General features: G+C 45.6%; 70 protein-coding genes and 4 pseudogenes (1 of these 74 running past the window's edge). 57 read left to right on the top strand and 17 right to left on the bottom strand.

Annotated elements, in window-relative coordinates; translation table 11 throughout:
- Positions 1-304: 304 nt before the first annotated feature.
- The 4 genes and pseudogenes from NSB25_RS03290 to NSB25_RS29620 all read left to right on the top strand — a co-directional run.
- Positions 305-742, top strand: a complete 438-nt coding sequence (locus NSB25_RS03290; protein WP_242982252.1) for a hypothetical protein — start codon at positions 305-307, stop codon at positions 740-742.
- Between the two features lie 199 nt (positions 743-941).
- Positions 942-1,034: pseudogene (locus NSB25_RS29895) on the top strand (IS200/IS605 family transposase); the annotation flags it as partial.
- 43 nt (positions 1,035-1,077) lie between these two features.
- Complete coding sequence (locus NSB25_RS03285; RefSeq protein ID WP_103237737.1) at positions 1,078-2,082, top strand: virulence RhuM family protein; 1,005 nt, start codon at positions 1,078-1,080, stop codon at positions 2,080-2,082.
- 309 nt (positions 2,083-2,391) lie between these two features.
- A pseudogene (locus tag NSB25_RS29620) lies at positions 2,392-2,535 on the top strand (IS110 family RNA-guided transposase); the annotation flags it as partial.
- A 68-nt stretch (positions 2,536-2,603) separates the two neighbouring features.
- Here the strand turns inward: NSB25_RS29620 and NSB25_RS03275 are convergent.
- A complete protein-coding gene (locus NSB25_RS03275) occupies positions 2,604-2,924 on the bottom strand; it encodes a winged helix-turn-helix transcriptional regulator (protein ID WP_103237977.1) in 321 nt (106 codons plus the stop codon).
- A gap of 161 nt (positions 2,925-3,085) precedes the next feature.
- On the opposite strand from NSB25_RS03275, the gene NSB25_RS03270 reads away from it, so the two are divergent.
- The 3 genes from NSB25_RS03270 to NSB25_RS03260 all read left to right on the top strand — a co-directional run bounded on the left by NSB25_RS03270 (position 3,086) and on the right by NSB25_RS03260 (position 5,505).
- Complete coding sequence (locus NSB25_RS03270) at positions 3,086-3,484, top strand: NAD(P)-dependent oxidoreductase (protein WP_330405981.1); 399 nt, start codon at positions 3,086-3,088, stop codon at positions 3,482-3,484.
- 133 nt (positions 3,485-3,617) lie between these two features.
- A complete protein-coding gene (locus tag NSB25_RS29890; protein WP_242982253.1) occupies positions 3,618-4,661 on the top strand; it encodes a macro domain-containing protein in 1,044 nt (347 codons plus the stop codon).
- Positions 4,612-5,505: an SIR2 family NAD-dependent protein deacylase gene (locus NSB25_RS03260; protein WP_103237738.1), complete on the top strand. Its 894-nt coding sequence runs from the start codon at positions 4,612-4,614 to the stop codon at positions 5,503-5,505. Before NSB25_RS29890 ends, NSB25_RS03260 begins: the two co-directional genes overlap by 50 nt.
- A 77-nt stretch (positions 5,506-5,582) precedes the next feature.
- On the opposite strand, the gene NSB25_RS03255 is transcribed toward NSB25_RS03260, so the two are convergent.
- Positions 5,583-7,322, bottom strand: coding sequence for a DUF262 domain-containing protein (locus tag NSB25_RS03255; protein ID WP_103237739.1), 1,740 nt, complete (start codon positions 7,320-7,322; stop codon positions 5,583-5,585).
- A 197-nt stretch (positions 7,323-7,519) separates the two neighbouring features.
- Here NSB25_RS03255 and NSB25_RS03250 point away from each other — a divergent pair, with 197 nt between their 5' ends.
- The 30 genes from NSB25_RS03250 (at position 7,520) to yaaA (ending at position 47,236) form a co-directional block, all read left to right on the top strand.
- Positions 7,520-10,282: a hypothetical protein gene (locus NSB25_RS03250; protein WP_103237740.1), complete on the top strand. Its 2,763-nt coding sequence runs from the start codon at positions 7,520-7,522 to the stop codon at positions 10,280-10,282.
- Positions 10,283-10,293: 11 nt separating this feature from the next.
- Complete coding sequence (locus tag NSB25_RS03245; RefSeq protein WP_103237741.1) at positions 10,294-11,481, top strand: MBL fold metallo-hydrolase; 1,188 nt, start codon at positions 10,294-10,296, stop codon at positions 11,479-11,481.
- Positions 11,478-14,414 carry an NACHT domain-containing protein gene (locus tag NSB25_RS03240; RefSeq protein ID WP_103237742.1) on the top strand — a complete coding sequence of 979 codons (2,937 nt, stop codon included), beginning with the start codon at positions 11,478-11,480 and terminating at the stop codon, positions 14,412-14,414. Before NSB25_RS03245 ends, NSB25_RS03240 begins: the two co-directional genes overlap by 4 nt.
- Before the next feature lie 11 nt (positions 14,415-14,425).
- Positions 14,426-14,854 (top strand): hypothetical protein, encoded by a 429-nt coding sequence (locus NSB25_RS03235; protein ID WP_103237743.1) that lies wholly within the window; start codon positions 14,426-14,428, stop codon positions 14,852-14,854.
- On the top strand, positions 14,851-15,264 hold the full coding sequence (locus tag NSB25_RS03230) for a hypothetical protein (RefSeq protein ID WP_103237744.1): 414 nt from the start codon (positions 14,851-14,853) through the stop codon (positions 15,262-15,264). The genes NSB25_RS03235 and NSB25_RS03230 overlap by 4 nt, the downstream gene beginning before the upstream one ends.
- Positions 15,264-16,304: a radical SAM/SPASM domain-containing protein gene (locus NSB25_RS03225; protein ID WP_103237745.1), complete on the top strand. Its 1,041-nt coding sequence runs from the start codon at positions 15,264-15,266 to the stop codon at positions 16,302-16,304. The genes NSB25_RS03230 and NSB25_RS03225 overlap by 1 nt, the downstream gene beginning before the upstream one ends.
- An 11-nt stretch (positions 16,305-16,315) precedes the next feature.
- A complete protein-coding gene (locus NSB25_RS03220) occupies positions 16,316-17,230 on the top strand; it encodes a hypothetical protein (RefSeq protein WP_103237746.1) in 915 nt (304 codons plus the stop codon).
- A gap of 6 nt (positions 17,231-17,236) precedes the next feature.
- The gene (locus NSB25_RS03215; protein WP_103237747.1) at positions 17,237-17,440 is read left to right on the top strand and encodes a helix-turn-helix domain-containing protein; all 204 of its coding nucleotides are present in this window, start codon (positions 17,237-17,239) and stop codon (positions 17,438-17,440) included.
- Positions 17,441-17,785: 345 nt separating this feature from the next.
- Positions 17,786-18,403 (top strand): class I SAM-dependent methyltransferase, encoded by a 618-nt coding sequence (locus NSB25_RS03210; RefSeq protein ID WP_306817536.1) that lies wholly within the window; start codon positions 17,786-17,788, stop codon positions 18,401-18,403.
- Positions 18,373-20,868 (top strand): DEAD/DEAH box helicase family protein, encoded by a 2,496-nt coding sequence (locus NSB25_RS03205; protein WP_103237748.1) that lies wholly within the window; start codon positions 18,373-18,375, stop codon positions 20,866-20,868. The genes NSB25_RS03210 and NSB25_RS03205 overlap by 31 nt, the downstream gene beginning before the upstream one ends.
- A gap of 45 nt (positions 20,869-20,913) precedes the next feature.
- Positions 20,914-21,210: a hypothetical protein gene (locus NSB25_RS03200; protein WP_242982254.1), complete on the top strand. Its 297-nt coding sequence runs from the start codon at positions 20,914-20,916 to the stop codon at positions 21,208-21,210.
- 47 nt (positions 21,211-21,257) lie between these two features.
- Positions 21,258-24,620, top strand: a complete 3,363-nt coding sequence (locus tag NSB25_RS03195; RefSeq protein WP_103237750.1) for a UvrD-helicase domain-containing protein — start codon at positions 21,258-21,260, stop codon at positions 24,618-24,620.
- A gap of 2 nt (positions 24,621-24,622) precedes the next feature.
- Positions 24,623-25,078, top strand: a complete 456-nt coding sequence (locus NSB25_RS03190; protein ID WP_103237751.1) for a GNAT family N-acetyltransferase — start codon at positions 24,623-24,625, stop codon at positions 25,076-25,078.
- 42 nt (positions 25,079-25,120) lie between these two features.
- A complete protein-coding gene (locus NSB25_RS03185) occupies positions 25,121-25,522 on the top strand; it encodes a GNAT family N-acetyltransferase (protein WP_103237752.1) in 402 nt (133 codons plus the stop codon).
- Between the two features lie 209 nt (positions 25,523-25,731).
- Positions 25,732-27,489 carry a hypothetical protein gene (locus NSB25_RS03180; RefSeq protein ID WP_103237753.1) on the top strand — a complete coding sequence of 586 codons (1,758 nt, stop codon included), beginning with the start codon at positions 25,732-25,734 and terminating at the stop codon, positions 27,487-27,489.
- A 110-nt stretch (positions 27,490-27,599) separates the two neighbouring features.
- On the top strand, positions 27,600-28,739 hold the full coding sequence (locus NSB25_RS03175) for an endonuclease/exonuclease/phosphatase family protein (protein WP_103237754.1): 1,140 nt from the start codon (positions 27,600-27,602) through the stop codon (positions 28,737-28,739).
- 462 nt (positions 28,740-29,201) lie between these two features.
- Positions 29,202-31,190 (top strand): MrcB family domain-containing protein, encoded by a 1,989-nt coding sequence (locus NSB25_RS03170; RefSeq protein ID WP_242982273.1) that lies wholly within the window; start codon positions 29,202-29,204, stop codon positions 31,188-31,190.
- Entirely contained in the window at positions 31,165-32,028 is an 864-nt protein-coding gene (locus NSB25_RS03165) for a DUF2357 domain-containing protein (RefSeq protein WP_103237755.1), read from the top strand. The genes NSB25_RS03170 and NSB25_RS03165 overlap by 26 nt, the downstream gene beginning before the upstream one ends.
- Positions 31,958-33,670: a DUF2357 domain-containing protein gene (locus NSB25_RS03160; protein ID WP_103237756.1), complete on the top strand. Its 1,713-nt coding sequence runs from the start codon at positions 31,958-31,960 to the stop codon at positions 33,668-33,670. The genes NSB25_RS03165 and NSB25_RS03160 overlap by 71 nt, the downstream gene beginning before the upstream one ends.
- A gap of 211 nt (positions 33,671-33,881) precedes the next feature.
- Positions 33,882-34,379: an RNA polymerase sigma factor gene (locus NSB25_RS03155; RefSeq protein ID WP_103237757.1), complete on the top strand. Its 498-nt coding sequence runs from the start codon at positions 33,882-33,884 to the stop codon at positions 34,377-34,379.
- Positions 34,372-35,268: a zf-HC2 domain-containing protein gene (locus NSB25_RS03150; RefSeq protein WP_103237758.1), complete on the top strand. Its 897-nt coding sequence runs from the start codon at positions 34,372-34,374 to the stop codon at positions 35,266-35,268. The genes NSB25_RS03155 and NSB25_RS03150 overlap by 8 nt, the downstream gene beginning before the upstream one ends.
- A 201-nt stretch (positions 35,269-35,469) precedes the next feature.
- Entirely contained in the window at positions 35,470-40,308 is a 4,839-nt protein-coding gene (locus NSB25_RS03145) for a DEAD/DEAH box helicase (RefSeq protein WP_103237759.1), read from the top strand.
- 4 nt (positions 40,309-40,312) lie between these two features.
- Positions 40,313-41,359, top strand: coding sequence for a nucleotidyltransferase domain-containing protein (locus tag NSB25_RS03140; RefSeq protein WP_330405983.1), 1,047 nt, complete (start codon positions 40,313-40,315; stop codon positions 41,357-41,359).
- On the top strand, positions 41,356-42,135 hold the full coding sequence (locus NSB25_RS03135) for a nucleotidyltransferase domain-containing protein (protein WP_103237760.1): 780 nt from the start codon (positions 41,356-41,358) through the stop codon (positions 42,133-42,135). The genes NSB25_RS03140 and NSB25_RS03135 overlap by 4 nt, the downstream gene beginning before the upstream one ends.
- Complete coding sequence (locus NSB25_RS03130; RefSeq protein ID WP_103237761.1) at positions 42,132-42,383, top strand: hypothetical protein; 252 nt, start codon at positions 42,132-42,134, stop codon at positions 42,381-42,383. Before NSB25_RS03135 ends, NSB25_RS03130 begins: the two co-directional genes overlap by 4 nt.
- A gap of 122 nt (positions 42,384-42,505) precedes the next feature.
- Positions 42,506-44,590, top strand: coding sequence for a DNA helicase RecQ (gene recQ / locus NSB25_RS03125; protein ID WP_103237762.1), 2,085 nt, complete (start codon positions 42,506-42,508; stop codon positions 44,588-44,590).
- Positions 44,591-44,720: 130 nt separating this feature from the next.
- Positions 44,721-44,843: a hypothetical protein gene (locus NSB25_RS03120; protein WP_257479221.1), complete on the top strand. Its 123-nt coding sequence runs from the start codon at positions 44,721-44,723 to the stop codon at positions 44,841-44,843.
- Between the two features lie 342 nt (positions 44,844-45,185).
- Positions 45,186-45,779: a hypothetical protein gene (locus NSB25_RS03115; protein WP_103237763.1), complete on the top strand. Its 594-nt coding sequence runs from the start codon at positions 45,186-45,188 to the stop codon at positions 45,777-45,779.
- A gap of 234 nt (positions 45,780-46,013) precedes the next feature.
- Positions 46,014-46,466, top strand: a complete 453-nt coding sequence (bcp, locus tag NSB25_RS03110) for a thioredoxin-dependent thiol peroxidase (protein WP_103237764.1) — start codon at positions 46,014-46,016, stop codon at positions 46,464-46,466.
- Positions 46,466-47,236: a peroxide stress protein YaaA gene (gene yaaA / locus NSB25_RS03105; protein WP_103237765.1), complete on the top strand. Its 771-nt coding sequence runs from the start codon at positions 46,466-46,468 to the stop codon at positions 47,234-47,236. The genes bcp and yaaA overlap by 1 nt, the downstream gene beginning before the upstream one ends.
- A 76-nt stretch (positions 47,237-47,312) precedes the next feature.
- Here the strand turns inward: yaaA and NSB25_RS03100 are convergent, their stop codons facing one another.
- From NSB25_RS03100 to NSB25_RS03055, 10 genes are all read right to left on the bottom strand, one after another.
- Entirely contained in the window at positions 47,313-47,642 is a 330-nt protein-coding gene (locus NSB25_RS03100; RefSeq protein WP_103237766.1) for a hypothetical protein, read from the bottom strand.
- A 118-nt stretch (positions 47,643-47,760) separates the two neighbouring features.
- The gene (locus tag NSB25_RS03095; RefSeq protein WP_103237767.1) at positions 47,761-48,591 is read right to left on the bottom strand and encodes an MBL fold metallo-hydrolase; all 831 of its coding nucleotides are present in this window, start codon (positions 48,589-48,591) and stop codon (positions 47,761-47,763) included.
- A gap of 66 nt (positions 48,592-48,657) precedes the next feature.
- Complete coding sequence (locus tag NSB25_RS03090; RefSeq protein ID WP_103237982.1) at positions 48,658-49,572, bottom strand: sugar phosphate isomerase/epimerase family protein; 915 nt, start codon at positions 49,570-49,572, stop codon at positions 48,658-48,660.
- A 26-nt stretch (positions 49,573-49,598) separates the two neighbouring features.
- Positions 49,599-50,384 (bottom strand): HAD family hydrolase, encoded by a 786-nt coding sequence (locus NSB25_RS03085; RefSeq protein WP_103237768.1) that lies wholly within the window; start codon positions 50,382-50,384, stop codon positions 49,599-49,601.
- Between the two features lie 100 nt (positions 50,385-50,484).
- Entirely contained in the window at positions 50,485-51,327 is an 843-nt protein-coding gene (locus NSB25_RS03080) for a ComEC/Rec2 family competence protein (RefSeq protein ID WP_103237769.1), read from the bottom strand.
- Positions 51,328-51,353: 26 nt separating this feature from the next.
- Positions 51,354-53,348, bottom strand: a complete 1,995-nt coding sequence (locus NSB25_RS03075) for a helix-turn-helix domain-containing protein (RefSeq protein WP_103237770.1) — start codon at positions 53,346-53,348, stop codon at positions 51,354-51,356.
- 101 nt (positions 53,349-53,449) lie between these two features.
- Positions 53,450-55,207, bottom strand: coding sequence for an extracellular solute-binding protein (locus tag NSB25_RS03070; protein ID WP_103237771.1), 1,758 nt, complete (start codon positions 55,205-55,207; stop codon positions 53,450-53,452).
- 89 nt (positions 55,208-55,296) lie between these two features.
- Complete coding sequence (locus NSB25_RS03065) at positions 55,297-56,205, bottom strand: carbohydrate ABC transporter permease (protein ID WP_103237772.1); 909 nt, start codon at positions 56,203-56,205, stop codon at positions 55,297-55,299.
- Between the two features lie 155 nt (positions 56,206-56,360).
- On the bottom strand, positions 56,361-57,308 hold the full coding sequence (locus NSB25_RS03060) for an ABC transporter permease (RefSeq protein ID WP_103237773.1): 948 nt from the start codon (positions 57,306-57,308) through the stop codon (positions 56,361-56,363).
- An 89-nt stretch (positions 57,309-57,397) separates the two neighbouring features.
- Positions 57,398-58,120, bottom strand: coding sequence for an HAD family hydrolase (locus tag NSB25_RS03055; RefSeq protein WP_172454917.1), 723 nt, complete (start codon positions 58,118-58,120; stop codon positions 57,398-57,400).
- Positions 58,121-58,522: 402 nt separating this feature from the next.
- On the opposite strand from NSB25_RS03055, the gene NSB25_RS03050 reads away from it, so the two are divergent.
- The 3 genes from NSB25_RS03050 to NSB25_RS03040 are packed head-to-tail and all read left to right on the top strand — an operon-like array spanning position 58,523 to position 59,498.
- Complete coding sequence (locus NSB25_RS03050; protein ID WP_207656125.1) at positions 58,523-58,765, top strand: NUDIX hydrolase; 243 nt, start codon at positions 58,523-58,525, stop codon at positions 58,763-58,765.
- Positions 58,758-59,150, top strand: a complete 393-nt coding sequence (locus tag NSB25_RS03045) for an MmcQ/YjbR family DNA-binding protein (RefSeq protein ID WP_242982255.1) — start codon at positions 58,758-58,760, stop codon at positions 59,148-59,150. Before NSB25_RS03050 ends, NSB25_RS03045 begins: the two co-directional genes overlap by 8 nt.
- A 57-nt stretch (positions 59,151-59,207) precedes the next feature.
- Positions 59,208-59,498, top strand: a complete 291-nt coding sequence (locus NSB25_RS03040) for an MmcQ protein (RefSeq protein ID WP_103237776.1) — start codon at positions 59,208-59,210, stop codon at positions 59,496-59,498.
- 10 nt (positions 59,499-59,508) lie between these two features.
- On the opposite strand, the gene NSB25_RS03035 is transcribed toward NSB25_RS03040, so the two are convergent.
- Entirely contained in the window at positions 59,509-60,879 is a 1,371-nt protein-coding gene (locus tag NSB25_RS03035) for an MATE family efflux transporter (RefSeq protein WP_103237983.1), read from the bottom strand.
- Positions 60,880-61,243: 364 nt separating this feature from the next.
- On the opposite strand from NSB25_RS03035, the gene NSB25_RS03030 reads away from it, so the two are divergent.
- From NSB25_RS03030 to NSB25_RS02980, 10 genes and pseudogenes are all read left to right on the top strand, one after another.
- Positions 61,244-61,531 (top strand): DUF1905 domain-containing protein, encoded by a 288-nt coding sequence (locus NSB25_RS03030; protein WP_103237984.1) that lies wholly within the window; start codon positions 61,244-61,246, stop codon positions 61,529-61,531.
- A gap of 107 nt (positions 61,532-61,638) precedes the next feature.
- Complete coding sequence (locus tag NSB25_RS29150; RefSeq protein ID WP_306817535.1) at positions 61,639-62,694, top strand: GNAT family N-acetyltransferase; 1,056 nt, start codon at positions 61,639-61,641, stop codon at positions 62,692-62,694.
- 52 nt (positions 62,695-62,746) lie between these two features.
- On the top strand, positions 62,747-65,728 hold the full coding sequence (locus NSB25_RS03015) for a hybrid sensor histidine kinase/response regulator (protein ID WP_103237777.1): 2,982 nt from the start codon (positions 62,747-62,749) through the stop codon (positions 65,726-65,728).
- A gap of 77 nt (positions 65,729-65,805) precedes the next feature.
- Positions 65,806-66,078, top strand: a pseudogene (locus NSB25_RS03010) (GNAT family N-acetyltransferase); the annotation flags it as partial.
- Between the two features lie 67 nt (positions 66,079-66,145).
- Entirely contained in the window at positions 66,146-67,066 is a 921-nt protein-coding gene (locus NSB25_RS03005; RefSeq protein WP_103237778.1) for a helix-turn-helix transcriptional regulator, read from the top strand.
- Between the two features lie 153 nt (positions 67,067-67,219).
- Positions 67,220-67,939, top strand: a complete 720-nt coding sequence (locus tag NSB25_RS03000) for a LytR/AlgR family response regulator transcription factor (RefSeq protein WP_103237779.1) — start codon at positions 67,220-67,222, stop codon at positions 67,937-67,939.
- Positions 67,927-69,219, top strand: a complete 1,293-nt coding sequence (locus NSB25_RS02995; protein WP_103237780.1) for a sensor histidine kinase — start codon at positions 67,927-67,929, stop codon at positions 69,217-69,219. Before NSB25_RS03000 ends, NSB25_RS02995 begins: the two co-directional genes overlap by 13 nt.
- Before the next feature lie 103 nt (positions 69,220-69,322).
- The gene (locus NSB25_RS02990) at positions 69,323-70,030 is read left to right on the top strand and encodes a YhfC family intramembrane metalloprotease (RefSeq protein WP_103237781.1); all 708 of its coding nucleotides are present in this window, start codon (positions 69,323-69,325) and stop codon (positions 70,028-70,030) included.
- Between the two features lie 2 nt (positions 70,031-70,032).
- Positions 70,033-70,443, top strand: a complete 411-nt coding sequence (locus NSB25_RS02985; RefSeq protein WP_103237782.1) for a DUF3887 domain-containing protein — start codon at positions 70,033-70,035, stop codon at positions 70,441-70,443.
- Between the two features lie 374 nt (positions 70,444-70,817).
- On the top strand, positions 70,818-72,260 hold the full coding sequence (locus NSB25_RS02980) for an ATP-binding protein (RefSeq protein WP_103237783.1): 1,443 nt from the start codon (positions 70,818-70,820) through the stop codon (positions 72,258-72,260).
- 17 nt (positions 72,261-72,277) lie between these two features.
- Here NSB25_RS02980 and NSB25_RS29605 read toward each other — a convergent pair.
- Both NSB25_RS29605 and ybaK read right to left on the bottom strand, forming a co-directional pair.
- Positions 72,278-72,436: pseudogene (locus tag NSB25_RS29605) on the bottom strand (TIGR02452 family protein); the annotation flags it as partial.
- Positions 72,437-72,534: 98 nt separating this feature from the next.
- Complete coding sequence (ybaK, locus tag NSB25_RS02970; RefSeq protein ID WP_103237784.1) at positions 72,535-73,020, bottom strand: Cys-tRNA(Pro) deacylase; 486 nt, start codon at positions 73,018-73,020, stop codon at positions 72,535-72,537.
- Between the two features lie 405 nt (positions 73,021-73,425).
- Here ybaK and NSB25_RS02965 point away from each other — a divergent pair, with 405 nt between their 5' ends.
- The 5 genes from NSB25_RS02965 (at position 73,426) to NSB25_RS02945 (ending at position 79,006) form a co-directional block, all read left to right on the top strand.
- The gene (locus tag NSB25_RS02965) at positions 73,426-75,069 is read left to right on the top strand and encodes a helix-turn-helix transcriptional regulator (RefSeq protein WP_172454918.1); all 1,644 of its coding nucleotides are present in this window, start codon (positions 73,426-73,428) and stop codon (positions 75,067-75,069) included.
- 223 nt (positions 75,070-75,292) lie between these two features.
- Entirely contained in the window at positions 75,293-75,913 is a 621-nt protein-coding gene (locus NSB25_RS02960) for a hypothetical protein (RefSeq protein WP_146039946.1), read from the top strand.
- A gap of 21 nt (positions 75,914-75,934) precedes the next feature.
- Positions 75,935-77,311: an MATE family efflux transporter gene (locus NSB25_RS02955; RefSeq protein ID WP_103237787.1), complete on the top strand. Its 1,377-nt coding sequence runs from the start codon at positions 75,935-75,937 to the stop codon at positions 77,309-77,311.
- 74 nt (positions 77,312-77,385) lie between these two features.
- Positions 77,386-77,838 carry a GNAT family N-acetyltransferase gene (locus tag NSB25_RS02950; RefSeq protein WP_103237788.1) on the top strand — a complete coding sequence of 151 codons (453 nt, stop codon included), beginning with the start codon at positions 77,386-77,388 and terminating at the stop codon, positions 77,836-77,838.
- Positions 77,839-77,962: 124 nt separating this feature from the next.
- Complete coding sequence (locus tag NSB25_RS02945) at positions 77,963-79,006, top strand: NAD(P)-dependent alcohol dehydrogenase (RefSeq protein WP_103237789.1); 1,044 nt, start codon at positions 77,963-77,965, stop codon at positions 79,004-79,006.
- A 109-nt stretch (positions 79,007-79,115) separates the two neighbouring features.
- On the opposite strand, the gene NSB25_RS02940 is transcribed toward NSB25_RS02945, so the two are convergent.
- Positions 79,116-79,598: a hypothetical protein gene (locus NSB25_RS02940; protein ID WP_103237790.1), complete on the bottom strand. Its 483-nt coding sequence runs from the start codon at positions 79,596-79,598 to the stop codon at positions 79,116-79,118.
- Between the two features lie 311 nt (positions 79,599-79,909).
- On the opposite strand from NSB25_RS02940, the gene NSB25_RS02935 reads away from it, so the two are divergent.
- Both NSB25_RS02935 and NSB25_RS02930 read left to right on the top strand, forming a co-directional pair.
- Entirely contained in the window at positions 79,910-82,132 is a 2,223-nt protein-coding gene (locus NSB25_RS02935) for a DUF3160 domain-containing protein (protein ID WP_172454919.1), read from the top strand.
- A complete protein-coding gene (locus NSB25_RS02930; RefSeq protein ID WP_172454920.1) occupies positions 82,119-83,582 on the top strand; it encodes a CapA family protein in 1,464 nt (487 codons plus the stop codon). Before NSB25_RS02935 ends, NSB25_RS02930 begins: the two co-directional genes overlap by 14 nt.
- On the opposite strand, the gene NSB25_RS29600 is transcribed toward NSB25_RS02930, so the two are convergent.
- Positions 83,570-83,604: the final stretch of a hypothetical protein gene (locus NSB25_RS29600; protein ID WP_242982276.1), read on the bottom strand. The gene runs 76 nt beyond the window's last position; 35 of the gene's 111 nt are visible here — the last part of the coding sequence; its start codon lies beyond the right edge, outside the window — the gene reads right to left on this strand; its stop codon occupies positions 83,570-83,572. The genes NSB25_RS02930 and NSB25_RS29600 overlap by 13 nt on opposite strands.

Here is an 83,604-nt window from a genome sequence, read left to right as displayed (position 1 = left end):
CAGGATATCATAGACCAGTTATTAAGAGGCTATTAAAAAGTTATTCCGATAAACTTGTTTGAAAGATCGTAAATACTGCTTACAGAACGAGTTTATCGGAATAATCCCAAAATCGGAATAATCCAGAAAATTCCGATATCGGAATTTTGTTGAAGCCCAGAAGAACGAACCAGTAGGATATGAGTTGCTGAACAGAGCAGTCTTTTATGTCAGTCGTCTTATTTCGTCTCAAAAGGAAAGGGATTTTGAGAATACGAATTATAATGACATAAAGCGTGTATACTCAATATGGATATGTATGGGCATGGATGAAAACAGTATGAATCATATTCATCTTACAAATGATAATTTGGTAGGTTCCTATGTATGGAAGGGGAAGATAGATTTAATAAATATTATTATGATTGGTCTGTCCAAACAGCTTCCAAAACGTGATGAACAATATAAACTGCATCGCTTGTTAGGAGCGTTGCTATCAAAGGAACTTACTGCAGATGAGAAACTAAACATAATTGGAAATGAGTACGATATTCCTGTTGAAGAAGATTTTAGAAAGGATGTGGGTGTCATGTGTAACTTGAGTCAGGGAATTAAGGAAGATGGAATTGCAATTGGGGAAGCGAGAATTATTATTAGTATGTATAATAATGGCTTTACAGCAGAGCAGATAGCAGCAGCTACAGATAAGGATATAAAAGATATCGAAATTATTATTAGAGGGAAGGAATTAGCAACAGTATAATTAGAGGACAAATATTAAAGAAATCTTTCAAATAAAAGAAATTTGAGAGGTTTCTTTTATTTGGAAAGTAGTTGCTGAATAGTTTTTTTCTAATCAATATAGAGGCTGTTTTAAAAAAGAGGAAAAAGTATTCATATAACTGAAGAGAGGTTAGAATGATTAAAAAGGATGTGTAACCTGAGGCAGAAAATTAAGAAACTTTGTGGGATACTTAAAAGGGAAGAGTACGATAATGATATATGACAGGCATCCGGAACAGCAAAGCAAGTGCAATAAAGCGTTTTGGGCAAGAGTGCAACGGGTGTTGCACAATATAATAGAATAGAGGTGTGCGAGTGAATAACCAGGAAAACGTGGAGCAGAAATCTAATATTATTATTTATACAACACAAGATGGTTTGACAAAAATCGAAACGACTTTTGACGGAGATACCGTATGGCTATCCATTGATCAGATGGCTGAATTATTTCAAAGAAACAAATCGACAATTTCAAGGCATATTAAAAACATTTTTTCTGAAGGTGAATTAGTGAGAGAATCAGTTGTTGCAAATTTTGCAACAACTGCATTGGATGGAAAAACCTATCAAGTTGACTACTATAATTTGGATGTCATTATTTCTGTGGGCTATCGTGTGAAATCCAAACGCGGCACGCAGTTCAGGATTTGGGCGACTAATATACTGAAAGAATATATGCGAAAAGGTTTTGCGTTGGACGATGAACGATTGAAAAATCTGGGTGGCGGCGGCTACTTTAAAGAATTACTTGAGAGAATCCGAGACATTCGTGCTTCTGAAAAGGTATTTTACAGGCAAGTTCTGGAGATTTACGCTACTAGCATTGATTACGATCCCAAAGCGGAAATATCCATTCTCTTTTTCAAAAAAGTGCAGAATAAAATTCATTATGCGATTCATGGTCAAACGGCGGCAGAGGTTATTTACACAAGGGCGGATGCTGAAAAAGAGTTTATGGGTCTTACAACATTTGTTGGAAATCAGCCGACATTGAAAGAAGCTGTTGTTGCAAAAAATTATTTGGATGAAAAAGAACTTCGAGCAATGGGTCAACTGGTGTCAGGGTATTTAGATTTTGCGGAACGTCAGGCAGAACGTGAACAGGCAATGACCATGAAAGATTGGGCAGAACATTTGGATCGTATTCTTACAATGACTGGAGAGCAGTTATTGCAGGGAAATGGAAGTGTCTCTCATAAGCAGGCTGTTAATAAGGCAACAAATGAATATAAGAAATATAAAGCCAGAACCATTAGCGATGTAGAGGAGGACTATTTGAACTCTATAAAAATGTTAGAACAAAAAACAGATAAGAAATGAAAAAATATATTATTTGAGTCAACGATAATCATGTTGAAACTGTGTGCCTCTTGAGCAACACCTAAAAAAGAAGGAATCCTACATTATTCTGGATATTGAAACGGCTGACTATTATCGCATCAAGAACGAAGGAAAGACTACTGGCAAGTAAGCCTCACAATCGAATGGGAAATTGAATAGATAAGCTGCTTGTATGTATCATACTTTGGATTTGGTACCGGCACGGAAGTAGGAAGACTTCAGGTGAAGAATTTCGTGGATTCCAGTGAATGGGAAATTAAAGAAACGATGAGACGGGGATATTGGACACTCAGCTACCGCGGGCGGAAGCGTCTGAGATATGTACTGTATGAGGTAGCGATATCGCTGACTGGAAAGAGGGCGGAGTTCCGGGAAATACATGAGTATTATCGGAGCCGAAAGGAAAATCCGCTGAAAAAGATGCGAAAGCTGAAATGTATGCCCTGGTTATGGACAGGAGGGACGAAGAAGTTAGGACCTTACAGAAAAGGGAGGAGATCCTAACTGTTTTTCTTTTTATACTCCGTTCCCCACTCTACCATAGCGTCTAAAACAGGTTTCAGGCTATACCCCGTTTTGGTTAAAGTGTATTCTACCCGTGGAGGTACTTCCGGATATACTTTCCGGGTAAGCAATCCGCTATCTTCCATTGAGCGCAGATTAGCAGTTAAAACTTTTTGAGATATATTTCCAACAGATTTTTTAATTTCTCCGAATCGTTTAGTACCGTCTAATAAATCACGGATAATAAGAACTTTCCAGCGGTCACTGATAAGCATTAAAGTGGTTTCTACCGGGCAGGCAGGTAAATTTTTTTCCATGAAAAACCCCCGTTTCTTCACAATAGTTTCTTTTAGGTAACTACGGCACAATAAAGTGCTTACTTTACGTTTTCACCCTATGGATATATTATAATCTTACGAGCGGAAAAAACAAGCCGCAAATAAAACCCAAAAAGAATACAGGAGGAACGAAACTAACTATGAAAATCGCAGATCTCTGCGACCTTGTAAGCGGCAAGGGGACAAGGCTTTTGGTTGTCGGCGGGGCGGGCAGTCTGTATGTGGACCCGGAGCATACCGTACAGGTCATGGACGGAGCAGACTTCCCGGAAATGTTCAAGCCCCTTGCTTCTAACATAGGCAAGGCACTTGACGAACTTCGAACCAGAACCGATGTAAAATGGACATATATCAGCCCTGCCGGAGATTTTCAGGCAGACGGAGTAAGGACCGGGAAATACATCTTAGGCGGTGAAGAATTGACATTGAACGCTAAGGGAGAAAGCATGATCAGTTATGCTGACTATGCAGTTGCTATGGTTGATGAAGCGTTAAATGGGAACCACAACCAGCAGAGAATTTCAGTTGTAGCAGAATAACGGGTTGGATGATCGATCGGTCAAATGTAGAAATCTCTCTGCCCCGTAAAAGCGGGGTGACGAGAAGCCATTGTTAACATTGCGGAAAATGTAAGGAAATGTGCCCCTTACAGGCAATAGATAGGAGGACTCTATGACACAGGCAGAAAGACTTACTTTTCTGATAGAATATCTCATAAACGAAAATGACGAGCTGAAATCATTCCATGGAACGTCTTTTTTCCATGGAACGCCTTTTTTCCATGGAATGCCCTTCTTCCATATTCCCGTGGAGGAAAATGCAAGGAAGCGGCTGTTACGCTCTCTTATGAATATTCGCCCGCCCAAACCGGTTACAGAAGATTTTCTGAACATACAGGACGAATATTTGCAGGAGGAAAAAGCAGAGAAAGGCGTTGTCTCTTTAGCAGATATTCCATTCGTGAAATCTGGGATCTACTTATGGCAAGGCGATATTACACGTTTATCTGTAGACGCGATTGTAAATGCTGCCAACAGTACGATGTTAGGCTGCTTTATTCCCTGTCATGGGTGTATTGATAATGCCATTCATTCTGCCGCAGGCATAGAACTTCGTCTGGAATGTTCCCGTATGATGGAAGAAAGGCATTCCATGGAAGAAGAGCATTCCATGGAAGAAGAACATTCCATGGAAGAAGAGCATTCTATGGAAGAAGAACATTCCATGGAAGAAGAGCATTCCATGGAAGAAGAGCATTCCATGGAAGAAGAGCATTCCATGGAAGAAAGGCATTCCACGGAAGAAAACCATTCTATGGAAGAAAAGGGTTCCATGAAAGAAAACCATTCCGTGGAAAGACAGAAAATAGAAGAACCTACGGGAAAAGCCAGAATAACAAAAGCCTACAATCTTCCCTGCCGATATGTTCTGCATACGGTGGGTCCAATTATCTATGGGGAAGTCACGCAAAGAGATCGCAATCTGCTATCAGACTGTTACCGTTCCTGCCTTGCACTTGCCGCAGAGTATCAGTTGAAAAGCATTGCTTTCTGTTGCATTTCTACAGGGGAGTTTCATTTTCCAAATGAAGAAGCCGCTGAAATAGCAATCCAAACGGTAAAAGAATATCAGAAAAAGCATTCAGGTGATATGGAGGTGGTTTTTAATGTTTTCAAAGATTGCGACTACAAAATCTACAGACAGTTATTGGGATAATATCGAAAAAGTGAAAATAAAAATTCAGAGCGCAGACGCTGTCTTGATAGGCGCAGGGGCAGGACTGTCTGCTTCTGCCGGATTTACTTATTCCGGGAAACGGTTTGAGGATAACTTTCCGGATTTCATAGCAAAATATGGTTTTAGGGATATGTATTCAGCGGGCTTTTATCCCTACAATACATTAGAAGAACAATGGGCGTATTGGAGCCGTTACATTTTTATTAACCGTTACCAAAATGCGCCCAAAAGCGTCTATCATGATTTATACAATCTGGTTCGGGATAAGGACTATTTTGTTTTAACAACAAATGTAGACCACTGCTTTCAAAAGGCAGGTTTTGATAAACACAGGCTGTTTTATACACAGGGTGATTATGGCTTATGGCAATGTTCAAAACCCTGTCACCATAAAACGTATGATAACGAACCCATGATTAAAAGAATGGTTGCCGAACAGGAAAATATGCGTATTCCGTCCGAGTTGGTTCCACATTGCCCGGTTTGCGGTGCACCCATGTCAATGAATCTACGGGCAGACGATACCTTTGTTGAAGATGACGGCTGGCATATGGCAGCTGACAGGTATCAAACCTTTGTAAGCGGTCATAAAGACTTGAATGTTGTATATCTGGAATTGGGTGTCGGCGGTAATACGCCGGGAATTATTAAATATCCTTTTTGGCAAATGACCTGCGAGAATCCCAATGCCGCTTACATATGTATCAATCTGACAGAAGCCTGTGTCCCGGCAGAAATCAAAAGACAGTCTATCGGTATTGCTGATGATATCGGAGAAGCATTGACGCACATAAAGAACCGTTTCGCAGAGCAAACAGCCTGAAGTACGTTCCGGGGGCCCAACCTTCCGCAGTAAAGAGAAGGCTGAACCCCGGAGAAAGGAGTCCGTCTGACGGATCGTCATGACTTTATCAGGGTATATTTTTTCAAATAGGCAAGGTAGGCACTGAGGATACGCGTTGTGCGGTTTTCAATGTCGGTTTCGGTGAAATCTGTCTCTGTAGCTGCAAAATTGAGAAGTTCCAGATTCTTCGTGCCTTCCTTTTGTTGTTTCCGGCTGTTGGTAAATCCCTGATAGTATTTGATTTTGTCTATAAAGCGATAATCAGCCGCACGGATATTAATGCGTTTTTCCAGCAGAACTTTGTTGCCGAGAGCCTCAATATTTCGGATATTCTTCAGAGACTTTTCCTTATCCTGACGGTTACGGGCGTAAATATGCTCGATTTCAAAGACTGTCTCCAGCGAGAGCAGTTCCTGCTTTTCATTTTCAAAAGTCCACCATGCCAACATTGATTTTGTGATCGGGCGGCTGTTGTTAAATCCGAAGGTGGAGAAAATATTTTTAATATCCGAGAGCTCAAATTTAAAGTCCGCAAATGTAACCGGAAGATCGTTTACGATATTGACCATCTCCGCATATACGGGAGTTCTGAGAGCATTTACACCGGGGTGTATAACGGCATATGTCCAGATGAAGCCGGTGATCTTGTTCAGGAATTCATAGAAGGCATCATCCTCCAGCAGACCGTTTTCATCTTTGTTGTGCATGAAGTACACGGAGACAAAATAAGTCCACATGCCATTGGGTGCATAATTCAGTACAAACAGCCTGCGCAGCACTCTCGACGAGAAATGGTCGGCATCCTGGTTGGAGACATCCTCCCAGAAATCTGCCAACATGATCAGGTCAGTAAAGGTGTCCGACTTCTTCAGCAGAGCGTAGTCGTTCTTCTCATAGAATTTGCGCAGCGCCTCTGTGGTAGAGGATTTGATGCCCATTTTGGCACGTACATAATACATATATCTGGTAAAAAGTTCATCCATCGGAGTGCCGGTAACAGGATGGAAAATTTTCTCACACAGCTCTTCCAGAGACTTCCATTTCTTAATGAAAGTATCCTTTTCTCCCTTATTGGAATAAAATTTGTAGAACTGTGCCTTGAAGATATCCGCGTCAGACAGCGGTTTACCCCGGTCATTTAAAGTAGAGAAGATTCGCAGGGCGGTATCCTGTGATTCCGCTTCAATCGGCAGCAGGATACAGTTATTCATGATTCTGGTCGGAAGATAGGCAAAGTAAGTCGGAAAGTTTCCGAGAAACGAATCAATACACTTCTGGAAAAAGAGATAGTTCTGAGCATACCGACTTTTCTGGTCCTTCTTCACAATGCCGGTGCGGAGAATATCAAGAAATTCTTCTTTATCATTATCAGTGGCAACCTCGGAGTCAATCTTCAGCTCCGTCATATCAGGTTCACCGAATTCATCGGTCTTCCACAGGCATTTTTCAATGTTATGTCTGGTGGAGATGGAAGCCTTATCCTGCATGTGGCCGAATTTGGCGTAAAAAGCGCGGAGGAGCAGCATGAATGTGGTCAGGCGCTGCTGGCCATCAATGACCTCCATTTTCTCCTTATTCTTGAAGGTGACAATGGGACCCAGGAAGTATTCACTGTTACTGTCAAATTCTGTGCGGCCATCATCCGGGATAGCGAAATTGAAAATGTCATCCCAGAGGGTCTGGCATTCGGTCTCTCCCCACGCATACGGGCGCTGATAATCCGGAATCAGAAAGTCTGCCCTCTTATCCTGAAACAAATCTTTAACTGTCTTCTGGTCTACATTTAATTTTGACATCCTGAATCCTCCTGGTAATTTGTATATGATTTGTATTCATTCTAACATGAATCATCATGCAAAAACAACGATAAATGTGGCAAACCATTGAAAAGAGTCAGTGTTTTTGCTAAGATTAAAATGTCGGATGGCCCTCTATACCAAAGTCAGCCTGCTCACGTCAGGAAATGGCTATATACGCAGAAGGAGAAAAGAGAATGATAAACAGCAAAAACGTACCCAAAGAGTATCGTCCTATACCGTTCTGGTCCTGGAATGAAAAACTGGACACAGAGGAATCGGTGCGGCAGGTGGAAGAGATGAATGCCCGGGGAATGGGGGGCTTTTTCATGCATGCAAGAGGCGGACTCCAGACGGAATACATGGGCGGGGAGTGGTTTGCCAATGTGGAAGCATGTGTCCGGAAGTGTGAAGAGAACGGTATGTACCCCTGGGCCTATGATGAGAACGGATGGCCCAGCGGTTTCGGAAACGGAATTGTAAACGGCAAAGGAGTGGAGTATCAGCAGAAATATCTGCGCGTCGAAGAGGGAGAAAGGAATACCGACAGAACCATTGCCAATGTGGACGGATACCATTTTTATTATGATGTGAATCCTTTCTATGTGGACACTTTAGACGGAAAAGTCATAAAAGAGTTCATAGATAATATATATCAGCCCTATTATGACCGATTTGCGGGAAAAATTGCGGGAATATTTACGGATGAACCGCAAATATCAAGAGACGGAATTCCGTGGAGCTTTATTTTGCCGGAGGAATATGAAAAAATGTACGGGGAAAGTCTGATTGATGGACTTCCCCTGCTTTTCTTTGACAGAAATGGCTGTAAAGAGACCCGGGTGAAGTTCTGGAAACTGGTATGCCAGTTATTCTCACAAAATTATATGAAACAGATTTATGACTGGTGCGGGGCGCATAAACTGAAACTTACAGGGCATCTGGTCCTGGAAGAATTTCTGCAGAGCCAGCTTACTACCAATGGAGCATGTATGCCTCATTATGAATATATGACAATACCGGGAATGGACTGGCTGGGACGGCATAACATAAGAAGTCTCACCCCTTATCAGGTGGGTTCGGCGGCAAGACAGCTGGGCAAAAAACAGGTCCTGTCCGAGACTTTCGCAATGTGCGGACATAATGTGGGACATGACGAGCTGAAGTGGATATTCGAACATCAGATGGTGCGGGGCGCCAATCTGCTGTGTCAGCATCTGGAGGGATATTCCAACCGGGGTCTGAGGAAGAGAGACTATCCTCCGGCGCTGTATATTCAGCAGCCCTGGTGGAAGGACAGCGAAGCATTTCATGATGCAATGAGTCGGACAGGTATGCTGCTTTCCCAGGGAGATGACGGTGTGGAGGTGCTTGTGATACATCCGCAGACAACGGCGTGGGCCCTGTGTAATAAGGAAAGTCTGGACAGAATCAACGAAGCGTCAAAAGGCAATACTCCTGACAGCATAGAGAGGCTGAATGAGGATTTCCTTGATCTGTTAGAACAGCTGGAAAGAAAGCATGTGAACTTTCATCTCGGCGATGAAATTCTGATGGAGCGTCACGGCAGAGTCAAGGGAAACCGGATTGTGATAGGCGAGAAGAGCTATTCCACTGTAATTCTGCCCAGACATGAGATTCTGCTTGAGAATACAAAACGTCTCCTGGAGGAATTTACCGCAAACGGAGGAAGGATCACAGATGCTGAGAACACAGCGGCGAACGATATCATTGATATTCCTGAGATTACATATTGTGAAAGACATTACGGCGAGTATGACATGTACTATTTTGTCAACAGCACCGAGCATACCTTTAACGCATATATAAAAGCCGGAAATAAGACCATGAATCCAATTACAGGGGAGCTTTCCGAATTTGACGGACATCATGTGTTCAGGAAGTACGAATCCCTGATTGTGACAGACGACCGGACGGGCAGAAAGGCTGCGGTGATACAGCCGGAGCTTACCCCCATAGACCTTGGAGGAGAGTGGAATATTACATCGGTTTCAGAAAATATCCTGACCATGGACTACTGTGATTATTACTTTGACGACAGGCTGATTGAGAAAAACGGCTATATTTTAAACGCCACATACCGGGCCCTGGATTTATGCCGGCCGGTGAAAATCAAGTGTGAATATAAAGTCCGAATCAACTATATTCCCCGGCCCCTTTACCTTGTCTGTGAGACACCGGAAATATTCGAGATTCGGGTTAACGATGAGAAAATAGAGAAAACGGACTGCGGCTATTTCGCAGATAAAGCATTCCGCAGGCTGGATATTACCAAATATGTGAAAATCGGAGAGAATATAATAACGACGGTCGTTGACTTCAGACAGTCGGAGGCTGTCTATGAGGGAATCCGTAAGAGCAGAATATTTGAATCGGAGAAGAATAAACTGACCTTTGAGATGGAGATGGAGCAGATGTATCTCCTGGGAGACTTTTCGGTTGACACGGTTGGTTCTTATGAGGAACTGGACAGAGAGGCGTGCAGATTCTCGGGCAGTTTCGTGATAGAAAAGCCCGGAGGGACCATTTCCCTCGAAAATATACAGAGACAGGGCTTTCCCTTTTTTGCCGGCGAAATCACAGTGAAAAAGATTTTTTCTGCCGGGGATACAAGACTTATGCTTGACTTTGTGAAGACGGGCATTAATTTCGTAAAGGCAAGAATAAACGGCCGCCGGCTGCCTCAGTTCATGTGGGAGCCCTATACCGTCGATGTGTCCGGGCTGGTTCGGGAAGGCGAGAATGAAATAGAACTTACGCTGGTAAACAACCTGAGAAACATGCAGGGACCGCTGCATCTGGCAGAAGGAGAATCCTACAGAGTCGCGCCTGCTTCCTTTTATAAGGAGAACTGCGTGTGGACAAATGACCTGTCGGCTGACAGATGGAATGATGATTATTGCTTTGTGAATGTGTCGGTTAAGAACAGAGAGGGGTAAAATATAAGTGTATGACAAAAGAAAACTGCATCATTCATTTCCTGCCGGCCAGGGCAGGTGATTGTTTTGTACTGGAATTTGATGATAAAAACTGCATCCTGATTGACGGCGGTTATCAGATTACCTACAGAGAAGAATTGAAACCACTGCTTCAGAGACTGGCAGAAAAAGGATGTAAAATAGTTCTGATGATTATTACCCATATAGACGAGGATCATATTCTGGGAGCAATCAGCTTTCTCGAAGATAATGGCGACGCAGATCATCCTCAGATAATACAGGTAGATGAGATATGGCACAATGGGATTTTTAATACAATAATGAACTCGGAAAGATTTCTAAGGCGCAAGACAGAGAATGTGCCGGAAAAAACAGTAAAGGAATATAAGACTATATGTGGTATCCTGAAAGCACAGTTACCGGGAGAAGCCGGATTAATTTCGGCGCCACAGAGTAAGACATTTGAAGAGGTCTGTGCAAAGTACCACTATAAGGTCAACAGGGGATTTGACAGAAGGTGTGTCGTGAAAAGTAAAAGCTGTTGCTTTGGCAACTGTGAAGTTCAGGTTTTATCGCCGGGAATGACAGAGCTTGAAAAGCTTGGGAAAATACTGGACAGAGAGCTGATACGGACTTTTGGAAAGGACTATCTCTGGAAGAGGACAGAGGAATTTGGAGAACTTCTGGAATTGATGACGCTTTACCAGGGAGCGGATGCGCCGGGGAACTTTACAATGCGGCAGATATCGGCCGGAACCGGAGATATACAGAAGTGGCTTGGTACCTCTAATCTGGCGGAAATGAACGAAATCAACTGTGCCTCCATTGTAGTGGTAATTCGCTATAAGGGGCTGAAGCTTTTATTTATGGGGGATTCGGAGAGCGAATTGTGGAAGGAACAATTGGAACCGAAATATGATCTGATCAAGGTGTCTCATCATGGTTCTACGAAACCAAATCTGGCATGGATGGAGAGTACAAAGGCCAGGAAATTATTGATTTCCACTAATGGAGGGAGACATCGACACCCGGAAGATGAATTTCTGGCACGGGTTATGATGGGGGATTTTGAAGAATTATACTTTAACTATGATATTCAGAGGAAATCGGCCATTTTGGCCATGCAGGAAAAATATCATTTCAGGGCAGAGTTTCAAAAGAGGGAAATTGTTTTGGATTGTGTAACGGGGGAAGGATGAAGGAATTGAAGATACCTGTAGTCAGAGTGAGGTCATATCTGGAAAATGAGGTGATAGAGTTTGGAAGTGGTATCATTCTTTCGCCGGGATATGTGCTGACAGCCTCCCATATTCTGCAGGGAGACCGGCATGTTGTGGTTCTGAATGGGGAAGAGAAGGATGCAGTCATTAAAGCGGGCAACCATGTTGCGGCACTGTTGACAGTGGATCCGGAAGCATTGTTGTCGGAGACGGAACAGAGGAGCAGCAGGGAAGCTCTGTCATCAAAGCCGGAAACGGAGCTGAAACGGGAAGAACCTGCGGATCAGATATTGCTCACGGAGGAAGAACTGCTGACAGACAGTACAAAATGGTCAGCGGAGGGCTTTATTACGGATAAGCAGATTTTTCACCCATTATCAGGTACGGGGCTGGTATCGGCTGAGTGCCGGGAACTTCAGGAAGATCTGGAGCGGGATTCGGATTATAAATTAAAAAGTATTGAAGACGGATATGCGGAGAATTATCAGGGACTTTCCGGTGCGCCGGTAATGTGCGGGAAACGGATTGTGGGAATCCTGCAGGTACAGCATCTGACAGAACGAGGATTGCTTGGGGTGGGAATGGCATCGGTAAAATTATTCAGAGAACTCCTGCCGTCAGACTTCTTCAGGCCTTCTCAATACAGGGAGGAATTTGAAGAGAGAGCAAGATGTTTCACGGAAAAAGCCATTGATAAAAATATTGTGAGCAGAAAATATATTCCTGATATTTTTGTGGAAGAAGGCGGCTATAAGGAAAATTTCCGATATTATACAGAGCCGTCATTGTTCCTGAAAAAGGCGGTAGAAGAAGTTGAAGGTATCAATCTGGATGCAGTAAACAAATTGATAACCGGCAAAAACCCAAAAGAGCCAAAGCTGGATTTCAGCGATATAGCGGACTTTGCATCTGAGCACACAATAGAGGATACTCTGGAGGTACTGGTCAAACGGCTGGACGCCGCGGTCAGGAAGATTGAAAAGGCAGAAGTACATCCGGAAGATGCGGGGTTGTCCAGAGAAAAACGGTATCTCATGGAAGACGGATACAGTTATGCAGTAAAATATACTTTGGAAGAGATCAGAGAGGAAATCAGCTTTTTTCAGTATAAAACCATTCTGATTACAAAGGATGCCGGGCAGGGGAAAACCAATTTCCTGTGTGATTTTACCTGTAATTTTCTGATGAAAAAAGGCTTTCCAGTCCTTTTTTATAATGCCCATGACTTCCGGGAAGCCTTTATGAATCGGATTAAAAAGGAGCTGACGCTGGACGAAAAGTATTCCTGGGACTATGTACGGCAGGCGCTGACACAGGTCTGGGAACGGGAACACAGAGCTGTTACCGTTATTATTGACGGGTTAAACGAGAATACAGCGCTGAATGATTTCGGCGGATATGTATTTGACTTTTTGAAGGAAGCGCAAAACCTGCCGTTTCTGAAAGTGGTATTGTCTACCAGAAATGAGCTTCTGAAGGAGCGGTTTGGACAGTTGAATTCGGAGGTTTTGGGCAGCAGCTTTTACCGGATGGATATGAGATATCAGTCGGATAAATTTATGCAGCGGATTTTCTGGGGATACCTGAAATATTTCGATATAGAGATTATGGAAAGCTCTCTTCTGAACCGGACCTATGCAATGCTGGCACATGATACGCTTCTGTTACGCTTTTTCTGTGAAGTGAATCAGGGAAAACGGCAGGTGCGGATGTTGCATGTATACAAATATAGTCTGTTCCAGAAATATTATGAGATAAAAAAGAAGGAATCTGTGCCGGAGCATTCGCCCGGCAAGGAGGCGATTTTCGACAGATTAATCGATCATATCTGTCAACTAATGATTGACAGCAGACAATTTACGGAAATTCCGAGAAGCAGACTATCGGAGGAAGAGCTTGCCATGTTTGACAGGCTGTTGGAAGCGGATGTAATATTCAAGCAGGAGGTACAGGTAAAAAGGGGCCTTTTAAAAGAGACAGAAATCGTTCTGGGATTTACATTTGATGAATTCAGGGACTTCTGCATTACAAGATATATTCTGAAAAATAGTGATACAGAGTCGTTTTCCGCGTTATGGAGAAGGATGCATGCGGAAAACTGGAGCATTTTGGAGGGAATTGAGAGATATATATTTTTTCTGGCCAGAACGGAAGGAGAAGAATTGCTGCCGGTTCTGGAGGCAGAGAAAGAATATAAACAGCTGTATTGGAAAAATGTATGGGAACTGGAGGAAGAGGACATCGGGCAGGAAGACATTGGGAGGTGGAGAGCAGAATTATTAACTGGCGGAGAATATGCGGCATCTGTTGCTAATTTCCTGCTTTCCCACAGAGACAGAAACTATTTCAGAACTGTAAATACGGATTTGTTATTTGAAATGTTAAACCAACTGGCAATAAATCTGGCAGTCTTTGATTCTGTTACCCAGAAGCTGTTTTGCAAGACGCAAAAGGATTATCAGGGGAGAGAAACCGGAGAGAGAGCAGGGGTGCAATCCTGTGACAAACTGACAGAAGCTTTTCAGGAACATAAAGAAGACAAGGCGTTTATAAAGAGAAATGCGGATTATCTGCGGCTGTCAATTTATATGGTGGAAATCGATGCATACCAAATTGGAGCTATGTGGTCAGATGTGTATGCGGAAGTACCGGAAACAGCGGAGGAAATTCTGGAGAAATATGTGATGCGGGAGGATCTGCCACAACTGATCTATCATAATCTGGAAGTTATTCTTGATGCGATTATCGGAGAAGACGGGGAGGAAAAAGGAACTCTTAGAGAAAACAGAGAATTCGAAAAGTCTGGAGGATATGGGAAACTGGGAAGGCTGAGAGCAACATTGAACGAAAAGACTCAGAAGCATAATTATAAGGCGATTAACAGTCATCTGGCAGCCATTTGGGATGAATGAGGGATGGATAAATGAAAATTATGGGGATAGAGGAAAAATGTTATCTGATTGCTCCGGAAGGCCTGGAAATGGATAGTATACTGGAGGCAGTGAGAAACCATATGGGAATGAGAAAAGGTTCTTTTGCAGACCAGCAGGTGAACAGAATTTTCTCGGATTTATTCTGTAACGCATTTGATTTAAAATCCTGCTATCGAAAGTATTATATGGAAGAGTACGATTCCTTTCGTGAGTTCCTGTATCAGAAGGAGACACTGGAGTATGATACCATCGACTCTATGGAATTGCAGGAAGGCGATACTGTCTGGGAATTGAGGTATGGTATCAACAGCTACAGTATCAGAGATTTGATCGGATATGAGAATGAAAACATACCATTGTTCAATCAGTTTCTGGAAGGAATCAATGTGAAGGATAAAAATGCAGGGGTATTAACATGAAAATCAGAAACGGATTTGTCACCAACAGTTCTTCGACCTCTTTTGTGATATCTCTGAAAAAAGACTGGGAAAAAGAAGCATTTATGTCAGCTGTAGGAGCGGACGGAGTGTCACCTGCAAATTGGATCTTCGAGGACCTGTTTGAAGCGCTTGATGAGAGGAAAAAGGAAATTCACAGAGCCATGAAAGACAGCGGCGCAGGTGGAATAACAGTTTCCGAATTCCTGGAAGAAGAAGGATTTGACCCTGAGACTGTAGAAATAGTGGAAAAACTGATTGCAGACGGCAGAACGGTATATTATGGGGAGCTGCGTTCAGATGGTGAAAATGTAGAGGTGTATTTCTGTTGTCGGAGTTTCGTAATATGCGAAGATGATATTTATTTTAATGGAAGTATAGGTGGCTGGTGATGATTCGTCTGCGTCGGGACAGGGCACAAAATTATTATTATCTGTTTGATCATGAAACGGGAATAGCAGTTAGATGGGGAAAGGACAACAGAGAACCTTTCTGGCGAAAAGAAGGGCCGGAGCTTCTGGATATCTCTATCACCAATTATTGTGAAAAAGAGTGTGAATTCTGTTACCGTAAGGCCAATAGAAACGGGGATTTTATGGAATTTTCACTATATGAGGAAATCATGGAACAGGCGGAGAAAGCAGGTGTACAGCAGATTGCTTTAGGAGGGGGAAATCCCAATCAGCATCCGGAGTTCTGGAGATTCCTGAAGACAGCCAGAGAACATCATATTACGGCTTCTTATACAACCAATGGGCAGGGGATGACAGAAGAAATTTATCAGGCGACAAAGATGTATGGAGGGGCGGTAGCAGTCAGCTGGTATTCTCCCTATGATGACGCACGAAAAGTAATTGAAAAATGCGGAGAGTATGGAATATCGGCTAATATTCATTTTTTACTTCATAAAGGTTCGGTTGCAAAGGCGTCAGCATTACTTCAATCGAAGGAAATACAGTGGAAATATGTAAATGCAATTATATTCTTGAATTATAAGCCTGTGGGCAACAGAATTTATGAAGGTCTCAAAGAAGATGACGAGCTGGATCTGTTTTTGAAGACAGCGATGACTTTTGAAAAGTGTAAAATTGGATTTGACAGCTGTATGATTTCATGGTTGGTGAAACACAGGGAATTAATAGCGGAAGAAAGTGTTGATTATTGTGAAGCAGGACGTTTTTCTGCATTCATCTCTGAAAAGGGACTGATGTATCCATGTTCTTTTCTGTCCGGGGATGAAAGTGCGGGAGACTTTATCAGAGAGAGGAGCCTGACGGAAATCTGGAAAAACAGCATGGTATTTAATGATATGCGAGAACGATTGACGGCTCCGACCAGACAGAAGGCCCCGATTTCCAGGTGTATGAATTGTGTGGATTATCCACTGTGCCATGGGGGATGCCAGATATTTCCAATCAACCGCTGTATATAAGGAGAAAGATTATGCGTGATGAAAATAAGGAATGGGATAATGTAAGAAAAAGGAATTTGCGGATTTCCATAGCCAGAGGCTTGAAGGAGAAGGAATGGGGTAGCGATAGGACTTTTTCGGAATCAGAAGTGAAGCAGATATTCCGCTTTAAAGCCAGGGATCTGGCGTATTATGCGGATGCCTTTTTTCAGAAGACAGGGGAAACCTATATACTGTCAGATAAGGAAAGGAAGTATATTGATAAAATACTTCGTGCCAATAAAACGGCAATAGAATTTCTGAAAGATGCAGATGCAAAATTTGTGGCGGAATTCGGAAGCTTCCATGATGAATATGAAAACAGTACCTATGGAAATTTTTCCTATAGTCGCTATCATAAAATAGAAAAATCTGTAGCAGAGTTACTCCCAGTACTGCACTGGGGACATTTGCCTATATTTTATAAGCATTTGCTGTACAATCGTGGAATCAATCCGGAACAGGATATAACCGGATTTTATGACCACTATGACAGTTTGAAGGCCCTGCTGGATGAAATCAGGGGAAAGGGACAAAGGATGCAGATCGAGAGTGATGAGACGCTGGAAAAAAGGTTAATGTTTGAAGTGTATACCAGGAGGTGGGGCCATACGGATCGATACCGGATAAAGCGGACCATAGACGGCTGGGACTGTTCTCACATTGCAATCAAAGGAAAATGTGAGAAAAATGGCGAAGGAGCTTTGTTTGAAAATCTTCATCACGACTGTGTCTTTTTCCCGGAGGATGCCGTAAAGTACGGGATGGAGGAATTATGGGAAGCGGCGGATGAGGGGGAGATTGGTCTGGAAGAATTACAGAGAAGACTACAGCAGGTAGCTGACTGGATCAGCCATGTGGAAAAGGCGGCAGGAGAGGGACAGCCGGAGTGGGTGAATTATTTTTGATTTTGTTTGTTCATAACTTTAAAAGAACATGGAATAAGTCAATACCAGCTTTATACCTATCATGGTATAAGCAGGGCACAAATTCAGCGTCTGAAAGAGAATCAGTCCGTTACAACACATACGTTGGATATGATTCTAAATATATTGGGGGAAGGCGTTACCCTTGATGATATTGCAGAATTTGTGCCGGATGAAATTGAGGAAGGATAGGGGGGGCATATCCTTTCTTTTTTTGTGTGTTGTACACTTTAAACAACTTTATCTAAGTTTTGTCTCAGCAGCTCTTTTATTCTTTTGGGATTGTGTAATAAATATAATTCCTGTCTATCAATAGTTATCAAGACAAGCTGTAAATAATAAATCCTGTTTTTCATTACTTCATTTCCTGCTTTCTCTGGTAAGCGGTGGAGATTTATGTTAAAATGAGATAAATTTTATCGAAGGGTTTCCAAAATACGATTATGACTATGGATTTATATCCGGCGCTTTTTCCTGTCAGGTGGTTGTTATAGGAGGAATGAACAAAACGTATTTCGCAGAAAGGTAAAGAGAAAATTGAATCATAATAAAAAAGAGAAGGAATATATAGATAAAACAATTTTTTACTATGACGAAAATGCCGGGAGTTTTATTAAAAATACAGTTGATGTTGATTTTACCGCAACACAGCGCAGCTTTTTATCAAGATTGAAAAAAGGTGCCTTTATCCTCGATTTCGGCTGCGGCTCTGGTCGCGACACAAAATTTTTTCTGGAACAGGGATATGTTGTAACGGCAATAGACGGCTCTGTCGAATTATGCAAAGCCGCAGGCAAATACACAGGTATTCCGGTAAGGCACATGCTGTTTCAGGAATTAGATGACGCTGAAGAATACGATGGAATCTGGGCATGTTCATCTATCCTTCATCTGCCATTACCGGAGCTGGAAGACGTTTTCCGCCGTATGGCAGCAGCCTTGAAAGAGTGCGGTATTATTTATACATCCTTTAAATATGGAACCTGTGAAGGTGAGCGTAACGGAAGATATTTTACAGATATGACGGAATGTAAATTTTCCGGTTTCCTGCAGAATATCAAGGAGCTGGAAATTGAGGAACACTGGGTATCCTTTGATGTCAGACCCGGAAGAGGCGATGAAAAATGGCTGAATATAATATTGCGGAAGAAGTAATCGGTGAAGTACTTGAAATAGAGACAACGGATGTCATGACGGGTGACAGGAACCGCCGCCGTTTTCTGTACTATCAGTTGAAGATGAGCATTCAGCTTGCAAAAAGGATAGATATCATTGTATCTTTTCTGATGGAGTCAGGAGTGCGCCTGATTCTGGGGGATTTGAAGGCCGCGCTTGACAGAGGAGCGAGTATCCGCCTGTTGACTGGAAATTATCTCGGAATTACACAGCCATCTGCATTATATCTGATAAAAAAGGAACTGGGAGATCAAATCGATTTACGCTTTTACAATCACAAAGAGCGCTCTTTTCACCCAAAGGCATATATTTTCCATTATGAAAATGGCAGTGAAATCTACATAGGGTCTTCAAATATATCCAGAAGTGCGCTGACTTCCGGAATAGAGTGGAATTACAGATTCAGCAGCCGTAAGGATAAGGAGAACTTTAATCTGTTTTATTCCACTTTTATTGATTTATTTGAGAAGCATTCTATCATTATCGACGATGCCGAGTTAAAGCGTTATTCTAAATCCTGGCATAAGCCGGCAGTAGAGAAGGATTTGGAGAAATATGACAATCTGGAAGATTACCCGGATGCGAAGGTAGAGACATTGTTTCAGCCCAGAGGGGCGCAGATAGAGGCACTATATGCGCTGGAGGACAGCAGAGCAGAAGGGGCTGTAAAGGGGCTGGTGCAGGCAGCCACAGGAATAGGAAAGACATACCTGGCGGCATTTGACTCAGCAAAGTACGAGCGTGTCCTGTTTGTGGCGCATCGGGAAGAAATTTTGAAGCAGGCAGCCATATCTTTTCGGAATGTCAGGAATTCGGATGATTATGGGTTCTTTTATGGGAAATACAAGCAGAATGACAAGAGTGTCATATTTGCTTCTGTGGCGACCCTGGGAAAAGAGGAATATCTGAGGGATGAGTATTTTTCACGGAATTACTTTGACTATGTGGTGATTGACGAGTTCCATCATGCTGTAAACGAACAATATCGTCAGATTATTAATTATTTTCGCCCGAAGTTTCTGCTGGGCCTGACAGCTACTCCGGAAAGGATGGATAACAGGAATATTTACGAAATCTGCGATTACAATGTGCCATATGAAATTTCCTTAAAGGATGCCATTAACAAAGGAATGCTGGTTCCATTTCATTATTATGGGATATATGATGAGACGGATTATTCCGGTTTTCACCTGATTCGGGGACATTATGAGGAGAAAGATCTGAATGCCGCTTACATTGGAAATGCCAGAAGATATGATCTGATATATAAGCATTATATGAAGTACCGTTCAAAAAGAGCGTTTGGGTTTTGCTGTTCCAGAAAGCATGCGGAGGAGACTGCAAAGGAATTCTGTCAACGGGGAATCCCTTCGGTGGCGGTGTACAGCAACGCTGACGGAGCATTTTCCGAAGACAGGGATATTGCCCTGGAGAGGCTGAAAAAGGGGGACATCAAAGTCATTTTCTCCATAGACATGTTCAATGAAGGTGTGGATCTGCCACAGGTTGACATGGTGTTGTTTCTGCGTCCCACGGAATCGCCGGTAGTGTTCCTCCAGCAATTGGGCCGGGGATTGCGCAAAAGCAAAGGGAAGGAATACCTTAATGTGCTTGACTTTATCGGAAATTATGAAAAGGCAGGCAAAATTCCTCAATTTCTTGGCGGGGAAATGGTTTGTGCGAAGAATGGCGATAAGCGGACAAATGAGATTGAATATCCGGATGACTGTATTGTAGATTTCGATATGCGCCTGATTGATTTGTTCAGGGAGATGGAAAAGAAAGGGCTGACTATTCATGAGCTCATCAGAAGGGAATACTTCAGGGTAAAGGAAATGTTGGGCGACAGGACGCCTGACCGGATGGAATTATTCAATTATATGGAGGATGAGATCTATCAGCTTTGCATTCAGAATGTAAAGGAAAATCCTTTCCGCAGATATCTGGAGTATCTTCATGAATTGCAGGAACTGTCAGCGGAAGAAGAACTTTTATATAATGGAATCGGGCGAGAATTTTTGAATCTGTTGGAGACAACGGATATGCAGAAGGTTTATAAAATGCCTGTTTTAGACAGCTTCTATAATGACGGAGATATCCGCATGGCGGTGACGGAGGATGAAGTGCTGGAAGCCTGGAAAAAATTCTTTTCCAATGGAACGAACTGGAAAGACCTGGGAGAGAATATGACCTATGAGGAGTATATGAAGATTACCGACAGGCAGCATTTGTCAAAGGCAAAGTCCATGCCGATACGGTACCTGAAAGCCTCCGGGAAGGGATTCTTTATTGACGTGCCCGGGTATGCCATTGGAATCAGGCGGGATCTGGAGGCGGTGATCGGCAGTCGTGTATTGCAGGAGCAGATGAAGGATATCATTGAGTACCGGACTATGGAGTATTATCGGAGGAGGTATCAGGATAGTCGCTGGAAAGAAAAGTGACATTGAAATGCCGCTCTCATGGATTTTACAGAGGAGAAAGTAAAAATGGGATTAGCGAAAACTTTGGGGATTATATCAGTGGTCCTGCTTTTAGGGGGCATTATATTGCAGGTTATAAGGCATAAGCAGCTTGAATCAGCGCTTACAGGAAATGCGCAGTCGCTGTATCCACATATACGAAATCAGACCATATCACATGGCAAAGCGGCAGAGATTCTGGGAATCAGGAAATCTAAGCTGATTGACATTTACGACAGATTAGGATACTCCTATTTAGATATGACGATGGATGGGCTTGATTTGGAATTGGAAACTTTCAGGCAACTGAAAAAGAGAAGATAACGTGCGGAACAGTTAAATGGTACTCAAGACACGAAAGGAAACAGGACATGGGCTTCTTTGGCAAAATATTTGGTCATAAAAAAGCACAGACAAATTCGGTGAAAAGGACACCCATAAATCCTGGACAAGCAATCGTTCCTAAAAACGAAAATGTCATAAAGTTGCTTGATTTAAAGAATTACATAGATTCACTGATGGATGCAGAGAGATATATTGCTAAAAGTGATTATCTTGAAAAAATAAAGGAATATGGATCTGTTATTGATTTTTTTGTTGTTCTGAAGAGCAGCGGCATGTTAGAAAGTTTTTGCCGGATAAATGAAACTTCCATGTCTGAAGTTCAGAATACCATAACAGCATTTACTGATATAGAAAAGCTGACAGACCGACATAATGAAGAATTCATAACAAAAACCATGGTCAGCGAAAAGGAATATCTTGATAATATTCTCAAAGCGATTGATCCTGCAGTTTCATTAGATGACGATCAGAGAAGAGTGGTCTTAACGGATGAGGATTATTGTCTGGTCATTGCGGGAGCAGGTGCCGGAAAGACAACGACAGTGGCAGCCAAGGTCAAGTATCTTGTGGATAAACAGGGGATAAAACCTTCCCAGATACTGGTGGTTTCGTTTACAAATAAAGCAGTAAATGAACTGAAGGAAAAGATACGGGGTACATTGGGAATCGAATGCCCAATCGCAACATTCCATTCAACCGGAAATGCAGTAATCCATGTGAATACGCCGGACGAGAAGCTGAATATCGTAGATAATTCAAGATTATATTTTGTGATTCGGGACTATTTCCGCGGCTCTGTTATGCAGAATGAGAGTGTAGTGAATAAGCTTATTATGTTTTTTGCATCTTACTTTGATGCGCCCTATGAAGGAGACGATTTCAACGGATTCTTTAATAATATTGCAAAAGCAAATTTTTCAACGATGAGAAGTGATCTGGAAGATTTTAAATGTAAAGTAATAGATGCGAGAACGAAGAAGTCAGTCACAATCCAGAATGAAGTGTTAAGATCGCATCAGGAGGTTGAAATTGCTAATTTCCTGTACCTTAATAATATAGACTATGATTATGAACCTGTATATCAGTATGATATTTCGTATGCAAGAAAGCCGTATACACCAGACTTTATTGTTTATCAGGATGGCAGAAGCGCATATATTGAGCATTTTGGTATATCTGAAAACGGAGAGAACGACAGATATAGTCCGGGAGAATTAGACAGATATAAAAAAGCAGTAAACGATAAGGTTCGTCTGCATAAGCAGCATGGAACCTCACTGATATACACATTTTCTTCATATAATGACAGGAAACCATTATTGACTCATTTGAGGGATGAACTGGAGGCTAAGGGCTTTGAACTCAGGCCCCGTTCCAACAAGGAAGTAATGGAAATGCTTGTTGCCGGAGAAGAGAATCGGTATGTGCGTAAGCTGATTAATCTCATATGCCGATTTATTTCCAATTTTAAAGTGAACGGGTACACAGAGGATGAGTTTAACCGTATGTACCATTCTACCCAGAATGTCAGAAGCAGATTGTTTTTGGATATCTGTAATGACTGCTATCTGGAGTATGAGAGGTGGCTTAAAGAAAATAAAGCAGTGGATTTCGAGGATATGATCAATGAGTCCGCCAGAATACTTAAAGAAGTCAAAGAAATGAAGCAGAAGCTGGATTTCAAGTATATTATTGTGGACGAATACCAGGATATATCCAGACAAAGGTTCGACCTTACGAAAGCGTTGTCAGAGGTTACAGAAGCTAAAATAATTGCAGTGGGAGATGACTGGCAATCCATATATGCGTTTAGCGGCTCAGATATTACATTATTTACCAAATTCGCTGAAAAAATGGGATATGCCAAAATGCTCAAAATTGTCAGGACATATCGAAATTCTCAGGATGTGATTGATATTGCAGGAAACTTCATACAGCAAAATTCTGAGCAAATTCCAAAGCAGCTTATTTCTTCGAAGCGAATAGAGGACCCGGTTCTTATTTATACATATGACAGCACTTTGAAGCGAAAGGACGATAATCGCAGAAGTGGAGCTAATTATGCTTTAGCGTTGGCTGTTGAAACTGCAATTCTACAGCTTATTGAATATAAGAAAGAGGAGAATAAGGAGCCTGGCCCAATTCTTTTGTTAGGCAGATTTGGGTTTGATGGGGACCATTTAGAGCGATCAGGTTTGTTTGAGTACATAGATCGCGGAAATAAAATTAAAAGTGTGAATTATCCAAATCTTGATATTACATTCATGACTGCTCATTCTTCTAAGGGACTTGGATATGATGATGTAATTATTGTAAATGGCAAAAATGAAACTTATGGTTTTCCTTCAAAAATAGAAGATGACCCTGTACTGGCGTTTGTCATCAAGGGAGACAGATCTATAAATTATGCTGAGGAAAGAAGACTGTTTTACGTTGCTATGACAAGAACGAAAAACAGAGTGTTCTTTATTGCGCCAGAGCAGAATCCGTCTGAATTTTTACTTGAATTAAAGAGAGATTATAAAAATGTTGTTTTACATGGTGACTGGAATGAAGAGGAAGTTGCCGGCAGGCCTAAGAAAGCGTGCCCGCTTTGTGGGTATCCCATGCAGTTGAAATATAAAAAAGCATATGGACTGCGGCTTTATATTTGTACAAATGAACCTGAAATCTGCAGTTTCATGACCAATGATCTGCGCGGGGGCAAGATGTCTATCCAGAAGTGTGATAAATGCAGAGACGGGTATCTGGTGGTTAAGCAGGGAAGAGATTCCGGATTTTTCTTAGGATGTACTAATTATAAGCCTGATGGGACAGGCTGTAATAAGGTGATGAATAAAAAAGCATTTTATGACCAGATGGGGTACGAGATGGAAGAGCCGGAAGGAATGCGCGCAGAAAAATCTGTTGAAATGCAACAGGTACCAAAACAACGGACCACTGTCGTATCATCAGAGAAACCATCAGCTGTTAAAAGAGAACTGAAAGATGACTCCATAGAAATTAGTCTGGCAGACATGCAGCCCGTAATGTATGGAAATTATGAATTGAATCATTTAATATTTACAGTGGTCAAAGCGCTTCAAAATGTAAGCAGGGTAAAGTATTATGGAGTAACCGTACTTACCGAAGTTCTGAAAGGAATCGACAGCAGGAAAATAGTTGAAAGTAAGCTGGATAAGCTGCCGGAATTTGGGGCATTACAGGATATGCCCTATGAGAGAATAAGATCAATTATAGACTGGATGATAGCAGAGCATCTGATATTGAAGACGAAGGGGAAATATCCGGTGTTGCATTCGACGTATGAAGGCCTCCATTATGCAGAAGTAATCACAGAAGGTAAGCTTCATAAATTGAAAAAGTATTTGGAGAATGGGGGGACCTAAAGATGCAAATTATTGCACATACAATGGAATATTATGGGGAACAGATATCTTCAGATCTGCATGTCAGTAACTATTCCCCAAATGATTATGAGGAATACAAACGTGTGTATGAGGAATGCTTTTTTGACATGAGGACAGCATTGGGACTTACACCGGTAAATTGCTGTGATAATGAATATGAGCTTTTACAGAAAGCATCTCAAATTTTTTTATTAAGAAGAGAAGGAGCATTGATTGGATCCGTTGCCATTTATGAAAATGAAATAGACGATCTCATTGTGGCAAAAGAATTTCAAGGGCAAGGTTATGGAAGGGAATTATTATTGTTTGCTGTTTCTAAAATGCAGAAGGATGGGGTGAAATCGATATCCCTTCATGTCGCAGACTGGAATCAAAATGCTGTTCAAATCTATCTGAATAACGGTTTTGTGATAGTAAAAACAGAAATTGTCAAATAAAGCAAGCAAATAGAGAGCATATTATTACACTTGGAGGCTAAAATGGAAATCAGAGAATATATGAACTATAATGCAGACGAAATTTTGCGCCTGTATACAGAGGTTGGCTGGACTGCATATACAGAAGATATGTCAGCGTTGGAGCAGGGATATCATAACTCGCTGTTAGTCTTGGCGGCATATGAGAACGAGGAACTGCTTGGAATTATCAGAGTGGTTGGCGATGGATTCACCATTATTTTTATTCAGGATATTTTGGTATATCCGAAAAAGCAAAGACATGGCGTTGGAACAGCGCTGCTCAAAGCTGTTCTTAACCGGTATTCTGCTGTTCGGCAAATCGAGTTGACAACGGACAACACACCTCGAACAGTATCTTTCTATAAATCGCTTGGTTTCTCTGAATTTTCAGAGATAGGCTGTTGTGGATTTATGAGATGTTGATACTTTTCCGAATAGGGGGATAAGGATTACACCTTTTATAAATCAGACGAAGAGCTCCGGGGGACGCGGCTTATATTGTGGAACAAAGTATACATAGATGCTGATAGCAAATCCCTCTTCCGTAGGAGAGGCCTGGATAAGGGAAGTTGGCGATTGGGAAAATAAATAAAAATTTCAGAGTCCCCCACAGAAAGAAAGGAGAACCACAAATGATGAACCTGGTCCAGTTTTTAAAATCCGTGGACGAAACGGCTGCCGCGATGATGAAGGAGGACCTGACGGTATTTCTGCATGATATTGCCCGGACTCTGCCGGAGAAGAAAAGAGAGGATTTTCTGAAGAGATTGAAGGAAAGCTGTGGGAAAAAAGAGATTTTACGGGAAGGTTCGACGGAAGAGTTCGAGCAGAAGAAAAACTTTCTGAAATACCGATTAGAGCGCATCGAAAACTGGGAACTGAGTCTGGAAGGCTGCCTTAACCGGGAATATGATGACTGGTACGACAGTGAAGATGAGCAGTTCCTGTACAGCGATCCGGAGGGCGTGGTGCCTGTGATTGAAGATGCCTGCAGATTTGTACATCGGTGCATAGACCATGAAAACTATGAGGCAGCCAGTGAGATTGCCGGCATTCTGATAGGGCTGGATATTATGGTCGGCGGGGAGTATCAGGATTATACGGATGAACCAATTAATATCAGTCAGCTGGAATACTATCATCTGGGGCATGTGGACTACAAAGCCCTTGTAGTGGATGGAGCTCATGCGGCCTATTGTCTTTCTGCGATTCCGGAGAGAGCCGATGAGCTGTATAGAGTAATTGAAAATTCCGGCAGGAAGGATATTACTCTGGAAATGCTTATGCAGAATGGCAGAGAGCTTCCGGATATGGATGCCTTTCTGCCATTGTGGATAGAATATCTGGGCAGGATAACCACAGACGATGCGGAAAGGCTGCTGCAGGAAGCGCTGGAAATGACGGGAAGTATGGAGCAGTTGCTTGCTAATGCGCGGAAATATTGCGGAGGACATCCGGAGCTTTATGAACAGTATTTGCAGAGCAGCCAGGGAAAAGAAGACACTGTCTTTTTATTGGCAGTGGGAAGAGAAGCGATTGATACTATCAGCAAAAATTATCTTGTCCGCAGCAGGATTGCCCTTCTGACCGGCAGGATTGCTTTGGAATTGAGCAGGCAGGAGGAGGCGGAAGAGTGCTGGCTGGAGGCATTCCGTTCGGATACCAGTGTGGTAAATTATTTCAGATTGTTGATGGAGTGCAGGGATTTTTCCAAAGTAAAAGAAAAGGTAATGCAGATTTATCATCAGGTTCATCCTGTTACGGAAGAGAGTGGGTACTTTTATTCCGCCATACCCAAAAAACAAAATCAGGTAAGTCAGAGAACCGTTTATATGTTAACTTTTCTGGGCAGGGAGTTTTCTTATGTCAGAGAGAATGCCATGAATGTCAGGAGCTCTCTGGGATGGAGCAGTTCTTTTATGAAATGCGGTCTGGCGGCATTTCTTTTATTGTTGACAGAGGATACGGATTTAGGGTCGGGAAACAGGGAAATGCTCAGACAGTTGACGGCGGCAGTAGGGTTCCATAAGGAGGAATATGAAAAAGGTACTCTGAGGGTCATTGAGAAAAGTAATGATGATTGGTTTTGGGAATGTTGGCGTTGCTGGAAAAGAACAATTCTGCTCTCTGACCAGGAGAGGGAGGAACTTTTACAGTGGGTTGAGGGACTGGTTACAAAGCGTGTGAAAGGCATTATGGAAGGGAATCACCGTAAGTATTACGGGGAGTGTGCCGCATATATCGCTGCGCTGGGGGAAGCCCGGGAATCTGCAGGCCAGCGGAACGGAAAGCAGGACATAATGGTGAAATATATGGAACTATATTCCCGGCGAAGTGCTTTTCGGGAAGCGCTGAAGGGATATGGAATGCAGGACTCCCGGAAAAAATAAAAGCCATTGTCAGGCATAGCTTAAGCGGGACATGAAGCAGAAGGAATGAAGATAGAGGAATGAAATATTTTGGGAAACAGGAATTGATTTATAAGGGGTGGTAAAGAAAAATGGGAAAGAAAATAGCAAAGTTCATAGGATGTATTTTTGGGATTCTTATATTGATAGTAGTGGTTTATGTATTATATGTAATGCTGTCCTATACCCGGCTCGAGGACCATCTGGCATTGACATCAGATGCGCCCGGGGATAGCCAGGTTGTAAGGCAGGCAATAGAGTCAGACTCGGACCGGGAATTTTGCATTATCACAGCCAATATCGGCTTTGGCGCGTATGACCAGGAGTTTGACTTTTTCATGGATGGCGGTACAATGTCCTGGGCTCAGAGCAGGGAGCGTGTGGAGGAAAATGTGCGCGGTATGTCTGAAGCGATTGTGGGATATGAGCCGGATTTTCTGTTTCTGCAGGAAGTGGACACGGATGGAACGAGAAGTTATCATGTGGATGAGTATGAGCTGGTAAGGCAGGAATTTCCGTCCTTTGAGACAGTGTATGCACAGAATTATGATTCAGCTTTTCTGTTCTGGCCTTTGTATCAGCCCCATGGCAGGAATGAGGCAGGACTCGTTACTTTATCTATGTATGATATTGCCGCTGCAGAGAGGAGAAGCCTTCCTATATCAGACAGTTTCAGCAAATTTCTGGATTTGGACCGTTGCTATTCCATCAGTAAAATCGCCTGCGAAAATGGCAGGGAGCTGGTGCTTTTCAATGTGCACCTTTCCGCATATGGTGTGGATGCGAGTATCCAGCAGGCGCAGAGGGAAATGCTGTATGGGGATATGGTGGCAGAGTATGAAAAGGGGAATTATGTGATAGTGGGCGGTGATTTCAACCATGATATGACAGGCGATTCCGGGGTGCGGTACGGTAACCAGGTGCAGGCAGTGGAGAGCTGGGCGAAGCCTTTTGATTTCGACTCTGTCCCGGAGGGATTTACGGTGGGTGCCAGAGCACTTGCGGAGGCAGGGGAGTTTGACATGGCGGCCACCTGCCGGGATGCCGGAAGGCCTTATGATGGAACGAATGATCGCTGGGTGTTGGATGCTTTCATTTATTCTGATAATGTGGAAGTATTGGAATATGAGACTGTTGATCTGGACTTTGCCTATTCTGACCATAATCCGGTGCGGATGGTGTTTCGGCTTTTGGGTGTCGGTTCTGCACATGAAGCTTCAGTGCAGAGGTAATAAATTTTTTCTGTGAACTTCACAGCAGGGAAGCAATCTTGAGGGACATCAGCAATGGACATTTGAGATAGACATATAGCTTCAGTAGAAAATGTATAAGGTACAATTGTGGAAGGATGACAAATGGGAGATTATATACTTAAAAAAATCGTCGATCAATCAGTACTGAATGCTGGAATGACGATTCCTGTAGAAAATCATCAGAAGATACTTGAAGAATTAGGTTTAGATCTAAACAAAGGCGATAAACAAAATATTACCATAAAGATTAATAACCATGAATATGCAGCTAAAATTACATGTGTTAATTATAGTGAAAAATATTCTAAGCGTACTGCAATTCAAATCAGATACGCAGAAAAGAGTCCAATTTGTCAGGCATTAAATTCCATTTTTAAGTATAGTGCAGGTAACATAGCCCGAAGAAAAGCAGAGGACTCAGGAAAGAAAAAACAGTTGTCTGTGGAGAAAGAATATATAGAAGTATTTTCTGCAGGTAAGAATACTTTAGAGTTCAAATGCTATTCGAAAGATGCTGCGACACCGGCAGTATTTAGTACAGATGTACTGATCAAACCGGTAATTGAACATTTTCTGAATAACTACATAAAAGCAAAACAGGAGAAACTGGCAGGACATGCGACGGGAATCTATATTCGAAAAGATGCTCCCAAGGCGTTATACCAGACGGGATTGGTAGATCGTGAGAATTATCTGATAACAGGCAGTGTCGGACAGGGCAATTGGGCGACAATCCCCTGGCTCGGCATTTTTGACAGGAACTTCACCACCACGGCAACCCAGGGCGTGTATATCGTATATCTCCTGGCAGCGGATGGCAATTCTCTGTATCTGACTTTTAACCAGGGCTGCACAGGGAATAAAAAGGGGCACTCGAAGAAAGAAGCCATTCGTATAATGCGGGAAAAGGCAAAGGAAATCACCTCTCAAATTGACGGCAGAGGCTTTGCAGCAGATGAAGAGATTGATTTGGGCGAAGGCCTGACGGAATTGGGAGAATTGTATTCGAAGGGAACAATCTTTTACAGAAAATATACGAAGGGGAATGTGCCGGAGGAGGCAGAGCTTCGGGATGATTTGGCCAGAATGATGGAGATTTATCGTGAATACGAAGAGAAAATGTCGGAAAAGCGGAAAGGGGCAACAGATAACAAATCAGACATGGAGTCAGATCTGGAGTCAGATCCTGCATCAGACATCGAAACAGATGACGAGCCGGATATTATACCAGGTGACGAATTGTGGGGAGATGAGGAGCAGGTGGATACAAAGGAAGCGATCTCAGGAATTAAGAAGTATATCGAATCAAAAGGATTTACTTACAGTGGCAATCTGATTGAGAACTTCTATCTCAGCCTGAAGTCGAAGCCATTTGTCATTCTGGCCGGAATCTCCGGAACGGGGAAGACGCGGCTGGTGAAGCTGTTTGCAGAGGCCATAGGAGCTACATCTGCGGAAAGCGGGGGAAACGGACGTTATCAGCTTGTGCCCGTACGTCCGGACTGGTCTGACTCTTCTGATTTGTTTGGACATACGAACCTGAGAGGGGAATTTATTCCCGGGGCAATTACTGATTTTGTAAAAGCGGCAGGCGAACATCCAAAGGTGCCATATTTCCTGTGCCTGGATGAAATGAATCTGGCGAGAGTGGAGTATTATCTCAGTGATTTTCTGTCCGTGATTGAGACCAGAAGGTGGAGTGGGGACAGGATTGTAACGGACCAGATTATCCTGGATAAGGCTGCAGAGAAGGATTATGGCAGGATGAGCCTTCCGGAGAATCTATATGTTGTGGGAACGGTTAATATGGATGAGACAACCTTTCCCTTCAGTAAAAAGGTCCTGGACAGGGCCAATACCATTGAATTCTCCCATGTGAATCTGGAGCTGGAATTTGATGGGGAATCTGATACGGAAACGGATCCGGAAGTCGATTTCATGGGAGATAATCCAGAACCTGTTCTTCTGAGGAACGGATTTCTGAAGGCAGAATATATCGTTTTGAAAACGGATATCAAAAAGGAGCAGCAGGATCTGGCAATTAAGGTCTGCACAGAACTGCAGACCATCAATGACATTCTCCAGAAGGCAAATGCCCATGTGGGATATCGTGTCAGGGATGAGATTGTATTCTACATGCTGAACAATGCTGAGGCCGGTCTGCTGGATTACAGGGATGCCCTGGATAACGAAATCATGCAGAAGCTTCTTCCCCGGATTCAGGGAAGCAGTGCGGCGGTGAAAGAGCTTCTGTGCAGATTATTCCAGAAGTGCGCCGGAGACTACAGCGGATTCATGCAGGATAGTATCTGGAAGCAGATGGAAGCGTATATTGATGGCAGAGACTGCGTATACAGGAATTCTGCAGAGAAAATCTGTTACATGATGAGGAGATACGAAGAGGATGGATTTACTTCCTACTGGCTCTGATAAGGTATTGGAGATTCATACATCAGAAGTAAATATTGTGATCAAGGCTAAGAAGGTCTGGTCGGGAACTTACCTGGAGCAGTCTTCTTCCATTGCAGTCGCCGGAGTTCATTTGAAGAAAATCCATATTCCGGCGGTCGAAGTTCATGGGGAATATCTCGAAAGCGAATCTGCCGGAGACGATAAGGATGGAGCAGAATACGCTCAGTACGAGATTACGGTTTCTCCTTTATTCTTCGAACAGACAGATTATGAGATCATTATAAAAAGCGTGAGCGGCGGCAGAGTATCCTTCTGGAATGAAAATTACCGAATCAGAGAAAAAGTGGGACCGGTCATTGACGGTGATGAATCGTTACTGTCAGGTGTGATTAATTTTGGCAATATGGTGGGCTACTCTGATTTTGAAATCTACCTGGAGGACAGAAAGCATGTAACTATAAGAGTAGAAGTTTTTCCCACAAAGATTTCCTATAAAGAAGACTATCAGATGATGACAGACGATATCTCGGAGATGGCCTGTGAAGTTCTCATTGACTTTATGCAGAAAACATATCAGATGTTCTCTCAGGGGGAAAAGCAGACTACAGTACTGGCCGTTTATTTCCGAATTTTATCCACTGTTTTTGAGCATTATATGAATGAGGTAAACAGAATACTTTCTGAGCCTTATCACAGGCTGATTACAGAGCATGAAGTCGTTCCGGAGCATAAGGCCGGGAAGACAGACAGAGCTTCAGAAAGGTGGCTCATGAGGCATCAGAAATATGTCGCTTATTCCAGCGGGGGAGATCAATGCGGAAAGAGTGCTTGCCGTAAAAAAGCGGATAACTTATGATACTGCAGAGAACAGATTTGTAAAGTTTATCCTGCATTCGACCATCAGGAAACTGGAAGAATTTGTGAAACGGTACGGCAGAAATGTGAAACAGACGGAAGAGAAAGTACTGGCCGATGCGGACAGAATGATGAAAGAGGTAAGGAGAGTACTGAATACAGCGTTTCTCCGGGAAGTATCGGAATATTCCGCCGCTCAGAGTATGTCCCTTGTATTCGGCATGGCGCCCGGATACAGGGAATTATATAAATACTGGCTTATGCTGCAGAGGAGCCTGTCCGTCAACGGGGATGTGTTTAAAATGTCTCCGAAGGATACCGCCCAGCTGTATGAGTACTGGTGCTTCATCAAGCTGTTCAGTCTGTTAAAAAAGGAGTACAGGCTGCTTTCACCGGATATTATCAGGGTGGACAACAGTGGTATCACCGTCACGCTGGTAAAAGGCACAAGGTCCACGGCAAAGTTTATCAATCCTGCCACAGGGGAAGTGATTAAGCTGACATATAATCCGGGAGAAAGTAAGACCCGGACGGTAAATCAGAAGCCGGATAATGTACTGGAACTGGAGAAGAATGGTACACAGGTTTCCTATAAATATGTATTCGACGCAAAGTATCGAATTGAGACGAATCCGGAGAGTACTTTCTATCCGGATACAAAGCCGGGTCCAAAGGTGGATGACATCAATACCATGCATCGATACAGAGATTCCATTGTCTATGAGAATCCCCGGTCCAGATTTATATTTGAGAAGACCATGTTCGGCGCTTACATTTTATTTCCATTAGAGGGTAAGTATGAGGAAGAATACAGGGAACACCGTTTTTATAAAAGTATAGACACGGTAAATATCGGTGGGCTTCCGTTTCTGCCGGGTGCGACGAAGCTGGTTCAGAAGTTGTTGCGTGAGTTGATCAGCGATTCCGGAGAATCGGCTTTCGAGAGAACCTCTCTGCCCCGGGGTATCGAAGAAAGGCTGGCGGCAGTAGACTGGGATAAGAGAGATGTGCTGATAGGAACATTCCGATCTGCAGAACAGTTTCAGATTTGTTTTGAGAAGAATTTCTATTATGTGCCTGCGAAGCAGATTCATGAAAGCAGGTTTCCCATTCATTATGTGGCTTTGTACCAGACCAACAAAATGTTTGGGGAGGGAAAGGGCCAGATCAGGTATTACGGGGAAGTCCTCCGAGTAGAACCGGTGAGACGCGCAGATATCAAAGAGGTGCCTGTGGTAAGGAAGAATGGTGATGAGCCATATTACAAAATTTCAGTACGTCAGTGGAAGGATATCACGGAAATCAATGAATCAAAGAAACCGATTCTTCCGAAAGAATCAGGCTTTGTAGTGGATTTTACGAATCTGTTTCTGCTGGAGCACAGCGAGTGGGTGCAGGAGCTGCGCTTCAAAAGCGAAGCGGAATACAGGTTCTATACAGAGCTGAAACGAAGTGCGAAAGCTGCGGAAATTGCGGAAGACGAAACGGCAGGATTTGTGATGGGCCACAGCCGCTTTGTATTTTCTGACGGAGAGATTCTGGCGTTGAAGGATGGGAAGATTGTGGAGCGAAAGCTGCTGACAGAATTTTCCAGGAGACCGGCGCAGGTATACCGACAGCTGCAGAGTGCAGTTCAGGATTGAGAGGAGTGTGCCTGCCGGAAAGGGTTTCCCTGCTTCTGATACTTACTTATATTGTTAAGCTGTGCAAAATCCCGACATTTGAACGTGTCGGGATTTTATTGTCAGGCCAGGGGCCTGCTTTCATTGATTGAATAGCCATTGATAATAAAAAATGCAGCGTTTTTTGTAAGATTATTGGCATATCCGGGTCTTATAAGTGGGAGGTGAGGAAGTGACTGAATTTGAACAAATATACCAAACCTATTTTAAGGATGTGTATTTGTACCTCAGGCGACTGTCAAATAATGAAAATCTTGCCGAGGAGATAACGAGTGAGACATTTTTTAAGGCGATGCAGTCATTGAGCAGCTTTCGCGGAGAGTGTGATATTCGCGTCTGGCTCTGTCAGATAGCTAAAAATTGTTATTTCTCCTACATGAAGAAGCAACAGCGGTACACAGAAATGGAAGACATGGATACCGTGCTTGAAATGGCTTCGTCAGAAGATATTGAGGCATGGTTTGAAAAAGAAAGTGACGCCATGCAGATTCACTCGTTGTTACACAAATTGCCGGAGCCGTATAAAGAAGTGTTCATGCTGCGGATCTTCGGCGAATTGAGTTTTAAACAGATTGCAGGTATTTTTCAGAAAACGGAAAACTGGGCCTGTGTGACTTTCCACAGGGCAAAGCAGAAAATCTTAGAGAAAATGGAGGAAAATCATGAATAGGGAATGCAATATTGTGAAGGACATTATCTCTCTCTATGTGGAGGATATGGTGAGCAGGGATACCAGGACTTTTATCGAGGAACATCTGGAACACTGTCCGGAGTGCCGCTCTGAACTTGAGCATATTCGTAAACCGGTGGAGCTTGTGACGGACATGAGCGCGGCACCGATAAACGACCTGAAGAAGAAACTGTTTGTCAGGCGAGTACAGACGGTTCTTTTCACCACGGCGCTGGTACTTGCAATTGCAGTATCTGTTTTTGCAATTATGACAGCACCGCGTTTTTTTCCATATTCCCGCAGCTTAGTGCAGGTCACGGAAGGGCAGAACGGTGTGCTGACAATTACCTTTGACAACAGCGTTACGGGGTATGGCTATACCGTAAGAGGCGATAAAGAAAGGGGAACGGAAATTTATTGTATAAACGCGTGGGACACAGTCTGGGATAAGCATATTACTGACCGTGGCCAACAGAATATAGTAATAACGCCCACATCCAATGCTGACATAGCGGTGTACTACGCACAAAATAATGGCTCTGAGGATGTTCTGATCTATGGCCTGAATATGGATGACAATGCAGGCACCGTTACCCTGCCGAGACTGATTTTGATACAGTATTTTGGGATGGCCATGCTTGCGTTGACCATACTCATAATGGCGCGCTTTTTGTTCCGCAGGCGGGAAAAAGTGAAAATATGGCTGAATCGGATCATACCATTTCCGATTGCATATATTTTGGCGCATATCTGCACAAAGGGGATATCCTTTTATTCCTATTCTGCCCAACGTGACTTTTCCATCATCGTTCTTGTTGCAATATTGCTTTACTGTGTCATGCTGGCCGGGGGCAGCCTATACAAAGCGAAAAAGGAGAGGAAATCATGAGCGGGAAAAGCCGGCTCAGTGTATCCCGCTCTCAACCCACTTGAATTGCAGTTGCTATTACGAAGTACTGTGCGGTATAATGATAAAACAGAAAGCAACAATACTGCTCTGCCGGTAATGACTCAGGGTGTAACGGTGCAGACAGGGAACCGAAGGGCGGTTACAGTTCAGGATACTTTAGGATAAAGGGGAATGTCAGCAATGAACGAATTACAGAAGAAATACTTCGAGGCGCTTTCCGGAGACCGTGCGGAAAGTGCGGATATGCTTGAAAAGCCTTCCATGCGGGGAATTAAGAACAGTGTGGTGGAAAAGTATTCTGACCAGGCGCATTTTATCTATGAATTGCTGCAGAATGCGGATGATGCGGAAGCCACCAGGGCCAGATTTCTGCTGGAATCGGATCGGCTGATATTTGCCCACAATGGAACCAGGCAGTTTTCCGTGACGGACCCGGCATATGAGGATCGGGATTCCGGGGAGGGCAGGCTGGGAGATATCAATGCCATCACCTCCATTGCCAATTCCAATAAAACAGAAGCTTCCATCGGGAAGTTCGGGGTAGGATTTAAGGCTGTATTTCAGTATACGTCCACACCTCATATTTACACTCCGGAGTTCCGTTTCAAAATAGAGCGTTTTATTGTGCCGACTTTACTGGAAGCCGATTTTCCGGGACGCCGCGAAGAAGAGACTCTGTTTGTCTTTCCCTTTGATCATCCGGAGAGGGACGCCGGCCAGACCCGTGAAGATATAGCTGACAAGCTGACAAAGCTGTCTTTTCCATTATTATTTCTGTCCGGTCTGAAGGAGATCGAGTTTGCATTTGGGGATGTTCTCGGGCTGTATGGCAAGCATATAAAAAAGGTGTATACATATGGGGAGACCACCTGTGAATATATAAGCCTGATGCAGAACAGGGGGGAGGATCTGCACGATGAAAATTTATGGCTTTTTTCACGTTCGGACGAATGTGGACGGAGGTATTCCGTGGGCTTTTTTACGGATGCGGAAGGGCATCTGCGTCCGGTAAAGGAGCCGGCATTCTGCTTTTTTCCCACGAAAGAAGTCACCGGGTTGAACTTCATACTTCACGCGCCGTTCCTTTTGACGGACAGCCGGGAAGGGATTCGGGCCGGCGTGCCCCATAATGATGAAATGCTCCGGCTGCTGGCCGGGCTTGCGGCGGACGCAGTGGTATTGCTGAAAGAGATCGGCGGGAGAGAATCGATTCGCCTGATTGAGGATACCATTCTTACAATCATACCGGTGAATCCGGAGGAATTCAGCGATCCGGCGGACCGGGGAAAGGTGTCTTTCCTGCCGTTCTATCAGGCTGTCAGGGAAATGTTCGAGAAGACGGCGATTCTTCCTGGCGCGGAAGGATATGCGGCTTCGGAGAATGCGTACTGGGCGGCAGTGCAGCAGCTTCCACAGTTGTTCTCCAACGAGCAGTTGAGAGATATCTGTGGGAACGAGAATGCGCAGTGGGTATTCGTGACGCAGGGTCGAGACGAAGTACAACGTGTTGACAAGGCGCTGTTCGCATATATGGATTCTCTGGTGAAGACGAATCTCAGCGAGGATGTGATTATCAATGGCCGCTCCAGAGGCTTTACTTCCCGTGTCGGCGTCAGGCAGGCGCCTGTAAATATAAAGGGGATCACGGCGGAATTCATTGAGGCGCAGTCTATAGAGTGGCTGCATGGGTTTTATAAGTGGCTGTTCGAAACCCGGCACAGGACGGAAATTGTGAAAAACAAGCCGATTTTCCCGGACCAGAACGGCAGGGCGGTACCTGCTTTCGACAAGGAAGGACAGCCGATTCTGTTCCTGCCGGTAAAAGACATAACCGGTTATACGGTGGTGCATCCGGATTTACTGAAAAATCCTGACACCCGTAAATTCATAGATACCGTTGGAATCAGACAGCCGTCGCTGAAGGACCAGATTTACAATATCGTTCTGCCTCAGTATGCTGAAGACGATGAGATAGATACTGCGCCGCATTTTATGCTGTTCTTCAAATATTTCTGTAAATGTTCCAATGATGAAGTCGATACCTTTATTGAAATGATCAAAGACTGCGAATTCCTCACGTATTATGACACCGAAGACAGTCAGATATATCGCGGTGTGGCAGACACTATATATCTGCCTGTTCCGGATATAAAAGCCTTTCTGGAGACAAAAGCAGGAGTGCGATTTCTGGAACTGGAAGAATACAGGGAGCTTGTAGATCCGAAGGAGGAAGAATTGCTCCTGACATTTCTGAAGAAACTTGGCGTAAGGCAGGAAATTGCCCTGATTACCACAGAGATTGATTTCACATCCGGGGACAGGAATGACCTTCCGCATCCGTATTCCACACGGGGGCACAAATGGAAAGAGACTACCATCGAGGGCTGCAGGGAAATCGTTGCATGTATTGCGGAGGAGCAGGACAGGGAAAAGTCGATTCTGCTCTGGAATTGCCTGTTGCATATAATTGAGACGAAATGTGGTACCTGGCGTCACAGGAATTTATCTATGCTTTTGACAGGAATCTGCAGCTACTTTTACTATTCACCTCAGACAGAACGTTTCCCGTCGTCAGATGCCGTTCTGCTGCGGAACAGTAAATGGCTGGTAAATGAAGAGAATGAATTTGTGCTTCCTCAGGAAGTAACCAGAAGCTCTCTGTCTGCTGTCTATGATGTGTCGTCCGAGTATGCGGAGGAGCTGCTGGATTTTCTGAAGATCCCATATGCGGAAGAAGGAACGGAAGAGCCGGAACACGACGACAGTAATCTGACTGAGGAGCAGCGGCAGAAGATTCTGCTTGCGGATAAATTAAGGGAATATGGGATAGGCAATGAGGCTGATTTAGAGGAATTCAGAGCGTTCATGCGCCGGAGAGGGGAACAGAAGCGTGCGGAAGAACCGGCACAGGTGGATGAGGGCTTTGGCAATGGGGACGGTAAGGAAGCGGCTGCTGTGGTAAAAGATATTCTGCGCCGTACCGGAGGCACTTCGGCGGGAGGTATGGCTGGCGAGGGCCATGAAAGCGGACTTGAGCAGGACAATGACGCAGACTGGGATGAACTTATGCCGTCTTCTGTGGACTACAGCAGGAAGATTGAACAGGCAAAGCAGAAAAGTGCGGCCGAAATTGACAGAATTATATATTATGAGGAACTGCAGAAGAAAGCGCTGAGCGCCGGGAAGTATACATTTGCATGGTTTAACGCGCTGATGGAAATGGAGAGTATCAACAGCGGCGAGGCGAATTCCAACAGCAGAGAGGTGTCAATCAGCTTTGGAAAGGTAGAAAAAGAGCCCGGAACAAAGCGCACATTGCTTCTGAAATATCCGAACCGGTATATTCCGCAGTTTATGGAGGACCTTACAGATATCCCGCTGGTGCTTCACACGAAGGTACAGACCCGGACGGCGGTCATTGAAGTGGCCAGCGTGAAATCCTATACTCTGCGGGTGAAATTAAAAAATGGTGCGGATATAGAAGGACTTGACCTTTCCACAGTAACGGCGGCGACCATTGATGCGAAGAGTCCGGCGTTTCTGCTGGAAGAGCTGAGAAAACAGTTTGCAGAGCTTCCATATGCCGATGATTTTAATATGCAGGAGCAGCTCTGCCGGAATATAGAATTTATCTTCGGTCCTCCCGGCACAGGGAAAACCACACATCTGGCGAAAAATGTGCTTTTGCCTCTGATGAAGGAGAAGGAGGGGTGTAAAGTTCTTGTCCTGACGCCCACCAACAAATCTGCGGATGTCCTGACCCGCAGGATTATGGAGGTTTCAGGGACGGACCACTCCTATGAAGACTGGCTGGTCCGATTCGGTGCCACCGGAGACGAGGAAATCGAGCAGAGTCCCGTATACAGGGACAAAACCTTTGATATTCGCAGGCCTTTCCGAACGGTTACAATAACGACCATTGCCCGGTTTCCCTATGACTTTTTCATGCCGCCCGGTGAGAGAATTTTCCTCCGGGGGATCAGGTGGGATTATATTGTGATGGATGAGGCCTCCATGATTTCTCTGGCTAATATAGTGTATCCGCTTTACCGGAAAACGCCGGAGAAATTCATTATAGCCGGCGACCCGTTCCAGATTGAGCCGATTACTTCCGTTGATTTGTGGAAAAATGAGAATATTTATACCATGGTACAGCTGGATACTTTTGTACAGCCGAAGACCATACCTCATCCGTATAAGGTAGAACTTTTGACCACACAATACAGGAGCATTCCGGATATCGGGGGCATATTCAGCCGTTTTGCTTACGGCGGAATTCTAAAGCATTATCGTTCGGCAAAAAGCCGGAAGCCGCTCATAGCAGACAGGGGGCCGGATATAAAGACATTAAATATCATCAAATATCCGGTCAGCAGGTACGAGAGCATTTACAGGGCAAAACGCCTGCAGCACAGCAGCGCCTATCAGGTGTATTCGGCATTGTTTACCTTTGAATATGTGTGTCATCTGTGCCGTTCGATTGCGGCCCATTATCCGGACAGCCTGTATAAGATCGGTATCATTGCACCCTATCGGGCTCAGTCGGATATGATTGAGAAGCTGATGGCCTCGGAGGAATTACCCCGGGAGACAGATGTACAGGTGGGCACGATTCATGGATTTCAGGGAGATGAATGCGACATTGTTTTTGCTGTATTTAACACACCGCCGAATATATCAGTATCTGGAGAGATGTTCCTGAACAAACGCAATATAATCAATGTATCCATCAGTCGGGCAAGAGACTATCTGTTTATCGTGATGCCGGACGACAATACGGAGAACATTGAGAATCTGCGGCTGGTAAGGCGTGTGGAACGTCTGATCAAGCGTACGAATGCATGGAATGAATTCCTGACCAAAGACCTGGAAGAGCTGATGTTCGGGGACCCGCAATACCTGGAGAACAATGCATTCTCCACCGGCCATCAGAGCGTGAATGTCTATGGACTGCCGGAGAAATGCTATGAAGTGCGCACGGAGGATAATGCCGTGGATGTGCAGATCCATAAGAAATAAAACAATGAAACAGAATCTGGAGGAAGGTATGGACTTCAAAGCGCTTTTACAGACAGCCGAATATGACTTTATCCGCAGCAATGAACGCCTGGGGAGAAGAATCCTGCTCCTGGGAGTGGGCGGGAGTTATGCCTATGGGACCAATAACGAGGGCAGTGATATTGACCTTCGGGGAGTGACCCTGCAGCTGCCGTCAGACTTAATCGGTCTGACTGAGTTTGAACAGTATGAGGATGACAGGACGGATACTGTCATCTATGGGTTTAATAAGCTTGTGAAGCTTCTATTGGACTGCAATCCCAATACCTGCGAGATACTTGGACTGGAGGGAGACCAGTATCTGATTCAGTCGCAGCTGGGGCACGAGCTGATTGAGAACAGCAGTCTATTCCTGTCAAAACGGGCCATCAAATCGTTCGGAGGCTATGCGGATGCTCAGCTGCGTCGTCTGCAGAATGCGATTGCCAGGGATGCACTGCCCCAGAGTGACAGAGAGAAGCATATCCTGAAATCTGTGATGAACGCGCTGGATGATTTCAACAGGCGATACGCCGGGAAGGAGACAGGCAGTATAAGGCTGTACATTGACAGTGCTGAAAATCCGAAACTGGACACGGAGATCTTTATAGATGCGGCGTATAAGCATTTCCCTCTTCGCGATTATGCGGATTTGTGGGGAACCATGCGGACTGTTGTGCGGGATTATGAAAGGATAGGGAAGCGCAATAAAAAGAAAGACGGGAACCATTTGAACAAGCATGCGATGCACTTAATCCGGCTGTTTATGATGGCCATAGACATCCTGGAGAAGGGGGAGATTATTACCCGTCGGCGAGACGATCTGCCGCTTCTGCTCGCAATCCGCAGAGGAGACTATATGCTGCAGGACGGCACCTTTTCGCCGGAATTTTATGAGGTGCTTGAAGAATACGAACGCCGGCTGGATGAGGCTGCGAAGAATACGAAACTGCCGGACAATCCGGATATGGAGAGCGTGGAAAGGTTCGTGGAGCGTGTGAACAGATACGCTGTAACGGGGGAACTGGTATGAGAAATGTTGAACAGGAAATCAACGACAAATTGAATGAGATAGAAGAAAGAGAAGAAGTCCGAATTCTCCACGCCGTTGAATCGGGAAGCCGGGCATGGGGATTTGCGTCCCCGGACAGTGACTATGATGTAAGATTTGTCTATGTCAGGCCGGAAGCGGACTACCTTCGGCTGGATGAACCGAAAGATGTGATAGAGTGGCAGCTTGATGAGGTGCTCGACATAAACGGCTGGGACTTAAAGAAGGCTTTGCGGCAGTTTGCAAGAGGAAATGCCACCCTTTTCGAGTGGAGTGGTTCACCCATAGTATATCGTACGACAAGGGAATGGGAGAGGATCAGGGAAGTGTCCAGGCAGTATTTTTCCGAAAAAGCGGCAGTTTATCATTATTATGGCACGGCAAACAGTACCTTACGGGAGTATTTGCAGGGTGATGCTGTGCGATATAAGAAGTATTTTTATGCGCTTCGTCCCCTTCTGGCGGCACGGTATATTGAGCAGTATCATGAAGCGCCGCCGGTATTATTTGATGAGCTGCTGAAACTGGAGCTTCCCGGGGATCTGCGGAATGGGATAGATACGCTTCTGGAAGTGAAGAAACGCACTGTAGAAGGGGAGAAGAATCCGCAGATTCCGGTGATCAGAGATTTCATTGAGAAGGAAACTGCCCTGCAGAAGGAACTGGCGGACAGGCTTGCAGATGACCATAACAGGGACTGGACAGCATTGAATCGAGTGTTCAGGGAAGTGATAGATTTATGGGAGGAGCGAATATGACAGCGAATCAGAAGGAATGGGCGGAGGAAAAGAAAAGGCTTGTTGATACCGTAAAAAGTCTGGGCTTTCCCGGAGAACTGGGAGAGGCGGTTGCGAAGAACCTGGGAAGTCCGAAAGCCATGAAGAGAATGGTGGGGTATCTGGAGAGTGTAAGGCCTCAAAGTGCGGAACTGGTAGTGGATGAGATGCTTGCCATCTGCAGTGAAATCAGCGCGTGGAAGGCGAAAAAAGCCGGGCGGAATTTATAAGGGCATGCTACAGCGTAATATTTAACGTGCAGAGTTCCTCTTTTTTCGTTGATGTTTTATGAAAAACAGAATATAATAAGGGCGGACCATTGCCGGAGACAGGCTCAGAAAGGATAACAGGAATGACCGCAAAAGAAACCTTAAAGACCTATTTTGGATATGATTCCTTCCGGTCCGGACAGGAAAGTATAATCGAAGCAATCATGGCGGGGCGCGACAGCCTTGCAATCATGCCCACGGGAGCAGGCAAGTCTATATGTTATCAGATTCCGGCGCTGATGCTGCCCGGTATTACCCTGGTGATATCGCCGCTCATTTCCCTGATGCAGGATCAGGTAAAGGCACTGAACGATGCGGGCATTCACGCGGCATTTATTAATTCTTCTCTCACGGAGGCTCAGATCGGCAAAGCATTAAGCCGGGCGGCAGCAGGTGCATACAAGATCATATATGTGGCGCCGGAGCGGCTGGAAAGTTATGGCTTTATGGAATTTGCCGGCAGTGTGGATATCTCCATGGTAACCGTCGATGAGGCTCATTGCATTTCTCAGTGGGGTCAGGATTTCAGGCCCGGTTATCTGAAGATCGTGGATTTTATCAGAAATCTTCCCGGGAGACCTGTTGTCAGTGCGTTTACGGCCACGGCCACAGAAGAGGTAAAAGAAGACATTCTGTGCGCGCTGCAGCTTCTAAACCCCAGTGTGACAGTGACAGGCTTTGACAGGGAAAATCTGTATTACAGTGTGGAAAATATCCGCAGGAAAGAGGATTTTGTCATTGATTATATAGAGAAACATTCCCGGGAAAGCGGGATTATTTACTGCGCTACCAGGAAAAGTGTGGACAACCTTTTTGCGGTACTGTATCAAAAAGGTGTGCCGGTTACCAGGTATCATGCTGGTATTGACAATGAAACCAGGAAGAAAAACCAGGAGGATTTCATATATGATCGAATGCCGGTCATGGTGGCAACCAACGCCTTCGGCATGGGCATTGACAAATCCAATGTGAGATATGTAATCCATTACAACATGCCTCAAAGCATGGAGAATTACTACCAGGAAGCAGGACGCGCCGGGCGGGACGGAGAGCCCGCCCAGTGTATTCTGCTTTTTTCGGCACAGGATATCATCATTAATAAGTTCCTGCTGGAGAAGAAAGACTTCTCCGACCTGGAGGAAGAAGATGTGGAGCTGGTAAAGCAGAGGGATATTCGCCGCCTGCAGATTATGGAAGCATACTGCAGGACTACGGCCTGTCTTAGGACTACAATTCTGAATTATTTCGGAGAAAAGGCTGCCGGGCCCTGCAACAATTGCGGTAACTGCCACAGGGAGTACAGGGAAGAGGACATGACAGCAGAAGCAAAATGGGTTATTAACTGTGTGGCGGAGACAAAGGGACGTTACGGACTGACCATAGTGCTGGGAACTCTGATGGGAGCCGACAGGGCGAGACTGCGGGAGCTGGGCACGGTGAATTACAGGTCCTATGGGGCGTTAAAGGACAGAAACGAAGCTTTGCTGCGCAGCCTGATCAGCCAGATGATAGAAGAGGGGTATCTGTACCAGACGAAGGACCAGTACAGTGTGTTGAAAATAGGTGATATCTCAAGGTTAAGAGATGAAAATGCCCATGTGATAATGCACATTTATGAAGAGAAAGGGCAGAAAGAATCCGACCGGAGGGAAAATGTCCGGAAGAGAAGTACAGATGCGCTTACGGCGGCAGGATATGATCTGTTTGAAGAGTTGCGGAAGCTCCGGCTTGAAATCGCGAGGGAGGAAGGTCTTCCGCCGTATATCATTTTTAATGACAGGACGCTGATTGATATGTGCGTGAAGCTGCCTGAGACTCCGGATGATTTACTGAAGGTATCCGGCGTGGGCAAAAGGAAGAGCGAAAAATATGGGGACACTTTCATAAATGCCATAGCGGTGTTTATGGAGACGCATCCGGATGCTGTCATCAGCATGCGGAGTCAGGGCAGCCAGGAGAACGAGGAAAAGAAACCCTTTGACAGAGCGGAATATAATCGGTCAAAGAACCGCCCGGATGGAGCAGGGGCGTCCTGGAACGAGGAGGAAGACGCAAGGCTGGACCAGGAATACAAGTCAGGGATGAAGATATCGGAAATCGCCCGGCTGCACAGCAGGACCCCGGGAGGTATCCGGGCCAGGCTGAAAAGGCATGGGTTGATTGAGTGAAATTAGTTAATTAGACATTAAACGGTTATTTCAATAAATAAAAAAGAAGGTACATATTAACTTGGGAATGTGTAACTTGTTTATAAATAAAGATGAACACAATAAATAAATAATAAAAAGGGGAAGTATAATGGGAAAAATTTATAATTTACGAGAAGCAACTATGCTAATATGGGAAACTGTTAAAATAACAGAAGAGCAAGGTGGAGGGATAAAGCACTGGTATATCTCTCACAGGGGGATTGGGAAATAGCAAGAAAAGAAATCAGCAATATTGAATTTAGTGTAGAAGAAGCGGTAAAGTGGTGGAGCCAGGAGGAGATAATAGGGAAAGAAGAAAAATGTTCGGTTTTGCTATTATTGTTGTTGCAAGGTAAAATAGGTACAGCTCATGAGGAATTCAGAGAGATTCGAACAGCAATGTGAAAAAAGGAAAATCAAGCAATATATGAAAGTATGTCTTAAACCAAGGATAAAAACCCCAGAATTAGATAAAGGATTGAGATATTAATGTTGGATTAAAGTAAAATTTCAAGAAGGGTGATGCATTTAATTTGTTCATTTGGGAACCGAGGATATAGGGAGGTATATACAAATGAGCAAGTTAATCCCTATAGACATTACAGGCATTAGCAAAACAGAGGATATTATGAATAAATGTCATGATGTTTTCAAAGCCACTTTGGCGCTAAAAGAAGATAAACCACAGTTAAATGGAAAAGAAGTATTAGTACCATTGAAGTGGTTGGATTATAAGGCGGAAACATTTTGGCATTCGGCAAGTATAGAGTTAAAACAAAGGTTAGATATTTTGCCATGTAATAATGATATTACATCTGCTCTATGCAATAATAATTGTTTGCTGGAAATAGACTATATTATGCTGAATGGCATAAAAAGAGAAAAGTGTATATATCGAGCGGTCAGAGTAAATTGGATCCGGGCAGTTCTTGAAATGTGTAATGATAACGATCCTCGAATTAAATATTGGGAAAAAATTCATTCATCTAATAAAAGGAACCGTATTTATTTGAGATATGAAGAAGAGGAAGTAGATTTTTTGGTTATTTTAGAAGATATAAGTGAAAAAAGAGTAAGATTTATCACTGCTTATCCTATTTTCTTTCTTAGTGCAAAAAGAGACTATGAAAATGACTATCATAATTATCAAAAAATAAAAAGCCGGTAATCGCTATGCGAAAACCGGATTCTCCTTCTAAACATGTTAGATGAGTTAATTTTATTATAGCAAATGTCGCGACAAAGTCAACAGATTTTACGAAAATTTAAGAGCTCCAAATTTTACGAAAATTCTGTTACAATATATTATGCACAATGAAATTAATGAGATACATAAAAATGAAAGCTTTTATCAGTTTATGCCAAATGCTAAATAAAAATGTAAATTCAGGAGGAAATCAACATGCTGGAAGTTGGAACGAAAGCACCGGATTTTGAATTGCCGGACCAGAACGGAAAGATGCATAAGTTATCAGATTATGCGGGAAAGAAAGTGATTCTATATTTTTATCCGAAGGACAATACTCCGGGCTGTACAAAGCAGGCCTGCGGTTTTTCCGAGAGATATCCGCAGTTTCTGGAAAAAGGGGCGGTAGTACTGGGCGTCAGCAAGGACAGTGTCACCTCTCATAAGAAGTTTGAGGAGAAATACGACCTTGCCTTTACCCTGCTTGCGGACCCGGAGCGGAAGGTAATTGAAGCCTATGATGTCTGGAAGGAGAAGAAGAATTATGGCAAAGTATCCATGGGAGTGGTCCGGACCACTTATCTGATTGATGAAAAGGGAATTATTGTCAAAGCGAATGATAAGGTGAAGGCAGCAGATGACCCGGAGAAGATGTTGGGAGAGGTTTGATGAAGATCATATTATCGCCGACGAAGAAAATGATAGTCGATTCAGACAGTCTGGCACCTTCAGGGGTGCCGGAGTATTTAAATCAGGCAGAGGAGATTCTTGACTGGTTAAAAGGACAAACATATGAAGCGTTAAAGAATCTCTGGAAATGCAATGACAGAATCGCCGGGCTGAACTTCGAGCGGCTGGAACACATGGATCTGCGGCATAATCTGACGCCGGCAGTGCTGGCCTATGAGGGAATCGCCTATCAATATATGGCACCAACGGTGTTCGAGACTGGCCAATATGATTATGTCCAGGAGCATTTGCGGATACTGTCAGGATTTTACGGCGTGTTGAAACCCATGGACGGGGTGACGCCGTACAGACTTGAGATGCAGGCAAAAGCATCCGTGGCCGGGCATAAAGACTTGTATGAACTGTGGGGAGGCAGGCTATACAAAGCAGTCCGGGACGACAGCGGAATTATCATAAATCTTGCTTCCAGAGAGTATTCGAAATGTATTGAGAAATACCTCCGGGAAAGAGACAGATACATTACAATTACATTTTGTGAGCAGGCAGAAGGTAAGCTTGTCACAAAGGGCACTTATGCAAAAATGGCCAGAGGCGACATGGTCAGATTTATGGCGGAAGAAAGGCTGGAAGACCCTGTCGATATCCGAAAATATAACAGGTTGGGGTATGTGTTCAGAGAGGAATTGTCCACAGAAACAGAATATGTTTTTGTTATGAACGGATACGAAAAGATACTGCAAAATCTGTAAACTGCAGAAGCTGGGCTGCAGAAGCGATCATGCTTTTTCATTTTATTCCTTTCTACACATGCAGTGCGTGCTGAAATCAGCTGTTGAAATCATAGGCCTTTGCCTGCAGATGATACATTTTGGCGTAATTCCCGTTTTGCGCCAGCAACTCCATGTGGGTTCCGGCCTCTATTATACTGCCGTTATCAAAATAGTAAATTCTGTCCATCTCCTTCATAAGGGAAAGGCGATGGGAGATGAAAATGAATATCTTGTCCTGGCAAAAATCCAGAATACTGTGATTGATACGAGCTTCCGAATAAGGATCTATGGCTGCGGACACCTCATCCATAATGATGACCTGCTTTTCGTTCTGTGCAAATACTCTGGCCAGAGACAGCTTCTGGCTTTGACCGCCGGTCTTCATATTGTCTCATTTTCTGCTGTATAATTTGCCTTGCAATTTTATTGCCCGATTTTTATCATGTGGTTTGCTCTGTATTTTCTGTTGTCTGAATTCCCTCGTCCGGTGACATAAATGTTTCCTAAATTTCTGCCTCCATCCCGTCCCAGACCAGTTCCATTCCCAGCCTTTCCGCACATTCGGCCAGATATCGGTATCCCCCTGTGCCGTGGGAAATGTGAGTACACAGGAACCGGGTGTTCGCGTCTGCAATCCCCATGGAATTCAGCCGTTCCTGAATAACCCTATTGTCTCTGAGGCCCATGTGGTACGTGTCTGTGACGTTTTTGGCCCCCAGGGTACAGTCCATAATGACGCAGTTTAGGTGTTTTCCGTTCAGAAATGCGTATGTATCCTCTGTGAGATTTCCGGTGTCGGTGGCATACAGGACACTTTTTCCCTCTTTATCCTCTATCAGATAAATGAATGCCTCTTCTCCCGGTGCATGGATGGCAGGCAATGCGGTGACGCTGTAATTACCTGCCTGTAACGTTTCAAAGGGATGTACTGTCTGCATACAGCATGCCTCTTTTATGCCTGCGGCCTGACAGCCTTCCAGCCGGGTACATATCTTCTGTGCGACTTTTTCGTTGCCATAGGCATAGAGCACAGGCTCAATCATTTCTCTGCCGAACCATGCGCCCCGAAATCCCAGCAGCTTTTCTTCCAGGTGGTCGCAGTGAGAATGGGTGATGAAGAGATATTTTACCCGGGACAATTCGATCCCATAGAGTACGGATTTCCAGTATGTCTCCGGCCCCATATCGATGAGCAGATCGCGGTTTACCAACAGCTGAGATCTGCTGCGGAGCTCTCTGCCTCCCAGCTTTCGGGCTTCCATGCAGTCAGGACATTGACAGAATGCGCCGGGAACCCCTTCCGAGGCTCCCGTGCCCATAAATGTAAGAATCATGATGATACCCCCGTGTCAGGATAGAAATGTTTTAAACGCTTTGCAATATGGCGCTGAACATTCGGATTATTTTGCCGCATCATACAGAGAAATCAAATATTTCCCCAGCTGCAGCGAGTAGGTCAGCAGGGCGTCGATGACCGGCTCCGGAACCCGCTCGGCTGCTTTGTGGGTCTCATAGGCAAATACGCCTTTGTAATCGATTTTCTTCAGCGTCTTCATAATCGGTTCCCACTCAATAGTACCATGGCAGGGCAGAAGATGGTGGTCGCTGTCCGCATAATTATCCTGTACATGAGTGGCAATCAGGCGTTCCCCCATCATTTCCAGGGCCTGAGGCTGATTCCAGCCCATCATGTTGGCATGGCCGAAATCCCAGCAGATGCCCACATTGTCATACTGCTCTGACAGCCGGTCCACAATTTCGATTATTTCCTCCGTCCTTGCGGCAAAGCGGTCTCTCCTGCATTTCCGCGAGGGATCTGTCCTGTCGAACATGTTTTCCACCGCCACGGACAGGCCATAACGGGCGGCCAACTCCAGATGGGGTTTGTAATATTCCATGTTGTCTTCAAGACATTTGCGGAAATTGTTGTCATAAAGGTGAAATCCTGCATGAATGACGATGGCTTTCACGCCCAGTTCTCCGGCCGCCATAATGGAGCGGCGCACAATTTTCTCTGTGTGTTCTCTGTCCGGGTAATCCTTATCCAGCACATTATAAAAGGGGGCATGTGCCTGACTGGCGGTCATGTTCAGCCCTGCCAGCAGTTCTTTCATCTCCAGGACCCAGTCATGCCAGTTGTCCGGTTCCAGTTCCTTACATTTTCCCTTCTCCTGGGTATCCTTTTTGGTCAGGCAGAAATTAAGGTCGATATCTTCATATCCTATGGCATGCAGCTTTCTGATGCAGTCGGTCATTGGAACTTCTATTCCGCCGGGACGATGTCTGTAGAATCCTGTGGTAGTTGATAGTTTCATATATAGCTTCCTTCCTTTCCGCAATCCTATATTGCCCCCAGCCACCTGAGTGCATTCCATATGCCGTCCTCCAGCACATCCGTGGTGATAAAATCTGCCAGAGCCTTTATGTTTTCCACTGCATTTCCCATGGCGATACAGGTACCTGCACACTGGAACATTTCCAGATCATTATTGCTGTCGCCCACGGCTACGGTGTCTGCCATGGGAATCTGCAGTCTGTCCGCCAGAAATCTCATGGCGCTTCCCTTGGAGTATCCTTTGGGTGCAATTTCCCAGAATCCCCGATCTCTGTCGATAAAGCTCAGCTCTTCCCTGAATTGCTGCTGAAAGAGCTCCATTCGCTTTGCTTCCACTTCATTGACAAAAAACTTGTCGAAATTTCCAACCGCTTCTTCCCAGGGGAGACAATCTGACGGATGGCGTCTCCTCATATGATCCTGAAATCTCTCGGACTGGAATTCTGTTAAATTTTTCGCATAATTGTTGTCCGCGCCTTCCAGAAGGGCGTCAATGCCGTATTTTTCCAGGGCCGCCATAATTCTGCGGCTTTCCTCCGGGGGAAAAGTCTCATGCAGCAGGACTTTTTCCCGGTATCTCACCATGGTGCCGCAGCCCAGCAGATAGCCGTCAAAATCCGTCTGTTCCGGAAGCCAGTTCCCCACCATACGCCAGGTTCTGCCCGTATTGACCACACAGATATGTCCGTTTTCCTGTGCTTTGCGGATAGATTCCTTTGTGCTCTCCCCGAGAACCTGGTTTCCTTTGCTGATTAAAGTGCCATCAATGTCAAAAAAGATAAGTTTCTGCATTTTCACAATTCCTGTTGTTATATTCTATTATGGAAATGATTTCGCTCCCATGTCGAAGCAGTTCTGTAATCTGATCCTGGCCGTCATATTGCGGACAGGATTATCCCACGGGATAGGGCAGAGGAAGTACGTATTCCCTGTCTTTTGTAATGAAATGATGCCGTACTCCCAGTTCTTTCATCCATCCCTGTACTTCTACGGTTTTCCAGGGACCGGAATTATAGGGCTCTCCACGTCGCTGGTTATCCCAGAGCCACTGGGGGGTGTTCCACAGGCAGGCTTTCGGAGACACAACTTCATAAAAGCTTTTTTTCACGCCGCTCTGTCCGTGATGAGCCATCTGTACGAAATCTGCCCGCAATTCGCCATGAGGCACAAGAGCCAGCACTCTGTCGCCGGCTTCCTCCCCCAGATCGCCGATGAAGAGAATCCGTTGTCCCTCCGCATCCACCCGGAATACCACGGAAGAATTGTTGATGGTATTCTCTGTGATGGATTCATCCGGCACATACAGCACTTTGATCTCTATGGAATCAACGGTGAATTTCTGCCCGGTTTCAAAGGGCAGGCAGATTTCTCTGTGGGATTCTTTAAATTCATTAAATGCACTTGTAACACGAGCTCCACGGGCACCTGTCTCGTCATATTTCTCATAGAATTCATATGACAGGAATTTGCTGTAGATTTTTTTCACCTTCAGGGGATTCGGCCTGGAGAAAATCTCCAGCAGGGCATTCACATGATCGGAGTGGGGATGTGTCAGCAGCCATAAATCCACTGTGGGTTCGGGACCTCCCAGACGAATCAGGGTGTCCAGCAGATGTCCGGCATCTTTGGCTGTTCCTCCGTCGATGACCACCAGCTTTCCCTCCATACTTTGCAGGACATAGGACATCATTTGGGTATGACTCTGTTCCTGAAGCATATATAATGTTGTTTGCATATTTTCCTCCTTTTATAGGGTCTGCTTTATTCTTCTGCCTTATCTGCGTTGTCTGTATCCTGCCGAACCTGTTCTCTGTATTTTGCAGGACTGACACCCATGGTATTTCTGAATTTTTTGGTGAAGCTGGCCACATCGAAATACCCTACCTGTTCCACAATGTCCTTAATCTTCAAATCTGTGTCCCGCAGAAGGCAGCAGGCTTTCTTAATCCTCCGCTTTGTGACATATTCCAGGAAATTCATGCCGGAACATTTCCGGAAAAATCTGCTCAGATAAGAGGAAGACAGGCTGAATTTCTCCGCCAGCCCGGAGAGGCTGATATCATTGTCATCATAATGAGCATCCACATAGGCCAGAATATCCTGATACAATTCATTACTCTCCTGTACCTTTCGGAATTCTCCATAATGATATATTCCGGAGCGGCCTTTTTCCTGCATACTGTCCCCTACGGCAAGTGCTTCCAGATAGGATGTGCTTATACCATTCAGGTTATCGCAGCAGCTTCCCACGGCAAACAGCCAATCCAGCTCTGTTTTACCGGTTATGACACTGTACAGATCTGTGATTTTCTCTTCCAGGGGGGGCATCTCAGGGTCAGTATTCCACAGCAGAGTCAGACAGCCGTTATTCTCAGGAAGCATCAGAACATGCAATCCTGGAAGGGCCTGTTCTTCGATAAGTGCTTTTGCTGTCTCTGCCTGACTGGCTCTCGTGGGTGACATGCAATACAGTATTATAACCAGAGAGCAGGGTTCACGGAATTCAATATCCTGAACCGCCAGTGTGTCCTGTGCGTGCTCTGCGTTTACCGCACCCAGCAGGAGTGCCTTCAGGATACTTTGGGAATACATTTCTTTATTCTCCTCCAGTTCTCTGGCAATGGTTTTGTTCATCTCTGCAATTCTGGTGACAGAAGTGTGAAGATGCTCCCACTCGCCGCGCTTGACCATCTCCGGCTCGAGGCCTTCCAGAATATTCTGCTGTTCAGGAGATACATGTTCCAGAATGCTCCATAATTTTCTGATGGGCCGATACATCCTGAAGGCCAGCACAATTCCAAATACAATACACAGTACCAGCAGCACAGTAATTACAGCAGCCACCTGATTCTCACTGCGCACATACTTCAGGAAAAACTGCGGTCTTGGTATTACGGCAATATATTTCCAACCGGTAGTCTGGGCCGCTCCCATAATGATAAAACAGGAGATACCGTTAACCTTTCCTGTGTGAATTCCCGGTTCTCTGTAAGTATCTGTCAGCAGCTTTAATGTTTCGGGTGAGAATTCCAGACCGTTTTCCAGCTCAAACTGCAGCTGATCGTCATCATCAAAAAGATAAATGCTTTCATGATACTGTTTATCTGATATATCAAGTATATCTGTAAAATAATTGGATTCCACCAGTCCGACTACAGAACCCAGAGGATGCACGCCGGAATCTACCCACGGGTAAGTAATGGCGATATATTCTTTTGCGTCATATTTTTTGACCAGGTATCCCCCATTTCCGTTGACGCTGAGAGCAAAGGGGTGTCCCTCTGCAATATACCGGTCGAAATCTTCCCTGTTTTCCTCTCCCTGCGGACGGTATCCCATGTTCTTGAAATTGTTCACGGAGATTACGCCATTTCCGGAATACAGATTACCGTCGCCGTTGATATGCAGATACATTTCGTCGAAAAAGCTTACCTGGGCATGATAAATGGCCAGCTTTCGAATGGCGAGGATGGTATCATAACTATTGGTATGAAGGACATATGGAGTTACATCAGGATCTGTGGCAATCTGAATCGCCACCTGTCGGAAGCTTTTCATATCGTCGTCCATGTTCTGAATGGCCTGTCGCAAGGTATATTCCTGAGAAACCGCATAAGCCGCTTCCATCTGGTGCAATCCGTTGGACAGAAAGATTCCAGTCAGCAGAAGAATCGGCGCCAGGATAAACGCCACGAGAGATGCAATATATGAAATGAGTATCCTGGACTGTCTGTTTCTGATTCTTCTGCCGAGCATAATTTCCTCCTGTTATTTCCTGTAATACATACAGGAAGAGCGGACCTGTAATCCACATCTTCCTGTTATTGTGTCACTGATTCTGTAAAAATTCAATCCCTTTATTTCGAGGAAGCCCAGCGATCATAGGCTGTCTGGAGAAGCTCCACATAACGATCAAGCTTTCTGTCATTGAGTCCTTTAATATACTCATCCCAGGTGGCGTCGATATCCAGATCTCCGTTGATCATTTTGGATTCCATGGTCTCCTTGTAGTTCCGCAGGTCTGTCTCAATCAGGCTGATTTCATCATTTTCTTCCTGGGTAAACTTAACCGTTCCAGGCCAGCCTACTTTCAAATAGTCATAGAGATTTGCCATAATATCTGTGGTGAGACGACTGTTGTTCGTAACGGCCTCATCCTCTATAAGAACATAATCCTCTTCCTGATAAATGGTGGTGGAGGTCAAAGCAAGCGTCTGGCCCATGGGGAAGTAACTGTTGCCCGGGGTAACCTCGGCATCTCTCCACTGGCCTACTTTCTCATATTTTTCCCTGTCCCACTCATTCTCCACTTTCACAGTGCCGAATCTGTCGGTTTCACCCAGCCACCAGCCGTACTCGGGATTTGCCGTAAATTCTCCCTTCGGCACACCGCGGACAATGGTGTAGGTTCCTTCTTCGGAATAGAACCAGTCAGCCATGGAAATCAGCTTCTTGATGACAGCTTCATCTGTCACTTTGTTGGTGATAACCAGTCCGCCGTTGAACTGCATATCCTTGGAGGGCCACATTTTCTCACTGTTAAATTCGCTGGTGAAGGGCTCCAGACCCCGGAACTGTATGGACACATTGATGTCCGGAATGTTCAGCCAGGAAGCATAATCCGTGAAGGCGCCATACTTGTCTTCCGCCTGCTTTGCCTTCCGCTGTTCTGCGGTCTGGGTGAAGTATTCCTGATCCAGCAATTTCTCGGAATACAGCTTGTGCATGTATTTCAGGAATTCTTTATAGTTTTCGTGCGCCGGAATGTAGAATACTTTTCCGTTGTCGTCCACCTGATAGTCTGCTCCGCTGGGGTCACCCAGGAAGCCGAAGCCTGCCAGAATGGGAATAAAGGCACTGTAATAGAAGGAATCTTCTTCCTTGTAGGAACCGCCCAGAGGAATCTCGTCTGTGGTGTCGCCGTTCTGATTGGGATCGCCGTCACGCACTGCCACCAGATAATCGTAGAACTCGTCCAGAGTCTCGGGCATTTTCTCGATACCCAGTCTCTCCATCCACGTTTTGTTGATAAACCAACGGTTCTTCGCCATTTCACGGGGATTGGCCGTGTAGCCTCTCAGAGAGTAGATATGCCCGTCCGGGAAGGTCATACCTGCCAGCAGGTCCACATTATCATTTTCCATCGCCGCATACAGATTAGGCATGGTCTCTTTGGAGATGTAATCCTCCAGCGGGAGAAGCAGCCCCTGTGCGCCATAGGTTGCAAGCTCTGTATCTGTCAGATCATTTAAGAATACCATGGGAAGGTCGTTGGTGGCAAATGCCAGACTTTCCTTTTCTGACCATGCATCCTTTATAATCTGGTCTACTTTGAAACGGATGCCGCAGGTCTCTTCAATCTTGTCCATCAGCCAGTAATCATTCCAGTCGCCCTGACCGGATTTGGTGGCCACCATCATGGTGACTTCTATGACTTCATCTGACTCAGGGGTCTCGGCCTCGCTGCTGTTTTCAGCAGAGCTGCTCCCGGAACTGCTTTCAGCAGAGCCGCTTTCACTTGCCGGGGATGAGCTGCCGGAATCATTGTTTCCGCAGGCTGCCATGGATAGAACCATTGAGCCTGCCAGAAGAGCCGCCAACAATTTTCTCTTCATAAAATTACCTCCTACTTATGTTAAAATGTGTATAGTTGCCAACCGGACTGATGATATGTATTATGTCCGGGTAAAACCTGATGTTATTACTATCCTTTCACGGAGCCTATCATGACACCCTTCACGAAGAATTTCTGCAGGAAAGGATAGATAATCAGCATGGGCAGGGAAGCTACAACGATAAGCCCATATTTCATGCTCTGAGCCATTCTTGCCCTTTCAATCATGGATTCCAGCTCATCACTGTTTACGTCAATAGCCTGATTCAACACCAGAATTTCCCGTAAGAAAATCTGCAGAGGCTGTTTATTTTTATCTTTCAGATAGATTAAGGCATTGAAATAACTGTTCCAGTGTCCCAGGCCGTAATAGAGGCTCAGGATTGCAATAACCGGTTTGGACAACGGTACTATAATCCGGAAAAAAGTTCCGAAATCATCACAGCCGTCGATTCTGGCTGACTCCTGCAGTTCTCCGGGAATACTGCCCGCGATAAAGGAACGGGTGATGATGACGTTGTACATGGATACCAGTCCCAGTACCAGCAGAGTATACCATTTATCATACAGGCCGATGTTGTTGACCACGATAAATTTCGTAATCATGCCGCCGCTGAACCACATGGTGAACATCATATACAAAGTGATAAGCTTTTTCCCGTACAAGTCCTTACGGGACAGCGCATAACCTGCCATCATGGTGACCACCAGATTCAGAATGGTTCCCACCAACGCATAGAAGAGACTGTTGCGGTAGCCGATCAGTACCCAGCTGTTTTTCAAAATCTGTTTATAGCCTTCAAGGTTGAAGCCTTTGGGAAAAAGCAGCAATTTTCCGCTGTTGACCGCCGTGGGATCGCTGATGGAGGCGGAGAGTACAAAGAGCAGCGGGTACAGGGCAACCAGACCGAACAACAGCAGCAGAATGTTAATTGCCCAGTTGAATACCCTTTCCATGCCTCTTTCCCGGATTTTTGATGGCTGTGTCTTTTCTTTCATTTATGTTCCTCCTGATTAAAGTCGCTGCGCGACAGCACTAAAGAGTAAAGTATCTTCGGCACACCTCTTATGAGAGAAACTTTCATTCGAAAGTGCACTCATGAAAGTTCCTCTCGTGCGCCATCGATACTTTACGTTCCGAGTCACAGACGAACTTAGAACAGACTCGTTTCGCTGACGGTGCTGGAAATCTTATTCACGATCAGCAGCAGAATACAGTTGATAACGGAATTAAATATGTCAATGGATGTGGTATAGCTGAATTTCGCTCCCAACAGACCTGTTTTATACACGTATGTGGAGATCACTTCCGACACAGGCAGGTTCAGCGAATTCTGAAGGAGGTATACCTTCTCAAAGCCCAGACTCATCATTTTGCCCACTTCCATAATCAGCAGAATAATGATGGTAGGAGCAATTCCCGGGATATTGATGTGCAGGATTCTCCGGAACCGGGAGGCGCCGTCCACACGGGCTGCTTCATGCAGGGAAGGGTCAATTCCTGCCAGTGCGGCCAGGTAGATGATAGAGGACCATCCGGTGGTTTTCCAGATTTCCGAAATGATGTAAACCGGCCGAAACCATCCTTCCTGTCCCATGAAATCAATGGGCTGACCTCCCAGCGCCTGGATCATGGTATTGATGACGCCTGTGGAAGGAGAGGTGAAGCTGATAATCATACCGCACAGTACAACGGTGGAGATGAAGTGGGGCGCATATGTCAGATTCTGTATTATCTTCTGAAATTTTGCATTGCGGGCTTCATTCAGAAGCAGCGCAAGAAAAATAGGAAAAGGAAAACAGAACACCAGCCGCAGTACATTCAGCAACAATGTATTTCTGATGAGAACAGAAAATTGCGGTGAGGTCACAAAATACTTAAAGTGTTTCAGACCCACCCAGGGGCTTCCGGAAAAACCCAGTCCCGGCAGAAAGTCTTTAAAAGCAATCTGCATTCCATATAATGGCATATAGTCAAATACAAACAGATAAATCAGTGCCGGAAGCAGAAGTACATATAATTGCCAGCTGTGACGTATCCCCTGTCCGAATGACATGCCTTTTTTCTTTACGACGGCGCTGCCGCTTTTTGTTTTTGCCATCTTTTTCCTCCTGTCCCGATTTGGTCAATGCGTACATTAACCATAGTTTATTGTGAATTTTTTGTAAATATTTCATTTTTTCAAGTAGGTTATTTTTGACAAATTGTGCTATTTGCACAAATAAATCCATTGGATTTAAGCGTATATGATGTGCATATGATGTCCGCCAGCTCGCAGGGTGAAGAACAGAACAATTCAGGGAAATCTTCATCAAACTGTTCTCTGCAGGTGGCGCCGGATAACATGGCACAGAAATCTGCGCCCGCGTTCCGGGCGGTCTCCTGGTCTACCAGACTGTCTCCTACATACAGCACATCCTGTACCGTTAAGCCCATTTTCTCCAGGATGGAGAACAGTCCCCGGGGATCCGGTTTGGGAGCCGGCATTTCATCCGCGCCGAAAACCATATCGAAATATTGCGTCAGGTTATACTTGTCCAGGGAGGCCAGTATCAGGTCCCTAAGCTTCAGGGAGAGAATACCCAGCTTCAGCCCCTGCTCTTTCATCCGTTTCAGGCTTTCCTCCAGCCCCGGGAAAAAGGTGGTCCTTTTGCACATTTCCTGTCTGCAGAGGGCCCGGTAATATTCTCTGATTATGAGAATTTTTTCCATATCAGTCTCTTTTGTGAGAAAGCGAAGCATGTCTGTCTGTGTGTGGCCAATCATGGTAACTACCTGTTTATAAGGCTGTTCAGGGTATCCGAAATGCTTTGCCGTCTGATTCAGAAGGGATACAATAATGGGTCCTGTGTCCGCAATGGTCATGTCATAGTCAAATACCAGTGCTTTGTACTTTTTTTCCGGTTTCTGCATGTTTCCTCTCATTCCGCCGCGTGAGCGACATTTCAATTTGGGAGAACTTTGAGGCATATGGTACCGCGTAGTTGATTTCACTTGGTACTGTGTAATCATTCAGTGATACCTGCCGCATTTTGGCCGTAAGGACGGCAGATGTAATGTATGTAAACCATAGAGTATTATGTGTTTTTTGTAAATATTTCGTTTTTTTCGGTATGCTGTTTTTGACAAATAGTACATTTTGCACAATTCTTTGAAATGTTTTTTGGAGAAAATATACAAAGCACTTTTTCCGGGTTCTTGTATTTGCAATCTGGTAACGGCAGAGATTTTAAGGTATAATAAAAAAGTCTGATGTGTGTTGAGAATAGTGTATGGCAAAAGCTCTTGTAAGGCGGCGTGGATTATGTGGTGATTATGGCATCGGATAAAGAGGGAAGATACCTTTGTGTCAGGCAGTTTCGACAGAGAAGCCGTGAGGAAAAATGCCGCAGGGCTGCGGAGCAGAGTCTGGATGGGACGGAGTTCCTGCATGTCAGGAAATACTCTGCGGACGAGATAGAGAAAATGATAGAGAAAGGCGAATTTCAGCAGGCGATACACATCATGGACTGGCTGCTGGTGAGGCGGCGGGGAACAGGAGGACATAAGAATGCGTGAAGAGATTTTTACCTATATAAAAAGGAAATACAAAACCACACCGGAGTACCTCTGGGCGAAGGATAACACCAGTGCTGTCTTCCGCCACAGCGACAACAGGAAGTGGTTTGCGCTGGCCATGTGCGTAGGCAGGGATAAGCTGGGACTTTCCGGAGAAGGATATGTCGATGCCCTCAACCTGAAAATAGACGATATGATGCTGCGGGACGTACTGATACAGGAACAGGGAATCTTCCCTGCCTATCACATGAATAAGCAGCATTGGATTACGGTGCTTCTGAACGGTACTGTAGAGAAGGATAAAGTCTGTGACTTGATCGATATAAGCTATGCTGCCACTGCGTCGAAGAAAAAGAAGGAGAAAATCCGCCCGCCGAAGGAATAGATTGTTCCGGCGAATCCAAAGTTCTATGATATTATACACGCCTTTGACAAAGCGGAGGTGATCGACTGGAAGCAGGGCAGCGGCATTAAGACCGGCGATACGGTTTTCCTGTATGTGGCTGCCCCGGTATCAGCGATTCTCTATCAGTGCAAGGTGATGGAGACAGATATTCCTTACAGGTATCAGGATAAAAATCTGACAATCAGTATGCTGATGAAAATCAAACTTCTGAAAAGATATGATTCCGGAAAGTTTACTTTCGACAGATTGAAAAAGGAGTTTGGCATATATGCGGTGCGCGGGCCCAGAGGAATACCGAACAGTTTAAAATATGAGCTGAACCTGTGAAGGAAGCGAGTCAGCTTTCAGCGGAGCGCTGCAGGTCTGAATTCCCGGGAACAGGAAGAAACTCATTTTTACAATAAATAAAGTATGAAATTCCGGCCATTATAAATTCTGTGATACAAAATGCCCACCAGACACCTTCTGCTTTCAAGGCTCTGCTCAGCAGAAAGGATAACGGCATAATGATTACAATATAACGCAGTAAGGAAATGCAAAGAGACGGGACACCTTTTCCCAGTCCCTCTAAAGCGCCGGAACAGGTAACCGATACCGCTGATATTACGAAGCCAAGGCTGATAATACGCAACGCCGTCACACCATTTGCAAGTGTCTCCGACTGGTTGGTAAACAATCCCATCAGCCACGCCGGGACAGCCCGGGAAAGCACCATTCCCACTGCCATGACACCGGCGGTAAGGGCCAGAGTGGTATGGAAGATTTTTCGCACTCTTAATTTTTCTCCGGCCCCGTAATTGTATCCCATCAGCGGCCGAATCCCCTGGATGATGCCGTTAGCAGTCAGGTAGATAAAGGTCTGCAATTTATAATAGACGCCCAACACAAGTACATATTTATCCGAAAATTCTGCCAGTATCCCGTTTAATACCGAAATCAGCAATGAGGGCAGCGCCAGGTTCAGAGTTGCCGAGATACCGATGGAATATAGCCTTGCCGCTATGTTTCGATTGGGACGGAGAGCAGTTCTTTTCATTTTTACAGGTATGGAAGCCGTTTTGTAGAAGATTAGATATACGGCAAGGGTTATCACCTGCCCGATGCCGGTAGCATAGGCGGCTCCTGCAATTCCCATAGCCGGGAATACACCTGCTCCGAAAATCATCAGAGGATCCAGAATAATATTTGCCATACAACCGCACATCATACTGAACATGGAGATCTTCATTTTCCCCACTGCCTGAAAAAGCTTTTCAAATACCAGACCTGATGTGATAACCGGCGCAAACAGGAAAACTCGTCCGGAATATTCCAGCGACATGGAAATCACAGTCTCATCCGAGGAAAACAGATGCAGAAATCCAGGCATGACTGCCGTACATACCAGGGCCAATACAATCCCATGAAAAAGATTAAGCAGTAATCCCTGCGTTGCGGCTTTATCCGCATTTTCCTGGTCTCCGGCTCCCAGGTACAGTGCAATGACAGCATTGATTCCAATGGCAAAGCCGATGGCGATAGCATTTATGATATTCTGCACCGGATAAACCAGGGCCAGAGCCGTCATGGCTTCTTCATTTAATTGTGCCACGAAATAGCTGTCCACGATGTTATAGAGAGCATTTACTGCCATGGATATTACCATTGGCGTGGACATGGACAGCACAAGGGGCAATATCTTTTTTTCTTTCATAAAAGTCTGTTCCATAAAATATTCTTCCTTTCTGCGTGGTGGATTCCTTTTGAATATTAAGGCAAATCTGAACCTGGTGAGAAAACCTGTCAGGAATAAAAAAAGCCACACAATTGTCTTCCGGCAACTGTGTGGCGAAAAAAGATTCCTCTTGAAAAATCCACTCCCCGTAGGGTTTGAATGCATTATGCCACAGAATAGTATTGCTGTCAATATAAAATAAAACTGAAACACGGAATGAAACACGGAAATCAATCTTCCACAAGCAGAGAAAATAATGTATAATAAGCTTCATGGAGAAGAAACTTAACCAGATCCTGTGTATTTAGCAGATGGAGAAGCGGCAGATGCCGCAGCTGTAAGCAGTGAGGTGCAGACAATGAACAATAAAGTATATGAATATGAATCTTTGATTTACAGCGCAGGAGAAAACGGTGGAGCCTATGTTCATTTTCCCTATGATATCCGAAAGGAATTCGGTCGGGGACGGGTGAAGGTGCATGTCACTTTTGACGGAGAGCCCTATGATGGAAGTATCGTAAATATGGGGGTCAGGAATGACGATGGGAGTATCTGTTATATTATAGGCATGCGGAAGGACATCCGTTCTAAAACGGGAAAACAGCCGGGCGATAAGGTTTCAGTGACTGTTACAGAGCGGGAATGAAGGAGAAGCCGGGTGAAGTTACCAGATGGTCTGAAATAAGCTGCTATCATTGCGGAAACCGGGAAAGAGCTACAAAGGAAAAGCCGAAAAAGCGGGAGGAAAAAGATATGGAGCATAAAGGCACGAAGAGAATCGAGACAGGACGGCTGCTGCTGCGGGCATTTCAGCTGGGGGATGCGGAGCCCATGTACCGCAACTGGGCTTCGGACCCGGAAGTGACGAAATTTCTGACCTGGCCCACACATAAAAGTGTAGAGGTGTCACAGGCGGTAGTGGACAGTTGGGTGAAGGAGAGTGCCGGGGCAAAATATTATCAGTGGGCCATTGTGCCAAAGGAGCTGGGAGAGCCTATCGGGAGCATCAGCGCTGTGAGGATAAACGATGAGACAGATTCTGCCACCATTGGCTATTGTATCGGCCGGGCCTGGTGGGGGCAGGGTATTGTGGCGGAGGCACTGGGGGCGGTCATTTCCTTTTTCTTTGACGAGGTGGGGGCAAACTGTGTCAATGCCTGCCATGATCCCCGCAATCCCAATTCCGGTAAGGTGATGAGAAAGAGCGGTATGACTTATGAGGGGACATGGAGAGCCGGCGGTGTGAATAACCAGGGCATCTGCGACGAGGTCTGGTATTCTGTTCTGAGGAAAGAGTACGAGGCGGCCCGGGAGAAGGGGAGCGAGATACAAATATACGCCGAGCAGATAACAGCGAAAGCAGAAAAGGCATCTATATCACGCCAGATTCTGGAGGCGCTGCCGGAGTGGTTCGGCATTCCGGAGGCCAGAGAGGCATATATTAACGATAGCCGGGAACAGCTGTTTTTTGCTGCTTTTGACAAGGCGAGCAGGCAGCCGGTTGGTTTCCTGTGCCTGAAGGAAACGGGGAAGGAGACAGCGGAACTGGCTGTAATGGGTGTGTGCAGAGAGTATCATCGTCAGGGAATCGGCAGAGCGCTTTTCTCCGGAGCGAGGAAATGCGCAGAGGAGAAGGGATATGAATTCCTGCAGGTGAAAACGGTGCAGATGGGGCATTATGAAGAGTATGACGCCACCAACCGTTTCTACCAGGGGCTGGGATTTAAAGAATTTGAAGTATTTCCTGCCCTGTGGGGAGAGCAGAATCCCTGCCAGATTTATGTGATGGGTTTGAAGGGAATCTCATAATGTCTGGTAAAAGTATGCCTGTGTGGCAAAAATAAGTAAAGGTTATGGTAAGATGAACAGGATAAGAAAACGGCAGATGATACGGAAGATGAGGAATAACATTGTTGTACTGGCGATACTCGTTTCTGTAATTACGCTTTGTACAGGTATTCTGCGCAGTTCTCTGCAGGAGAACGCGGACAAGATGGGACTGGCACTGGTAGAAAACTGCTCTTCGTCAGAGGAAAGCAATATAAGAGCCTGTGAGTCCATATTGACCATCAGTGTCAATTATCTGGAGGAGAGGGAGAAGGATAATGTCTCCATAGAGGAGCTGAGAGAAGGCCTGTATCCTTTTATGAATGGTCTGACGGAACTGTATGGTGCGGAAAACATTCAGATTTATGGAAAAGCAATCGGCGGAACACAGATGGTGTCAAATATTCCGGAGATTGAAGCCATGTGGGACTATAATGTGAAGGAAATGGACTACTATAAGGGGGCAATGGCTGCCGACGGAGAAATCTATATTTCGCCTGCTTACACAGATACAGTGACTGGCCTTCCGGTAGTTACCATGTGTAAGGCCATTCCATCCACAGGAAGTTTTCTGGCCATAGACATGATGTTTTCCTGCTTTGAGATGAATAATTCGAACCTGATGCTGCCCAGGGATGCATCCTATTACCTGCTGGGCAGAGAAGGAACTTTGATTTATTATAAGACTCTGGCGGATCGGCAGTATGAAGAGTGCCAGGAACTGGTAAATGACTTCATGGAGAAAGTGAATCATGAAGAAGATGAGCATGCGCTGGTGAATGTTACGGCGGCAGACGGAGTGACACGCAATGTGTATTTTCACCACATGGACAATGGCTGGATAACCATACTGACCATACCTGAAAGGGAAGTTCTCTCCGGCATGGATACTTTTAACTACATAAGTGTTGTGCTTGTCCTGCTGGGTGTTGCACTGGTGATTTTCCAGATAATCCGGGACTATAATCAGGAAAAAAAGAGTCAGAAACTGGTGGAAGAACGGAATCTGATTGCAGAGCGCAACCGCATTTATCAGAATGCAATGAATGGCACGGCCAGGGCCTACCGGGCAATCTATTACGTAGATATCCTGAAAGGCAGATATGAGATGCTTTATCCGCACAGGGGCAAGGAGTCTGAGTGCGGGGATTATGATAATGATTTTATGGTAAGTCGTTTCGAGGCCAGAACCGTTGCAGAGGAGCACAAAGAAGAGGTACGGAAATTTTTCGTGATGTCCAACATTCTGAAACGGCTTGAAACACAGGACCATATTGAAGTGCAGTACAGGAGACTGAACGAAGATGACAGATATGAATGGTGTTCCGCAGCGCTTACCATAGCGGAGACGGAGAATGACAAACCTTCTGCGCTTACCCTCACGATTCGCAGTATTGACGAGATTATTCACAGAGAGGAAGAACAGAAAGAGATTCTGACTCTGGCTGCCGAGCGCGCGGAGTCCGCAAATCGTGCAAAAAGTGATTTCCTGTCTCAGATGAGCCATGACATTCGGACGCCCATGAATGCCATTCTGGGTATGACTGCCGTTGCGGCCATGCATATTGACGAGAAAGAGAGAGTTTTGGACGCGCTGGGGAAGATAACGATTTCCAGCAAACATCTTCTGGGTCTGATCAATGAAGTGTTGGACATGAGTCGGATTGAAAGCGGAAAAGTCAGACTTACAGAGAACGGATTTAATTTGTCCGATACGATTGAGAACCTGTTGACAGTATTTCATTCCCAGATAGAGGCAAAGGGGTTGGAGTTCAGCGTCGGCATAGCGAAAATGGAGCATGAAGATGTGGTTGGGGACGAACAGAGACTGCAGCAGATTTTCATGAACATTATGGGCAATGCCGTTAAGTTTACACCGTCAGGAGGCAGAATCAGTATCCAGATTGAAGAGAAACCTTCCCATATAACGGGCAGCGGCTATTATGAATTTACTTTTGAAGATACCGGCATCGGCATGGAACAGGACTATATTCATAAGATTTTCGAGCCTTTTTCCCGGGCGGCGGATTCCCGCACCGGTAAGATAGAGGGAACAGGGCTGGGTATGTCCATAGCGGTGAATATTGCGCGGATGATGAACGGAGATATCAGGGTAGAGAGTACGCTGGGCAAGGGTTCCAGATTTACGGTTACAGTCTATTTGAAACTGAATGATATCACACAGGCGGATATCGATGCATTGACGGCGCTTCCGGTTCTGGTGGTCGATGACGAGGAGGCGGCCTGTGAAAGTGCCTGTGAGACTTTAAACAGTCTGAACATGAACGCGGAGTATGTGCTTGACGGGAATGCCGCCGTGAAGCGGATTGTGGAGGCCAGAGCGGACAGGAAAGATTTTGCGGTGGTAATTCTTGACTGGAAAATGCCGGGAAAAGATGGTTTGGCTACGACAAAAGATATCCGTGATGCGGTGGGGAATGATATTCCGATTATTATTCTATCGGCTTACGACTGGTCCGATATTGAGTCGGAAGCGCTGGAAGCAGGTGTGGATGCCTTCATTGAGAAGCCGTTATTCAAATCCAGACTGACGAGAGTGCTGAAAGATGTCCTGGGCCTTGGCAGTGAGGAAAAGCAGGCTACGGCGCTGGAAACATTCCGGCAGCAGGATTTCTCCGGCAGGCGGGTTCTCCTTGTGGAAGATAATGAGATTAATATTGAAGTGGCGTCAGAGCTTCTGGATGTGGTGGGGATTCAGGTGGAACAGGCATTAAACGGTCAGCTTGGGCTGGACAGTGTGCTGGAGAACAGACCGGGTTATTATGACCTGATCTTTATGGATATTCAGATGCCGGTCATGAACGGATATGAGGCTGCCAAAGCAATCCGCGCGTCCGGCAGGGAAGATCTGGCGAAGATTCCGATTATTGCGATGACTGCAGATGCTTTTGCAGATGATATCAGAAAAGCGGAAGAGGCAGGAATGAACGGGCATATTTCCAAACCGGTGGACATCGAGAAGCTGGAGGAAGCGCTGAGGACATGGATTAAGTGATGATGATTGAGATAAAAGACACCGGAAAAGCGGCCCCATTGTTTGAAGGATGGCAGGAGACTCTGATATGGTCCTGCCTTGGGGCAGTGATTCTGAAGGATGGACATCCGGTTTCCGGGGCTTCCTCTTATTCCGGTTATCAGGGAGGAATTGAGATTGAGATTGATACTCGGGAGGATTACCGCAGAAAAGGACTTGCCACTGTCTGCGGAGCGAAGTTGATTCTGGAATGTCTGGACAGAGGCTGGTATCCCAGCTGGGATGCGCAGAATAAGTGGTCTGTGGCGCTGGCCCAAAAGCTGGGGTATCATTATGACCGCGAATATACGGCTTATGAGGCCGTACGGTGAATTTCCTCTTATTATGTTGCCGGGGAAGAAAGGGAAGGGATGAGCAGACTGAGATTGGAGAGCAGTTATGAAAGTGGACCGTTTGATTGGAATTCTTTCAGTTTTATTACAGAAGGATACCGTTACCGCGCCGTATCTGGCAGAGCGCTTTGAAGTGTCCAGACGCACTGTCAACAGGGACATTGAAGCCCTGTGCAAGGCGGGGATTCCCATAGTGACCAGGCAGGGAACAGGCGGCGGCATATCCATTATGGAGAATTATAAGATAGATAAAACGCTGCTCACAACGACGGAAATGCAGGATATTCTGGCGGGGCTGGGAAGCCTGGACAGCGTCAATGAAACAAAACGCTATGCCCGGCTGAAGGAGAAGCTTTTTGTGGGGGCCTCTGACTTTACGGAGGAAGATGACACAGAGAGAAAGCCATCTGTTCTGATTGACCTGTCTTCCTGGTATAAGGATGCACTGGCCTTTAAAATTGAGCGGATACGAAATGGAATCGACCATTGCAGGGAGCTGGAATTCCTGTATTTTGCGCCCGGAAGCGAGAGTATGAGGAGAATTCGGCCGTATTACCTGGTCTTCCGGTGGACAAGCTGGTATGTGTGGGGATGGTGCTGTCTGCGGGAAGACTTTCGGCTGTTCAAGCTGAATCGGATGGAAAAGCTGAAACTGTGTGAAGAGAGCTTCGAGAAACAGAAAGCAGTGCTGCCGGATTTGGACGATGATAGAATTTTCCCGGGGGAAATCCAGGTAAAAGCAATTTTCGATGCAGATTGCAAATGGAAGCTGGTGGAGGAGTATGGGCTGGGATGCTTTGAAGAACAGGAAGATGGCAGGCTGCTTTTCCATGCGGATTACACGAATAAGGAAAATCTGATTTCCTGGCTTCTGGCTTTCGGCCATAAGGTCTGGCTGTTGGAACCAAAGGAGATTCGGGAGGAAATGCTGGAGATTGTCGAAAAAATGCAGGAAAATTATCAGTGACAAAATGGGAGCTGTTTATGCGGCACTTTTTATGCAATTACGATATCTGTATGTTACCGCTGTCAGCGTGGATGTAGAGGCTTTCGGAAGAATAGAAGGCAATATTAACAGGACAGAGCATGGTTTTATAGGAACAGGGGATTGTATAGGAAAATGATAAGAATAGCGGTCTGTGATGACGATGAGAGAATGCTCGAACAAACGCTGAAATTATTGAAAAGATACAGGAAAGCTCACCTGGTTACGGATGTGTATACCAGTGGGGAAGCGCTTCTGACTGCAGGGAAAACGTATGATATTGTGCTGTTGGACATAGACATGGACGGCTTGAACGGAATAGAGACTGCCCGGCGCATCCGGGAGACGGATAAGGAAGTGAAGCTGATTTATATCACGAATTACAGCGATTATACGATTTTTGCCTTTAAGGTCCATGCCTTTGCCTATCTGCTGAAGCCTCTGAAGGCAGAGGAATTGTACGCGCAGCTGGACGAGGCCTGTGCATACGGGCTGGTTATGCCGGAACCTGAGCTGGAATTTCAGGCGAAGGAGGGAATTGTGCATATTGTGCCGTCCGACATTCTTTGCTTTGAATATCTGAACCGGCAGGTGCTGATGCGCTCCGCAGGGCAGATCTGGCATTTGAAGCGGCGGATTACAGAGCTGGCAGGGGAGATGGAAGGCTATGGATTTGCCGTGCCCCACAAAAGCTTTATTGTGAATTTATATGCGGTTCAGCGCATTCATGGATATGATGTCACGTTGACAGACGGAAGTGTCGTTCCTCTGTCCCAGAAGAAGTCGGCACAGTTCCGCAGAGCATTGAACGAATACCTGGCGGGAGAAAGGGGACGGATGGGATGGAATTCCTGATTTACTTTGGGCTTCCCTGTGTGGGCAGTATTTTTCTGATTGGCGCCATGTTCTATGGGGCTTATCGAATTGCGGGTCAGAAGGGTATCAGCCGGCGTTCCATTGTGATTATTCTGGTATATACGGTGGCAACGGTAGCTTTTTCTCTGCTGGGAAATACATGGGTGAACCTTTCTTTTCTGTTCCTGTTTTGTCTGGTGGCCCGGTGGATATTTGAAAAGCCATGGATTTATTGTCTGTATTATCTGATTCTCTCTGCGGCAGTTTTTCTGACAGATATGTTCATGTCTCTGAGTGTGCAGGTGTTGTGGCTCACAGGGATTCTGTATCTGAATTCCCGGGATCTGGAATATATTCTGCTGGTGGTAAGTACCAGGATGGCAGAATTTATGGTGATTATGCTGATTGTTCTGGTAGTGGGCCGAAAGGCAGGACGGCGTATCACCATGAGGCAGGTGATGATATCTGTTTTGCTGCCGTTGTATTCTATCTTCAACATGTATTGTATGGTGTATTTAATGCAGATTTTTCCCACCGGGTACAGCATGTTCCTGCTTGGGGTGAATCTGATTCTTCTGATTGGACTGAATATCTATTTCTGTGTGCTGGTAGAAACGATGAGCGAGAATCACAGGCTGGAGAATGAGAGAAACCTGTATCGCGCCCAGGCCGAAATGCAGCATCGGTATTATGAGCAGGAGGAACAGAAGTACGAGGCATCCAGAAAAACAATTCATGATATCAGAAATCATATTCTGGCCATGGAGGCGTTGTACAGTGAGGGAAATCCACAGGAAGCGGCCGGGTATGCGGGAGATATCCACAGGATGTTGAACCGTTTCCAGCAGAAATATTATACTTCAGAAAAACTGCTGAATATTATCCTGAATGATAAGGCCCGAACAATGCGACAGACAGGCATACATGAGGACTTTAAAATAGGAGAGCTGTCTCTGGATTTTATGAAGGATACGGATGTGACGGCATTGTTTGCCAATCTGCTGGACAATGCTGTGGCAGCTGCTGCGCAGAGCCGGGACGGATATGTGAAACTGCGGGTAAACAGGGTGCGGGAGTTCTTATCTGTTACCGTGGAAAACAGCTGTGACAGGGAACCGGTGAGGGATGCAGAGCTATTCCGTTCCCGGCGGGTTGGCCATGAAGGACTGGGACTTAAAATTATACGGCAGACCGTTAAGCAGTATGGAGGCGACGTGCAGTTTGACTGGAAGGAAGGCGTGTTTATTGTCCGGGTGATGCTGACTGCGGAGGCTTCCTGAAGGCAATCCTGTCTCTTAGGAGCAATATGCTGTATCTTAGGTAGGGCATATTGCTTTTTTCACGGGGAAATTCTAAAATAAAGGCATACAAGGAGGTGAAAACATGCTGCTATTCAGCCTGATAATTGGAATGGTAATTTGTTATGGGCTGCCCGTTGCCGGGCTGGTTATTCTGGTACGGAAGAAAAAGGGAACAGGGAAGGCTTTTTGCTGGGGAGCGCTTGCCTTTGTGGTAAGCCAGCTGCTCATCCGAATTCCGATTTTGCAGTTGGTGCTTCCACAGTTCACATGGTTTTCCATGCTGCCATTATATCCCTGGGTCTATGGTCTGTTCCTGGGAGTGACTGCAGGGCTGGCCGAGGAAAGTGCTCGCTGGATTGCTGTAAAATGCTTTCTGAAGGAAAAGCGGTCCTTCGAACACGGTCTGGCTTTCGGGCTGGGACACGGCGGGATAGAAGCCATGCTGCTGGTGGGACCCAATATGATTGCGGGAGTGGTGATGACCCTTGCAGGGCAGAGTACATTATTTCCGGCAGACTGGGGAAGCGTATTGACAGCAGGAGCCGAGCGGCTTTTTGCCGTTGCTTTCCATACAGGGGCTTCTCTTCTGATTATGTACGGTGTGCGGGAAGGGAGGGCATTGTGGTACTGGATTCTGGCGGTGGCACTGCATACGGTGCTGGATGCAGCGGTAGTGATTCTGCCCCGGGTATTTGGCGTGGGTATTCTGGGAATAGAGTTCTATGCAGCACTATGTGGGAGCCTGACGCTGATGCTGGGCATATGGGTTTATCATAGAAAGGATAAGTGAGTATGAAAAAAGGTATTTGTATGGTAATGATTACGATTCTGGCGGCATTCTGGTTGACAGGCTGCAGCAGCACAAAGCTGGCAGACGGTTTTGATGAGGCAACGGTAAAGGAGACTGTGCAGAAGGCGGTGGACCATCTGATTGCCGGAGAATATGAGGAATGTGTGGCAATGATGAGTCAGGAGATGCAGGCAGCCCTCACTGCGGAGGCTCTGGCCGCCGCGGCAGGAGATGCGATGGCTAAGGCGGGAGAATTTCAGGAGTATAAGAGTATTGCCGTAGTAGGTCAGAAGGACTCGGCCGGGACAGACTGTGCGGTGGCCGTTGCAGTGGCATCTTTTAAGAACAGTAAAATCACATATACCGTGAGCTTCAACACTGATATGGAAATCATAGGATTCTATATGAAGTAATGGGAAAATCAGCAGTATCAGCCACTGTGACCAGAGCGGTTCATGGTGGCTGAATTGTGTTGTAAGGGTAAATTTATGTATAGTTGTGTGTCAATGAGGCATAGCAGCAGGCTTCCTGTCAACTTGATTTATCTTACAGATTTGAAAGATTATAGGAGCAGATGTATAGAATTTGCAGTTTTTGATACAATAGCGGTTACTTCATGGTAAATTGAAGTGAAGTTGAAGCGATGATGAAGTTGTATTGAAGTAATATTGAAGTTGACAATGAAGTGAATTTGAAGTAATATTGAAGTTGACAATGAAGTGAATTTATAATGACGGTAACTAAAATTTGCCTGGTAATACAATTCCTGAAAGTTTGGGTGGTGTATATGTATTTGGAAGAGATTATAAACGATTTACAGCTGGAAAGCGATAAGGTTGAGTGTAAAAGCAGGCTGAACAGGGATGATGTTGTGGGGTGGCTGAAAAGTATAGCGGGTTTTGCCAATGCGTCGGGGGGAGATTTTTACATTGGTGTGGAGGATAAGACCAACAGGCTTATTGGGTTTGAAAGGACAGAAGCGGACAACGAACGCAATTATTTTAATAATCAGGTGAATGAACATTTAATCCCCAGGCCGAAGATGAAAATTTTCTTTGTTCGCTATGAAATGAAAGGGCATGAGAGGTTTATCATTCGTATTCAAATACCGGAATCTGTTGTCAGGCCGGTTATTTTAAAGTATAAGAATATTCCGTCAATCTATATGAGAAGAGATGGATTTACCAATGGTGCAACCTATGAAGAAATTATAGACATGAGTGTGAAAAGCAAAAATACGCAGTATGATATCCTGGATTCAGACAGGAAATACGAGGCCGGGGATTTCAATACACTGCGGGAATTTTATGCCTCTCATAATGACGGAAAGGTTTTGACAGAGAAAGCATTACGCTCAATGGGATTTTATAATGAGGCCGGGACTCTGGCAAATGGAGCGCTGTTGTTTGCAGATGATTATCAGGAGAAAAAGACAGAGGTGCAGTGCTCGGTTTTTTCCGGGTTTAATAAGGGGAGCGAACGAATTGTAACGATTAACCGATTTTGCGGAAATATTATTTCTGCAATCAATTATATGATGGAATTTGTAATACAGCGAATGAATCACTCCCTGATAAAATTAGGAGAATCAAGGAAGAATGTAGACGCCTATCCCCGTAGGGCTTTGTTTGAAGGTGTTATCAATGCAGTCGCACATCGGGATTATTTTCTGGACGGAACCCAGATTCAGGTAGATATGTTCAGAAACCGGCTGGAAATATCGTCGCCGGGAGGTTTTTACAGAGGTGAAAAACTGGGAAAAACATATGACTTATCAGGAATTATTTCAAAGAGAAGGAATGAGCTGATTTCCGCCGTTCTGGTTAGCTGCAATGTTATGGAGGCGGCCGGGACAGGCTTCGATAAAATCATAGAAGAGTACAGGGAAGCCGATGAGACGCATCGACCATATATTTATTCTTCTTCCGATCATTTTACCCTTACACTTCCGGATCTGACTTACGAAGAAGGAATAGCGGAGAGCAATATTCCCATACTTACCTTTGTGCCGGTGCCGAATGGTACTGACTATGACGGCAAAGTATTGGCGTTTTGCTATTTCCTGGCACACAAGGCCTCGGAGATAGCGGAATATCTGGAGATAAGCGATTCCACCTATTTCCGAAAGCAGATCCTTCAGAATCTCGTCCAAAATGGATATCTGGAGGCAGATAAGGTCTCGAGGGCGGTGTATTACAGGACAAATCCTGATATGGTACTGCTGAATTAGAGTAAAGCAGGAAAGGTAAGCTGTCCCATATTGACAGCGGGCAGAGTCAATACCGATGCGGTGACTGGAGCGGGCAGCAGCCTGAAACGGCCGTCCCGGAAAAAGGGGACCTCCGGGGAGTAGATGGCGTGATGGGTGTACATCATGGTTCCGCAGGCGCGGTTTTTCTTATAAAACCACCCAGAAAGGTATCGCCCGTATAGACCACTGCCCCATTATGATAAGCTGCCGCATCATAACTTAAAAACGGAAGAAAGTATTTTGTTTTAATACCTTAGTGTCTGACAAGGTCTGCAAATTCGGCGCCTGCCGCCCGGGCCAGGTCCTCCGGGCTTAATTCCAGCTGTGAACCGATTCTGCCTCCGCTGACGATGATTTTCTCCTGCGCTCTGGCAGACAGGTCGATTTTGGTTACATATTGTTTTTTCATGCCGATTGCAGTACAGCCGCCCCGGATATAGCCGGTGATTTTGTTGATATCTTTCACATGAATCATTTCCACACTTTTCTGCCCTGTACTTCTGGCGGCGGCCTTCAGGTCCAGCTCTTCGGCAATGGGAATCACAAATACAAAATAGTCCCGGCTGCTGCCCACAGTGACCAGAGTCTTGTATACTTTCTCATAAGGCAGAGAAAGCATATCCGCAATCTGTATTGCGTCCACAAACTCATTGCATTCATAAGCAATGTGAGTGTATGGAAGCTTCATGGATTCCAATATGCGCATGGCATTGGTCTTGATTTCTTTTTGTTTTGCCATCTTTCATTCTCCTTGTGACAGGCTGACATAGGTAACGATTCGGACAGATCATGGAATTCTTATTATTCAGTAAACTCCTATGCATCAGGCGGCTCCACCTTGCATGGAAAGTAAGGTAATAAATAGAATTCCAGCCAAGGGTGGATTCTATTGTATATTATACTCCAAAATGAGAAAAAGCAAAGAGTGATTTTGCTCTGCCGCTATGCTACAATGATGAAAGTGGCAGCAGGTCCATGCTCTGCCCGGATTGACATTGAAAATGAAAGCCCTAAACTGAAAAACAGATACAGGAGATATAGAATACGGCACTTTTGGTCAAGATAAGAATTTCATTCTGTTGTATCATGTGAAATGAAAAGCAAGATTCTATTATCAATTATTATGGTAACAGGAGATGGAAGCATGCGTGACAGGACACCGATATTTCGTTCGCTTGCCGTGATTGAGGAGCGGATTCAGGAAAAGCTGACTGTGGAAATGCTTGCGGAAAGCATTCATTTTTCCAGATATCATTATCAGCGAATGTTCCGGGAAGTGGTGGGGGACAGCGTCATGGCATATGTGACCAGACGTAAGCTGGCTCTTGCGGCCGAAGAGCTGACACGGACGGGCGGCACCGTTCTTGAGGTGGCGTTAAAATATGGTTACGATTCTCATGAAGGCTTTACCCGCAGTTTCAAGGCTTATCTGGGGATAACGCCCACGGAATTCAGGAAATATCATCCGTCTGTATGCTTTCCCGGAGTGAGAGAGGAGAGAAGTGCTATGTTGTATTCGAAAACCACAGACGAAATGATCAGAAAACTGAACGGATTAATTGTGGAGGCCGGGGAGACGGCGGTGTATATCAGAAAGAATAAGGGCAAGGGAGGGGACGGCACGGCAGCTTATGAGACATTCTGGGAACATGTTGCCCACAGAGCGGATAAGCTGGCAGAACAGCTGAAGGAAAGCCTGGGGCGCGTCAAAGCAATTGCAGAATGCCCGGATGAAATATCGACACGTTTTTTCATTATAAAAGCGATTGAAGACGCGGCATTTGAATCGGCGCTTATGGCTTTTCAGACAGGGCTGATGACAGCCAGAGCCATACCGGAACACAGAGAAGCTTTCCGACCGCTCTGCAATCAATGTAACACGCTGGCACAACATGCCCGGCTGGAGGCAGAGGCGATTGCAGAATTTTTTAACGAGCTGACAGAACTGATTTTTCAGGATATGCGGCAGAGGGCGCAGATGAAAATTCAGCACGCCGCAGATGTGGGGAAAGAGGCTGCTCTGAAACTGTCGGATCCCATGTGCCCTTATGCATATATTGCCGATGAAGTTCAGCAGATTGCCGTAAGTCTCTCGAACATGCCGCTGGAGGAGATAACGGTTTATTCATTGGAAGAATATCGAATCCGGCTGGAAAATGTGGCTTCTGCCGCCGATATGGATAGCCTGAGAGCACCGTCACAGAAGTATCTTTTTGAGGGGATTTCGAATTTCAGACAGCAGCTGGATGAGGTAATTACCTTTTTTGAGAGTCTACCGGAAGAAGCTGTCCGGATGTCCTGGCAGACGGAGGTGAAAAGGGATTCAGCACGCAGTACCGAGAAAATGTATGCTGATCTGGCGTTCCAGGAGCGCATTCTGCTGTTTTATCTGAAGGGTGAGATTGAGAAGCTGGGAAAGGCGGAGCTCATTTCGGACAGGAAAGCCGCTTTTGACAAAATATGCATGAAGTTGGAGGAAGCGGTCAGGCTGGCAAGCGCGGCGGGTAACACAAGAGCAGCAAGTAAGTCAGAAGAGATGGGAGCGGCGTGGGACGCAGAAGAGAGAGAGACAGCCGAAGGGGAAAGCAGGGAAAATGCAGTAGAGATGGCAGAAGCAGGAAATGTAGCAGGAGAGGGAAGAAAAAGGAATATCGGCAGGGTGACAGCACTTCTGCGGGAGGTGTACAGTGAATTGACAGAGGAAGCCGGGCAGCTGGGCGTATATGGTGGAGCGATTCAGTATATTGCGGAAGAAATACAACGTCCTTTGAGGCATTTTTCAGAATGAGAAAACAGGGGCTGTTTCACTCAGTGAGGCAGTCCCGTTTTATGTGTAAAATGTGTATGGTGAAAATGCGGTATGACCGGTGAATTTACCTTGCAATAAGCATGAGAATATTGTATATTATGAGTGTTGGAAGCCGGACCCGACAGAGGGGAGGCCGTTTTTTGTGTCTGTGTGGTGCTTCGGCCGGTGGAAAGCGGAATTGGACAACAGGAGGGAGAATCAGATGAAGAAAAAGATTGCAGCAGGACTGATAATGTTGTTGAGTATGGCATTTTTGGCAGGATGTGGCCAGAGCGGTGAAGCATCCAAAGAGGAAGAAGTGCCGGAAGTGGTGTATCCGGTTTCCATTGACGGAATAGAGATACGGGTGGGAGAGACAACCGTGCAGACGCTTCTGGACGCGGGTTACAGTGTGACTGTGTCGGAAATGGACAGCAATAATCATATAACAGAATACGAGATTGATCCGGAGGAACAGCTGGAGGCTATGTCCTATTATTCGGGGGCTTCCATGTGGATTACAGATTCTACCTTTGCCCATATATCCATGGCAACCACTGGTGCGACGCGAATGGGAGATGCCGTGATTGCACGGTTGGAATTCAATATGGGCGGTGAACCGGAGGAGTGGGGAATTGTCTCTCTCAATGGAGTGCCGGTAAATGAAATAAATCAGGAAAAAGGGCATGAAATGTTCCCGGATTTTAGTATTTATGACTATTATATGGTCAAATATGGAAACGAGTACAATTATAGTCTTCATTTCAGTCAGCAGAATGATCTCCTGTATAAATTCAGCGTAGAGAGAGATTATGACGTGGATTGGAATGGTAATGGCCAATAACAAGAGGAATAAGATAAACTAATGGCAAATCGCACAAAAAACATGACAGAGGGAAAGCCGGGGTCATTGATTCTGACCTTCGCATTGCCGTTGATGGCGGGAAATGTATTCCAGCAGCTTTACACAGTGGTGGATACCATGGTGGTGGGAAAGGTTCTGGGAGTGTCCGCGCTGGCAGCGCTGGGAGCCGCGGACTGGCTGAACTGGATGATGCTGGGAATTATCCAGGGTTTTACTCAGGGATTCGGCATTTTAATGGCTCAGGAATTCGGCGCAAAGCAATATGGAAGGCTGCGGAAAGTGGTGGGAAGCGCCGGCGTACTCTCCGTGTTTTTTGCGTTTCTGTTAGTGACGGTGGGGCAGCTGGCAGTTGGGCCTGTGCTTGACCTTTTACAGACGCCGGATGCCATTCTGAGCGGAGCGCAGTTATATCTGCGGATTATGTTTATGGGACTTCCCATTGTGACAGCATATAACCTGTTTGCCTGTATCCTGCGCTCTCTGGGAGATGGCCAGACGCCTCTGCAGGCCATGGTGGTCGCTTCCGTGACCAACATTGCGCTGGACTTGCTTTTCGTGACGGTATTTCACTGGGGAATTGCGGGTGCTGCAGCAGCAACCCTGATTGCACAGCTGATATCGGGCCTGTATTGTCTGTATTTTATCTGTAGAATCGAATTGCTGAAGATGTCCCGTCAGGACTTTCGGATTGAGAGCGGATTGTGCGGGAAATTGCTTTTTCTGGGCTTTCCCATGGCGCTTCAGAATTGTATGATCGCTGTGGGAGGCATGATTATTCAGTTTGTGGTGAATGGTTTCGGTGTGGTGTTTATTGCCGGTTATACGGCTACCAATAAGCTTTACGGCATCCTGGAAATTGCGGCTACTTCTTACGGCTATGCCATGATCACTTATGTGGGACAGAATCTGGGGGCCGGCAAAAGCAGGCGTATTCGTCAGGGGATGCGGGATGCCATCATAATCGCTCTTGTGACATCTGTGGTGATTGCGGCAGTCATGCTGGGATTCGGCAGGATAATTTTAGGATGGTTTATTTCTGGTACGCCTCAGGAGATGGAAGCTGCGCTGGAAGTCGCTTATCAATATCTTACCATTATGAGCCTGTGCCTGCCGGTTCTGTATATTCTCCATGTGACAAGGGCGGCCATTCAGGGGATGGGCAATACTTTGCTGCCCATGGCATCCGGAATTGCGGAATTTCTCATGAGGACTGTCACTGCGTTGCTTTTGCCCATTGTAATCGGTGAGACCGGGATTTACCTGGCGGAGATTGCCGCGTGGATGGGGGCAGATGTGGTGCTGGTGAGCAGTTATTTTGTTATGGTACGCAAACTGCCGGAGGACAAAGGGGAAGAGATGACGGAGGTCTGTGCATGAATGTCAGCCTGTAAAGTTAAAAACGGCAGACGGACAGATAGTGGACGGCAGAGAGTATGTAAGTGGAGACGGTTATGAAATATCAGATTCTGAAAATAAGAGAATATGCCGGTCTGAAAGAGGAAGCAGCGCAATGGTTTCATTCCAAATGGAAGATACCGGCGGAAGCGTATCTGGAAAGTATGGATCAGTGCCTGAAAAATGAAGAAGTTGTGCCACAGTGGTATGTGGCCATTGAGGGAGACAGAATTGTGGGCGGTCTGGGAGTGATCGAGAATGACTTTCATGACCGGAAAGACTTAACGCCCAATGTCTGCGCAGTCTATGTGGAAGAAGAATACCGCTGCCGGGGAATTGCCGGGAAACTATTGGACTTTGTGTGCAGAGATATGAAGGAAAAAGGGATTGACACATTGTACCTGCTCACAGATCACGACTCATTTTATGAGAGATATGGCTGGGAGTTCCTGTGTATGGTGCAGGGAGACGGAGAGCCGGGGCTGTCCAGAATGTATATGCACAGGTAAAGCTTCGAACAGTCAGCTGTGGCTTTGCATGAGAAATCCGGGAATATGCAATGGCTGCTTCGGCAAAATAAAAAGGCTTTCATAAATGGAATCATAAATAAAACAAAAAAGGAGGATTGGAGCAATGGAAGGAAAAATGAAGGTTGCAGTTATGCTGGGAATCGGCAGGATGGGATTTGAAGAACGTGATATCCCCAAAGTAAAGGATGATGAAGTGCTGGTAAAGCTGGAGTATGTGGGAATCTGCGGCAGTGATCTGCACTACTATGAATCAGGGGCAATCGGCAACTTTATTGTAAAACCTCCCTTTGTCCTGGGACATGAGCCGGGAGGAACGGTTGTGGAGGTAGGAAAGAATGTAACACATCTGAAGGTGGGCGACAGAGTGGCGCTGGAGCCCGGGAAGACCTGCGGACATTGCGAATTCTGTAAGACAGGACGCTATAATCTCTGTCCGGATGTGGAATTTTTTGCCACACCGCCAGTGGATGGTGTATTCCAGGAATATGTGGCCCATGAAGCTGGACTGTGCTTTAAGCTGCCGGAAAATGTGAGCACTATGGAAGGTGCACTGATTGAGCCGCTGGCAGTGGGATTCCATGCTGCTATGCAGGGAGGCGCCAGAGCGGGACAGACCGCGGTGGTAATGGGGGCCGGCTGTATCGGACTGGTATCCATGATGGCGTTAAAGGCCATGGGAGTATCCAGAGTATACGTGGTGGATATCATGGAGAAACGTCTGGAGAAAGCCCTTGAGCTGGGCGCTGACGGCGTAATCAATGGAAGCAAAGCCGACGCGGTGGAAGAAGTGATGAAGCTGACCGAAGGAAAGGGCTGTGACCTGGCGATTGAGACTGCGGGGACACAGATTACCACGGTGCAGACCATACATATGACCAAAAAGGGAGCGACCATTGTACTGGTAGGCTACAGCAAGAGCGGAGAGATGACATTGCCCATGAGCATGGTTCTGGACAAGGAGCTGACGTTAAAGTCCATTTTCCGTTATCGTCATATTTATCCGATGGCAATTGATGCAGTTGCCTCTGGAAGGGTGAATTTAAAGGGAATTGTGACGAATACCTTCAGTCTTGATGAGATTCAGGAAGCCATGGATTACAGCGTGAATAATAAAGCGGATGTGGTGAAGGCGGTTATTCGCATCTGAAGAATAAAAGGGCTGTCACACTGAGGAACCCTTATCCGGGATATGGTTGCTTTCTATGTTAATCGCACCCTATTCCGGATAATGATGACTTAATGTGACAGCCCTGTTTTCAGGATTTTTTCTCGCTTTTTTTCTTTTTCTTTTCTTTTTTCCCGGTTTTCTCGGCTTTCTTTCCTTTTTCGGCTTTTTCGGCTTTCCCGGCCTTCTTTGATTTCTCCGCTTTCTCGGCTTTCTTTGCCTTTCCGGCTTTTTCTGCTTTCTCTGCGGCCTTTGGCTTCTCCGTTTTTTCCGGTTTTTCCATTTTATCAGCTGTTAAGCCCTTTTCTGTCATTTCAGATTTTACCGGTGCGGCCGTGGGCTTCGGACGGGCTTTTCCTTCCAGCTTTGCCAGATATGCCTGCTCTTTCCCACGATTGATGAGTTCACGCAGAGCAGCCAGTTCGCTTTCCATGGTGTCCATCTGTATTAAAACAGCGTTGGTGTCATAGCCGTCAGCAGAATCCGAGCCGTTCACGATTGCGCTGAGTTCTTTTGCCTGCCTTCGTATGAGTTTCGCCTGATTCTGCACATCACTGCTGAGGCTTAAAATCATTTCGCTTTCCTCCGTTTCGTCAAAATTCCGTTTTCTTTTATCATATTCTATTTTGAATGTGCCGTCAAGGACCTATTTGCTCCCTTTTATCCATGGTGGGATTTCCGGTTACCGTTTTCGGCATGGCCGTGAACAGGAACGGGATTTCCGGTAACAGTTCAGTGAGTGATCTGAACTGTTACTGATTTACATTGACAGTATCTTCTGTGCATTATAAAATACAGGTATGATTTAACGGTTAAATGACCATTCATACCATGATTGAACTGTAATCATGACAGGGTGAATGACGGATGAAAGAGGTGATTGAAATGAGAAGTAAGAAAATTTCCTGTGCGAGTCTGGCGCTGCTGTTGCTGCTTATATCTGTCCTGGGGACAGCCTGCGGCAATCAGGAGCGGGAAGGTGTTGTGAATCAGGAGCAGACGGATGAAACTGCCGACACTGGAAGCGAAGGATCAAATGAGCCTGCCCTGGACGGCCCGGTGCCTGCGGCAGGCGGCAGACCCATGCTGATTAAGACATCGGTGCCAACGGAGGACACTGTTGGACAGCCGGCAGTTGAGGCGTATGCGGCGGCTCCGGATTTAAGCAATATTGACAATCTGTGGCAGTATTATATGGGAGATGAGATGGCCGCCAAACTGGTCGCGAACAATTTCGTGGTCACAGAAGGAGGCGGCCATGAGTTTTTTGAAGTATATGAGCAGAATCGCTATAAAGTACGGGCCAGTTTTGTGACCGTCGATTCTCTGATGCACACATATCATCTGTATTTCAGCCATCTGCTGCGGAATATTGAGAGAACACAGTTGTCAGAGCGGCTTACACAGCTGAGCAGAAGAATGCTTGACAACAGTGCGGCGCAATACGAGCAGCTGAGCGGAAGCGAGTGGGAGGAAGCGGCGAAGCGGAATGTGGCATTTTTTACAGTGGGAGCAAAGCTGCTTGATGACAATACACAGATACCGGCTTATGCGGAGGACATGGTTCAGTGGGAGCTGGACTGTATCAACCGTGCGGAAGGAATAGAAGTCTCTACGATAACAGGAGAGGATGAAGATTATTCCCAGTATGTGCCCAGGGGATATTATGAAGGTGACCTGGGGCTGGAGCGGTATTTCAGGGCCATGATGTGGTATGGACGAATCCATTTCGAACAGGAGAATGAGGATTTGGACAGAAGCGCGTTGCTGATGACAAAGGCACTTTTCGAGGATGCGGAAGCGTACGGATTATGGGAAGCCATCTATGCGGTGACTGCATTCTTCGCAGGGGCAAGTGATGACCTGGGCGTGTGCGAGTATCAAACGGTGATACAGCAGGTTTATGGCGAGGAATTTCATGTAGATGATCTGGCGGGAAATGGGGGAGCATTTGAACAGTTTCATGAAATGACAGCATCGCTCTCAGCGCCACTGATTAATTCTCTGCCTGTCAGGGACGGCGAAGCCAATACGATCCCCGGCTTTCGGTTCATGGGACAGCGGTTTACCATTGATGCGGCTGTTATGCAGGAGTTGATTTACAGCAGGGTAGAGGAGAACGGTGCGGGAGAGCGGCGTATGCTGCCGGATGTGCTGGACGTGCCGGCGGCGCTGGGCAGTGATCTGGCACTTCGTCTCCTGACGGAGAACGGGGCTGTGGAGTATGCAGGCTATTTGGAGAATATGAACTGGCTCAGAGAAGGACTTTCCAGGGAAAACACCACACTCTGGTCGGCCAGCCTGTATGCCGGGTGGCTGAATACACTTCGGCCCCTGCTGACACCCAAGGGGGAGGGCTACCCTGTGTTCATGCAGAGTGAGGAATGGCTGAAAAAAGGCCTGGAGTGTTTTGCGGGAAGCTTTGCGGAGTTAAAGCATGACACGGTTCTGTATTCCAAACAGGTGATGGCAGAGATGGGCGGAGACTATAATGAGCAGACACCGGATGACAGGGGTTATGTGGAACCGGAACCCCTTGTATATGAGAGATTTGTGAATCTGGCCGGTCAGACGGCAGAAGGTTTAAAGCAATACGGGATGCTGGATGCGGCGGACGAGGAGAACCTGGCACGTCTGACAGAGATTGCAGGGCGCCTTCAGACAATTTCTGAAAAGGAATTGAGGGAAGAACTTCCGACAGAGGATGAATTCGAATTTATCAAAACTTATGGAGGGAATCTGGAACATTTCTGGCGGGAGTCGCTGCGGGACGAGAACAGCGGAGAACAGCTTCTTGTGGAGGAATATCCGGCGGCCATGGTGACAGATATTGCAACTGACCCCAACGGGCAGGTTCTGGAGGTGGCCACGGGAAATCCGGCCACTGTCTATGTGGTAGTAAAGGTGGATGGTAAAGTAAAGATCGCATCGGGCAGTGTGTATTCTTTCTATCAATTTGCATGGCCGTTGAGTGATCGGCTGACAGATTCCAAATGGCGTCAGATGATGGGACTGCAGGTAGATGAAAACGGTTACTATAATTATGACGAACGGGTTGAGAAGCCGGAGTGGACTCGCAGCTATCGGTATAGTTATGAGTGGGAATAAGAATCTGAGAAAAATCTGGAAAAGGATGCTGATAATCATTATGGCGTTGGCGGGTACCGGCGCCATTTTGATTATTTTATGGTGTACCGGCGCCTTTTTGCCAGGGTGGATTGCATGGAAGGACAGAATAATCTGCGCACAACAGGGGGCGTATGAGATATCGCTGAGTCACAGGTCTGTGACAGTGTTATATGACAACACTGTCATATGGGCTTCTCCGAAGGAGGTGAAAGTGCAGGATATTCTGTCCTGTGACGTGGATAATGATGGCAGAGAAGAGCTGATATTGCTCTGCTGGAAAATAGGTCGATACGGGAAATACAGACCTTTCTGGGTAGAGAAGGACGAGAAGAGATGGTCCCAGCACATCTTTGTGTACGATTACAATAAGGATGAGATTGTGCCCCAGTGGATGTCTTCTTATATTGGTGAGGATGTGGCTGAACTGACATCAGAAGGAGAGCGGGCACCTTATGTGCGCCTTCTGCTGGAGGACAGGGAAGGGAAACTGAGCAGGTGGGTATGGGATTCCTGGGGATTTGCCAGAGAGGATACAGATGTGTCCTTTGCAGTGTTTGGAGATAATCTGATTCATGAGCCTGTTTACCGATATGGTCTGGCTAACGGAGAGAATTTTGACTTTCTCTTTGAAAATTTCAGAGAAGTGATTGCAGAGAGCGATGTGGCGGTGATTAATCAGGAGACTCCGCTCACGGACAATCCGGCCATGTATGGGGAGTATCCCAGGTTCGGCACACCTGCAGGTGTGGGGCAGGCCATTGTGGATGCGGGATTTGATGTGGTAACCTGTGCCACTAATCATGCGCTGGACCGGGGAGCAGAGGGGGTTGCCTTTACAAAAGCTTATTTTGAAGAGCGGAATGTAGTATGCCTGGGAATTCAGTCAGCAGAGGAGGAAGAAGCGCAGCCTTACAGGATATTTATGCGAAACGGTGTCCGCTTTGCTTTGTTTAATTATACTTATGGCACCAATGGGATTAGGCTGCCGGAATCAAATCCGTATATGGTTCATCTGCTGGAGGATGAAGTGGAGATTCGGGAAGATATCAGGGAAGGAAAGGCCATGGCCGACTGCGTGATTGTCTTTGCCCACTGGGGGACAGAAGATGCCCAGGAACCGGATGATTTCCAGCGGAAGTGGGCGGAAATTTTCCTGGACTGTGGGGTGGATGTGGTGGTGGGCACTCATCCGCATGTGCTCCAGCCGGTAGAGATGCTGGAAGGTGCCGACGGTCATGAGATGCTGATCTTCTATTCCATTGGGAACTATATCAGCGCCCAGTCGGAGAAATCCTGCGTCAAAGGGGGAATGGCCAGCTTTACAATTTCCTTTACTTCCGAAGGCTATCGGGTGTCGGAATATGCATTGGAACCGCTGACCATCACCTGGCAGGAGGGAGGGAAATATTCGGTAAGTTATTCCCCGTAATGTGTCCACATACGCAGAATCT

The sequence above is a fragment of the Acetatifactor muris genome (genome assembly GCF_024623325.1).
Lineage (GTDB): Bacteria > Bacillota > Clostridia > Lachnospirales > Lachnospiraceae > Acetatifactor > Acetatifactor muris.
This window is presented reverse-complemented; position numbering and strand designations above follow the sequence as displayed.

What these genes read in the sequence shown, in the direction of transcription:
- NSB25_RS03090 (WP_103237982.1), bottom strand. Translation starts at nt 49,572, where the DNA reads ATGAAACTATCAACTACCACAGGATTCTACAGACATCGTCCCGGCGGA.
- NSB25_RS03080 (WP_103237769.1), bottom strand. Translation starts at nt 51,327, where the DNA reads ATGCAAACAACATTATATATGCTTCAGGAACAGAGTCATACCCAAATG.
- NSB25_RS02980 (WP_103237783.1), top strand. Translation starts at nt 70,818, where the DNA reads ATGTATTTGGAAGAGATTATAAACGATTTACAGCTGGAAAGCGATAAG.
- NSB25_RS03115 (WP_103237763.1), top strand. Translation starts at nt 45,186, where the DNA reads ATGAGCAAGTTAATCCCTATAGACATTACAGGCATTAGCAAAACAGAG.
- NSB25_RS02940 (WP_103237790.1), bottom strand. Translation starts at nt 79,598, where the DNA reads ATGATTTTAAGCCTCAGCAGTGATGTGCAGAATCAGGCGAAACTCATA.
- NSB25_RS29890 (WP_242982253.1), top strand. Translation starts at nt 3,618, where the DNA reads ATGACACAGGCAGAAAGACTTACTTTTCTGATAGAATATCTCATAAAC.
- NSB25_RS03000 (WP_103237779.1), top strand. Translation starts at nt 67,220, where the DNA reads ATGATAAGAATAGCGGTCTGTGATGACGATGAGAGAATGCTCGAACAA.
- NSB25_RS03085 (WP_103237768.1), bottom strand. Translation starts at nt 50,384, where the DNA reads ATGCAGAAACTTATCTTTTTTGACATTGATGGCACTTTAATCAGCAAA.
- NSB25_RS03015 (WP_103237777.1), top strand. Translation starts at nt 62,747, where the DNA reads ATGAACAGGATAAGAAAACGGCAGATGATACGGAAGATGAGGAATAAC.
- NSB25_RS03235 (WP_103237743.1), top strand. Translation starts at nt 14,426, where the DNA reads ATGAAAATTATGGGGATAGAGGAAAAATGTTATCTGATTGCTCCGGAA.
- NSB25_RS03165 (WP_103237755.1), top strand. Translation starts at nt 31,165, where the DNA reads ATGGATTTACTTCCTACTGGCTCTGATAAGGTATTGGAGATTCATACA.
- NSB25_RS03230 (WP_103237744.1), top strand. Translation starts at nt 14,851, where the DNA reads ATGAAAATCAGAAACGGATTTGTCACCAACAGTTCTTCGACCTCTTTT.
- NSB25_RS02950 (WP_103237788.1), top strand. Translation starts at nt 77,386, where the DNA reads ATGAAATATCAGATTCTGAAAATAAGAGAATATGCCGGTCTGAAAGAG.
- NSB25_RS03220 (WP_103237746.1), top strand. Translation starts at nt 16,316, where the DNA reads ATGCGTGATGAAAATAAGGAATGGGATAATGTAAGAAAAAGGAATTTG.
- NSB25_RS03060 (WP_103237773.1), bottom strand. Translation starts at nt 57,308, where the DNA reads ATGGCAAAAACAAAAAGCGGCAGCGCCGTCGTAAAGAAAAAAGGCATG.
- NSB25_RS03135 (WP_103237760.1), top strand. Translation starts at nt 41,356, where the DNA reads ATGAGAAATGTTGAACAGGAAATCAACGACAAATTGAATGAGATAGAA.
- ybaK (WP_103237784.1), bottom strand. Translation starts at nt 73,020, where the DNA reads ATGGCAAAACAAAAAGAAATCAAGACCAATGCCATGCGCATATTGGAA.
- NSB25_RS03065 (WP_103237772.1), bottom strand. Translation starts at nt 56,205, where the DNA reads ATGAAAGAAAAGACACAGCCATCAAAAATCCGGGAAAGAGGCATGGAA.
- NSB25_RS03250 (WP_103237740.1), top strand. Translation starts at nt 7,520, where the DNA reads ATGATAAACAGCAAAAACGTACCCAAAGAGTATCGTCCTATACCGTTC.
- NSB25_RS02945 (WP_103237789.1), top strand. Translation starts at nt 77,963, where the DNA reads ATGGAAGGAAAAATGAAGGTTGCAGTTATGCTGGGAATCGGCAGGATG.
- NSB25_RS03150 (WP_103237758.1), top strand. Translation starts at nt 34,372, where the DNA reads ATGAATAGGGAATGCAATATTGTGAAGGACATTATCTCTCTCTATGTG.
- NSB25_RS03200 (WP_242982254.1), top strand. Translation starts at nt 20,914, where the DNA reads ATGGGATTAGCGAAAACTTTGGGGATTATATCAGTGGTCCTGCTTTTA.
- NSB25_RS02985 (WP_103237782.1), top strand. Translation starts at nt 70,033, where the DNA reads ATGAAAAAAGGTATTTGTATGGTAATGATTACGATTCTGGCGGCATTC.
- NSB25_RS03205 (WP_103237748.1), top strand. Translation starts at nt 18,373, where the DNA reads ATGGCTGAATATAATATTGCGGAAGAAGTAATCGGTGAAGTACTTGAA.
- NSB25_RS03240 (WP_103237742.1), top strand. Translation starts at nt 11,478, where the DNA reads ATGAAGGAATTGAAGATACCTGTAGTCAGAGTGAGGTCATATCTGGAA.
- NSB25_RS29150 (WP_306817535.1), top strand. Translation starts at nt 61,639, where the DNA reads ATGGAGCATAAAGGCACGAAGAGAATCGAGACAGGACGGCTGCTGCTG.
- NSB25_RS03145 (WP_103237759.1), top strand. Translation starts at nt 35,470, where the DNA reads ATGAACGAATTACAGAAGAAATACTTCGAGGCGCTTTCCGGAGACCGT.
- NSB25_RS03100 (WP_103237766.1), bottom strand. Translation starts at nt 47,642, where the DNA reads ATGAAGACCGGCGGTCAAAGCCAGAAGCTGTCTCTGGCCAGAGTATTT.
- NSB25_RS03130 (WP_103237761.1), top strand. Translation starts at nt 42,132, where the DNA reads ATGACAGCGAATCAGAAGGAATGGGCGGAGGAAAAGAAAAGGCTTGTT.
- NSB25_RS02995 (WP_103237780.1), top strand. Translation starts at nt 67,927, where the DNA reads ATGGAATTCCTGATTTACTTTGGGCTTCCCTGTGTGGGCAGTATTTTT.
- NSB25_RS03175 (WP_103237754.1), top strand. Translation starts at nt 27,600, where the DNA reads ATGGGAAAGAAAATAGCAAAGTTCATAGGATGTATTTTTGGGATTCTT.
- NSB25_RS03190 (WP_103237751.1), top strand. Translation starts at nt 24,623, where the DNA reads ATGCAAATTATTGCACATACAATGGAATATTATGGGGAACAGATATCT.
- NSB25_RS03050 (WP_207656125.1), top strand. Translation starts at nt 58,523, where the DNA reads ATGGCATCGGATAAAGAGGGAAGATACCTTTGTGTCAGGCAGTTTCGA.
- NSB25_RS03180 (WP_103237753.1), top strand. Translation starts at nt 25,732, where the DNA reads ATGATGAACCTGGTCCAGTTTTTAAAATCCGTGGACGAAACGGCTGCC.
- NSB25_RS03260 (WP_103237738.1), top strand. Translation starts at nt 4,612, where the DNA reads ATGTTTTCAAAGATTGCGACTACAAAATCTACAGACAGTTATTGGGAT.
- NSB25_RS03270 (WP_330405981.1), top strand. Translation starts at nt 3,086, where the DNA reads ATGAAAATCGCAGATCTCTGCGACCTTGTAAGCGGCAAGGGGACAAGG.
- NSB25_RS02955 (WP_103237787.1), top strand. Translation starts at nt 75,935, where the DNA reads ATGGCAAATCGCACAAAAAACATGACAGAGGGAAAGCCGGGGTCATTG.
- NSB25_RS03195 (WP_103237750.1), top strand. Translation starts at nt 21,258, where the DNA reads ATGGGCTTCTTTGGCAAAATATTTGGTCATAAAAAAGCACAGACAAAT.
- NSB25_RS02960 (WP_146039946.1), top strand. Translation starts at nt 75,293, where the DNA reads ATGAAGAAAAAGATTGCAGCAGGACTGATAATGTTGTTGAGTATGGCA.
- NSB25_RS03055 (WP_172454917.1), bottom strand. Translation starts at nt 58,120, where the DNA reads ATGCAGAAACCGGAAAAAAAGTACAAAGCACTGGTATTTGACTATGAC.
- NSB25_RS03140 (WP_330405983.1), top strand. Translation starts at nt 40,313, where the DNA reads ATGAAACAGAATCTGGAGGAAGGTATGGACTTCAAAGCGCTTTTACAG.
- NSB25_RS03185 (WP_103237752.1), top strand. Translation starts at nt 25,121, where the DNA reads ATGGAAATCAGAGAATATATGAACTATAATGCAGACGAAATTTTGCGC.
- NSB25_RS03120 (WP_257479221.1), top strand. Translation starts at nt 44,721, where the DNA reads ATGGGAAAAATTTATAATTTACGAGAAGCAACTATGCTAATATGGGAA.
- NSB25_RS02990 (WP_103237781.1), top strand. Translation starts at nt 69,323, where the DNA reads ATGCTGCTATTCAGCCTGATAATTGGAATGGTAATTTGTTATGGGCTG.
- NSB25_RS03035 (WP_103237983.1), bottom strand. Translation starts at nt 60,879, where the DNA reads ATGGAACAGACTTTTATGAAAGAAAAAAAGATATTGCCCCTTGTGCTG.
- NSB25_RS02965 (WP_172454918.1), top strand. Translation starts at nt 73,426, where the DNA reads ATGCGTGACAGGACACCGATATTTCGTTCGCTTGCCGTGATTGAGGAG.
- NSB25_RS03070 (WP_103237771.1), bottom strand. Translation starts at nt 55,207, where the DNA reads ATGAAGAGAAAATTGTTGGCGGCTCTTCTGGCAGGCTCAATGGTTCTA.
- NSB25_RS03030 (WP_103237984.1), top strand. Translation starts at nt 61,244, where the DNA reads ATGAACAATAAAGTATATGAATATGAATCTTTGATTTACAGCGCAGGA.
- NSB25_RS02935 (WP_172454919.1), top strand. Translation starts at nt 79,910, where the DNA reads ATGAGAAGTAAGAAAATTTCCTGTGCGAGTCTGGCGCTGCTGTTGCTG.
- NSB25_RS02930 (WP_172454920.1), top strand. Translation starts at nt 82,119, where the DNA reads ATGAGTGGGAATAAGAATCTGAGAAAAATCTGGAAAAGGATGCTGATA.
- NSB25_RS03290 (WP_242982252.1), top strand. Translation starts at nt 305, where the DNA reads ATGGATGAAAACAGTATGAATCATATTCATCTTACAAATGATAATTTG.
- NSB25_RS03160 (WP_103237756.1), top strand. Translation starts at nt 31,958, where the DNA reads ATGTCGCTTATTCCAGCGGGGGAGATCAATGCGGAAAGAGTGCTTGCC.
- NSB25_RS03225 (WP_103237745.1), top strand. Translation starts at nt 15,264, where the DNA reads ATGATTCGTCTGCGTCGGGACAGGGCACAAAATTATTATTATCTGTTT.
- yaaA (WP_103237765.1), top strand. Translation starts at nt 46,466, where the DNA reads ATGAAGATCATATTATCGCCGACGAAGAAAATGATAGTCGATTCAGAC.
- NSB25_RS03075 (WP_103237770.1), bottom strand. Translation starts at nt 53,348, where the DNA reads ATGCTCGGCAGAAGAATCAGAAACAGACAGTCCAGGATACTCATTTCA.
- bcp (WP_103237764.1), top strand. Translation starts at nt 46,014, where the DNA reads ATGCTGGAAGTTGGAACGAAAGCACCGGATTTTGAATTGCCGGACCAG.
- NSB25_RS03005 (WP_103237778.1), top strand. Translation starts at nt 66,146, where the DNA reads ATGAAAGTGGACCGTTTGATTGGAATTCTTTCAGTTTTATTACAGAAG.
- NSB25_RS03095 (WP_103237767.1), bottom strand. Translation starts at nt 48,591, where the DNA reads ATGATTCTTACATTTATGGGCACGGGAGCCTCGGAAGGGGTTCCCGGC.
- NSB25_RS03245 (WP_103237741.1), top strand. Translation starts at nt 10,294, where the DNA reads ATGACAAAAGAAAACTGCATCATTCATTTCCTGCCGGCCAGGGCAGGT.
- recQ (WP_103237762.1), top strand. Translation starts at nt 42,506, where the DNA reads ATGACCGCAAAAGAAACCTTAAAGACCTATTTTGGATATGATTCCTTC.
- NSB25_RS03255 (WP_103237739.1), bottom strand. Translation starts at nt 7,322, where the DNA reads ATGTCAAAATTAAATGTAGACCAGAAGACAGTTAAAGATTTGTTTCAG.
- NSB25_RS03045 (WP_242982255.1), top strand. Translation starts at nt 58,758, where the DNA reads ATGCGTGAAGAGATTTTTACCTATATAAAAAGGAAATACAAAACCACA.
- NSB25_RS03275 (WP_103237977.1), bottom strand. Translation starts at nt 2,924, where the DNA reads ATGGAAAAAAATTTACCTGCCTGCCCGGTAGAAACCACTTTAATGCTT.